This is a genomic window from Lacrimispora amygdalina (genome assembly GCF_900205965.1).
GTDB classification, from domain to species: domain Bacteria; phylum Bacillota; class Clostridia; order Lachnospirales; family Lachnospiraceae; genus Lacrimispora; species Lacrimispora amygdalina_A.
Window position 1 is genome coordinate 1 of record NZ_OAOF01000018.1, and the last position, 112,473, is coordinate 112,473.

95 protein-coding genes, 3 tRNA genes and 1 pseudogene are annotated in these 112,473 nt (G+C 41.5%); 51 read left to right on the top strand and 48 right to left on the bottom strand.

Features of this window, described 5'->3' with window-relative positions; genetic code table 11:
• Positions 1-302: 302 nt before the first annotated feature.
• The 12 genes from CRO04_RS19955 to dnaA all read right to left on the bottom strand — a co-directional run bounded on the left by CRO04_RS19955 (position 303) and on the right by dnaA (position 13,427).
• Positions 303-390 (bottom strand) — tRNA-Ser (locus CRO04_RS19955).
• A gap of 85 nt (positions 391-475) precedes the next feature.
• Positions 476-1,189: a lysophospholipid acyltransferase family protein gene (locus CRO04_RS19960; RefSeq protein WP_097006005.1), complete on the bottom strand. Its 714-nt coding sequence runs from the start codon at positions 1,187-1,189 to the stop codon at positions 476-478.
• Positions 1,190-1,197: 8 nt separating this feature from the next.
• On the bottom strand, positions 1,198-1,749 hold the full coding sequence (locus tag CRO04_RS19965; RefSeq protein ID WP_097006006.1) for a Fe-S-containing hydro-lyase: 552 nt from the start codon (positions 1,747-1,749) through the stop codon (positions 1,198-1,200).
• Between the two features lie 26 nt (positions 1,750-1,775).
• Positions 1,776-2,618 (bottom strand): fumarate hydratase, encoded by an 843-nt coding sequence (locus CRO04_RS19970; RefSeq protein WP_097006007.1) that lies wholly within the window; start codon positions 2,616-2,618, stop codon positions 1,776-1,778.
• Between the two features lie 112 nt (positions 2,619-2,730).
• Positions 2,731-3,159 (bottom strand): RrF2 family transcriptional regulator, encoded by a 429-nt coding sequence (locus CRO04_RS19975; protein ID WP_097006008.1) that lies wholly within the window; start codon positions 3,157-3,159, stop codon positions 2,731-2,733.
• Positions 3,160-3,272: 113 nt separating this feature from the next.
• Positions 3,273-4,598 (bottom strand): hemolysin family protein, encoded by a 1,326-nt coding sequence (locus CRO04_RS19980; RefSeq protein ID WP_097006009.1) that lies wholly within the window; start codon positions 4,596-4,598, stop codon positions 3,273-3,275.
• Positions 4,599-4,692: 94 nt separating this feature from the next.
• A complete protein-coding gene (gene gyrA, locus CRO04_RS19985; protein WP_097006010.1) occupies positions 4,693-7,248 on the bottom strand; it encodes a DNA gyrase subunit A in 2,556 nt (851 codons plus the stop codon).
• A 14-nt stretch (positions 7,249-7,262) separates the two neighbouring features.
• Complete coding sequence (gene gyrB, locus CRO04_RS19990) at positions 7,263-9,176, bottom strand: DNA topoisomerase (ATP-hydrolyzing) subunit B (protein ID WP_097006011.1); 1,914 nt, start codon at positions 9,174-9,176, stop codon at positions 7,263-7,265.
• Positions 9,177-9,198: 22 nt separating this feature from the next.
• Entirely contained in the window at positions 9,199-10,284 is a 1,086-nt protein-coding gene (gene recF / locus CRO04_RS19995; RefSeq protein WP_097006012.1) for a DNA replication/repair protein RecF, read from the bottom strand.
• Between the two features lie 114 nt (positions 10,285-10,398).
• Positions 10,399-10,605: an RNA-binding S4 domain-containing protein gene (locus CRO04_RS20000; RefSeq protein ID WP_097006013.1), complete on the bottom strand. Its 207-nt coding sequence runs from the start codon at positions 10,603-10,605 to the stop codon at positions 10,399-10,401.
• Between the two features lie 68 nt (positions 10,606-10,673).
• Positions 10,674-11,795 carry a DNA polymerase III subunit beta gene (gene dnaN / locus CRO04_RS20005; RefSeq protein ID WP_097006014.1) on the bottom strand — a complete coding sequence of 374 codons (1,122 nt, stop codon included), beginning with the start codon at positions 11,793-11,795 and terminating at the stop codon, positions 10,674-10,676.
• A 258-nt stretch (positions 11,796-12,053) separates the two neighbouring features.
• Positions 12,054-13,427 (bottom strand): chromosomal replication initiator protein DnaA, encoded by a 1,374-nt coding sequence (gene dnaA / locus CRO04_RS20010; protein ID WP_097006015.1) that lies wholly within the window; start codon positions 13,425-13,427, stop codon positions 12,054-12,056.
• Between the two features lie 457 nt (positions 13,428-13,884).
• On the opposite strand from dnaA, the gene CRO04_RS20015 reads away from it, so the two are divergent.
• On the top strand, positions 13,885-14,514 hold the full coding sequence (locus CRO04_RS20015; protein WP_097006016.1) for an ECF transporter S component: 630 nt from the start codon (positions 13,885-13,887) through the stop codon (positions 14,512-14,514).
• Positions 14,515-14,560: 46 nt separating this feature from the next.
• Here CRO04_RS20015 and CRO04_RS20020 read toward each other — a convergent pair whose 3' ends face one another.
• From CRO04_RS20020 to CRO04_RS27505, 3 genes are read right to left on the bottom strand one after another with little or no spacing between them, the layout of a single operon-like run.
• The gene (locus tag CRO04_RS20020) at positions 14,561-15,631 is read right to left on the bottom strand and encodes an MGH1-like glycoside hydrolase domain-containing protein (RefSeq protein ID WP_242974568.1); all 1,071 of its coding nucleotides are present in this window, start codon (positions 15,629-15,631) and stop codon (positions 14,561-14,563) included.
• Positions 15,607-16,158 carry a family 43 glycosylhydrolase gene (locus CRO04_RS20025; RefSeq protein WP_242974570.1) on the bottom strand — a complete coding sequence of 184 codons (552 nt, stop codon included), beginning with the start codon at positions 16,156-16,158 and terminating at the stop codon, positions 15,607-15,609. Before CRO04_RS20025 ends, CRO04_RS20020 begins: the two co-directional genes overlap by 25 nt.
• Positions 16,085-16,342: a family 43 glycosylhydrolase gene (locus tag CRO04_RS27505; RefSeq protein ID WP_242974572.1), complete on the bottom strand. Its 258-nt coding sequence runs from the start codon at positions 16,340-16,342 to the stop codon at positions 16,085-16,087. Before CRO04_RS27505 ends, CRO04_RS20025 begins: the two co-directional genes overlap by 74 nt.
• A gap of 226 nt (positions 16,343-16,568) precedes the next feature.
• Between CRO04_RS27505 and rpmH the strand changes: the two genes are divergently transcribed.
• The 8 genes from rpmH to rsmG all read left to right on the top strand — a co-directional run bounded on the left by rpmH (position 16,569) and on the right by rsmG (position 23,461).
• The gene (gene rpmH / locus CRO04_RS20030) at positions 16,569-16,703 is read left to right on the top strand and encodes a 50S ribosomal protein L34 (RefSeq protein WP_013274848.1); all 135 of its coding nucleotides are present in this window, start codon (positions 16,569-16,571) and stop codon (positions 16,701-16,703) included.
• Between the two features lie 72 nt (positions 16,704-16,775).
• Positions 16,776-17,123 carry a ribonuclease P protein component gene (gene rnpA / locus CRO04_RS20035; RefSeq protein WP_097006018.1) on the top strand — a complete coding sequence of 116 codons (348 nt, stop codon included), beginning with the start codon at positions 16,776-16,778 and terminating at the stop codon, positions 17,121-17,123.
• A 4-nt stretch (positions 17,124-17,127) separates the two neighbouring features.
• Positions 17,128-17,343, top strand: coding sequence for a membrane protein insertion efficiency factor YidD (gene yidD, locus CRO04_RS20040; protein ID WP_097006019.1), 216 nt, complete (start codon positions 17,128-17,130; stop codon positions 17,341-17,343).
• Positions 17,344-17,362: 19 nt separating this feature from the next.
• The gene (locus tag CRO04_RS20045) at positions 17,363-18,643 is read left to right on the top strand and encodes a YidC/Oxa1 family membrane protein insertase (protein WP_097006020.1); all 1,281 of its coding nucleotides are present in this window, start codon (positions 17,363-17,365) and stop codon (positions 18,641-18,643) included.
• A gap of 12 nt (positions 18,644-18,655) precedes the next feature.
• Positions 18,656-19,321: an RNA-binding cell elongation regulator Jag/EloR gene (gene jag / locus CRO04_RS20050; RefSeq protein WP_097006021.1), complete on the top strand. Its 666-nt coding sequence runs from the start codon at positions 18,656-18,658 to the stop codon at positions 19,319-19,321.
• A gap of 93 nt (positions 19,322-19,414) precedes the next feature.
• Positions 19,415-20,794, top strand: coding sequence for a tRNA uridine-5-carboxymethylaminomethyl(34) synthesis GTPase MnmE (gene mnmE, locus CRO04_RS20055; protein WP_097006022.1), 1,380 nt, complete (start codon positions 19,415-19,417; stop codon positions 20,792-20,794).
• 23 nt (positions 20,795-20,817) lie between these two features.
• Positions 20,818-22,719: a tRNA uridine-5-carboxymethylaminomethyl(34) synthesis enzyme MnmG gene (gene mnmG, locus CRO04_RS20060; RefSeq protein ID WP_097006023.1), complete on the top strand. Its 1,902-nt coding sequence runs from the start codon at positions 20,818-20,820 to the stop codon at positions 22,717-22,719.
• Between the two features lie 10 nt (positions 22,720-22,729).
• Complete coding sequence (gene rsmG, locus CRO04_RS20065) at positions 22,730-23,461, top strand: 16S rRNA (guanine(527)-N(7))-methyltransferase RsmG (protein ID WP_097006087.1); 732 nt, start codon at positions 22,730-22,732, stop codon at positions 23,459-23,461.
• A gap of 69 nt (positions 23,462-23,530) precedes the next feature.
• Here rsmG and CRO04_RS20070 read toward each other — a convergent pair whose 3' ends face one another.
• Entirely contained in the window at positions 23,531-24,481 is a 951-nt protein-coding gene (locus tag CRO04_RS20070; RefSeq protein ID WP_097006024.1) for an alpha/beta fold hydrolase, read from the bottom strand.
• Positions 24,482-24,710: 229 nt separating this feature from the next.
• Between CRO04_RS20070 and CRO04_RS20075 the strand changes: the two genes are divergently transcribed.
• Genes CRO04_RS20075 through CRO04_RS20085 form a run of 3 tightly spaced genes read left to right on the top strand, consistent with a single transcriptional unit; the run spans position 24,711 to position 26,959 of the window.
• On the top strand, positions 24,711-25,481 hold the full coding sequence (locus tag CRO04_RS20075) for a ParA family protein (protein WP_097006025.1): 771 nt from the start codon (positions 24,711-24,713) through the stop codon (positions 25,479-25,481).
• Positions 25,482-25,483: 2 nt separating this feature from the next.
• Positions 25,484-26,428, top strand: coding sequence for a ParB/RepB/Spo0J family partition protein (locus CRO04_RS20080; RefSeq protein ID WP_097006026.1), 945 nt, complete (start codon positions 25,484-25,486; stop codon positions 26,426-26,428).
• 24 nt (positions 26,429-26,452) lie between these two features.
• Positions 26,453-26,959 (top strand): DUF4446 family protein, encoded by a 507-nt coding sequence (locus CRO04_RS20085; protein ID WP_097006027.1) that lies wholly within the window; start codon positions 26,453-26,455, stop codon positions 26,957-26,959.
• A gap of 211 nt (positions 26,960-27,170) precedes the next feature.
• On the opposite strand, the gene coaW is transcribed toward CRO04_RS20085, so the two are convergent.
• The gene (gene coaW, locus CRO04_RS20090) at positions 27,171-28,013 is read right to left on the bottom strand and encodes a type II pantothenate kinase (RefSeq protein WP_097006028.1); all 843 of its coding nucleotides are present in this window, start codon (positions 28,011-28,013) and stop codon (positions 27,171-27,173) included.
• A 433-nt stretch (positions 28,014-28,446) separates the two neighbouring features.
• On the opposite strand from coaW, the gene adhE reads away from it, so the two are divergent.
• On the top strand, positions 28,447-31,077 hold the full coding sequence (adhE, locus tag CRO04_RS20095; RefSeq protein WP_330400897.1) for a bifunctional acetaldehyde-CoA/alcohol dehydrogenase: 2,631 nt from the start codon (positions 28,447-28,449) through the stop codon (positions 31,075-31,077).
• Positions 31,078-31,138: 61 nt separating this feature from the next.
• On the opposite strand, the gene CRO04_RS20100 is transcribed toward adhE, so the two are convergent.
• Positions 31,139-32,152 carry a LacI family DNA-binding transcriptional regulator gene (locus tag CRO04_RS20100; protein ID WP_097006030.1) on the bottom strand — a complete coding sequence of 338 codons (1,014 nt, stop codon included), beginning with the start codon at positions 32,150-32,152 and terminating at the stop codon, positions 31,139-31,141.
• 158 nt (positions 32,153-32,310) lie between these two features.
• On the opposite strand from CRO04_RS20100, the gene CRO04_RS20105 reads away from it, so the two are divergent.
• From CRO04_RS20105 to CRO04_RS20135, 7 genes are all read left to right on the top strand, one after another.
• Entirely contained in the window at positions 32,311-33,711 is a 1,401-nt protein-coding gene (locus tag CRO04_RS20105; RefSeq protein ID WP_097006031.1) for an L-fucose/L-arabinose isomerase family protein, read from the top strand.
• Positions 33,712-33,728: 17 nt separating this feature from the next.
• On the top strand, positions 33,729-34,547 hold the full coding sequence (locus CRO04_RS20110) for a transketolase (protein ID WP_097006088.1): 819 nt from the start codon (positions 33,729-33,731) through the stop codon (positions 34,545-34,547).
• A complete protein-coding gene (locus tag CRO04_RS20115; protein WP_097006032.1) occupies positions 34,544-35,488 on the top strand; it encodes a transketolase family protein in 945 nt (314 codons plus the stop codon). The genes CRO04_RS20110 and CRO04_RS20115 overlap by 4 nt, the downstream gene beginning before the upstream one ends.
• A complete protein-coding gene (locus CRO04_RS20120) occupies positions 35,485-36,957 on the top strand; it encodes an FGGY-family carbohydrate kinase (protein WP_097006033.1) in 1,473 nt (490 codons plus the stop codon). Before CRO04_RS20115 ends, CRO04_RS20120 begins: the two co-directional genes overlap by 4 nt.
• A 16-nt stretch (positions 36,958-36,973) precedes the next feature.
• Positions 36,974-38,020, top strand: coding sequence for a LacI family DNA-binding transcriptional regulator (locus CRO04_RS20125; protein ID WP_166432624.1), 1,047 nt, complete (start codon positions 36,974-36,976; stop codon positions 38,018-38,020).
• A 201-nt stretch (positions 38,021-38,221) separates the two neighbouring features.
• Complete coding sequence (locus CRO04_RS20130; RefSeq protein WP_097006035.1) at positions 38,222-40,072, top strand: beta-glucoside-specific PTS transporter subunit IIABC; 1,851 nt, start codon at positions 38,222-38,224, stop codon at positions 40,070-40,072.
• A 22-nt stretch (positions 40,073-40,094) separates the two neighbouring features.
• Positions 40,095-41,372 carry a DUF4038 domain-containing protein gene (locus tag CRO04_RS20135; protein WP_097006036.1) on the top strand — a complete coding sequence of 426 codons (1,278 nt, stop codon included), beginning with the start codon at positions 40,095-40,097 and terminating at the stop codon, positions 41,370-41,372.
• A gap of 51 nt (positions 41,373-41,423) precedes the next feature.
• On the opposite strand, the gene CRO04_RS20140 is transcribed toward CRO04_RS20135, so the two are convergent.
• From CRO04_RS20140 to CRO04_RS20160, 5 genes are all read right to left on the bottom strand, one after another.
• Positions 41,424-41,828, bottom strand: a complete 405-nt coding sequence (locus tag CRO04_RS20140; RefSeq protein WP_330400898.1) for an arsenate reductase ArsC — start codon at positions 41,826-41,828, stop codon at positions 41,424-41,426.
• A 19-nt stretch (positions 41,829-41,847) separates the two neighbouring features.
• Positions 41,848-42,894 carry an ACR3 family arsenite efflux transporter gene (arsB, locus tag CRO04_RS20145; RefSeq protein ID WP_097006038.1) on the bottom strand — a complete coding sequence of 349 codons (1,047 nt, stop codon included), beginning with the start codon at positions 42,892-42,894 and terminating at the stop codon, positions 41,848-41,850.
• A 4-nt stretch (positions 42,895-42,898) separates the two neighbouring features.
• Positions 42,899-43,189, bottom strand: a complete 291-nt coding sequence (locus CRO04_RS20150; RefSeq protein ID WP_097006039.1) for a thioredoxin family protein — start codon at positions 43,187-43,189, stop codon at positions 42,899-42,901.
• A 17-nt stretch (positions 43,190-43,206) separates the two neighbouring features.
• Positions 43,207-44,226: a permease gene (locus tag CRO04_RS20155; RefSeq protein ID WP_097006040.1), complete on the bottom strand. Its 1,020-nt coding sequence runs from the start codon at positions 44,224-44,226 to the stop codon at positions 43,207-43,209.
• Positions 44,227-44,308: 82 nt separating this feature from the next.
• A complete protein-coding gene (locus tag CRO04_RS20160) occupies positions 44,309-44,614 on the bottom strand; it encodes an ArsR/SmtB family transcription factor (RefSeq protein ID WP_097006041.1) in 306 nt (101 codons plus the stop codon).
• A 173-nt stretch (positions 44,615-44,787) separates the two neighbouring features.
• On the opposite strand from CRO04_RS20160, the gene CRO04_RS20165 reads away from it, so the two are divergent.
• Entirely contained in the window at positions 44,788-45,351 is a 564-nt protein-coding gene (locus CRO04_RS20165) for a PadR family transcriptional regulator (RefSeq protein ID WP_097006042.1), read from the top strand.
• Positions 45,348-45,821 (top strand): flavodoxin family protein, encoded by a 474-nt coding sequence (locus CRO04_RS20170; RefSeq protein ID WP_097006043.1) that lies wholly within the window; start codon positions 45,348-45,350, stop codon positions 45,819-45,821. The genes CRO04_RS20165 and CRO04_RS20170 overlap by 4 nt, the downstream gene beginning before the upstream one ends.
• 28 nt (positions 45,822-45,849) lie before the next feature.
• Here CRO04_RS20170 and CRO04_RS20175 read toward each other — a convergent pair.
• Positions 45,850-45,993, bottom strand: a pseudogene (locus CRO04_RS20175) (MBL fold metallo-hydrolase); the annotation flags it as partial.
• Positions 45,994-46,082: 89 nt separating this feature from the next.
• Here CRO04_RS20175 and CRO04_RS20180 point away from each other — a divergent pair.
• Complete coding sequence (locus CRO04_RS20180; RefSeq protein ID WP_097006044.1) at positions 46,083-46,718, top strand: DUF3267 domain-containing protein; 636 nt, start codon at positions 46,083-46,085, stop codon at positions 46,716-46,718.
• A gap of 22 nt (positions 46,719-46,740) precedes the next feature.
• Here the strand turns inward: CRO04_RS20180 and nudC are convergent, their stop codons facing one another.
• Positions 46,741-47,586 carry an NAD(+) diphosphatase gene (nudC, locus tag CRO04_RS20185; RefSeq protein WP_097006045.1) on the bottom strand — a complete coding sequence of 282 codons (846 nt, stop codon included), beginning with the start codon at positions 47,584-47,586 and terminating at the stop codon, positions 46,741-46,743.
• Positions 47,587-47,829: 243 nt separating this feature from the next.
• Positions 47,830-47,961, bottom strand: a complete 132-nt coding sequence (locus CRO04_RS27065) for a hypothetical protein (RefSeq protein WP_278321379.1) — start codon at positions 47,959-47,961, stop codon at positions 47,830-47,832.
• Positions 47,962-50,899: 2,938 nt separating this feature from the next.
• Here CRO04_RS27065 and CRO04_RS20195 point away from each other — a divergent pair.
• The 4 genes from CRO04_RS20195 (at position 50,900) to CRO04_RS20210 (ending at position 66,424) form a co-directional block, all read left to right on the top strand.
• Positions 50,900-63,736, top strand: a complete 12,837-nt coding sequence (locus tag CRO04_RS20195) for a doubled motif LPXTG anchor domain-containing protein (RefSeq protein ID WP_420323214.1) — start codon at positions 50,900-50,902, stop codon at positions 63,734-63,736.
• A 153-nt stretch (positions 63,737-63,889) separates the two neighbouring features.
• Positions 63,890-65,224 (top strand): NADP-specific glutamate dehydrogenase, encoded by a 1,335-nt coding sequence (gene gdhA, locus CRO04_RS20200; RefSeq protein ID WP_097006047.1) that lies wholly within the window; start codon positions 63,890-63,892, stop codon positions 65,222-65,224.
• 155 nt (positions 65,225-65,379) lie between these two features.
• Positions 65,380-66,267, top strand: a complete 888-nt coding sequence (locus tag CRO04_RS20205) for a DUF3881 family protein (RefSeq protein WP_097006048.1) — start codon at positions 65,380-65,382, stop codon at positions 66,265-66,267.
• A gap of 83 nt (positions 66,268-66,350) precedes the next feature.
• Positions 66,351-66,424: transfer RNA gene (locus CRO04_RS20210), tRNA-Arg, on the top strand.
• 49 nt (positions 66,425-66,473) lie between these two features.
• On the opposite strand, the gene CRO04_RS20215 is transcribed toward CRO04_RS20210, so the two are convergent.
• The 5 genes from CRO04_RS20215 to CRO04_RS20235 all read right to left on the bottom strand — a co-directional run bounded on the left by CRO04_RS20215 (position 66,474) and on the right by CRO04_RS20235 (position 71,247).
• Positions 66,474-67,175, bottom strand: coding sequence for a 4'-phosphopantetheinyl transferase family protein (locus CRO04_RS20215; RefSeq protein WP_097006049.1), 702 nt, complete (start codon positions 67,173-67,175; stop codon positions 66,474-66,476).
• A 149-nt stretch (positions 67,176-67,324) separates the two neighbouring features.
• Positions 67,325-68,617, bottom strand: a complete 1,293-nt coding sequence (locus CRO04_RS20220) for a TRAP transporter large permease (RefSeq protein WP_097006050.1) — start codon at positions 68,615-68,617, stop codon at positions 67,325-67,327.
• Positions 68,618-68,626: 9 nt separating this feature from the next.
• On the bottom strand, positions 68,627-69,145 hold the full coding sequence (locus tag CRO04_RS20225; protein WP_097006051.1) for a TRAP transporter small permease: 519 nt from the start codon (positions 69,143-69,145) through the stop codon (positions 68,627-68,629).
• Between the two features lie 27 nt (positions 69,146-69,172).
• Positions 69,173-70,189 carry a TRAP transporter substrate-binding protein gene (locus CRO04_RS20230; RefSeq protein ID WP_097006052.1) on the bottom strand — a complete coding sequence of 339 codons (1,017 nt, stop codon included), beginning with the start codon at positions 70,187-70,189 and terminating at the stop codon, positions 69,173-69,175.
• Positions 70,190-70,224: 35 nt separating this feature from the next.
• Positions 70,225-71,247, bottom strand: a complete 1,023-nt coding sequence (locus tag CRO04_RS20235) for an alcohol dehydrogenase catalytic domain-containing protein (RefSeq protein ID WP_207654490.1) — start codon at positions 71,245-71,247, stop codon at positions 70,225-70,227.
• Positions 71,248-71,512: 265 nt separating this feature from the next.
• Here CRO04_RS20235 and CRO04_RS20240 point away from each other — a divergent pair, with 265 nt between their 5' ends.
• The 9 genes from CRO04_RS20240 to CRO04_RS20280 all read left to right on the top strand — a co-directional run bounded on the left by CRO04_RS20240 (position 71,513) and on the right by CRO04_RS20280 (position 78,199).
• On the top strand, positions 71,513-72,262 hold the full coding sequence (locus CRO04_RS20240) for a GntR family transcriptional regulator (RefSeq protein ID WP_097006054.1): 750 nt from the start codon (positions 71,513-71,515) through the stop codon (positions 72,260-72,262).
• Positions 72,263-72,318: 56 nt separating this feature from the next.
• On the top strand, positions 72,319-72,798 hold the full coding sequence (locus tag CRO04_RS20245; RefSeq protein ID WP_097006055.1) for a permease: 480 nt from the start codon (positions 72,319-72,321) through the stop codon (positions 72,796-72,798).
• Position 72,799: 1 nt separating this feature from the next.
• Complete coding sequence (locus CRO04_RS20250) at positions 72,800-73,324, top strand: permease (protein ID WP_097006056.1); 525 nt, start codon at positions 72,800-72,802, stop codon at positions 73,322-73,324.
• A 59-nt stretch (positions 73,325-73,383) separates the two neighbouring features.
• A complete protein-coding gene (locus tag CRO04_RS20255) occupies positions 73,384-74,193 on the top strand; it encodes an alpha/beta fold hydrolase (protein ID WP_097006057.1) in 810 nt (269 codons plus the stop codon).
• A gap of 168 nt (positions 74,194-74,361) precedes the next feature.
• A complete protein-coding gene (locus CRO04_RS20260) occupies positions 74,362-74,721 on the top strand; it encodes a hypothetical protein (RefSeq protein ID WP_097006058.1) in 360 nt (119 codons plus the stop codon).
• Positions 74,722-74,778: 57 nt separating this feature from the next.
• Entirely contained in the window at positions 74,779-75,726 is a 948-nt protein-coding gene (locus CRO04_RS20265; protein WP_097006059.1) for a cell wall-binding protein, read from the top strand.
• A 120-nt stretch (positions 75,727-75,846) separates the two neighbouring features.
• Entirely contained in the window at positions 75,847-76,947 is a 1,101-nt protein-coding gene (locus CRO04_RS20270) for a ComEC/Rec2 family competence protein (RefSeq protein WP_097006089.1), read from the top strand.
• Between the two features lie 33 nt (positions 76,948-76,980).
• Positions 76,981-77,193, top strand: coding sequence for a DUF3006 domain-containing protein (locus CRO04_RS20275; protein WP_097006060.1), 213 nt, complete (start codon positions 76,981-76,983; stop codon positions 77,191-77,193).
• A gap of 13 nt (positions 77,194-77,206) precedes the next feature.
• The gene (locus CRO04_RS20280; protein WP_097006061.1) at positions 77,207-78,199 is read left to right on the top strand and encodes a 3'-5' exonuclease; all 993 of its coding nucleotides are present in this window, start codon (positions 77,207-77,209) and stop codon (positions 78,197-78,199) included.
• On the opposite strand, the gene CRO04_RS20285 is transcribed toward CRO04_RS20280, so the two are convergent.
• From CRO04_RS20285 to CRO04_RS20305, 5 genes are all read right to left on the bottom strand, one after another.
• Positions 78,196-78,906, bottom strand: a complete 711-nt coding sequence (locus tag CRO04_RS20285) for a response regulator (RefSeq protein ID WP_097006062.1) — start codon at positions 78,904-78,906, stop codon at positions 78,196-78,198. The two genes, CRO04_RS20280 and CRO04_RS20285, sit on opposite strands and share 4 nt — an antisense overlap.
• A complete protein-coding gene (locus CRO04_RS20290; protein ID WP_242974574.1) occupies positions 78,899-79,984 on the bottom strand; it encodes a sensor histidine kinase in 1,086 nt (361 codons plus the stop codon). Before CRO04_RS20290 ends, CRO04_RS20285 begins: the two co-directional genes overlap by 8 nt.
• Positions 79,985-79,996: 12 nt before the next feature.
• Positions 79,997-81,514: a serine hydrolase gene (locus CRO04_RS20295; RefSeq protein WP_097006063.1), complete on the bottom strand. Its 1,518-nt coding sequence runs from the start codon at positions 81,512-81,514 to the stop codon at positions 79,997-79,999.
• 85 nt (positions 81,515-81,599) lie between these two features.
• Positions 81,600-82,295, bottom strand: coding sequence for a TIGR01906 family membrane protein (locus tag CRO04_RS20300; RefSeq protein WP_330400901.1), 696 nt, complete (start codon positions 82,293-82,295; stop codon positions 81,600-81,602).
• A gap of 19 nt (positions 82,296-82,314) precedes the next feature.
• On the bottom strand, positions 82,315-82,965 hold the full coding sequence (locus CRO04_RS20305; protein ID WP_097006064.1) for a trimeric intracellular cation channel family protein: 651 nt from the start codon (positions 82,963-82,965) through the stop codon (positions 82,315-82,317).
• Positions 82,966-83,217: 252 nt separating this feature from the next.
• On the opposite strand from CRO04_RS20305, the gene CRO04_RS20310 reads away from it, so the two are divergent.
• From CRO04_RS20310 to CRO04_RS20320, 3 genes are all read left to right on the top strand, one after another.
• On the top strand, positions 83,218-84,576 hold the full coding sequence (locus CRO04_RS20310) for a citrate/2-methylcitrate synthase (protein WP_097006092.1): 1,359 nt from the start codon (positions 83,218-83,220) through the stop codon (positions 84,574-84,576).
• A 210-nt stretch (positions 84,577-84,786) separates the two neighbouring features.
• On the top strand, positions 84,787-86,295 hold the full coding sequence (locus CRO04_RS20315) for a metallophosphoesterase family protein (RefSeq protein ID WP_097006065.1): 1,509 nt from the start codon (positions 84,787-84,789) through the stop codon (positions 86,293-86,295).
• Between the two features lie 93 nt (positions 86,296-86,388).
• On the top strand, positions 86,389-87,549 hold the full coding sequence (locus CRO04_RS20320; RefSeq protein ID WP_097006066.1) for a YibE/F family protein: 1,161 nt from the start codon (positions 86,389-86,391) through the stop codon (positions 87,547-87,549).
• Between the two features lie 34 nt (positions 87,550-87,583).
• Here CRO04_RS20320 and CRO04_RS20325 read toward each other — a convergent pair whose 3' ends face one another.
• On the bottom strand, positions 87,584-88,561 hold the full coding sequence (locus tag CRO04_RS20325) for a phosphotransferase family protein (protein ID WP_097006067.1): 978 nt from the start codon (positions 88,559-88,561) through the stop codon (positions 87,584-87,586).
• Complete coding sequence (locus tag CRO04_RS20330; RefSeq protein WP_097006068.1) at positions 88,561-89,220, bottom strand: GntR family transcriptional regulator; 660 nt, start codon at positions 89,218-89,220, stop codon at positions 88,561-88,563. Before CRO04_RS20330 ends, CRO04_RS20325 begins: the two co-directional genes overlap by 1 nt.
• A gap of 297 nt (positions 89,221-89,517) precedes the next feature.
• On the opposite strand from CRO04_RS20330, the gene CRO04_RS20335 reads away from it, so the two are divergent.
• From CRO04_RS20335 to CRO04_RS20360, 6 genes are all read left to right on the top strand, one after another.
• Positions 89,518-90,819 carry a hypothetical protein gene (locus CRO04_RS20335; protein ID WP_242974576.1) on the top strand — a complete coding sequence of 434 codons (1,302 nt, stop codon included), beginning with the start codon at positions 89,518-89,520 and terminating at the stop codon, positions 90,817-90,819.
• Between the two features lie 24 nt (positions 90,820-90,843).
• Entirely contained in the window at positions 90,844-91,350 is a 507-nt protein-coding gene (locus CRO04_RS20340; RefSeq protein WP_097006069.1) for an L-2-amino-thiazoline-4-carboxylic acid hydrolase, read from the top strand.
• Positions 91,351-91,377: 27 nt separating this feature from the next.
• Positions 91,378-92,643 (top strand): serine dehydratase subunit alpha family protein, encoded by a 1,266-nt coding sequence (locus tag CRO04_RS20345; RefSeq protein WP_097006070.1) that lies wholly within the window; start codon positions 91,378-91,380, stop codon positions 92,641-92,643.
• A gap of 143 nt (positions 92,644-92,786) precedes the next feature.
• Positions 92,787-93,377 (top strand): TetR/AcrR family transcriptional regulator, encoded by a 591-nt coding sequence (locus tag CRO04_RS20350; protein ID WP_097006071.1) that lies wholly within the window; start codon positions 92,787-92,789, stop codon positions 93,375-93,377.
• Between the two features lie 215 nt (positions 93,378-93,592).
• Positions 93,593-95,131: a sodium/proline symporter gene (locus CRO04_RS20355; RefSeq protein ID WP_097006072.1), complete on the top strand. Its 1,539-nt coding sequence runs from the start codon at positions 93,593-93,595 to the stop codon at positions 95,129-95,131.
• A gap of 122 nt (positions 95,132-95,253) precedes the next feature.
• Positions 95,254-95,892 (top strand): lactate utilization protein, encoded by a 639-nt coding sequence (locus CRO04_RS20360; RefSeq protein WP_097006073.1) that lies wholly within the window; start codon positions 95,254-95,256, stop codon positions 95,890-95,892.
• A 63-nt stretch (positions 95,893-95,955) separates the two neighbouring features.
• Here the strand turns inward: CRO04_RS20360 and CRO04_RS20365 are convergent, their stop codons facing one another.
• From CRO04_RS20365 to CRO04_RS20410, 10 genes are all read right to left on the bottom strand, one after another.
• Entirely contained in the window at positions 95,956-96,576 is a 621-nt protein-coding gene (locus CRO04_RS20365) for a V-type ATP synthase subunit D (RefSeq protein WP_097006074.1), read from the bottom strand.
• Positions 96,577-96,587: 11 nt separating this feature from the next.
• On the bottom strand, positions 96,588-97,991 hold the full coding sequence (locus CRO04_RS20370; protein WP_097006075.1) for a V-type ATP synthase subunit B: 1,404 nt from the start codon (positions 97,989-97,991) through the stop codon (positions 96,588-96,590).
• A 14-nt stretch (positions 97,992-98,005) separates the two neighbouring features.
• Positions 98,006-99,772, bottom strand: coding sequence for a V-type ATP synthase subunit A (locus CRO04_RS20375; protein WP_097006076.1), 1,767 nt, complete (start codon positions 99,770-99,772; stop codon positions 98,006-98,008).
• A complete protein-coding gene (locus CRO04_RS20380; protein WP_097006077.1) occupies positions 99,765-100,367 on the bottom strand; it encodes a V-type ATP synthase subunit E in 603 nt (200 codons plus the stop codon). Before CRO04_RS20380 ends, CRO04_RS20375 begins: the two co-directional genes overlap by 8 nt.
• 16 nt (positions 100,368-100,383) lie before the next feature.
• Entirely contained in the window at positions 100,384-100,692 is a 309-nt protein-coding gene (locus CRO04_RS20385) for a V-type ATP synthase subunit F (protein ID WP_097006078.1), read from the bottom strand.
• A 3-nt stretch (positions 100,693-100,695) separates the two neighbouring features.
• Complete coding sequence (locus CRO04_RS20390) at positions 100,696-101,127, bottom strand: ATP synthase subunit C (protein WP_097006079.1); 432 nt, start codon at positions 101,125-101,127, stop codon at positions 100,696-100,698.
• 22 nt (positions 101,128-101,149) lie between these two features.
• Complete coding sequence (locus CRO04_RS20395) at positions 101,150-103,081, bottom strand: V-type ATP synthase subunit I (RefSeq protein ID WP_097006080.1); 1,932 nt, start codon at positions 103,079-103,081, stop codon at positions 101,150-101,152.
• Positions 103,082-103,098: 17 nt separating this feature from the next.
• Entirely contained in the window at positions 103,099-104,145 is a 1,047-nt protein-coding gene (locus CRO04_RS20400; RefSeq protein ID WP_097006081.1) for a V0D/AC39 family V-type ATPase subunit, read from the bottom strand.
• A gap of 4 nt (positions 104,146-104,149) precedes the next feature.
• Positions 104,150-104,461, bottom strand: a complete 312-nt coding sequence (locus CRO04_RS20405) for a DUF3970 family protein (protein WP_097006082.1) — start codon at positions 104,459-104,461, stop codon at positions 104,150-104,152.
• A gap of 220 nt (positions 104,462-104,681) precedes the next feature.
• Positions 104,682-105,737, bottom strand: a complete 1,056-nt coding sequence (locus tag CRO04_RS20410) for a DUF4145 domain-containing protein (RefSeq protein WP_097006083.1) — start codon at positions 105,735-105,737, stop codon at positions 104,682-104,684.
• 293 nt (positions 105,738-106,030) lie between these two features.
• On the opposite strand from CRO04_RS20410, the gene trmB reads away from it, so the two are divergent.
• From trmB to CRO04_RS20435, 6 genes are all read left to right on the top strand, one after another.
• Positions 106,031-106,666: a tRNA (guanosine(46)-N7)-methyltransferase TrmB gene (trmB, locus tag CRO04_RS20415; RefSeq protein WP_097006084.1), complete on the top strand. Its 636-nt coding sequence runs from the start codon at positions 106,031-106,033 to the stop codon at positions 106,664-106,666.
• 90 nt (positions 106,667-106,756) lie between these two features.
• The gene (locus CRO04_RS26385; RefSeq protein ID WP_166432623.1) at positions 106,757-106,909 is read left to right on the top strand and encodes a hypothetical protein; all 153 of its coding nucleotides are present in this window, start codon (positions 106,757-106,759) and stop codon (positions 106,907-106,909) included.
• Positions 106,910-107,020: 111 nt separating this feature from the next.
• A tRNA-Lys gene (locus tag CRO04_RS20420) sits at positions 107,021-107,093 on the top strand.
• A gap of 580 nt (positions 107,094-107,673) precedes the next feature.
• Positions 107,674-110,010 carry an EcoAI/FtnUII family type I restriction enzme subunit R gene (gene hsdR, locus CRO04_RS20425; protein ID WP_097006085.1) on the top strand — a complete coding sequence of 779 codons (2,337 nt, stop codon included), beginning with the start codon at positions 107,674-107,676 and terminating at the stop codon, positions 110,008-110,010.
• A 4-nt stretch (positions 110,011-110,014) separates the two neighbouring features.
• On the top strand, positions 110,015-111,508 hold the full coding sequence (locus CRO04_RS20430) for a type I restriction-modification system subunit M (protein ID WP_097006086.1): 1,494 nt from the start codon (positions 110,015-110,017) through the stop codon (positions 111,506-111,508).
• A partial coding sequence (locus CRO04_RS20435; RefSeq protein WP_242974578.1) for a restriction endonuclease subunit S occupies positions 111,508-112,473 on the top strand: 966 nt, incomplete at its 3' end. The genes CRO04_RS20430 and CRO04_RS20435, both read left to right, overlap by 1 nt.

Genomic DNA, 112,473 nt, shown 5'->3' on the forward strand with positions numbered 1-112,473 from the left:
GTATACAATTACTTGTATTCGTTCTGAATTTTCTCATTCAAAGCCACTCAAACATGGCTTATTTATTAGAATTTTCAGGGTTTTACATACTGTTCAATCTTCTGTTTTCAAAGTGCTTTGTGTTGTTATCTCTCTCAACAGCAACTCATTTAGTATATCATGTTGTTTCTGTCTTGTCAACACTTTTTTTATTTTCTTTTTTACTGTTTTTCGACAGCTGGTATATAGTATCATAGGTTTTCATCTATGTCAACTACTTTTTTCACTGTCTAAAAGAAAAAAAATAATCATTTGGAAATGAGCGGAGAAAGAGGGATTTGAACCCTCGCGCCGGTTGCCCGACCTACACCCTTAGCAGGGGCGCCTCTTCGGCCTCTTGAGTATTTCTCCGTAGTTCTTAATCTCCATATGATTCGTCTATCAAATATATCTTTTCCAGACGCATTGACAATTATACAAGATATAAATCGACTTGTCAACCCATTTTTTGATTTATTTCTTCCTGTATTCTGTCGTGTACCAATTCAGCAATCCGGGTTGTCTTCAAGTATTGATAATCCTCATAATACATGGGTTTTAAGAAGCTGACTACCACTTTCAGTTTTCTGGAAGAATTCTCATCAAAGGGCTTGAAACTATCAATCAATGCAACTGGTATAATTGGACAACTGGCATTAACCGCACTTTTAAACGTTCCTCCCTTAAATGGCAGTAATTGGTTTCCATTCCTGCTACGGGTTCCCTCTGGGAAGATTACAAAATTCTTCTTCTCTTTTACCCCTGCTGTCATCTTAGATATAATCTCTAAGGATGCTTTTATATCCTGCCGGTCTATATAGAAACCATCCAGAGCTTTTATAACCTGTTTTACTAAAATCAGATTGGCTGCCTCTTTTTTTACAACTACACTTAGAGGTTTGGGACAAGCTTCCATAATTGCCAGCATATCAAACAATCCCTGGTGGTTTGGAAAAAGTATAAAACCATTCTCAGAAGGCAGATTTTCAATTCCATGAACGATAACTTCCACACGACCTGACTTATTAACTTTCTTTACTACATTACGAATATATTCATAACGCTCCTTGTGTGTATAATTCTCTTCCTCAATGCCCATCTTACGGATTTTATAAAACCAAACGGGTACCCTGTAAAAATTTCTTACTACCATATAAAAAATTCGGTTCATGAAATGGTCTATTCCTCTCTAAATTGTGCTATCGCAGTTTCATATAGATTATTTCCTTTGCTGTCAATCACAACGATTACAGGAAAATCCTTAACTTCCAGACATCTGACCGCCTCTGTCCCCAGATCGTCATATGCAATCACCTTGGATGTGCTGATGCATTTGGAAAGTAGTGCACCTGCCCCGCCTACTGCTGCAAAGTAAACAGACTGATTTCTTATAATAGAATCTATTACTTCCTTACTTCTTTTTCCTTTCCCAATCATTGCTCCAAGTCCTAAATCCAGAAGCTGGGGCGTATACCGGTCCATACGGCTGGCTGTTGTCGGACCTGCAGATCCAATGGGTCGCCCCTCTCTTGCTGGTGATGGCCCCATATAATAAATAATATTACCTTTCATATCGAACGGCAGTGCTTCCTTATTGTCCAGTGCCTCTTTCATTCTTTTATGTGCAGCATCTCTGGCTGTATAGATAGTTCCTGTAAGATAAACATAATCTCCAGCATTTAATTTTTGAACATCTTCTCTGCTGACTGGAGCTTTCATATGATAATCCATGGTTTCCTCCCTTATCTGGTTTATTCCTATAAGATTCTGTGAACATGCCTGTTTACATGACAACAGATATTAACAGCCACAGGAAGGCCTGCTATGTGGGTCGCATAGGTCTCAATATTGACTGCGAGCGCAGTTACAGTTCCCCCTAATCCTCCAGGTCCAATTCCCAGTTTATTGATCTTAACTAGCATTTCTTCTTCCAGTTCTCTTACATATGGAACGGAGGGTTTTTCATTTAAATCTCTGGTCAGTGCATGCTTTGCCATCTGGGCGCACTTTTCAAATGTTCCTCCAATTCCCACACCTACTACCATTGGGGGACATGCATTGGGTCCTGCTTCCCTTACTGCTGTAAGTATGGATTGCTTTACTCCATCCAGTCCATCAGCGGGTTTTAACATAAAAACACGGCTCATATTTTCACTTCCAAACCCTTTTGGAGCTACAGTGATATCAATCTCATCTCCCTGCACAATCTCATAATGTATTACTGCTGGTGTATTATCCTTTGTATTAATCCGTTCTATTGGTTCAACTATGGATTTCCTTAAATAGCCTTCTGCATATCCTTCCCGAACTCCCTGATTAACGGCATCAGTCAGGTTGTTTCCTTCTATATGTACATCCTGCCCGATTTTTAAAAATATGACTGCCATACCGGTATCCTGGCATATGGGAATGTGATCTTCTCTTGCTATGTCTAAGTTTTCTTTCAGCTGTCCAAAAATCTGTTTTCCCAAAGTGGATTTTTCTTTTTTAGCTGACTGCATAAACAGTTCTTCCATATCCTTTGACAGAACATGATTTGCTTCTATGCACATTTCTTTAATATTCTTTGTGATTTCTTCTGCTTTTACGGTTCTGATCATGGTATCCTCCAGATAATTGTTACTCCTGTTCTTACTTAATCATATACGAATCATATAACGAAATCAAGATAAAAAAAGGGGAATGGCATTCACCACTCCCTCTTGCTTACTCTTACTCTATCTTAAGCCGGTTCCGGATTAATTTTTCATGAATATCACTGATCGTAATCTGCTCCATTCTGTTTCTGCATATATCATTCAGCTCTCCATAGATCTCATCCATCACTCCGGACATCCCGGAAGCTACCATGCAGGGTTTGTTTACGTCTCCTGATTTCCATGAAGACGATACAAAGGCTACATCAAGTGCATCGCATATCTGCTTCAGATTTATCGTATCCGGATCTCCAATCAGATGATATCCTCCTTCCAGACCTTCTTTTGTTGCAATGATACCTGCCTTTTTCAGCTTTGCCATAACTTTTCTGATGCGGGCAGGATTGGTGCAGACGTTGGAAGCCAGTTCTTCACTGGATGTGGTAATTTTCCTCTGATCCAGATATACCAGTCCGTGAACAGCTACTGCAAATTCACTTGTCATGCTAATCCCCCATTCTCATAAATCTTGCATCTTTATCTGTAATAATTGTAGTTTCAGTTCGTATCTTACCAATTTGTCATGTAATTGTCAAGGGCAGGATACGGAAAATAAAGTCACTGTTCCCTTTTATCTTTTATACGTATAATAACTTCTTTAATTACACGATCATCCAGTTCAAGGATTGTATAATGATTTTTATCATCCTCCAACTCCATGGGAATCTGGTTTTCCATTGGAATATAGCCCAACGATTCTATTAAATATCCTGAAAGTGTATCGCATGACGAATCAATTTTTCCGTGTAGAATCTCTTCAAGATCATAAAGTGAAATACTTCCTGATACGCGAAACACGAATGGCTCCAGTTCTGTGAGCTGTGGTTTGGCTTCTTCATATTCATCATAAATATCTCCCACAATCTCTTCAATTAAATCTTCCATTGTTACAAGACCTGTGACCCCTCCATATTCGTCGATTAATACAGCCATCTTCCGATTATTTTTCTGCATTTCAAGAAACAGGTCATCGGTTTTCTTATTTTCCGGTATAAAATATGGTCTTTGGAGTATTGTCCGGATATCAATGTCTTCCAGATCCGTCCTGCTCATTTCTATTGTAAAATCTTTCATTGATAATATTCCGATAATATTATCAGCCTCACCCTCATACACAGGAATTCTGGAATGCCTGGTATTTAATATCTTATGAAGTATTTTATTCATGGGTTGAGCAATATCAATGGTTACCATATCCTGTCTTGGAATCATAATTTCTCTGGCTTTTTTATCATCAAAGAGAAATATGGATTTTATCATTTGTTCTTCTATCTTGTTAAATACTCCGCTTTCCCTTCCGGTCTGAAGCATGGATCTGATCTCTTCTTCCGAAACCTCCTCCTCCAGATTTTCCGTTTTCATTCCAAATAATCTTAACACACCGTTGGTGGATAACGATAACAGTCTGATAAACGGTGACATAACTTTCGATATAACATAAATGGGCCTTACTGCGAAAAGACTGAATTGTTCAGCCTTCTGCAGGGCAATTCGTTTTGGTACCAGCTCTCCGAAAACCAGATTAAAGTAGGAAAGAAGAATTGTGACTACCACCATAGATAACCCTCTTGCATAAGGTACATTTAATAAATCCAGCTTATTTCCCAGAACCTGGGAAATACCGGTTGCTGCTGAAGCACTTGAGAAAAAACCTGCAAATGTAATTGCTACCTGGATGGTTGATAAGAATCCTGTGGAATCTTCTGAAAGCTTCTGAATGAGGGTTGCTTTTTTGTTTCCGCCGTCTGCTAACATGCGGATTCTGTTTTTATTGACCGATACCACGGCCATTTCTGCCCCTGCAAAAAATGCATTCATTATTGTAAGGGCAATGAGCAATAAAATCTGTGCGGTTATCTGAGACGCGCCAGGGTCCGTTCCCAAGTTTATATTCCTCCTTTATTTTGTATGAAAGAAAAAGTCTCAGGGTGCAGTAAAATATCTATTACTGCAGCCTGAGTCTTCGTTCGTGTTACTTTTATTCTTCTGTATCAGAGATTTCGTCTGTCTGCGGAATTTCCTCTGCATCTTCCAGATCCAGTTCATCTAAACCTTCTCCTTCGGATTTACTTCCGTCGTCCCTGACCTTTGCTATGCTTGCAACAAAGATATCGGAATCCTGATCAATGTTCATCAGTTTAACACCGGATGTATTTCTGCCAATAACAGAAATATCATTCACCGATATCCTGATTACTATACCTTCTGTTGTAATGAGAAGCAGGTCATGATCATCCTGAACCAGCTTAGCTCCTACTATATCTCCAGTTTTCTCTGTAATCTTATAGCACAGAACACCTTTTCCGCCTCTCCTCTGTGGAGTAAATTCATCAATAGGAGTTCTTTTGCCCATTCCATTTTCAGAGACAATTAATAGTTTTGGACCCTGAGAGTCCATCTGCATACCGACTACCTGATCATCATCATTCAGTTTCATACCGATTACACCTATGGAAACACGGCCTGTAATGCGCACATCTTTTTCGTGGAACCGGATACACTGACCTTTTTGGGTCACCAGGAATATATCTTTCGTATCATCAGTAGCTTTAACTTCAATCAACTCATCATTCTCACGGAGAACAATTGCCTGAAGTCCGTTCTTTCTGACATTAGCGTAATCCATCATCGGGGTTTTCTTAACCATACCGTTTTTGGTAGCCATGAATAAGAACTTGCCATCATCATATTCTTTCATTGGAATAATGGCTGTAATATTTTCTCCGGGAAGCATTTGAAGGAGATTTACTATGGCCGTTCCCCTGGAGGTCCGGCTTCCTTCCGGAATCATATATGTTTTTAACCGGTATACCCTTCCCGTGTTGGTAAAGAACATGAGATAGTGATGGGTTGTTGTCATTATCAGATCTTCGATGTAGTCCTGATCGATGGTCTGCATACCCTTAATACCTCTGCCTCCCCGGTTTTGATTCTTAAAATTATCTACGGACATTCTCTTGATGTAACCAAGTTTTGTCATTGCTACGATGGTATTCTCTTCAGGAATTAAATCTTCCATGGACATATCGAATTCATCAAAGCCAATGGAGGTTCTTCTGTCATCTCCATATTTTGCGGAAATGATGCTGATCTCCTCTTTGATTACTCCCAGAAGCTTTTTCTCATCTGCAAGGATGGCCTTTAATTCAGCAATTTTTATCTCAAGCTCTTTGTATTCGTTTTCCAGTTTCTCTCTTTCCAGACCGGTAAGAGCTCTTAATCTCATATCAACGATAGCCTGAGACTGAGGATCGCTTAAACCGAAACGGTTCATAAGTTCTGCTTTTGCTATCTGTACATTCTGGGATGCTCTGATGATGTGTATCACTTCATCAATATTATCCAGTGCAATCAGCAAACCTTCCAAGATATGGGCCCGTTCTTCTGCTTTGTTTAAATCGTATCTGGTTCTTCTGGTTACAACTTCTTTCTGGTGATCCAGATAGTATTTTAACATCTCGACCAGATTTAACACTTTTGGTTCCAGTACACCAGAGTTATTCTTTACAAGAGCCAGCATATTTACACCGAATGTATCCTGAAGCTGGGTATGCTTTAACAGCTGGTTTAAAATAACATTGGAATTTGCGTCACGGCGGAGTTCAATGCAGATTCTCATACCGGTACGGTCTGATTCGTCACGCAGATCCGTAATACCATCAATTCTTTTATCTTTTACCAGTTCAGCAATTTTTTCAATCAGACGTGCCTTATTTACCATGTAAGGAAGTTCTGTTACGATAATACGGCTCTTTCCGTTGGGCATTGCTTCGATATCACTGACAGCTCTTACACGAATCTTACCTCTTCCTGTACGGTATGCCTCTTCGATTCCTCTTTTTCCCAGGATGGTTGCACCTGTAGGAAAGTCGGGTCCTTTAATAATATCCAGAACCTCTTCCATAGTGGTCTCTCTGTTTTCTTCCACCTGGTTGTCTATAATTTTTACAACAGCTCCAATGACCTCTCTCAGATTATGGGGAGGAATATTGGTAGCCATACCTACTGCAATGCCTGATGTACCATTAACCAGAAGATTTGGATAACGGGAGGGAAGCACATCCGGCTCCCTCTCTGTCTCATCAAAGTTCGCACTGAAATCAACGGTATCTTTATTAATATCTGCAAGCATTTCCATGGAAATCTTACTTAAACGGGCTTCCGTATACCTCATGGCAGCTGCTCCGTCTCCATCCACAGAACCGAAGTTTCCATGCCCGTCTACCAGTGGATATCTGGTGGACCATTCCTGTGCTAAATTAACCAGGGCTCCGTAAATAGAGCTGTCACCATGAGGGTGATACTTACCCATGGTATCACCAACGATACGGGCACATTTACGATGTGGCTTATCCGGACCGTTGTTGAGCTCTATCATGGAATACAGGACTCTTCTCTGAACCGGTTTTAATCCGTCTCGGACATCCGGCAGCGCCCTGGAAACAATGACGCTCATGGCATAATCGATATACGATTTTTCCATGGTCTTTTTTAAGTCCACGTCATGAACTTTATCAAAGATATTTGGTTCCATTTTATTTCCTCCAATTAAATATCAAGATTCTGTACGTATTTGGCATTCGCATCGATAAATTCACGTCTTGGTTCTACCTGGTCACCCATCAGAGTTGAAAATGTTAAATCCATCTCGGACTGGGAATCTTCATCCATATTCACTCTTAAAAGAATTCTTCTTTCCGGATCCATGGTGGTTTCCCAAAGCTGTTCTGCATCCATCTCTCCCAGACCTTTGTAGCGCTGAATCTTATTGTTATTGTCTCTTCCCACCTCTTTTAAGATGGAATCCAGTTCTTCATCGCTGTAAGCATACCATACTCTTTTATTTTTCTCAATTTTATATAATGGCGGCTGTGCCATATATACATGACCTTTTTTGATCAGATCTGGCATAAACCTGTATAAGAAGGTCAATAGCAGGGTGCTGATATGAGCGCCGTCAACATCGGCATCCGTCATGATAATAATTTTATGGTATCTTAATTTATTTAAATCAAAATCATCATGAATACCAGTTCCGAAAGCCGTAATCATGGCTCTGATTTCCGCGTTGGCGTAGATCTTATCCAGTCTGGCTTTTTCCACGTTTAGAATCTTACCGCGCAAAGGAAGAATGGCCTGGGTATTTCTGGACCGGGCTGTTTTTGCAGATCCGCCGGCACTGTCTCCCTCGACGATATAAATCTCACACTTTTCCGGATTCTTATCAGAACAGTCCGCAAGCTTGCCTGGAAGTGCCATACCTTCAAGCGCTGTCTTTCTTCTGGTTAAATCTCTTGCCTTTCTGGCAGCTGCTCTGGCTCTCTGTGCCAGTATGGATTTATCACAGATCGTCTTTGAAATTCCTGGATTCTGCTCCAGATAATAAGTCAGCTGTTCTCTTAAAAGACCGTCTACCGCACCTCTTGCTTCACTGTTACCAAGCTTCTGTTTGGTCTGTCCTTCAAACTGGGGTTCTTCAATCTTTACACTGATAATAGCAGTCATACCTTCACGGATATCTTCTCCGGAGAGATTGGCTTCACTTTCTCTTAACAGCTTATTTTTTCTGGCGTAATCATTTAACGTAGTTGTCAGTGCATTCTTAAATCCAACCAGATGGGTTCCGCCTTCTGGCGTATTGATGTTATTTACAAAGCTGTAAATATTTTCTGTATAGGAATCATTATGCTGAAGGGCTACTTCCACGTATACACCATCTTTTGTTCCTTCACAGTAAAATACCTGATCATAAAGAGGTGTTTTACCTTTGTTTAAATAGGTGACAAATTCCTTAATTCCGCCTTCGTAATGAAATACATGCTCATGAGATTCTTCTCTTTCATCACGAAGAATTATTTTTAAGTTTTTCGTCAGAAAAGCAGTTTCTCTAAGACGTACTTTTAAAGTATCATAATCATAAACCGTTTCCTCAAAAATATCTTTATCAGGAAGGAATGTTACGGTAGTTCCATGCTCCTCAGGAGAACAATCTCCAATTACCTTCAGAGGATACATGGTTTTCCCCTTCTCATAACGCTGCTTATAGATCTTTCCTTCCGTACGGATCTCTACTTCCAGCCACTCAGAAAGGGCATTTACAACTGATGCACCTACTCCGTGAAGTCCACCGGATACCTTGTATCCTCCACCGCCGAATTTTCCGCCGGCATGAAGGATTGTGAATGCTACTTCAACAGCGGGGATTCCAGCTTTTTTCTGAATTCCTACAGGGATTCCACGTCCGTCATCCACAACTGTTATGGAGTTGTCATTGTGAATAACTACTTCTATGCTGTCGCAGTATCCTGCAAGAGCCTCATCCACCGCGTTATCTACGATTTCGTATACCAGATGATGAAGTCCTCTGATTGATGTACTGCCGATATACATACCGGGTCTCTTTCTTACTGCCTCAAGCCCCTCTAATATCTGGATTTGATCTGCACCATATTCTTGACTCATATTTGTACGCTTCCTCCTGAATCTAATTTTCATTGTCTACGGTACCGTTTATTACTTTAAATATCTTATCAATCTGAAATCTGTTATTTACAAAATCTTCCAGACCTGTACAGGTAATAACGGTCTGTATATGATTAATTCCTGCCAGTAACTGATTCTGCCTGCTGTTATCCAGTTCAGACAATACATCATCCAACAAAAGTATGGGATAATCATGTACAATGTTTTCTACCAGTTCTATTTCTGCTAGTTTTAATGATAAAGCTGCCGTCCGCTGCTGTCCCTGAGAACCAAACCTCCTGATATCGATGCCATTAACCAGGAAACTTAAATCGTCCCTATGGGGGCCTGTCAAAGTGGTTTTCTGCTTTAAATCCTGATTTCTGCTTCTTCTTAATGTTTCTTCAAAGGAATCTGCCTCTACATCCGGTTCGTAGAGAATTTGTAGAGATTCTTTATTACCGGAAAGCTTTTGATGGATGGGGTCTATAATCATTCCCAGCCTTTCAACAAATTCCTTTCGGTACAGAATGATCTCTTTCCCATACTGCACCAGCTGCATATCCCATATATCCAGTGTTTCTTCATAGTCCGGATGAAATGCCAGATCTTTTAACAGCTTATTTCGCTGCGTCACAATCCGGTTATACTGGACCAATGAATGTACATACAGCTTATTTAGTTGACATAATTCCATGTCAACGAACCGGCGTCTTTCTGCCGGTCCGTTTTTTATGAGATTTAAGTCTTCCGGAGAAAAAAATACAACGTTGACGATTCCAAATAATTCGCTGGCCTTACGGATGGGAACTCCATTTACCGCTACACCTTTAGCTTTATTTTTTTTCAAATGCATGTCAATCCGGTATGGGATGTCATTCTTTCTGATGTTTAGCTTGATATGCGACTCATCCCTGTCAAACTGAATGATTTCCTTATCCTTGCTGCCTCTGTGGGATTTTGTCGTAGCACAGACATAGATCGCTTCCAGGACATTGGTTTTCCCCTGGGCATTGTCCCCATAGAGTATATTAGTCCCCGGACTAAAATCCATATGTAATTCATCATAGTTGCGATAATTCTTAAGCTCTATCGATTCAATGATCATGGATGTTATACTTTCCTCTCTATTGTCCACGTATTTTGGACATAAAGGTATGCCCGTAGGGCGTTCCTTTCTATTGTCCACGTATTTTGGACATAAAGGTATGATCTTATAGTATTACTCAATTCTTATACTATTGCCGTCAAAGGTCACTATATCTCCGCTTCTTAATTTCTTTCCACGCTGATACTCAGTCTCTCCATTTACGGAAACAAGACCATCCTCAATGACAAACTTTGCATCAACACCGGATCCTACCAGACCCGCAGCTTTTAAAGCCTGTCCCAACTTAATATACTCATCTCTTAATTTAATAGTCTCCATGTTTCCTCTTTCTTGTCCACGTTTTTTTGGACATAAAGGTATGTCCGCAGGACGCTCCTGCAATAATTTTAAACCGCTGCTGCGTTAAAATTAACAGGAAGAATCAGATAAATGTATTTTCCCTCTTCATCCCGTATAAAACAGGGGGATTTGGGATTTAACATATATATTGTTACTTCTTCATCATCAATGATCCTTAATGCATCGATCAGGAACTTTGGATTAAATCCAATCATGATGTCACTTCCGGTTTTATGAGTTTCCACCTGGGCATTCATGGATCCGAAGCTGGAATTCATACGCAGTTCCATTTCCTGATCTTCGATATTAATAATAAGAGGTTTTTTATCGTTTTCTCTCACCAGGATGGTTGCCCGGTCAAGGCAGTCTAAAAGTTCTTTCTTGTTTACACTGACCTTAGTTTCATAATCACTGGACAACATCTGGTCAATTCGGAAGTAATCCCCTTCAATCAGTCGGGATACGACGATTGTATCATCGAATTCAAACAGGATATGGTTGGTGCTGAAGAAGATGAGAACTTCTTTTTCGTTATCTCCTCCGAGAATCTTGCTGATTTCATTTAGAGTCTTGCCAGGAACAATGACTTTTATATCACGATAGGTATCTTTTAATTCAATATTTCGGATGGAGATCCTGTGACCATCCAGAGAGACCACTTTCAGCTGGTTTCCGGTAACCTGAAACAGTTCTCCAGTCATCATCTTATTGCTGTCATTGGGTGCAATGGAAAAGATGGTCTGCCTGATCACCTCTTTTAAAGAAAACTGGGATAAACAGATATAATGATCCCGCTCAATATAAGGTAAATAAGCAAATTCCTCACCATCCCGACCCTGTATATGGAAAATTGAGTTGTCACAGGAGATGGTGGTCGTAAACTTCTCATCACTTTCAATGGTTACCATAGAATCACCAGAAGAGGAGAGCTTTCTGACAATCTCGGAAAGAAGCTTGGCTTCCAGAGCAATCTTACCTCTTTCCAGGATGGTTCCTTCCACCTTAGTTTCAATGCCAAGTTCCATATCATTGGCAGTGAGTTTAATCTCAGAACCACTGGCATCGATAAAGATGCATTCCAGGATGTTCATGGTTGTCTTGCTGGGAACTGCTTTTAATACAATATTAATACCATTTAAAATGGCATCCTGCTTAAATGTCAGTTTCATAATTGTTGATAACTCCTTTGCTCTTAAAATAACGATAGATAGATAAATAATATAGTTTAATTTCGTCGTATTAGTAGTAGGGGCTGTGGGTTTGTGTAAAAGCCCTGATAACCGTTATAAAGTCTTGAGTTGTCCTGTTTATAACCATGTGAATAACGTCCACAAAACAGGAGGAAAAATGAAAGGTTATCCACAGCCTGATCAGAACACTTGTGATACGCTTAATTATCCACATGATATTAACAGATGATTCACACCCTATTGTGGATTAATTTTCTTTTTTAATATCTCAATGGTGTTACTTAAGGTTTCATTCTTGCTTACATCGCCGGAAATCTTTTCAATCCCATGAATGATGGTGGTATGATCTCTTCCTCCCAGGAATTTTCCAATCATCTGCAGTGGAGTTCCAACCATATCACGGCAGAGATACATCACAATCTGGCGGGGATATACGATTTCCTTGTTTCGTTTTTGAGAACAGATATCTAGCGGAGTCAGTCCATAGTGGTCAGCAACTACTTGAATAACCAGTTCCGGTGTAACTTCCCGCTTATCATTGGGGGATATAATATCTTTTAGGGCTTCTTCAGCCAGCTCTACGGTGATTTCCTTATTGTCAAGGCGTGAGAGTGCAACGATTTTGGTCAGGGCGCCTTCCAGCTCCCGGATGTTGGATTTGATGTTTGTAGCTATGTATTTGATTACCTCGTTGTCGATGTTATAGCCTTCCATTTCCTCTTTTTTACGAAGAATGGCCATTCTGGTTTCGTAGTCAGGGGACTGTATGTCCACGGTTAAGCCCCATTCAAAACGGGAACGGAGACGTTCTTCCAGAGTCTCAATTTCCTTTGGCGGTTTATCAGATGATATAATAATCTGTTTCTTCGCTTCATATAATGCGTTAAATGTATGGAAGAATTCTTCCTGTGTACTTTCCTTACCTATAATAAACTGAATATCATCGATTAAAAGAACATCATTATTTCTGTACTTCTCCCTGAATTCGGTGGGAGAGAAGTTATTCTTGTTTCGGATCGCATCAATCAGCTCATTGGTGAATTTTTCACTGGTCACGTAGAGAACCTTTGCATTCGGATTGTTCTTTAATATGAAATGACCGATGGAATGCATTAAATGGGTTTTCCCCAGTCCAACACCTCCGTAAATGAAAAGAGGGTTATAAATTTCACCGGGAGATTCAGCAACTGCTAAGGAAGCTGCATGTGCCAGGTTATTATTAGCACCTACAACAAAGGTGTCGAAGATATATTTTGGATTTAAATTCGCGTTTATAATTGCGGACTGACTGACAGCATTCACTGTATTTGTAATCAGTGTATTGCCTGCAGGAGTGGGAGCTTCCTTTTGAATCTGATTTTCCACAACAAAATCAACGCTGCATTCAAAACCAGTTACTTCTTCTATGGTTATTTTTAGAAGAAACCCGTATTTTTTGCGGATGTATCCCAGGAATTCGACATCCGGCACCGTGACGATTACCTTTTCTCCGTCAACGGCATAAACTTTTAGCGGGAGAAGCCAGGTTTTGAAAGAAACATCTGTAATTTCGTGCTCTTCTTTTAAATTCAATAAGATTTCGTCCCATTTTTCCTTTAACTTTTCTAACATTGTATGTCTCCTACATCTATTAAAATGCAAATATGCGCATTAGCCCAATCTACAGTTCATTCTATACTATTTTGTAATAATTTTCAATGATAATAGTAAAAAATTGTGGATAAGTGTGTGAAAGAGGTGTGAATAGCCTGTGTATGGATTGTTGATAAACATCCAGAGAGAAAGTTGTCCACAAAAAACAGGATTTTAAAAGTTAAGTTATTCACATCCGGGAAATACTGAATTTATCAAAATGTTCAGGACAGGCTTGTGCACAAAAAAAGGTTATCAAGATACTATCCAGAGAGTTATCCACAAGTTATCCCCATTATGTTGATAACTTTATGTAAATTAACAAAGGGATGTCGATTATATAACAGCATTGACGGATAATGGTGTATTATGTATAATGCAGTTGTAACCAGATGCATTGTATCTTTTCAAAGAACAGTAGCACAGGAGGAAAACTATGAATTCACTAAACAAAACACGCAGCATGGTACTGGCAGCTATATTTGTTGCTCTTATCATCATCATGGCGTTTACGCCCTTTGGATATATTCCGCTGGGATTTATGAACGCCACCATCATTCACGTACCGGTCATTATTGGAGCCATTTTACTTGGACCAAAATATGGCGGTTTTCTGGGGATGATCTTTGGACTGACAAGTCTTTGGAAAAACACCAACATGCCAAATCCGACATCCTTTGTATTCTCACCATTTATAAAAGTGGGAGAGTATGGAGGCAATCTGGGAAGTCTGATTATCTGCATGGTGCCTAGAATTCTGATTGGAATTGTGGCATATTACGTATTTAAGGGAGTTTTAAAAGCCTTAAAGGGAAGTAAGATGAGAATGACCGCAGCGCTTGCGGCGGCGGGAGTTGCCGGATCATTAACCAACACATTGCTGGTAATGAATCTGATTTATTTTCTTTTTGGTAAAGAGTATGGTCAGGCAGCTAAGGGGCTGACGGAGGGAATTTATACAGTGATTATTGGCATCATCTGTATCAATGGAATTCCGGAGGCAATTGTGGCGGCAATTTTAACGGTTGCCATAACCCAGGCGCTTTTAAAGGTAATGAGAAATTAATAGATGAAAAAGTCTCCGGGATACAAACCGGAGGCTTTTTTTTTAATCAGTATACTTTTATGTTATTTACATCAGCGTTTACAGCTAGTTTCTTTATATAAAGAAGATTTCCCTCCAGATCTGTAATGATTTTTAAATTTTTTCCTGACTGAAATACTTCTTTATCATCAATATAGGCATGTGAATTTATTTTTGAATTTATGATTTTAAATGAGTGGTTTCCCCAGATCTGCTCATAGCTGCTTTCATATTCTCCATAAGTTCCCCAGAAGACAAGGTTTTGCTCCAGGTGTATGCCAAACATACGGGAAGTATATTCCATAACGGATAACATGGCAGGTCCGTATGAATCCTGAAGACCATCCAGCGATATTAAGGATGGAGCTCCTGTAAAAGGATCGTATTGCTGGACGAAAATACAGGAATCCCCAATAGCTTGAAATAGTTTTTCTCCCAGTTTTGGAATGAGAAAATCAAAATTGTAATTTTCTAATGCACGGATAGCTCTTTGATAGGTTAATGCCTCACATTGTCCGCTCCAGTTATTGGTTTTTATATTGCGGAAAAGAGGATCATTAACCGCGACGGAGGGGAGCGGCATATATGTCCAGAATTCGTCTGGATTTAATAAGTGTTTTGTTACGAAACGCTGGGCCATGGAGTCAGTAAAGCTGTTCCAGTACATGGCTCTTAAATTATTATGGATTAAAACATTCAGTGTCCGGTGATATTTATCACGATCAAAGCAGGCATCCTTTGATTCAATCCAGAGATAGTCTTTGATGGTTTTCTGGATGGATGCAGCCTTTTCCTTCCACTTGTTTTTACGGTTCTCGTTTCCTTGTATGGAACTGATTCTGGATAAGGTTTCTCTTGCAGAATAAGAAAAGCTCATAACATCCAAAGAAGCCATGGGTACTGCTTTGCAATGTGCTGGAGGTGTTTCTTCGCTCCAGGAATCGGGAGCATCATAATAGCGCATTGCATGATCTTCTCCTGTGTCGTATTTGCACCAGCTTTCCAGACAGCCATCACTGTCTGAATCCCTAGTTTTCCATAAATAGAAGTTGGTTATTAAGACCTGCCTCCATATTACGTTTGGCGTACATTTCGCCACCCATGGGCTGGGTTTCCAGCCAAATCGTTATCAGAACAGGCAATGGCCTGGGTATAGCCTTCTTTGCCAAAGCTCGACCACAGCAGAAGGAGCCGCCCGTTGCTTGTTCTGTAAAGGAAAGGACCATCTGTAACATAATGTTTTCCGGGTCTGTTTTTATTATCAATTGTGACTATCCAGCTGGCTGCTTCAGATGCATGAAAAAGAAGCTGGGGCTCTGATATGGAATGTTTTAAGTCATTGCTTAGTTTTACAGCGCAGATGGATCCGTCTGATATCTGAACCCACTCATGCACAAAAATCATGTAAGGAGTTCCGTCCGGGCTTACATAAAAGGTTCCGTCAATGCATTCCCAATCAGCCGGAGTTATCTGTTTATTGCTCTGCAGGGTAAATGGTCCCAGAGGATGGTCTGCTTTTAAAATGGCAGTTCCACCAGTTATTGTTGTATCTTTAAAGGTTGCAAACATATAATAGGAACCATTTATAATGGTGAACTTCAGGAGCCCAGCAGTTCTTGTCTGCATAAAAATTCTCCGGTTTATGAAATACTTCGTAGAGGCCCTCCCAGTTTATTAAGTCTGTGCTGGTATAGCAGTCGAAGCCGGAAGCGGCCATCCAGCAGGTTTTGGCTCTTGTTCCATAAAGGTAATAGATACCTTTTGAGAGCAGTACATAAGGATCTCTGATATTAATTTCTTCACTTTTCATTGCAGTACCCCATCCTTTTTTTGAAAGTTATATAGTTTTATTTATTATACTGTAAAAATCCGGAATGTGGAAAATAATAGAAGTCAAATGAAAACTTATATTTTTCCCTTGACGAACCATGCTTTGTTCTATATAATTGATATGATGTTTAATTAAAATAGTCTCAATATGTTTCATCATATTGCCTATGATAAGCTATTGTAACAAGAGGAGGTGTCCGTATATTATGAAAATGACGTTCCAGCCAAAAAAGAGACAGAGATCAAAAGTTCATGGTTTCAGAGCCAGAATGAGCACTCCAGGCGGAAGAAAAGTTTTAGCTGCCAGAAGAGCAAAAGGAAGAGCAAAATTATCAGCTTAATGGACCAGGCCGCAAGTAATTGTGGCCTTTTCTTTTCTCAAATTCCAGATAAACGGAAAAGGAAAGATTTGAATGAAACATTTTAATTCGATTAAAAAAAACAGGGATTTTAAAGAAGTATATCAGAGTGGAAAATCCCTTGCTAACAGACTTCTTGTCATGTATGTGTTAAAGACGGACAGGCCGGATACAAGAATCGGTATTTCGGTAAGCAAGAAGGTAGGAAACAGTGTTGTAAGGCATCATATAACCAGATTAATCAGAGAAAGCTTCAGGCTTCATGAAGATATGGTTGAGACAGGATTAGACATCGTGGTCGTTGTGAGAACATCGGCGAAAGAAGAAAAATACAAGACAATCGAAAGTGCATATCTGCACTTGTGCGGACTTCATAACATTTTAAAAAAAGAATCGAAGTGATCTTATGGTAAAAAAAATCATGATTTTAATGATCAGGGGTTATCAGAAATTTCTGTCTCCACTGAAAGTAAGAACTCACTGTATTTACACACCTACGTGTTCTCAATACGCCATTGAGGCACTCCAAAAGTATGGTGTGTTAAAAGGTACGTTTTTGGCTTGCAAAAGAATTATTCGGTGTAATCCTTTTGCAAAAGGCGGTTATGATCCAGTTCCGTAGTTGATGAGGAGGTAGTTCATTGGAATTCTTAGTACTCACTAAGGTAGGAGGCGTTCTGGGACCTTTTGCAACTGTTCTGGGTGTAATCATGGATTTGCTTTTCCAGATGACCTCTGCAGTTGGTATCCAGAATATTGGTTTATGTATTATTTTATTTACTCTCGTAACAAAGCTTTTAATGTTCCCGCTGACCTTAAAACAGCAGAAATCATCTAAGCTGATGAGCGTTATGCAGCCGGAACTTACAGCCGTTCAGGCAAAGTATAAAGGAAAAACTGACCAGGAATCCATGAGAAAACAGAATGTGGAGATGCAGGCAGTCTATGAAAAGTATGGGACATCCATGACCGGAGGCTGTGTTCAGCTGGTGATCCAGATGCCTATTCTGTTTGCTCTTTATCAGGTTATTTATCATATTCCTGCTTATGTACAGAGTGTGAAAGCTGTTTTCGTTAATGTAGTAACTGCAATTACTTCTCTTGGAGGAGATCATGTTGCACAGCTGACACAGTTTGCTTCAGATCACAAAGTTACGATGTCAAGAATCGGAGATTTGAATACCAGCAATGGTATGGTAGATTTTTTATATCAGCTGAATCCGGATCAATGGAATGCTTTAAAGGATCTCTATCCAACCATCCAGGATACTATTGCCACCAATGCTGCTCAGATTGAGCATATGAATTCATTTCTTGGAATTAATCTTGCTTCAACACCGGCAAGTGTTATTTTTCCAAGCGGAGGCGGATTCCATTTAAGTCTGGCTATTCTGATACCTGTTCTGGCAGGTGCAAGCCAGTGGTTCAGCACGAAACTTATGACTGTGAACCAGCCTTCGAAGGGTGCAGATGAGGGAAATGCAATGGCACAGTCCATGAAGAGTATGAATACGGTAATGCCTCTGATGTCTGTATTCTTCTGTTTCACATTTGCTTCTGGTATTGGTATTTACTGGATCGCTTCCAGCGTATTCCAGATCATTCAGCAGGTTTTGGTAAATCGTCACTTAAACAGCATCGATATGGATGAGATGATTAAGAAGAATCTGGATAAAGCGAATAAAAAACGTGCGAAGAAAGGTCTTCCGCCCCAGCGTGTTTCTCAGAATGCCACAGCCAGCCTTAAGAATCTTCAGGCTTCTAATGAGAAAGCAGAAGAAGAACTTAATGCTAAGATGGAAAAAGCAAAGGAGCAGGTGAAGGCATCCACAGATTATTATAAAGCTGGAAGCTCTGATCCTAACAGCATTTCTGCAAAGGCACGTATGGTTTCGAAGTACAACGAAAAGCACAGCAAATAGGAGGGGTGACCTATGGATATGATTACAGTTTCAGCAAAAACCGTTGATGAAGCAATTACAAAAGCATTAATCCAACTGGAGACAACCAGTGATAAACTGGAGTATGAGATTGTTGATAAAGGAAGTAATGGTATTCTGGGATTTATCGGTTCAAAGCCAGCTGTTATCCGTGCAAGGAAGAAAGAAACCTTGGAGGACATGGCAATGACTTTTCTTTCCGATGTATTTGGTGCAATGGATTTAACTGTTTCTCTGGAAACAGAATTTGATGAAGGGGAACGGGAACTCTCCATCAACATGTCTGGTGATGATATGGGAATCCTGATTGGAAAGCGTGGTCAGACTCTGGATTCCCTGCAGTATCTGGTTAGTCTTGTTGTTAATAAGGAAAGCGAAGATTATATCCGCGTGAAACTGGATACGGAGAATTACAGGGAGCGGAGAAAAGAGACGCTGGAAACTCTGGCTAAGAACATTGCTTATAAGGTAAAGCGTACCAGAAGACCGGTTTCTCTGGAACCTATGAATCCATATGAGAGAAGAATTATACACTCCGCACTTCAGAATGACAAGTTTGTTGTAACGAGAAGTGATGGGGAAGAACCATTCAGACATGTGGTGATATCCTTGAAAAAGGAACATATTAAAAAAGAACGGTATCAGGATCGAGATAAATAGTCAAACAACAATGAGGGGTTGGGGCTGTCGGAAGGCACCCTCACCCCTTTTCTCACGCCGGTATATTCGCTGGCGTACAATAGGTGGCAGAATATGAAGATGAATACGATAGCGGCGATCGCCACAGCGATGTCCAGTTCCGGAATCGGAATTGTGAGAATCAGCGGCGAGGAGTCATTTCAGATTATAGACAGGGTTTTTAAAGGAAAAGGGAAACGGGTTAAAAAGCTTTCGGATCAAAAATCTCATACGGTTCACTATGGATTTATTTATGATGGAGATGAACTGATTGATGAGGTTCTTGTATTAATTATGAAAGGACCTGGCAGTTATACCGGAGAGGATACGGTTGAGATTGACTGTCATGGTGGCATTCTGGTAACAAAAAAGATACTGGAGACCGTTTTGAAATATGGAGCAAGGCCGGCTGAGCCAGGAGAATTCACTAAACGGGCATTTTTAAGTGGCAGGATTGATTTAACGCAGGCAGAAGCAGTGATTGATGTAATAAATGCAAAAAACCAGTATGCATTAAAATCATCGGTCAGTCAGTTGGAGGGAGCTGTATCTAAGCGCGTCCGTGCATTGAGAGAAGTTATTATCTATCATATTGCATTTATTGAGTCGGCTCTGGATGACCCGGAGCATATCTCTCTGGATGGTTATCATGAGACTCTTCTTCAGGCGGTTATTCCTTTAAAGGAGGAGCTAAAGAGGCTGATCCGTTCCTCTGAGAATGGAAGAGTTCTTTCAGAAGGTATTGAGACGGTAATTCTGGGAAAACCCAATGCCGGGAAATCTTCACTGCTGAATGTTCTGGTGGGAGAGGATCGTGCAATCGTGACCGATATAGCAGGAACGACCAGGGATACATTAAAGGAACAGATCATGCTGGAAGATTTAAGCCTGAATGTGATTGATACGGCCGGAATCCGTGATACTGAGGATATAGTTGAAAAGATAGGGGTTGAAAAGGCCAGACATGCAGCAGAGGGGGCTGATTTAATCATCTATGTGGTGGATGGTTCCTGTTCGCTTGATGTAAATGATGAGGAAATTCTGGCTTTCATTGAAGACAGGAAAGCGGTCATTGTTTTAAATAAATCAGATCTCTCCATGGTTGTAACACCTGACATGTTAAATAAGAGAACCAGTCATAAGGTGATAACTGTTTCCGCCAGAAACCGCTCCGGTATCGAGGAGCTGGAACATGAAATTAAGACTATGTTCTATGAGGGTGAAATTGATTTTAATGACCAGGTTTATATCACAAATGTAAGACAGAAAAATGCACTTGAAGAAGCCTTAAGAAGTCTTGGTATGGTGGAACAAAGCATACATGACGGAATGTCTGAGGACTTCTATTCTATTGACTTGATGGATGCGTATGAACAGCTTGGAATCATTCTTGGAGAGTCCGTGGAGGATGATCTGGTCAATGAGATATTCAGCAAATTCTGTATGGGCAAGTAAGGATTAGAAAAGAGGAGATAAAGATGCAGTATTTAGAGGAGTCTTATGACGTTGTAGTGGTCGGCGCTGGTCATGCCGGCTGTGAGGCTGCCCTGGCATGTGCCAGGCTGGGCCTGGAGACAATTATGTTTACGGTCAGCGTGGACAGTATTGCCCTCATGCCCTGTAATCCCAATATCGGGGGAAGCTCAAAAGGCCATCTGGTAAGAGAACTGGATGCTTTAGGCGGTGAGATGGGAAAAAACATTGACAAGACGTTTATTCAGTCCAAAATGCTCAACCAGTCTAAAGGACCTGCCGTCCATTCTTTAAGGGCACAGGCGGATAAACAGGATTATACAAGATCAATGAGAAATGTTCTGGAAAATACGGACCATCTGACTATCAGACAGGCGGAGGTATCTGAGATACTGACTGATCAGGGTGTTCTGACAGGGGTTAAGACTTTTTCCGGAGCTGTTTATCATTGTAAAGCAGCTGTTCTTGCAACAGGGACCTATTTAAGAGCAAGATGTATTTACGGTGATGTAAGCAATTATACAGGTCCTAACGGACTGCAGGCAGCAAACCACTTGACAGACTCCTTAAAGGCCAATGGAATTGAAATGAGGCGCTTTAAAACAGGTACTCCTGCGAGAGTAGATAAGCGAAGTATCGATTTTACAAAGATGGAAGAGCAGCTTGGGGATGAGAGAGTAGTACCTTTCTCTTTTTCTACAGATCCTGCATCCATTCAGAAGGAGCAGATCTCCTGCTGGCTGACTTATACCAACAGCAGTACCCATGAAATAATAAGAGATAATCTGGGCCGCTCCCCTCTGTATTCTGGTGCAATTGAAGGAACAGGCCCCAGATATTGTCCCTCCATCGAGGACAAAGTGGTCAAATTTCCGGATAAAGAGCGCCACCAGGTATTTGTTGAGCCAGAGGGGCTTTATACCAATGAAATGTATTTAGGCGGAATGTCCAGCTCCCTGCCGGAGGATGTTCAGTATGCCATGTACAGGACTGTTCCGGGGCTGGAGAATGTAAAAATCGTGAGAAATGCCTATGCAATTGAGTATGACTGTATTAACTCCAGACAGCTGAATGCTTCTTTGGAATTTAAGGCTGTCAGCGGCTTATTCAGCGGTGGTCAGTTTAATGGAAGTTCTGGTTATGAAGAGGCGGCTGTTCAGGGATTTATGGCAGGGGTTAATGCTGCAAGGAAGATTATGGGGAGAGAACCGGTCATATTAGACCGTTCCCAGGCATATATCGGTGTCCTGATCGACGATCTGGTTACCAAGGAAAATCTTGAACCTTATCGTATGATGACATCCAGGGCAGAGTACAGGCTTTTATTGCGTCAGGACAATGCAGACCTTCGTCTGATGGGAATTGGACATGAAATTGGTCTGGTCAGTGATGAAAGGTATGAACAGCTGTTAAAGAAGGAACAGGCCATTGAATTGGAAATTAAGCGTCTGGAAGCAACAAATATCGGTGCATCTGAAAAGGTGCAGGAGTTTTTGGAGAACCATGGAAGCACGCCTCTGAAAACAGGTACAACCTTAGCGGAATTGGTTCGCAGACCGGAATTAAATTATATTATGTTAACTGATATTGATTTGAAACGAGTACCTCTTCCTGAGGATGTGGTGGAGCAGGTGGATATCAATATTAAGTATGAAGGATATATTCGCAGACAGAAACAGCAGGTGACACAATATAAGAAACTGGAGAATCGAAAGCTGCAGATGGATTTCGATTATGCGGAAGTGAAGGGGCTGAGGAGAGAAGCAATTCAAAAGCTGAATCTGTATAAACCAATGTCTATCGGACAGGCATCCAGAATATCAGGAGTATCTCCTGCAGATATCTCGGTCCTACTGGTTTACTTAGAACAGAAGAGATATCACAAGAATGTGGAACAGAAGGAATGAGGAGAAAAATATGGCGGAAGCTTTTTATAAGAAGTTTCAGGAAGAATTGAAGCTATTGTCTATAGATTTAGAAAAGAAACAATTAGATCAATTTTTTGAATATTATGAGTTATTGATTGAATGGAATAAAGTTATGAATCTTACTGCAATCACTGAGTTGGACGAAGTAATAACGAAGCATTTCGTAGACAGCTTATCATTGATTAAAGTAAGGAAAGATTTGAATTCTATTCCATATAGTATTATCGATGTTGGGACAGGGGCAGGGTTTCCAGGAATACCTTTAAAGATCGCTTTTCCTCAGCTGCGAATCACTTTAATGGATTCTCTGAATAAGAGAATTAATTTTCTTAATGAAGTAATAAAAAAACTGGAGTTAAATGATATCAAATCGATTCATGGAAGAGCGGAGGATTTAGGCAGAGATTTAATACATCGGGAACAATATGATATTTGTGTTTCCAGGGCTGTTGCTAATCTAAGTACATTATCAGAATACTGTATGCCTTTTGTAAAAGTGGGGGGATGTTTTATACCTTATAAATCTGGTAAGATAGATGAAGAGTTAACAGAAGCAAAGCACGCTGTATTTCTTCTTGGTGGTAAAATAGTGAGAACAGAACGATTTTTATTACCTGGGACAGAAGCAGAGAGATCATTTGTAGAAATTTCAAAAGTAAATATTATTTCTAAGAAGTATCCGAGGAAAGCCGGATTACCTTCAAAGGAGCCATTAAAGTAAAATGTTTCACGTGAAACATCCAAGAGGTCAATAAGGATCTCAATAGGAATGTTTCACGTGAAACATTTTTTATAAAAAGTACATTTGAATTAATTGATATAAGCTGGTTGGATTCTCCATTTGTGGGAGATATTTACTGTTAGGAATTAAAGAGCTTTCTATAGCAGGATTACACTTCTGATATTCAATAATCACATCATTGATATGATCCATCTCCTGTCCACCAGTAATGTATATGCTGTTATTGATTTTTCTTAAAGCATTTGACACATTACACTTAGTATAGTTGCACTTTACACTTGCATATAACGACTTTGGTGAGTCTCCTAAATGAGCCGCTTCATGATAGGCATCAATTATAGAGTTTTTCACAGAATAGGGGTTGTAAAAAAAGTTCTTTGTAAATTCTTCTCTTATCGATTGTTTGCTCACTGATATATGATATAGAAGAGTTCCTAATATAGGAAGATCCAAAATAAACTTATAAACTTTGGAATGGTTATTGGGGATCTGGCTGCAGGTCATGAGACTCTCCGGATTTATCAGCATAATCTGATCAAATAATTCAGGTGAATTGTTACATGTCATAAGTGCCAATGCTGTTGAGGCGCCTGTAGCAATTACATTGGTTCGATGTCCAATTTCTGATTTGATAAAATCAGTGATCATCTGTACATAGAGATAATTTGTATAGGTTAAATCAGGTTTTTCTGACCGGCCGCATCCAAGCAGATCAATGGTATAAACAGTATATTGTTCTTTTAATAAGGAAATTAAACTATTCCATTCGTAACCATTGGAACATGCGGTTAAATCATGAATTAAGAGAAGTGGTTTTCCTGAACCTGTTTTTGTATAATGAATGTTGCCAAAACGCCATTTGTAACATAAGGATTTTGCATCAGTCAGTATATTTTTAGATGAAGCAGAGAGTTTGACGAATTTATTAATAACTGCAGTGGTCGCAGCTGTACTTGCTGAAAGAATGAGCAGGGTTAGTAATTTACTCGTAGTTTTCATTATTTACCTCCTAATAACGGATAATCTCTTCTTATTATAATATAATCAATATAGACTTACAACGGAAAACATATTAATTTATTCTTAAACTTGGTAGAATGTTTCACGTGAAACATTTTTTGTAAATTCTGTATTTTTTTTACTTCAAACCATAGGAAAAAAAAATAAAGTATGATATACTCTAGTTTGAACTGCAATTTCCGGACGTTGTAACAGGAGAAAATTAAAAATGGGAAGAATCATTGCGATAGCAAACCAGAAAGGCGGAGTCGGTAAAACGACTACTGCAATTAACTTATCAGCTTGTCTTGCGGAGTCAGGACAACGGGTATTAGCTGTGGATTTTGATCCACAGGGAAACGAAACCAGCGGGCTTGGTATGGAAAAGTCAACAATTGAGCGTACCATCTATGATCTGTTGGTTGGAGAGTGTGAAATAGAAGAATGTTTGATTACTAACGTTCAGGATAATCTGGATCTATTGCCATCAAATGTGGATTTGGCTGGAGCTGAGATAGAGTTGTTAGAAATCGAAAATAAGGAGATGCTCCTTAAGTCATATCTTGAAAAAATCAAGAAAAACTATGATTTTATTATTATAGATTGTCCTCCGTCATTGAGTCTATTGACAATTAATGCCTTAACTGCAGCAAACACCGTATTAGTACCCATCCAGTGTGAATATTATGCATTGGAAGGACTTAGCCAGGTATTAAAAACAGTAAATTTGGTAAAAAAGAAATTGAATCCTTCTTTAGAAATGGAAGGAGTCGTATTTACTATGTATGATGCAAGAACCAATCTTTCCTTGGAAGTTGTAGAGAGTGTAAAGAACAATTTAAATCAGAACATCTATAAAACAATCATACCCAGAAATGTCAGACTGGCAGAGGCTCCAAGCCATGGAATGCCGATTAATTTATATGATTCCAGGTCAGCGGGAGCAGAAAGCTATCGGTTACTGGCGGCAGAAGTTATAAGCAGAGGAGAAGAGATCTAGATATGGCAAAGAGAACAGGTTTAGGAAAAGGGCTTGGTGCGATTTTTGGAGATGAAGTAATGGAATCTGCAGCAGAAGAACAGGAAATGAAAAATCATAAAGAAGCTGACCATACGGCAGCATTGCCGGAAAAAGAGAAAGCGGATTTGGATACAGGGAAAGAAATATTTATAAAAATTTCAATGGTAGAGCCCAATCATAATCAGCCGCGAAAGGAATTTCGTGAAGACGCATTACTGGAACTGGCTGAATCCATGAAGGAATATGGTGTCTTACAGCCTCTTCTGGTTCAAAAAAAAGGCGAATTCTATGAGATTATTGCTGGAGAACGGAGATGGCGTGCAGCAAAACTGGCTGGTTTAAAAGAAGTTCCCGTAGTGATCAGGGAATATACGAAGCAGCAGTCTATGGAAATTGCTTTAATAGAAAACGTACAACGAGAAGATTTGAATCCAATAGAAGAAGCAAGGGCATATTCGATCCTAATGCAGGAGTTTGGCTTAAAGCAGGAAGAAATTGCAGCACGTGTTGCTAAAAACCGGGTTACCATAACGAACAGTATGCGGTTATTAAAGCTGGATGATCGGATTCAGGAGATGCTGATTCAGAATCAGATTAGCAGCGGACATGCCAGGGCTTTGTTAACAGTAGATGATCGGGATTTACAATATCAGCTTGCTGGTAAAATTGTGGCTGAAAATCTCAGTGTCAGGGAAGTGGAAAAGCTTGTAAAATCATTGTCAAAAAAGAAAGAACCGAAGGAAGCCCGGGAAGAGGATGAAAGCATTTCATTGATTTTCCGGGAACTGGAAGATCGAATGAAAACTGCCATGGGCACAAAAGTCAGCATTAACCGCAAGGATAAAAATAAAGGAAGAGTCGAAATCGAGTACTATTCTGAGGCAGAATTGGAAAGAATAGTAGAGTTATTAGAATCCATAAGATAACATCATGGAAGTGAGGACGAAAGAATGGATAACAGTATATTAAATCAGCTGCCGGTTGATCCTGCCTTTTTGATCATTGGATTATCTGTGCTTACATTAATACTGCTGATCGTTGTGATTATATGTATTATTCAAATTAGAAAGTTGTACCGAAGATATGATTTTTTCATGAGAGGCAAAGATGCAGAAACGCTTGAAGGAATTATCATGGAACAAATGGAGGATATTACACAGTTAAAAGCGGAAGATCGGGCTAATAAAGATTCTTTGAGAAATACAAATAAAAATTACAGAAGCGCATTTCAAAAATTTGGTCTTGTAAAGTATAATGCTTTTAAAGGTATGGGAGGTAATTTAAGCTTTGCTATGGCATTACTGGATTATACAAACAGTGGATTTGTGCTGAATTCGGTTCACAGCAGAGAAGGTTGTTATGTCTACATTAAAGAAGTAGAAAGAGGAGAGACAGAAGTGCTGTTAGGCAGCGAAGAGAAAGATGCTCTGGAGCGGGCATTAGGATATCATTCTTAAAGACACGGTGTTTACCGTGTTTTTTATTATATAAATTAAGGGAAGTCCATAATATCAGAAGAGAAACAAGAGCTGCAATGATTGAAGAATATGGACCAGCTTTGAGCAGATTGCATTCGGTTGACGATAACTTGTTATAAATATTCTATTAACAAAATGTCAAAGCTGTAATCCAGTCACTTACCATGAAGAAAGAGAGATTACGTTTTAATTAACGGATCTCAGTCATCTCCATATGGTGTTCTTCGGTGAGAGCTGCACCGATAGCAGTTCCATACTCAGCCTGCTCCGGTATAATAAAGTGTACATCAAACATGGTCTCCAGGGATTGAAAAATCTCCCTGCATTGAGGAAATTTCGAAAGATTTCCCGTCATGACAAAATCATTGATGTTGCTGTTTAATGATGACAAGATGGCGGACTTACCTATTACCTGAAGTACCATATGAATAATTCCGATGGCGATATCTTCATCGGATACAAAACCTCTTACTTTTCCAAAGTTTGAGGCAGTAGCGTTTAAAGGAAGTCCCGGGAGAGGGGCTTTTGATATATCCTGAATCTGTAAATCAATATTACTTAGATTTCCTCTGCTGGCCAGATCCATAATATGAGAGATATCCTGTGTCTTTAAAAGAAGACTGGAAAGTCCGACAATGGTTCCTCCTCCGATTCCAAGGCCACCGGTATGGACGATAGATTCTCCATTCACCTGTACAAAGGAAGTACCTGTTCCCATACTAACTACGATTAAATCTTTCAATCCGGTAAAATACTGGCCTCCCAGACCATTGCAGGTAAATTCGTTTACTTTATAGGTTGGGATTCCGTAAAGAGGCTGCTCCACATAAGCGCTGCCTACGCCTGTAATCATGATTTTTTCTATTTCATCTAATTGAATGCTGTTATCATAAATAAACTTCCCCAGAGCACCAAATAAGGAAGCTATCGGGTTATCAGCTTTTACAAATGTCGGTATTTTTAATTTATGATCCTGAAATCCAACAATCTTTGTTGTACTTCCTCCAAGATCAATTCCAATGGTTATTTTCATAAATATCCCCTTAAAACGTGTTATCTGATTTAGCCTGCATAAACCTTTTTGATGCAGGTAGTAAGGCTAACTATACCATAATTACAGGTAGACCACAAGTTTTTAAATAGGTCCAAAGAATCGTGACTGAAACGAAGTGTTTCCTTATATATTCTGGGGTAAAACTGATTGTAATTTAATGTATAAGGGATTGTTGATTATTTTATAGTAATAACAACCCTTAAAACCCTTGATTTTAACGGATTTATTTGATTTTATCTAATTTTTAAATAAGTAAAAAAGTATTTATTAAAAATACATAAAAATTTTATCGAACGATGTATATTTTTGTGATTTATCACATTGACAAAAAAATAACGATGGAATATAATTAAAACATAAAGATCGTTAAAAAAATATCGATTAAGAAACCAATGGGATTGCTACTTAAAAAATGGAGGAAATTCAAATGGCAAAAAAAGAAGAACTGGTTAAGGTTCCCCAGATAATTGATAGTGTAGATACCTTGATTGCAAAAATGGAGGCAATGAGAGAAGCTCAGAGAGTCTTCGCAACATACACACAGGAGCAGGTTGATAAAATTTTCTATGAAGCAGCAAGTGCTGCCAATAAGTTAAGAATCCCTCTTGCTAAGATGGCTGTTGAGGAAACAGGCATGGGTGTTGCAGAGGATAAAGTAATTAAAAACAATTATGCCGCTGAATATATCTATAATTCTTATAAAGATACAAAGACCTGCGGCGTGATTGAAGAAGATAAGGCTTTTGGTATTAAGAAAATTGCGGAGCCAATCGGTCTGGTTGCAGCTGTTATTCCTACCACAAACCCTACATCAACTGCAATCTTCAAAACATTGATCAGCTTAAAAACAAGAAATGCAATTATCATTTCCCCACATCCAAGAGCTAAGAACTGTACGATTGCTGCTGCGAAGGTAGTTCTTGAAGCGGCTGTCAAGGCTGGTGCACCAGAAGGAATTATTGGCTGGATTGATGTACCTTCTCTGGAATTAACAAACGAGGTTATGAGAAGTGCAGATATTATTCTGGCAACAGGTGGACCTGGAATGGTAAAGGCAGCTTATTCTTCCGGAAAGCCGGCTCTGGGCGTAGGTGCAGGTAATACACCGGTTATCATTGATAATACGGCTGATATTAAGATGGCAGTTAACTCCATTATTCATTCCAAGACATTTGATAATGGTATGATCTGTGCTTCTGAACAGTCTGTTACAGTTCTTGAGAAAGTTTATGACGCAGTTAAGAAAGAGTTTGCAGCAAGAGGCTGCTACTTCTTAAAGGGCGATGAGATTGAAAAGGTACGTAAAACCATTATTATTAATGGCGCACTCAATGCCAAAATTGTTGGTCAGAAGGCTCATACCATTGCGAAGCTTGCAGGTGTTGAAGTTCCGGAATCAACCAAGATCTTAATTGGTGAGGTTGAAAACGTTCATATTGAGGAAGAATTTGCACATGAAAAGCTGTCTCCTGTACTGGCAATGTATAAAGCGAAAACCTTTGATGAGGCAATTGAAAAGGCAGAACAGCTGGTTGCAGACGGCGGCTATGGTCATACAGCTTCCCTCTATGTGAATGTAAATGAAACTGAAAAAATGGCAAAACATGCAGCTGCAATGAAAACCTGCCGTATTCTTGTTAATACTCCATCTTCTCATGGCGGTATCGGTGATATCTATAACTTTAAGTTACAGCCATCTCTGACTCTGGGCTGCGGTTCCTGGGGCGGAAACTCTGTTTCTGAAAATGTTGGCGTAAAACATCTGCTGAATATTAAAACCGTTGCTGAGAGGAGAGAGAACATGCTGTGGTTCAGAAATCCGGAAAAAGTTTATTTCAAAAAGGGATGTATGCCGGTTGCCCTTAGTGAGTTGAAGGATGTATATAACAAAAAGAGAGCTTTTGTGGTAACAGACTCTTTCCTTTACATGAATGGTTATACCAAGGCAATTACTGATAAACTGAATGAAATGGGAATTGTTTACACTGTATTCTCAGATGTTCAGCCTGATCCTACCCTTGCGAATGCTGAGGCCGGTGCAGCAGCTATGAAGGCATTTCAGCCTGATACAATCATCGCATTGGGCGGCGGTTCCGCAATGGACGCAGCAAAAATTATGTGGGTAATGTATGAGCATCCGGAAGTGGACTTCCAGGATATGGCAATGCGTTTCATGGATATCCGTAAGAGAGTATACACATTCCCGAAGATGGGTGAGAAAGCTTATTTTGTAGCAATTCCAACATCCTCTGGTACTGGATCTGAAGTGACTTCTTTCGCAGTTATTACAGATCAGAATACAGGAGTTAAATATCCTCTTGCAGATTATCAGTTAATGCCGAATATGTCCATTGTTGATGCGGACAATATGATGAGCCAGCCAAAGGGTCTGACCAGCGCTTCTGGTATCGATGTACTGACTCATGCTCTGGAAGCATATGCTTCTGTTATGGCTTCTGATTATACCGATGGTCTTGCACTGAAGGCAATGAAGAATGTATTTGAATACCTGCCAACTGCTTATAACGATGGAACCAATGTGGAAGCCAGATGTAAGATGGCAGATGCTTCCTGTATGGCTGGTATGGCATTTAACAACGCATTCTTAGGTGTATGCCACTCTATGGCACATAAATTAGGTGCTTACCATCACATTCCTCATGGTGTGGCAAATGCACTGTTAATTACCATGGTTATGGAATTCAACGCTTCAGAAGTACCTGCTAAGATGGGAACCTTCCCACAGTATCAGTATCCCCATACACTTGCCAGATATGCGGAGTGCGCACGATTCTGCGGAATTGACGGTAAAGATGATGCGGAAGTATTAAAGAAATTCATTGCTAAGATTGAAGAATTAAAGAAGGCCGTTGGAATTAAAGCAACAATTAAAGATTACGGTGTAGATGAGAAGTACTTCTTAGACACACTGGATGAGATGGTTGAGAATGCATTTGATGATCAGTGTACCGGTGCAAACCCAAGATATCCGCTGTTCAGTGAAATTAAGGAAATGTATTTAAAGGCTTACTACGGTAAATAAATATAAAAAAGAAAAAAGAACGGATTTGGATTAATTTTCAAATCCGTTCTTTTTTTGTGCCTTAAGTTGACTTTCGCAGTACCAGAGTGGTGCTGATTTCGAGCTTCACAGGGTAAGAGGTCTTGGTGGCAATCAGTTCTGCTAAACGCTTTGCAGCCATCATTCCCATATACTGCTTGGGCACATGAATGGTAGTGAGAGGTGGGTCCAGGAAGGTACATAAGGGCATATTATCAAAACCAATTATGGCAACATCCTGGGGAATCCGGTAGCCATGTTCCCTGAGTGCTTTTATGGCTCCGGCTGCAATGAGATCATTGTCTGCAAAGTAACAGTCAGCCGGGATTTCTCCCTGCTTTAAAATAGCCGCCATGTCTGCATAGGAACCATCCATGGACGGAGATAATTTATGAACTTTTGAATTGGAAACGGACATGCCGTTTTTTCTGACTGCCTGATAGAATCCGTCTGATCTTTGTTCAAAATTCTTGATTGGATAAGAGGATTTTAAATATCCCGGCTGTTTTTTCCTTTTTCTGATCAGATAATTTGTCGCAGAATAGGAACCCTGCACATTATCAATAATGACACAGTCCGTGCTCCGGTTTTCGAAGCAAGTATCAACCACTACCACCGGAACCGGGAGATTCAAAAATGGTTTGAAGTCCTCTTCTCCCATCTCTGTTCCAAGAAGCAGAATTCCCCTGCAGCCCAGACGTACCATTTCAGAGACTTTGGTTTGGACATCATCTTCTTCATAGAGATAGGTGATATTCAGATAATAACAGGCCTCTTTGCAGCCAGCATCAATTCCCTCTGATATCTGGGAAAAGAAGGGGGTATCGGAAACCACGGCACCGTTTTTTCTATATATGATAAATTGTATCATGCCCTGGGGACTGGCGCTTACTGTATTCTCTTTTATTCTTGAAAAGTCATAGTTATGCTCTTTGGCAGTCTCTATGACCTTCTTTCTTGTCTGAGTGCTGACTCCAGGTTTATGATGCAGAGCCATGGAAACTGCAGCCTCCGACAGATTCAGCAGCCTGGCAAGCTCTTTTGCTGTTATAGACATCAGGATGAACTCCTTTCTTACCGGTATACTTCTTTTAATCAACTTAACAGATTAAGTTAATTAAGTCAATAAAATACTATATTTAACTTAATTATTAATTGCAATTAAGTTTACTCCAGTAAATAATATGGTTAACCATTAAAAAAGGAGATATGTGTATGACAAATGTAGTATTGGGATTTGCACCGACGAGAAGGAGTATATTTTCTGCGCCGGATGCGGTAAAGTATGCGGATTTGACCAGAAAAAAATTGGAGGAAATGGGAGTTACCTTTGTAGATATCACGGATATCTCAGAGGATGGGCTGCTGCATAAGGAGGATGACAGAATTAAGATAGCAGAGAAATTTAAGTCCGAAAAGATTGATGGTCTGTTTATCCCTCACGGCAATTTTGGAACGGAATATGAAGCGGCCAGACTATGCAGGGAATGCAATGTACCGGTACTTTTGTGGGGACCCAGAGATGAAAGACCGGATGAAAATGGAATCCGGCTTCGGGATAGTCAGTGCGGATTGTTTGCTACGGGAAAAGTTCTTCGGAGATTTCAGATTCCTTTTACCTATTTATGCAACTGCCGCTTAGAGGATGAAGCTTTTTCAAGAGGAATTACGAATTTTCTTGCTGTATGCAATGTGGTAAAAGCATTTAGGAATACCCGGATTCTTCAGATCGGACCCAGGCCTTTTGATTTCTGGTCCACCATGTGCAATGAAGGGGAACTTCTTGAGAAATTCAATATACAGCTGGCACCAATTCCCATGCCGGAGCTGACCAGAGAGATAAAACGGATTAAAGAGAATGAGGAAACAATTCAGGAAATAGTAAACTACTGTAATGAAAAATTTGAAGTAAACATAAATGCTGAGGATCTTAAGACCGTGGCAGCGTTAAAGGCGGCAATGAGAACTCTGGCGGACCGTTATGGCTGCAATGCCATAGCATTACAGTGCTGGAATGAGCTACAGGACGAAATTGGGATTATGCCTTGTGCTGCAAATAGTCTCTTAAACGAGGAAGGACTTCCTGTTGTTTGTGAGACTGATATTCATGGTGCAGTTACAGCAATTATGTGTGAGGCGGCGGGACTTGGAACAACCAGGACATTTTTTGCGGACTGGACTGTCCGGCACCCTGATAATGAGAATGGAGAGCTGTTGCAGCACTGCGGTCCCTGGCCTCTTTCCTGCGCTGCCTGTAAGCCGTCCATCGGGTATCCGCTTGCGTTTGACCATCCAGGAGCCGTGGAAGCAAAAGCAAAGCTGGGTGAGATGACGCTCTGCCGCTTTGATGGAGACAACGGTAATTACAGCCTGCTTCTTGGAAATGCAAAGGGAATTGAGGGCCCTTATACAAAGGGGACTTATGTATGGGTGGAAGTTAAAAATTTAAAGAGGCTGGAAGCAAAAATCGTGGAAGGACCTTATATCCATCATTGTGTTGGTATTCATAAAGATGTGGTTCCGGTACTGTATGAAGCATGTAAGTATATTGGCATAACACCGGATCTGTATGATAACAATGAAGAAGAAGTTAAAGCATGGATACGGGGCGAATAGGAAAGGACGTGGTGAACATGGACAGACTCACTAGAAAGGCTTATGAACTTCGAAGAGATATTATTGAGGAAATATATCGGTCGAAAGCCGGTCATATTGGTGGTGATTTAAGTGTGATTGATATCTTAACTGTACTCTATTTTGAAGTAATGAATGTCAGTCCCCATAACTGGAAGTCTGATGACAGAGACCGTTTTCTGCTTAGTAAGGGACATTGCGCAGACGCACTTTATATGACTCTGGGAGATCTTGGATTTTTTGATAAGCAGAAAGCCATTGATACATTTAGCAGGTTTGGCTCTGAATTTATTGGTCATCCCACCATGGATGTCCCTGGAATTGAGATAAATTCCGGATCACTGGGGCATGGACTTTCCCTGGGAGTGGGAATGGCATTGGCGGCCAGAATGGATGGACGGTCATATAGAACCTATGTTGTTTTGGGAGACGGTGAAATGGCTGAGGGTTCAAATTATGAGGCAATGATGGCAGCCGGACATTATGGTTTGGACCAGCTGTGCGCTACAGTGGATTTAAATGGACTCCAGATCAGCGGGACGACCAGGGAGACTATGAAAAGTGATGATTTGGGAGCGAAGTTTAAGGCATTTGGCTGGAATGTGTTAGAAGTTAATAATGGAAATGACTGCCCGCAGCTTCTTACTGCCTATCAGGAAGCTGAAAAAACAAAGGGATGTCCTTCTGTGATACTTGCCCATACGACGAAAGGAAAAGGGGTGTCGTTTATGGAAAATGAGAAAAAATGGCATCATGGTGTCATGACAGAGGAGCAATACAGGAAAGCAGTGGAAGAACTGGAGGAGGTGCTGGCGTGAATCAGATAACAAACAGACAGGTGATTTGTGATACACTTATGGGTGCGGCTAAGGAAGACAGGGATATTGTGGTAATATGCTCGGATTCAAGAGGCTCGGCGTCCCTTACAGCATTTGCTAAGCAGTATCCCCAGCAGTTTGTTGAGGTGGGAATCGCGGAGCAGAATCTGGTATCTATATCTGCTGGTTTAGCAACCTGTAATAAAAAGGTTTTTGCAGCTTCTCCTGCCAGCTTTTTATCCACCAGAAGCTATGAGCAGGTAAAGGTTGATGTGGCTTACTCAAAGACGAATGTTACGTTAATAGGAATTAGCGGTGGTGTGAGTTATGGTGCACTGGGAATGACCCATCATTCCTGCCAGGATATCGCAGCCATGGCCAGTCTGCCGGACATGAGGGTTTATCTGCCCTGTGACCGTTTTCAGACCAGAAAGCTGATTGAATCACTTCTTGAAGATGAAAAACCTGCTTATGTAAGAGTCAGCCGTTCGGCAACAGAGGATGTCTATGATGAAAATATGGATTTTAAACTGGACCGGGCCAATGTGATCAGAGAAGGAACAGATGCTGTTATTATTTCCTGCGGGGAGCTGGTTCCTTACGCGGTGAAAGCGGTGAAAGAACTGGAAAATGAGGGTTACCGCGTTGGACTGATCGATATGTACTGTTTAAAGCCAATGGATGAGAAAGCCGTGATTGATGCAGCCGGAAAGGCTGATTTAATTGTTACGGCAGAGGAACATTCTCCTTATGGTGGACTTGGAAGCATGGTTTCACAGATTGTGACCGCCAGCTGTCCCAAAAAAGTGGTGAATCTTGCTCTTCCTGACGGACATATCATTGCTGGCACCAATCATGAGATATTTAGGCATTATGGTCTGGATGACCAGGGAATAAAAAAGGCGGTATTAGCCGGATTGAGACAGGGGCTGGATCAATGAGATATGTGATTGCAATAGACCAGAGTACACAGGGAACGAAGGCTGTTCTTTTTGATGAAGAGGGTAAATTAATCGGGAGAACAGACCGAAAGCATAAACAGATTGTTAATAAAAAAGGCTGGGTATCCCATGATCTGAAAGAAATTTATGAAAATACGATTTTAGCAGTAAGGGAAGTACTGGATCGATCCGACATTAAAAGAGAGAATGTGGCAGCGGCAGGAATCAGCAACCAGAGAGAATCAACTGCTGTGTGGAGCAGGAGCGGGGAGCCCCTTGCTCCTTCTGTTGTCTGGCAGTGCAGCCGGGCAGCCCGGATCTCTGACCGTTTTAAGGACAGCAGTCCGGTCATTTATGAGAAGACAGGCCTGCCCCTGTCCCCCTATTTTCCAGCGGCGAAAATGGCCTGGCTCCTGGAAAATCTCTCATTAAAGGAACCTTATTGCCTGGGTACAATGGATAGTTATCTGGTCTACAGGCTGACAAAAGGCAGCAGCTTTCTGACTGATTACTCCAATGCTTCAAGAACCCAGTTATTTAACCTCCACACCTTACAATGGGATGAGGAATTATGCCGGATGTTTGGAGTGCCCATCCAGGCACTACCTAAAGTCTGTGACAGTAATGCCTGTTTTGGATATACGGATTTTGAAGGATATTTTGATGTGCCAGTGCCTGTCTATGGGGTTATGGGAGATTCTCACGCGGCTTTGTTTGGGCAGGGCTGTCATATGCCGGGTCAGGCTAAGGCGACTTACGGAACAGGATCTTCCATCATGATGAACGCAGGGGGGACATTTATAAAAAGCAGCTCAGGTCTTGCAACATCTCTTGCGTGGGGAATGGAAGGCCGTGTAGAATATGTGTTAGAAGGGAATATTAATTATGCAGGAGCCGTAATATCCTGGCTGAAAAATGACATGGGTCTTATTGGTTCGGATGAAGAGGTGCAGGAACTGGTTCATAAAGCAAACCAGGCGGATACGGCAGTCCTCATTCCAGCGTTTACCGGACTATCTGCACCATACTGGAAGGAAAACGCCAGAGCTATGATATATGGCATGAGCCGGACTACTGGCAGAGCAGAGTTTGTGAAGGCAGCGGTTGAGAGCATAGCATTTCAGGTATCGGATGTACTGACTGCCATGGAAAAGGACAGCAAAAAAACATTAAAAGAGCTATGTGCAGACGGCGGACCGGCTAAGAACCGTTATTTAATGCAGTTTCAGTCTGACATTTCAGATATCCGTATGCGGGTATCCAGACAGGAGGAGCTATCTGCAATCGGAGCTGCTTATATGGCAGGAATAGCGGCTGGAATTTATGACAGGAATAAAATATTTACTAATATTGAGTATGATATTTATAACAGCCACATGGACAAGGACAGCAGATTCATGAGAAAAAACCAATGGAGGGAGGGGCTTAATCTGGTCTGCCAAAATACCGGTGGCCGTGGAATATCTTGAAAGAGAGGATACGGCTATGCGTCTGAAAGCAAAGGATATAGCGTCTGCACTGGGAATTTCTCCAGCGACCGTTTCCCTGGTTATAAATAATAAGCCGGGAGTCAAACCAGCGACAAGAAAAAGGGTGCAGAATTATATTCTTATGGAAGAAGAGAAGAATAACAGCAGGTTAAGGGCAGAGTATGACGAAAGTAAAGGCACTGTGCTGATGCTTAACTATATTAAGCATGGAATTATATTAAAGCAGAGGGAAAACAGGCGGGACCCTCTGCTTTTTGATGATTTTGAATACATTTGCAACAAAGCCGGATACCGGTTTGATTATCAGGAATTTTATGAGAAATCAGGAAATCTGGAAAAATTGCTGGATAAGTGCAGGAGAAGTGATATAAAAGGAATCTATATGATGGCTGCCGAGATGAACTACAGTGATATCTATCCTTTTGGTCAGCTGAAAATTCCTGTTGTGGTGGGGGATAATCTGTTCTATGAACAGGGGATGGACAGCTTTCTCATTGATAATAAAGAGGGAATCTGCAGAGCTGTTGATTATCTGGTTGATAAGGGGCACAGCTATATTTCCTATCTTGCAGAAAAGGTAGATATATTTAATTTTACAGAGCGGAGAGAGGCATTTATTGAAGAAATGGAAAAACGGCACTGCGGTGACGGAAGCAGCCGTATTATCCGGTTAGGCAATCAGATTGATGAGGTGTATGAGGCTATGAACCGGAATCTGGACGGAGGGATCAGGAAAACCTCAGCGTTTGTTCTTGAAAGCTCTGTCATATCCCTGGGTGTAAGTAAAGCACTTCTGGAGCGGAACATCCGGGTGCCGAAAGATATCTCTTTAATTGGGTTTGATGCATTGCCAAAACTCAGTATACCTGGTATTAATCTTACGTTAATTAAAGGAACCCATACCATGAGGCATAAAGCTGCCATAAGTCATTTAATCCGGCATATTGAGAACGAAGAGGGAGAGATGGTGCGGGTTTATTATAAGACCAGGCTGCTGGAAGGAGAAAGTGTATTTGACAAAAAAAAGTACATTTATAAATAATATTTTTAAATAAAATTTAAAAATATGTAACAATCATACAAAAAAACAGGGAATTAAAGGTGTAATACTATGGCAAATTGATTGATCCGGAGAAAAACCCGGAGGGGATTGATTGAGCTCCTCACGGGTGTTAGTATGAATTCACAAAACGATTTATAAAGAAGGTTTATAGGGTATGACTCAATCTCAGGAGGGATAATCATGGCTAAGAAAAATTACGATGAGCTGGCAAAACAGATTGTGGCCGGCGTAGGGGGAGCGGGTAATGTAAATTCGCTGATTCACTGTGCAACCAGATTGCGGTTCCAGATTAAGGATCCTGCTAAAGTTGATAAAAAAAGGCTGAATCAGACGGAAAAAGTCATAACTGTGGTGGAAGCAGGAGGCCAGCTTCAGGTAGTAATTGGAAATGCTGTAGGTGATGTATATGATTCCATATTGGCAAATACATCTATAAAAGCAGGGGACATGGATAAAAATGATAATATAAATAAGGATAAAAATATCATTAATCTATTTATGAGTACGATTTCCGGTATTTTTGCTCCGACTCTGGGAGCAATGACAGGCGCCGGTTTGTTAAAAGGTCTTTTGATTTTGTTTACAACAATGGGCTGGCTGTCAACTGATATGGGAACCTACCGGATCTTATATGCAGCGGCAGATGGTGTATTTACCTTTCTTCCTGTTTTCCTTGCTTATACATCCGCCAAGAAATTTAAAGCAGATCCTTTTATAGCAGTTGCAATTGCGTCAGCACTGGTATATCCGGACTTAACAGGGGCATTTGCAGCAAAAGAGGCACTGACATTTATAAAAATTCCGGTGGTTCTTGTAAGTTATACTTCATCGGTGATTCCAATCATTCTTTCCGTTTATGTACTTTCTAAACTGGAAAGAGGCCTGCGGGGAATTCTTCCGGATATTATTAAAAATATATTCACACCACTTTTATCTCTTGTAATTATGGTGCCGTCCACCTTCCTGGTAATCGGTCCAATCTCCGATATTGCAGGAAAATTGCTGGCAGGAGGTTATACTAGCCTGGTCGCTTTCAATCCGATCATTGCCGGATTTCTCCTGGGACTTATCTGGCCGGCAGCAGTTATGTTTGGATTGCACTGGGGATTCATTCCCATTGTTATTAATAACATTTCACAATACGGAAGAGATACACTGTTTACAATAACAGGACCTAATAATTTTGCTCAGGCGGGAGCTGCATTAGGAGTATTTTTAAAGACGAAAAACAAAAAAGTAAAAGATATTGCAGGACCTGCAGCGCTTTCTGCAGTGCTTGCTGGTATTACAGAACCAGCCATCTACGGAGTAACACTAAAATACAAAAAACCGTTCTTTATCGGAGCATTTTTCTCCGGTATTGCAGGGGCAATTACCGCAGCAGTGGGTGCAGGCGCGCCTGCAGTCTTAGGTACCAGCCTTCTTACATTGACCGGTTATATAGGAGTCGGATTTGCCGGATTCTGTGCAGCATGTGCTATCGCATACTTCGGTTCTGCAATCTGCACATATCTGTTTGGATATAATGATCAGATGGTACTTGAAGAAGTGGAGACAGAATCCATCAGTATTGATAAAAAGGAAGAGGTTTTATCTGCACCTGTAAATGGAACCATGATTCCATTATCAGAAGTAAAAGATGAGGTGTTTTCAGGCGGTGGATTAGGTAAGGGAAGCGCAGTTTTACCAGAAAACGGCACATTTTACTCACCTTGCGACGGAACGGTTGAAACATCATATCCCCACGCCGTAGGAATTAAGACAGATCAGGGAGCCGAGGTATTTATCCATGTAGGTTTAGATACGGTAAAGCTTGAGGGGAAATATTTTGACCTTAAGGTAAAAGCCGGAGACAGGGTAAAAAAAGGTGACCTTCTGTTAGTTGCAGACTTGGACAGCATGAAGCGGGAAGGCTACGATATCACTACTATGGTATTGGTAACAAACAGCAATGAATATGCAGATGTTTTAACTGCAGAAGCAAAATCAGTGATAGCAGGAGACACGATTATTCATTGTATTCCCCGGTAACATAAAGATTTGGAGGTTTTCCATGAGCAGACTTAAGATACATGAGAATAAGAGGAACTTTACACTGGATGGCCGGGATTTTTTTTATCTGGCAGATACGGTATGGAGTGCATTTACTTCAATCACACTGGAGGAATGGGAGAATTATCTGGAAAGACGCTGGATCCAGGGGTTTAATGTACTCCAGATTAATACTCTTCCTCAATGGGACAGATGTATGTCGGATGTAGGAGTTTATCCGTTTAAGACAGAGGATGGGCATAAATTCGATTTCACGGAGTGGGATGAAGCGTATTATACCAGAGCCAGGCAGATGTGCAGTATGGCAGTTGATAAGGGATTTCAGCTGGCACTGGTGGTATTGTGGCTTAATTATGTTCCTGGAACCTGGGGGAGCAGAATGTCAGACTTAAATGTGATGCCAGAGGATTTTATCAGCACCTATACAGAAAAAGTAGTGGAAGTATTTGATGAGTTTAAACCCATCTATGTGGTCAGCGGTGATACGGATTTTGATACGGATGAGGCGGTATCTTATTATGAAACAGCGCTGAAAACAGTATGTGAAAAATCACCGGAGTCTTTAAAAACCATGCATATTAAACGGGGATATGATTACATTCCCAAACAGTTTTTAGATCGTCTTGACTTTTATATGTATCAGTCGGGTCATTTTTCAGAGGGACAGGACATGGCATATCTGCTGGCGGAAAAGTTCTACAGGGATTACCCGAAAAAACCTGTTGTAAATGCAGAGCCATGCTATGAGCAGATGGGATACAGCCGTAAGATGTACGGACGTTTTCAGCCCTATGATATAAGAAAGGCTGCGTGGAGTGGGATTTTGTCGGGTGCCTGTGCTGGTGTTACGTATGGGGCTCACGGAGTCTGGAACTGGAAAAAATCAGGAAAGAAAGCCAATCCGGTATTGGGTGAAGGTTTTGATGAGGCGTTTCCTGTTTCAGAGGCAATTCATTTTCCAGGGGCCTGGGATTACGGTTTCATAGAGAACTTTATGAAATCCAATCATATTGGTGAACTGGTACCGGCTCAGGAGCTTTTGCTGGAAAATTCGGAGCAGATCCGGATGGCCGCGACAGGTGATGAAAGATATCTCATCTATGTTCCTTATACAACAAAGCTTGTGCTTGGAAAGGATTTTAAGGGATATTCCTGCAGAGCGGTTGATTTCAGTACAGGAAGGACTGCCAGAGTCCGGATGGTTTCAGAGCCCGGAAAAACATCTTTATCCATGCATGACTTTAAAGGTGACGGATTAATTGTACTTGAGAGGTATTAAGACATAAAAACAGAGGCCGGTTCAAACTGACCTCTGTTTTTATGTTAATGATTAGATTTCCTTCGCCTTAATACGCTCTTTTAAATCGGTTATTTTATCCCGGATCGTCCAGATTGTTTCTGAAAATACAGTATCATCCATACCGGTTGGATCATCAAGTCCCCAGTCCTCTCTGTGGGTGCATGGGAGAAATGGGCACTGTACGTTACAGCCCATTGTAACTACAATATCAACTGGTGGTATATCCTCAAGTACCTTACTGTACTGAGTTTTCTCCATATCAATTCCATAGAGCTGCTTCATTAACCGCACTGCGTCCTGATTAATTTGCGGCTTTGTTTCCGTACCGGCAGAATAGCTTTCAAAGACATCTCCGGCAAGGTGTTTGCCCAGTGCTTCTGCAATCTGGCTTCTGCAGGAATTATGAACGCATATAAATGCTACTTTTGGTAACATGGTCATTCCCTCCCTTTAATTATGACGTAAACCATCCTCGTGTTTTATTTGCAGCCTTCACCAGTATCAGCATCACAGGGACCTCAACCAGAACCCCGACAATGGTAGCCAGTGCTACAGGGCTGCCGGTGCCAAACAGCGCAATTGCAACAGCAACTGCAAGTTCAAAGAAGTTGGAAGCACCTATCATTCCAGCAGGTGCAGCAATGGAATGAGGCAGTTTCAGCAGTTTACAGGCTAAATAAGAAATTGTAAATATAAAAACAGTCTGCAGTATCAATGGAACTGCAATCAGTACAATATGAAGTGGATTTTCAAGAATGATCTTACCCTGAAAGGAGAATATAATCACCAGTGTCAGCAGAAGTCCTGCAATCGTAATGTGGTTGAATCTGGGTATAAAATTATTCTGAAAGTAATCCATTCCCTTCTTCTGGGTAATTAAATTACGGGTAACCACTCCACCCACAAGAGGGATGACAACAAACAGCACGACGGACAGCAGCAGGGTGTCCCAGGGTATTTTTACTCCGCTTACGCCCAGAAGAAAGGCTACGATGGGTGTAAATGCCACAAGAATAATCAGATCGTTGGTAGCGACCTGTACAACTGTGTATGCAGCATCCCCTTTTGTTAAATGACTCCAGACAAATACCATGGCAGTACAGGGGGCCGCACCAAGCAGTACAGCTCCGGCCAGATAATCGCGGGCAAGGTCTGTGGGAATAAATGCTTTAAATAGTACAAAGAAAAACAGCCATGCGATGCCAAACATAGTAAAAGGTTTAATCAGCCAGTTGGTTACCCATGTAACAAATAAGCCTTTTGGGTTATTTCCTACATTTTTAATACTCTGAAAATCAACCTTTAGCATCATAGGATAAATCATAAGCCATATTAAAATGGCGATTGGGATTGAAACATTAGCATACTCGAACTGGCCGAGAAACGCCGGTATGGAAGGTATAAATTTTCCAATCAGTATTCCTGCAGCCATGCATAGAGCTACCCACACAGTTAAATACCGTTCAAAAAAACTAATGCCGGAGTTTTTGATTTCTTTCATCAGGCTACCCCCTTATTTTTTTAATTAAATCAATTACTTCCTCTTTTTTTAGAACTTTACCATAGGAAGCGACCTTGCCATCAATAATAAGTGCAGGAGTTGACATAACACCATAGGCGGCAATTTCTGCAAAATCGGTAACATGATCAATGGAAGGGTCTAAGCCCATCTCTGACAAAGCTTCTTTTGCTGCATACTCCAGCTGATTGCATTTTGCACATCCAGAACCCAGTACCTTGATTGGGGAATCGTTTCTTTTTCCTGTTACTTCCTTTTTCTTCCCAAATAAACTCATAAATATACCTCCTGATATTAGATAAATAAGAATTGTAATAAGTTAAATAAATAGCCGACTATCGTGATACCTATAACACAGATTGCAATAAATACACCCAGCAGCTTTGGTTTAACTGCCTTACGCAGCATGATCATTGACGGAAAGCTGAGTGTGGTTACCGCCATCATAAAGCTTAAGATCGTACCAAGCTGTGCTCCTTTATACAGCAGTGCTTCAGCAATGGGAATCGTGCCGAATATATCCGCGTACATGGGGACACCAATTAGTGTTGCCAGAATTACACCAAACGGATTGTTTGTTCCAAGAACTGTATTAATCCAGGATTCCGGAATCCAGTTGTGTATGACGGCGCCGATACCAACTCCCACCAAAATGTAGGGAAATACTTTTTTAAAGGTGGATAAAGCCTGGTCTTTGGCATAAATGACTCTGTCTTTTTTGGTGAGTGTGGGAGATTCAATATCAACATTACTGGCATTACGGATAAATTCCTCCACGTAGTTCTCCATGTGAAGTGCTTCGATTAGTGTACCTCCCATAACAGCAATTACTAATCCAATCAGTACATATGCAGCAGCAACTTTTACGCCAAAGATACTCATAAGAAGAATTAAACTGCCAAGGTCCACCATTGGAGATGAAATGAGGAATGAGAATGTCACACCCAGGGGAAGACCTGCACTGGTAAAGCCGATAAAGAGCGGTATGGAAGAACAGGAACAAAAAGGGGTGACAGTTCCAAGGAGTGCCGCGATGACATTCGCCCAGATTCCATGAAAGCGGCTCATGATCTTTTTGCTGCGTTCAGGAGGAAAATAACTCTGGATATAGGAAATAAGGAAAATAAGGAAACAAAGAAGCACGGTTATTTTTATCACATCGTAAAGAAAAAATTGTATGCTTCCGCCAAAACGGCTGTTGATATCAGTACCAAGAGAAGACAGCAGATTTCCAATCAGTTGATTCAGCCACTTCATACCCAGTATCTGTTCCTGAAAAATATTCCAGGCTGCTTGTAAGGTGTTCAAAAACATCCCTCCATTCAATTATTCATATCAAAAAAACTTGATGTATTTAGTGAAAGAAAAACCATCCAATCGATGGCCTCTCTGACATTTAACATTCATCAGGTACCTGCCGGGTATTCGGTGTCGTCAGCTGTACCAGTAACTCTGCGGCATATTTACTGCCGGATTCGCTCAGACGGTAGTGAGTCCACTTGCCCTCCGGCCGGCTGTCCACCACGCCTGATTCACATAATATCTTCATGTGATAGGACAAAGAGGACTGACCGATCTCCATTTGGTCAATGAGTACGCAGGCACACTTTTCACCACTGCGAAGAAGTTCCAGAATTGCCAGACGCTTCTCATCACAGAACGCCTTGAAAATCCTGGCATTTTTTTCATGAGTATTCTCCAAGCATATCACCTCAAATCAAATTATTTTGATATGAAAAGTATATGCTCTATATTTAAAAAAGTCAATATAAAAATATTATTTTTATGGAACACTGATAAATATTATATTTTGACTTGTACAATATATCAATATGATATATTATAATATTATATTGATGAGAAGGAGAGGTACGAATGAAAGAAAACACGGGAAAGTCAAAATATGTAATGCTTGGGATGCTTGCCCGTATGCCGCTGACCGGTTACACTATAAAAAAGTGGCTGGAAAACGAATACAGCCATTTCTGGCAGGAAAGCTATGGGCAGATCTATCCCACATTAAAGGCACTGGTTGCACAGGGGCTGGCAGTCAGCTCTGACAATGTGGAACATGGAAACGGACGGGGGCAAATTGTATACAGCATTACGGAAGCGGGAAGAAAAGAACTTTCGGATTGGCTGCGTGAGAAGCCGGAGATAGAGAAGCTTCGTTATGAGATACTTCTTAAGATATCTTTTGGTGACAATACCCAACCGGACGTTTTAATCGGGCATCTGGATGATTTTATCAGGAGAAATGAAGATCTGATAAGAGATATGAGTGAGTGTATGGAACAGATGGACCAGTTTAAGGATCAGGGTATTAATTGTACTTATAGTCATCTGACGGCACTTTGCGGTGTTTATGTTTATTCCGCCATGAGGGATTGGGCTGAGGAAGCAAAAAAAATTATTTCTGAGAAAGGAGAACCATTATGAGTGCTTTAGTTGTATATTTTTCATTTGAGGGGAATACGAAGTTGGTTGCGGAGAAGATCGGGGAAACATTGCATGCGGACGTAGTTGAATTGAAGACAAGTAAGAATTATCCGACAGGGGGGATCGGTAAGTACTTCTGGGGTGGAAAGAGTGTTATTTTTGGAGATAAACCAACGTTGACAAATGATCGAATTGATTTAAGTCATTATGATACGATAATAATCGGAACTCCGGTATGGGCAGGATCGTTTGCACCACCAATAAGAAGTTTCGTTAATGATTATCAGATCAGGAATAAACAGATTGCAATTTTTGCAAGCCATGGAGGCGGCGGAGCAGTAAAATGTTTTGCTAAACTAAAGGAAGCTCTGCCTGGAAATAAATTTATTGGTGAAACGGCTTATGTTGAACCAAAGAAGAATCAGGAGAGTCTTGTGAGCGCTGCGAAGTGGGCGGAGGGGCTTATATAGGATTATTTTTATATCTTGATTGTGAGACTGCATTGCTGATAAACACATCAGAATATCCTGTATCGAACAATATTTTATCATCTTCATATTCAATATAATAACTGACAGCAGGCTCTCCTAAGAAGTATCTGTCAATGAATGTATTATTATCAACTAATACGGTTAACTTCATAATGTTCTCCTATGGGTTCATTTATGAATGTTATAATATCATAATGTACAATAAAATACCATTATCTAAAAAAGTAACGAGGTGACGGAATGAAATTAATAAAAAAAATACCGCCGGAAAACAAGCAAATGACAGTGATTATGAACGACCAGGGCTGGGTTCGTTTAAAGGAACCAAATTCTGTATCAGCGGCTATCTTATGGTCGATGCCCATCAGCATTCTTCTGATGCTGTGTAACGCTGCATGGTGTTACTATCTATACCCGCCGTTTCAGCAGTTGCTTTCCGGATCACAGGGATTCTCACTGGAATTCTCCATAGGTATAGAAAGTGTGTATTATCTGCTGGGTATGTTTTTGTGCCTTTTGATACATGAGCTGATACATGCGATATTTATACCAAAGGTATGGAAATCAGACAAGACTTATTGGGGATTTAATGGATTGTTTGGTTTTGTATTTACGGAAGAAATCCTTTCAAAGAAAAGAATGGTTGTTATATCATTAATGCCGCTGCTGATTCTTTCGTTTGCAGCACCGTTAATTCTGGCAGGAATGGGTCTTTTAAATGGCTATTTAGTTTTTTTGAGTATCTTAAATGCAGGAGGTGCGTGCGTTGATATCCTGAATGTGATTCTGATTCTTATACAGGTTCCAAAAGAAGGAATTCTCGTTGCAAATGGATATGCAACTTTTTACAAAATACAGGGAGGAAAGTCTGAATAGGCATTTCCTCCCTGTATTTCATTCATTCTATTTTCCCGTTTTTAAATAAAAGTATCATCTCATGGGTCAGGCTGATATTAGTAAAATCATCTGGGATATCCTCAGGAGCCATCCAGACTGCTGTGGATAACTCGGTTTCATCCAGCGTAACTTGTGGAGAACCATCCAGCTCCGCCCAATAGCCAACTAAAATGGAATCAGAAATACCCCAGGGCTGGTTTTTATAATACCGGATATTTTTTACACGCAGACCGACTTCCTCCATGACTTCCCGTTTTACAGTATCCTCTAAAGTTTCACCAAATTCTGTGTACCCCGCTATAAGTGCGTAACGGGTGTATTCTCTTCCGGCATATTTTGTCAGAAGCAGTTTGCCATCATGGATAATACCTACAATGACGGCAGGTGATATTTTAGGATAGACGGTATTACCACAGGAGGAACAGACCATGGACCGTTCTTTTTTACTTTTAATCATTTCTGCACCGCAGCATCCGCAGTAACGGCTGGTAGAGTAGAACCGGTGAAGCTGGGATGCACAGACGGCAGAAAAGGATAACCACATTGGGGTTAATTCCCGTAATATACTGACTTTATTCAGGCAGATACCCGGAGTATCTGTAAGCGTTACACAGGATTCATCTACTAGAAAAAAATCCATCTGATCGATGGAAAATAAAAAATCACAATGAGACTTAAACCGGCTGCAATCCTCTTCCCTTAAAGAAGAGAATCTGGGAATGGCTTTCGTATCACCTTCAGTCAAACAGATTGCTCCATCTGAAAAGTAGAAAAAAAAGCTTTCATCAGTGGGCGATTTTATTTCAAATTCATTGTGGAATACGTGGGGGAAAATATCCTGTATCATAAGTTTAAGACCTTCTTTTTCGTAATTATCATTTAGACAGTTCATTCTATTTTAGAATTAATCAGTCTTTCTGTCAAGATGGCGGAAGAATTAGCAATTTACAAAAGTCCACTAAAGGCCCTTCTTCTTTCATTTCAATATATTTCCTTAACAGATTTTTACCGTCTTCACGTAAAATGCCTCCGTAACAGTCCGGTAATGTGTAGGATTGTAATATATCATGATTTGATCTCCACCTGTTATTTAAAAGTGATATGGCACCATCAATGGGGGACTCCAGGGAATAGTAAATCTCGCGCCCACGGGCAATTCACCGTATTCTAAAGATTTTTCTCCTTCTTTCATAGCAATTTTCATTTTTTCTTCAATAGTCATGGTTTTCCTTTCCCCTTTAGGGTATGTTTTTTGTCTCTGCTTTTATTTTTGCATATTTAAAAACCATTGTAAATAACTAAATAATATGAGGTTAACAGTTAGTACCATAGTTGATATTTTGTTAAGAAGCAACAAAAAACATGGTTCATAACTCTTAAAAATGTAAAAAATAGTTATAAATATTATTAAAATAATTAGGGGTTAAAAATCAATATGTAAACAAAAATAACTGGTTTGTAACCAGCCTCAGGTATACTGACTAAGAGGGAAATATTGCCATTACGTGGCTTCCATATAGAGTAAGAAATTAGAAAGAAGAATTAGAGGAGGGTGTGAAATGAAGGGAGCAATGAAGAAAAGACATCAGATTAAAAGAATGATTGCCTGGTTGCTGACTATAGCCATTGTTGCAGGTAATGTATCTCAGCTTAATGCAACTACGGTTTATGCGGCAGATTACACAGCACAAAGAACGGCTACACCATCAAGCGCGTCAAAGGCCTCTCCGTCAGAAGCTACACCATCACAGGCAAAACAGGTGATAGATGTTAAGGTTACCCAGTCTGCCATAGAAAAAGTTCTTAAGAAGGATAGTGACAGAAGACCTGAATTAAAAGAAGATATGATTCCGTTTAAGGGAGAGCAAAAAGATCTGGTTATTGAAAAATTATATGAGGAATTGGATGGAAAAACGTTAATTCTTCAGAAAAAATCAGGTAAGGCCATGTACCTTGTGGTAGTCTCCGATGTGTTGGACGGTGAACCTTTTAGCTGGTCCGATGAATCAGACCGTATTAAACAGGAAGCCATCCTTCAGAGCGTTCAGATTATAGGTGTGAACGGATATAAGGACCGGCAATGCGAATTCCGACTCAGGATAGTAAGTGACAATTTTGTTGTTACAGATGCCCAGTTAGATGAATATGCGGTAGTTGGTGAAAACACAGAGGATATCATTACGAACAAATCTGGAAGCAGTGCATCGGGCAGTGCTTCTGCAGGGGGAACGGCAGCAGGGACACAAGCAGATTCGAAAGCAGAAATACAAACGGAAACTGCAGCAGTAACCCAAACAGCAGCAGAAACCCAAGCAGCAGCAGAAACCCAAACAGAAACAGCAGCAGAAACACAGGAAGTGGAGTCAGATTCTAATATTAAGGACGATCATAATACGGAAAGTCCAGGAACCGAACCTATTACATCAACAGAGAAAGAAACGGAAGCTGCTGAACCGAATGTAAATGAAAATAATGCTTCAGATACTGCATCAGATGAAGTGAAATCGGAAAGTAAAGAGGAGGTAAAAACAGAACAGACTGAACCAGAGAAAGCTGAAGTGCAGGAACAAGACAGTAATAATTCTGTTGATTCCGAATCTGGAAATGACAGTTCTGTCAGCGAAAACAAAACAGAAAATCTGCAGGTTTCCATCTCCAGGCATCAGGTTCCGGTACTTACAGAAGCGCAGGAAACTGCCACCCCTTCGGAGACAGTTTCAGAGCCAGAGAGCTTTGACAGTGCAGATATTGTCTCTGTCGGAAATGGCCGCGTTTTATCCGGAGAGGAAAAGTCTGCGTTAATGGGAATTGACGGGGAAGAGGATGAAAAGACCTTTAGTCTGACTTCGTTATTTACCCAGCCTTCTTTTTCCATGGTAGTTCCAAGTTTTGGTATCACATTATTAAATATGGAAGTAAGTGATGAGGCAAAGCTTTCTCCCTATGAAACTGCTTTAAGCTATTATGGTGAAGATGCATCTGATAGAAAAGATACGGTGGAAATTAATCTTAGCCAGAGCATGACCGGCGAGATAAAGGCAGGAAAGCTTTTTAACTATACCATTACTTATACAATGCAGGCGGCTCCGCTTTACGAATATGCGGCAGGCGGAAAATTGTCTTTGTTTGATACCTATGAAAATGCAGTCATTTATTTTACAGTTCCTGCAGGTATTAAATTGGAAGAGCAGAGCGGGAAAGTTGAGCTTTCTACATCAGACAGCGAAAAAAGTGTTTATGCAATCCAGGTTGGAGATGAAAACCACACCATACGGCCCGGAAAGTCTGATAATATTGTGATTAACGCTTATATAGACGGAAACGGTAAAAGGGCAGTAGGTGAGAAATTTGCACTGTCAGATAACAGCGTTGCATTTCATGCGGACGTAAAGGTTGCAGATAAGACAGATAAAGAAAATGTTACATATCCCGGAAATATTCCGACAGTCACATATGCCGACCAGCCGTCACAGACCCAGCTCCAGCTGATCTCCGATGATGAGTGGCACATTAAAAAGAGCGTTTATCCCACAGATCATTCTTACACAGTTGTGAAGGACGATGCGGAGAATCCTAAGTACGTTGATATCACTTATATGATAGAGGTGGGGATGTATGGGAATCCGGGTGTGATTTCAACACAGCCGAGTGGCACCATTTATCAGACTTATGGACGTACCGGATTCGAAAACAACTCCTTCCATATCACAGATAATCTTTCCATAACAACACCCAATGCTCCGGATGGGATGAAGCCTATATCTGTCAGTGCGACATGGGGAGATAAAAAAAGTTTATCATTCAGACAAGATGGCGATGGATCCATTGTAATAGATGATTTTAAAACACAGGGTCAAAATGAAGCTGATGATATTTATGTTTCAGACGCGGCCCCAACTTACAGTTCGTATCTGGTGACTGCCCGATATCCTTATGAACCTTTTGTTTTAAAATACAACGACCCTCGTGTAAATGATTCTTCGGTATTTACTATTTTAAACCAGGCTCATTTAGAATATATCAAACTGGGAACCAGTCAGGTTATGAAAGAGGATTCTGAAGCAGCTGTAGCAGTACATGAGGTGAATAATCCAGCAGTCATCCAGATAGTTAAATTGCTGGACGAGGGAATCGGAGTTTTAAAGCCATATGATCTGACCATGGAAAAGGAATATCCAGGTTCTGCTGAATTTGAAATTTATTCTGTTGATTCGCAGGGTAATGAGACGCCTTATGACAATTATACTGTTCTGGAACCAAACGGTAATTTACTGGTAAAAGGAATAATAGCTGTTAATCCATCCAATGAAACTGATGAAGAACTTCCTTATACAACTGGCAGCAGGGGTTATATTCAGATTCAGGCTGATCCGGGAACTTATGTGATCAAGGAAGGAAGGAAACCTGCAGGTACAGAATACGGCTATGCAGTAGTGGATTCTAACACCTTTAGAGACAGTCAAGAGATTAAATTCAGTATTAAGGCTGGAGAGAATAAAGAAGTTAAGGTGATTAATAACGTCGTTGGCAAGGGTGCAATTGAATTCTATAAAAAGGCGCGTACCTGGAACAGTGTGGATACTAATGAAACAGATTTAGGTCCCCTGATCGGTGCAGAGTTTACACTTTATCAAAAGATAGACGGTACATTAAGTGAAGTGACAACGGTTAAATCAGACGAGAAAGGTTTTGTAAGGTTTAAACCGGTTACCCCTGGTGAATATATTGTAAGAGAGAAGAGTGCGGGCGGATATATTCTTGACACACATGATTATCCTGTAACGGTAAGGAAAGGGGAAACCTCTGCCTTAAAGGAAGACAGGAATTACCTTGTAAATACTTTAAATAAAGCAAAAGTGCAGGTAACAAAACTGCTTCAGAGAGATGATGGCACCTACGGAGGCGTACCCTGGCAGTACAGAAGGGATTTTAATAACCATTTCTGGTTTGAGTCATCCGTTGGGGGAAGCAGCTGGTCCAGAGTTTCTGTGAATTCAAAAAAGACTTATTCTCTGGATGGAAACAGTAAATTTACAGCTGAGCTTCCTATTTATGACAGTGGGAATCATTTAATTCGGTACAGAGTAGTAGAACAGCTTCCGGATAGATATTATGATGGAAACTCTGAGGGAGATGGGGTTACTACAGAAACCAAAGATAAAAAGACATATCTTTATAAAGAATTTACTCTTGTACCATTAACAACAACATCAGTTCAGCTTAAAAACAACAGACAGGGAGTCTTAAAGCTTCAGAAAGAAACCTGGACATTTGGCAGCGGTGATTCCTCTGGTAAACTCATTACGAATAATTCCAATGCCGGATTTAAGTTTAAACTATACGTGGCTGATAAAAATCAAAATAATTACAGTGAAGTAACTCCTGCTAAAAGCTATGTAACGGATCAGAAAGGTATTGTTATTGCTGATAATCTTGATATCAGCAAGGATTATTACTGGAGTGAAGAAAACAGTTCCGACCGTTTAGAGGCAGAGGAAGATGGGAAAACCATTGATAACGTATTGATTAATGGGGAGAAGATATCTCTTATCGGACCTTTTACAGTCAGCAGGCAGTCAGATACCAGTGTCAAGGCGTATAACATACCACAGAAAGTACCTTACTGGCTTCATAAGTACGATATAACGGATGAAGCTAAAACAATTACGGCAACGTTTATCATTACAAGGAAAGAAGATGAAGTGTTTAAAGGAACTGTCTCTGCAAACGGAACATTTGTTTCTTTGGATCCTGGAACTACGTATGTGGCAAAAGAAATACAGGCACCGGAAAATTATGTTGGAGAAGAGATCAGGGAGTTTACGACACCAAGCGGTCCGATTAACAGAAAACAACTTAAGGATTGGTTTTCAAATGAGTCCACAACCACCCATTTGAAATTTTATAATAAGCCATATCAAACAGTAAATTTAAAGAAAATAAAATATAGTTCTGATGGTAAAGAGGATAGTAAAGCTAAACTATCTTTTGAAGTATATCAGAAAGATGGGGATACTTTTCAACCAGTAACTCTTCCAAATAAAAATAATATAATTGTATCAAATACAGATACGGTTATGGCACCGGGAAAATATTATTTTAAGGAAGTTCTGGACTCAGATGTTATTAATCCTTTATTTCTGATGAATAACAAAACAGATGGATCGTATAAGGGTTATATTATTCAAAATAGAATGGTCTATTACGGACCGGCAGAGGTAAATGCAGTAGATATAAACGGTAAAAAAAATATTGATCTCATGTTAAATGATAATAAGGCTCTGGTTAATTTTCAAAATGAGGGCAGAGTGAAGGTTACGAAATTGGATGCGTTAAGAAATACACCAGTAAGCGGCGCTGAGTTTGGAATTTATTTAAAATCCAAGTTTCGCCAGGATGACTGGGTTAACAGTATTAAAAATCCCATTCAGACAGTAACCTCCGGCACTAACGGTCAGGCTGTCTTTGATAGTAATGAGCTGCGCATTTTCGATGACAGCGGAAACCGGATCCCTTATGTGATTGCGGAGATCACAGCACCATCGGGATATCTTCCCTCCTATAAAGTGCTGACAACCACACTGACAGAAGGAAAAACCATTTCCACAGTGAATGGAGAGTCATCAGGAGCGCCGCTGATAATCAAAGATGAGCCGAAGCTGACAATACGGACCCAGAAGTACTGGCGTGATAGCTGGAATGACCAGTTCCATGAGGTGAACCAGGCATTAGGGAATGTAAGCCTGGCTCTTTATAAGGTAAACCGTGATCAGCCGGAAACCGCTGATTTAGTAACGGTACAGGTGACAAACGAATTTGACGGAATTGCAACGTTCAATGATATTGACCGGAATGATACGTATTATGTAGCAGAAGTCCGGGTGCCCACCAGAAGCGAATCAAGACTGCCTTTTGAATTAAACATGGGAAATAAAGAACCGCTTCCTCTTGAGAACGGGCAGCCGGCAAGGAGTCTTTCTGTGGCGGATTTAAAGGAGCGGTATAATGCAGTTTCATTCAGCGGAAAGGATCTTCCAGGTAATGTAGAATCACTGGTCAGATATACGGATCCGATTTTTAACTATAAATCATGGGTTCAATTTAATATATGGAAGACCTGCGATGGGATAACCTTTGGCGGAGGCACTCATGATATCCATATGGTAAACGGTGCAGGATTTACTCTTTATAAAATGCTTTCTGATACGAAGAATTTATCTTCAGTTAAATTAGAAGATTTTACTGATGAGGAAAAATTCGAGTCAGAAGGGCAGTATGAAAGCGGCACTCGTATCGATCCGGAGACAGGTAAGCGGCTGGATGGCCAGTTTGACACCACAATTTTGGATGATGGTTACGTATACTGGCTGATTGAGGATAAAGCTGCACCTGGTTATACTCTGGATGAAGGTGGGAAGATTGCTGCCGTATTTGTTCCGGATCATTCCGGATACAGCGGATATAAAGAGATCCGGCATCCTTATCAAAGTGGAAGAAACGAAAAAATAGCGGTCATAGTCAATCAGCATTCCAACGGTGGAACAGGACTTGAAAATTATCATTTTCAGGTTGCTTTAAATAAATGGCTGGAGATCACAAAAAACAATTATACACTTCTTGGTGGTGTAAAATTCAGGTTATGGCTGTTAGATCCGGCAAATAGTGAAAAACTACTGCCAATTGATGTGGTGGAAACCGGACTGGAATCTGACAGCATTCATAAAACCGGTTATGCGCTTTCAAAAATAATCAGGTTGGATGAATTAAGCAATCAAATCACAGCAATGGGAAAGAATCCCAGGGATTTCCTTACATATAACACTGAGGGTGAACCGGTAAAGCTTTCTGTGGGACTGGAAGAGATTTATGCGCCATCTAAGGTGACTTTAGATTCAACCCTTCATATTTTAGAAGTAACAGTTCCGATTAACAACGACCATATTGATGATCAGTATTTCTGGGATGACAGCAAAACGGATCCGAAGTACAGGCTGATTAATCAGGTATCCGAAGAATATCCGGTAACCATCAAGAAATACGGATATATTCCGGATTCCAGTACATTCTATAAAACCGACGATGAACTGGACGGAATGAATATTCAAAAGACACCTCTCGCCGGAGTGAAATTCGAAGTCTGGCGGTATCAGTGGAATAATAACGAATATAAATATGAGAAATACGGAACGTATACCACAAAAGATTCTGGTCAGATTGAAATACCAGGTGGACTTCCTTCCGGTCTTTACCGAATGAAGGAAACCTTAACTTCACAGCAGCAGGAACAATATATTACCATGTATACCGGCGGAAATCTATGGAGGTACTTTACCGTAGCCAGCTCGTCTCTGACAGTTCCGGTTTATAATGCGCAAAAGCCCATGCTTGAGATAGAAAAAACTTCATGGAACGGAGAAAAACCTGAGGGACTGTCCGGTATTAGATTTTCACTAAAAACTCCGTCAGGAGGTACGGCCTCTGCTATAACCCAAAAGCAGGCGGATGGAAGGTATCTTGCTGTTTTGGACGGACTTGAGAGTGGGATATATACGATTACCAATGAAACACTGGGAAGCAGTGCTGAGAAGATAACAGCAGATAATTATTTTGAACCGACTTCCATTTCTGTTGGCTACAAACCGGTGGCAGACGGGAATAAGGTGACTCTGGTTCCTGTTGCAGATGGAATAAACGGCCAGCTTGCTGCCCTGACCATCAGAAATCCAAGACTGGCACAGCTTACCTTATATAAAACAGACGGTGAAAGTAAGAAAAGTGACGCGTCCATGAAAGGGGCTGAGTTCCGTCTGGAGTACATGAAGTTCCGTACAGATACAGATTTAGACGGAGGCATACTAAGAAATGTGGAAGATCCGGCTTATGAAAAACCGTCAGAGGGCTTTTCGTCTATAAGCAGAACACTGGAGGATCGAAAGGATGGATCTTATGTCCTTAAGAATTGTCAGCCAGGCTGGTACCGTATTACGGAAGTAAAAGCACCTGAGGGATATACGGTTGATACCGCGCCTCTGGTAGTTGCCGTGACCGGTGACATGACCGGAACTTATAAGAATGCAGAAGTAACCTTTGAAAACCGGGAGAAGGTAGCCCTGACAATTACAAAGAATCTATATTTTGGCGATGGGTTTATAAATGACCAGAATATCAAAGAGAGGCTTCCGGCTCAGGTGATATTTGATGTATTCACCTATTCGGATGCGGAAAAAGCCTATAAGCCGGTATATGATGAAAATCATCAGCCCGTGGCAGTTACAATACATAACTTTGAGGCAGCAGCCGGCTATTATACAGCAGAGGGAAAAGTACTGCTGGCACAGTATCCGGAAGGCGGGGCCTACTATGTTAAAGAACGGGAAAATCCTGACTGGATGCTGACTGGAGAAACAGGAGTGACCAACGCAAAGCTGTGGTCTGACGGTTATATCCAGGTCGGAACGAACAATGATTTTACAACCAAGACTCCGGTAGCCATAGGAATTGATAATCAATATGCGAAAGCAAGAATACGCATTACAAAAGTGGATGCAGCGGATTATTCAAAGAAGCTGACAGGTGCAGGCTTTCGTTTATATTCCGACCAGGCACTGACTTCCTATGTGGGAGATTTTAAGGAAATCGGAACCAGCGGTGTCTATGAGTATGAACTGTCAACTAAGAAATACAGTCTGGGAACCTATTATGTAAAAGAGACCAATGCTCCGGTGGGATATCTCACCATTGGAACAGCGATTCCGGAGCAGGGGCTTACAGCGGAAACCGGAAAAACGACTGAAATTACTGTAGAAAATCAGGGCGGTATTGATTTCCAGATTACAAAATACAGCGGAGATGGTAAAACAGAAGCGGCAAAAGCCGGAATGACATTCGAACTTTATAAAAGAGCAGAGGGAAATATCTGGAATTATGTAACAGAGGGAACAACGGACTCCCAGGGAAAACTTTCGTTCCGGGGACTGAAACAGGAGCCGGGATATTCTTACGGTTTGTATGAGGTGCCTGATAAGGATCATGGGTTTGATACCTACCGTGTGGAAGCCTTTGAAGGAGAACATGGAATGATACTCCCGGTAACCGCAGATTTAGTTAAGAATGGAGATACCAGAACAGGACTCGATTTATACGTGCTCTCAGGTGATGACACCAAAGCGCCTGGAGTATACCAGTTTACGGTACATAATCAGGAAGCACTGCCATTAAAACTGTTTAAAAATGATGTTAATAAACAGGATAATCCCTCCGGTTCCATTCATGCATTTATAAAGGTAACAAATAAAGAGACAGGAAAACAGGTTGGGGATATTATTACAGTGCCTTATGGTGAGACTGGAACTACAGTCATGCTGCTTCCGGGAGTTTATGAATTGGAAGAAACAGCCATTACCCCTAATACAGATGGTTATGTGATTAATCCGGATGACAGCAGAACGATTTATAAGAAAGAAGTGACCATTGAAAAAGGAACGGTCCCTCCGCCCTGCGAGTTTACCAACGTAAAACAGAAGACTGGTGTATCTCTTGAGAAAACCACGCAGACTGCTTCATTAAAAGATTTGTGGTGGAATGACGGTCAGATGGTTACTTATACCCTGACTCCAGGAGCGATTAATACAATTCCTCTTGACCAGTATGAAGTTACCGATCAGGGACTGACCATGCTTGATTCAGGAAAGAATACTCTTGATGAAACCCAATACAGTGATGAAAAATATACCATAGTCTCTGTTAAACCAGGAAAAGCCGCTCAGCTAAACCGGTTGAAAGAAGGGAATACAGGAACCATTGTAGCAGATGTGACCTTCTATGGTTTTGATGGAAGTCAGGCAGGAGAGGTACAGACAGTAAGCGTTTCCGGAGATGGCGAAATCGGAGAGATAAAGCCTGTTAGCGGAAGAATGGTAAAATCATTTAAGATCAGTTACCGGGACGATACATTAAAGGAATCTACAGAACATGCCTATACACTGGGGCAGGATTTTGTTCCGGGAACAATTACAGTTACGGCAAAGTTAAACCGTCAGGATGCCACTTTGAAAGACGGAAGCTATAAAAAGGATATTAAGTACATCCGTAACAAAGCAGATGTAACAATGAAATACCGTAAGTGGGATGTAAACGGCAATTTAAATTCAAGCCAGGAGTCCAGCCAGACAGAAGCGTTATGTGATATATCTGTTATTCAGAGCCAGGCTCCTACAATGGCAGTTAGCAAAAATGTAAATCCCGTTAAGGGAGTACAGCCGGGTGATACGCTTACCTACACGCTTACGGTAAACAATACAACTACAAGCAGCGATTCACAGATTGCACCGATTCAGAAGCCGGTTCTCATTGATCTGGTTCCTTTGGGAGTTACTGTATCCGGTGAAACCTCCGGAGAGGATCGTTTGCTGACAGCAGTTGCAGTGGAGAGTGGCCCGGCTGGGGTGTCTATTGATAAGACAGTAAGAAAAGTAGATCCTCTGACTGGACGGGAGACGCTATTTATCAGGCTGAATGGAAATCTGGAGAAAGGCGAGTCCGTTACAGTATCGGTTAAGGCAAAGATTGCAGGAAATATTATTAATTATGGTAAAAACATATTGAATACTCTGTTCGTTACCAGTGATGTGTTACAGCCTGCATTTTCCTTAAACCAAACCGGGGCCTCCTTTATGATTCAAACCAGCTCAGGAATTAAGTGGCCCAGCAATGACTTACCGGCTGCAGCGTTACTGCCGGATGAGAATTACCGAAGCTATGGATATGTCTCTGATTCAGCAGAAAATACCATGAGTACAGGAACTGGTATTCAGCTTTATAAAGAAGTAAAAGGAAACTTAGATACCAGATTCGTATCAGGGTCCACGGCTGGAAAAGTGGCAAAATCGGCAGATGATACGGACCTTACTAAGTACGATGGATCTGTATTATACCGGCTTATGGTAAACAACGCTTCGGCACAGGATTACGTCAGCCAGCTGCAGCTCATGGATATTATGCCGGTTAAAGGAGATTTCAGTACCAGTAAGTTTGAAAGACTCAGTGACTTCCGGTTGAAATATGACAGCATTCAGTCAATAGAAATAGAAAACAGAAAGGATAATGGAGATTCAGGAAGAAAAGTTCGGGACTTTGAATATCAAATTACGTATTCTGACCAGACATTTGACAGCAAGGAAACGGCCATTGCAGCAAAGAATGCAATGCTGGATGACAATACATCTAATTTCTGGTCCGATCGTTCCAGTGATCCCACGGCGATCCGCATTAAGATCACAGATCCTAAATTTTATCTGGCGCCGGGTGAAAATCTGGTAGTCACCTATAAAACAGTGGTACCTTATAATAAGGCAGAAGAACTGGAGGATGCTGCTTACGGCTATGCCGTTAATGATTTTGCTACCGCTTTCAGCTATAAAGAATCAGGTCTTGAAAGCGAAGAAAAGAAGTTTTCCCAGGCACAGACCAGTAATTCCGTCCAGGTACTTCTCGTTCCTGGTAATGTAAAAGTTTCCGGAAGAGTCTGGATCGATGATGACAACAATGGAATTCAGAATGAAAGTGTAGAAAACGACCATCTTCTTACGGATTTGTTCCCTCTGCTTCAGAGCGGATACTTTAAGGTCAGCCTGCAAAAGTACAGCAAAAACGGGGATGATCAGACCTCCACGGAACCTGGAACCGCAGATGCCAGATTCCTATTTGACGATCTGACGCCAGCAAAACCATATGGACTGACTGGATCCGAATTTACGGAGAGCGATGAAGATGGGTGGTACAGCGGCAGTTCTTTACGGGTAACCAGCTTAAAGGGAGATGACCCGGCTCATTATCAGATCGAGGTGAGCAGGGGGACGATGCCAAAAGGTTTTGAGGATCTGGTATTAAAGCTTGCAAAACCAAATATGCTGCCTGATGGAGAAAACAAAAAAGCAGGACGTTCCAGATTACCAAAGACATTATTGGAAGGCGGAGCAAACTACGATGAAAGCCGAGACAGCAACTTTAATGAAACGAAAAACGGATATTCCTCCGAAGACTTCTTCTTATGGTCCACTGCAGGGGAATACGATACAACCAAAGACATCGGCTTTGTGCCTTATCGAAAGGTAACAGTTAAGAAAATAAACAAAGCCCAGAATCCGGTTGAGGGAGCTCACTTTACGGTATACGGACCTTTTACCAATGAGGAAATGGAATACTTCAATCGTACACCAATTACCGATTCATCCGTTCTTGGAAGCCCGTTATCAGAAGGTGTGACAACGCTTACCGACGGTGAAGCAGTCTGGAATGCAGGAGAGCTTCTTTATTACAGAAATTATATTATCACAGAAGACGGTGCTCCCGCAGGCTACCAGCTTGACCATGCCGTATCAGGCGATATGGTAACCATGGATTCTTATAAAGTCCAGGGGCAAAAGGCATGGATTCTTAAGAGTAAGGAATTTAAGACAGAGGCGGACCCAATACCCAGCACGGTTACAGTAGAAGATTCTTATATAACCGGATCACTGGAATTTACAAAGCTTGACGGACTGACCAGAGATAAGCTTGCCGGTGCCACATTTGAGATTAAAAAGCAGGGGACTGTAGTCAAAGATGCATGGAATGCACTGATCGCATCAATGAAAAAAGATGCCGCCTCCATGGGAATAACCGATGTGAAGGAAACGGAGAAGGGTGTCCGCTTTAAAATTACGGACGGACTGGTAAAAATTACAGGAATACCACTTGGCAGTTATACTCTCTCTGAAATTCAGGTTCCGGATGGTTATGATATCTCTGGAAGACCGGAAGAATCCGGGTTTGAAATCAGTTCACAGGGGCAGCAGGCACAGTTAAGCAAGATAGAAGGAAATGTAATTGAGAATACCAGAACAGAATACAGTTTAAGCATCAGAAAGGCGGATAATGCCGGAAATGCTGCGGTAAAGGGAATTTCATTTTCTATCTCAGGACCAGGAACATATGAAAGCAGTACCTGGAATCCGTTTAGCAGAAACAAGTTTAAAATAAACGACCCGGATCACTCTGGTTATGAAGTGAAGCAGACCGGCAATGATGGTGTTGTTACCTGGAATCTTCCCTATGGGGATTATGAAATTACAGAGCTTTCTGCTCCTGGTTATCAGACCATAGAACCGTTTTATGTCAGAATTGGTCAGGATGGTACGGTCTCACTGCTGAACGGAAAAGACAGACCGGAACTGGCTCTGGAAAGTCAGGCACAAAAGGAAATCAATGTGGTAGTGACAAACCAGATACAGACGGCACCGATTACCATTGAAAAAATGGATGAGGAAAGTAAGAATCTGATTACGGGAGCATGGTTTGAACTCAGCGGAACATCTCTGGTTAAAGGAGCATTTGAAACGTATTTAGAGAATGTGACCGGCATTGGTGTATCTTCTGTAACAACAAAGTATGACGGAGGCGTTCTGTCTGTAAGCTTTCGAATGGAGGGTCTGGGAGATTCCAGGCAGGCAGTCTTAACCAGGGTGCCATACGGAACGTACACATTGAAGGAGACTCAGGCTCCGGCAGGGTATCTCTTTGGCGGCATTTATGGATTTACAAAAGATTTTAAGCTGGATAAACCGGAAGGCATCAGTCTGACAGGAGATAAAGCTGTTATCAATAAACCTCATGAGCTTACGATTGAAAAACGGGATAAATCAACAAATGCCCTGCTCTCCAATGCTGTATTCGTCTTAATGACAGCAGATGGGAAGTATGTCAGTCTTGATGACAACGACTCTTATACCGGTTTGACTGATAAAAATGAGGAGGCATCTTCATTTACAACCGGCAGTGATGGAACTGTCACAGTGAAACGCCTGCCAGCAGGAAATTATGTTTTAAAAGAAATCAAAGCACCGGAAAACTACAGTGTATCTGCTGATACGGAAGTTTCGGTGCTGGAGACCGGTAATACAGACAGAATTAAAGTATATGATGTGAGAGACCGGGCTAAAATCCGTATCAACAAGGCTGCAGCACACAACCATGAGCTGCACCTGTCAGGAGCGGTATTTGAGATTTATTCCGACAAAGATTTAACAGCTCTGGCCGGTACCGTAATAACGGGATATGAAGGTACGGGTGAGTCTCAGATGCTTCCGCTTGGAACCTATTATGTAAAAGAGAAAACGGCTCCGGACGGATATGAAGCCAGCAGCAGAGTCTACGAAGTTACCTTAAAGGAAGACAGTGAATCCGGCACTGTAACATCAGATGGAAGCCAATTAGTATTCAATGATTATGGAACCGGTAATCTGACATTTGATAAGGTAGACGGGGTGACGGAAAAACTTCTTCCGGCAGCAGAGTTCTCCTTAACAGAGAAAACGGTCCAGGTAGAAGGATCATTTGAGGATTTTGCCAAAAAGCTTCTTGCCATGAACGTGGAAGAACTTGATGCCATGGGAATCAGAGATGTGAAGAAATCTGATAACAGCATACGGTTTACGGCATTTAACGGTCACGTGGATATGGGGAAAATACCTTATGGTACCTATACACTGAAAGAGGAGAAAGCTCCGGAAGGCTATTTAAGCTTAAGCGGTAATGCAGAATTTGATTTTACGATTTCTGCAGATCACAAGAGTGCTGTACTCTCCACGGATAACAAGGTGGTTAATGACCGCGCTCAATTTATAATTAAGTTAAAGAAAACTGATAATCTGAAAAGAAGCATAAGCGGAATTAAATTCCATATCCTTGGGCCAGGCAGTTATGAAGAAACCGGAATTTTAACCGTATTTGGGTCCAGCCGGTTCCATACTAAGCCGGAAGCCGGAAGCGGAACCTTTGTTACCGGAGACGACGGCAGTTTAAGTCTGGGCTTAAAACATGGAGATTATCAGATCAGAGAGGATGCATCAGACCGTTATGATTCCATTGAACCGTTCTACATCAGAGTGGATGAAAAAGGGGTGGTCAGCATCTTAAAAGACAACAGCAAGGCAGTTTCTGTAGAAAATGAATCTGAGAAGACTATAACAGTAACAAATCAGATCAGCACAGGAAGCATGAGTCTGGAAAAAGTAGACAGTGAGAATACAAATAAAAGACTGGACGGTGCAGAATTTACGCTGACCAATATATCTACCATGGTTCCGGGAGCATGGGACAGCTACCGCAGCCTTGCAGCTTCTAACGGAGCTGCCTGGACGCAGGAGAATGTGAAGGGAAATACCATCACCTTTACCCTGGCGGGAAAGGCAGAGATTACGAATCTGCCTTACGGCACATACCGGATTACCGAGACTAAAGCTCCTGAAGGATACTTGTTAGGCACTCAGCCATGGAGCAGGGAATTTACCTTAAGCCGGTCTCAAACCAGTGAGCTTTTTGTGAAACCTGCTCTCTTTGGGAAGGCCAGAGGTGCGGTAGAAAATCAGCCATCTAAGGTGACTGTGGTTAAGACCAATGCGGTCTATGCGGATATCCGGCTGGAAGGTGCGGAGTTTACCATGAAAAACTCAGGAGGCAGCTATGTCAAGCTGAATGGCGGTTCCTTTGCTGGCTATACAGCAGAAGAAAAAGAGGCTTCCAGATTTAAGACAGACAGCAGCGGTCAATATATCATAAAGCGCCTGCCTGCAGATACGTACACAATTAAAGAAACCAGAGCACCGTATGGATACCGGATTAACAACAGTATTCCGCCTCTGACCCTTGATGGAATCAATAGCTTTACCATCACCATACAGGATAAGAGAATACGGGGCGGTGGCGGAAATGACGATGGACCAACACCTCGTCCAACTCAAAGTACAGTAACCATAATACCGGATCCTGTGCCTCTGGCAAACATGCCAGGTGATAACCAGATTGATTTTGTAACGATTGATGACGGAAATGTCCCTCTGGCAAAATTGCCAAAAACAGGTGAGCGCAAATCCAATGCCGGAAAAGTTATGGTGGCACTGTCAGGCTTCATGCTGGCACTGTATGCGGCACTTAATAAAAAGAAGAAGTTAGAGAAATAAATAAATCAAAATGCTTGGTTGACTTTATTAAATTAACTTGCTATAATTTTAAAAAGTTATGGTGAGGATATAAGGCCGGAACTTTTAAGAGTTCCGGTCTTATTTTAACATTTGAAATAACTTTCATTTATTAACTTAGGGGGAAAGAATATTATGTCCTACGTGGATGAAGTTTATGACAGAGTCGTAAAACAGAACCCAGGTGAAGGGGAGTTTCACCAGGCAGTGAAGGAAGTTCTTGATTCACTGCGCATAGTTATTGATGCCAATGAAGCAAAATACAGAAAAGCGGCACTTTTGGAGCGCCTGGTAGAGCCTGAACGTATTATTTCTTTTCGTGTACCGTGGGTAGATGACAGCGGTCAGGTAAGAGTAAATAAGGGATTTCGAGTACAGTTTAACAGCGCAATCGGGCCTTACAAGGGAGGATTAAGACTTCATCCTTCTGTAAACCAGGGGATTTTAAAATTTTTGGGTTTTGAACAGACGTTTAAAAATTCTTTAACCGGACTTCCCATTGGCGGAGGAAAAGGAGGATCTGATTTTGATCCGAAGGGTAAATCAGACAGAGAAGTTATGTCATTTTGCCAGAGTTTTATGACCGAATTATCCAAATACATTGGTGCAGATCAGGATGTACCGGCAGGAGATATCGGCGTAGGAGCAAGAGAGATCGGCTATCTATACGGTCAATATAAGCGCATGACCGGGCTTTATGAGGGGGTTCTTACCGGAAAGGGGCTTACCTACGGAGGATCCCTGGTACGTACCCAGGCGACCGGTTATGGGTTGATCTACATTCTTGATGAGATGCTCAAACATAACGGCAGAGACTTAGAAGGAAAGAATCTGGTAATATCAGGATCAGGGAATGTGGCGATCTATGCATCAGAAAAGGCAATTCAGCTGGGAGCTAAGGTAGTAGCTTTAAGCGATTCCAATGGATATATTTATGATAAGAATGGCATACGCCTTGATGTAGTAAAACAAATCAAGGAAGTTCGAAGAGGACGGATTAAAGAATATGCAAATGAAGTGGCTTCTTCAGTCTACACAGAAGGAAGGGGGATCTGGAACGTTCCATGTGATATTGCTCTTCCCTGTGCCACTCAGAATGAATTGAATTTAGAGGATGCCAAAAAGTTGAAAGCAAACGGCTGTTTTGCAGTTGCAGAAGGTGCAAACATGCCGTCTACCAGAGAGGCAACCGATTTCTTCCTGGAGAATGCAGTAATGTTTATGCCTGGCAAGGCAGCTAATGCAGGCGGAGTGGCAACTTCCGCACTGGAGATGAGCCAGAACAGTTTAAGGCTTTCCTGGAGTTTTGATGAAGTGGATAAGAAGCTTCATGATATCATGGTAGGAATCTACGAAAAGACTGCGAAAGCTGCGAAACGTTACGGCGTAAAGGGAAATTATGTGGCAGGGGCCAATATTGCGGGATTTGAGAAAGTGGTAGAGGCCATGATGGCGCAGGGCGTCGTATAAGACCGGTGGACTTAAATTTGTTATCATCAAAAATTTTACTGGAATTATCAAATGTTTTAGTATATAATAAACGGTAAGGCTTGAGGCGGAGTGTTCTTCGCCTTATTGTTTTCCTGAAAATTATCTTAGAAAAACAGAAAGCAGGTGATGATTCTATGCACAAATTCTTAAGAACCATTGGTTTCAGTCTTTATGAAAAAGACAGGGATATTGATAAGCTGCTGGATAGGCTCTGTGAAGATCTGTCCGACATGAGAAGGATTCAGATTGACGAAGAGTCCAATCTGTGTGAAATCCGCAGAGAAGCGGCTCCTGGTATGGGGATTGCCATCTATGGAGAGATGGACCGGGATGGAAAGTTTCAAAGAATGTACTATTACCCCTATTTAAAAAGCAGCGATATAACTTCGGAGGTGTCATGCTCCATACAGCGTCATACGGAACGGGAAACCTATGCCGGACTTTTAGACGAATATAAAGTTGGAATTTCTCTAATCTTTTATATAGACAATTCCTTTGAATGCAGAGAACGGCTCATAGACCATCATTCCATGGATACCAGCTATTCATGCCTTACCGGTCTTGCAGTCAGCGGAAAGGTACTTCTCCCGATTCAGAAGTCAGATAAGCAGAGGGAAAAAGCGAAAGTCGCTGCAAAGGACCGCAACAATCTGCTGGAAGCCGCAAAGAACGGGGATGAAGATGCCATGGAGACACTTACCATTGAAGATATTGATCTTTACTCCCAGGCATCCAGGCGTGTGATGAAGGAAGACTTATATTCGATTATTGATTCCTGTTTTATGCCCTGCGGCGTAGAATGCGACCAGTATTCTGTGATTGGTGAAATCATTAAAATCGATGAGAAAAAGAACCAGATTACGGAAGAAGAAGTTTATGATTTCACTCTTGAGTGCAGTGATTTAATATTCCATGTCTGTATAGCAAAAAAAGATTTAACAGGTACGCCTGAAATAGGGCGCAGATTTAAAGGACAGATCTGGATGCAGGGAACAGTAAAATTCAAGGAAAACGTAGAATAAATCCAAGATAGACTTGACGAAATCTATAATTTTGAATATAATAAGTTTTGGACTGTGCTGCAGGTTTCCTGCGGCACAGAGATGTTTCCGTAGCTCAGCTGGATAGAGCGACCGCCTCCTAAGCGGTAGGCCGGGTGTTCAAATCACCTCGGGAACAGGATAGGGTACCGAAGCCGTCTGGTTTTCGGTACCTTTTTTTAGGTGTGCTATGGAAAGTAAATCCTACCAACGATAAGATCTTCTATAGATACGTAAACAGGTAATGCAGGCGCTGTATAAGAAGAGGGGCTGCAAACCGAGAGTGCATAATCATCTGATATTTTATAGTAATTTATGAGGTAGGGAGTGGGGTGATTTTCTAAAGTAATAGTCTTTTCTGATACATAGAAATTATTCAGAGGTTCTCCCAGCCCTTTCCCAATACATTTTAAGTAGCTTTCTTTTGCTGTCCAAAACCGGAAAAAGTAATGATACGATTCAGGTGCTGTAACTGAGTTTATTAATTGTATTTCTTTTTCATGAAAATAGTGGTTTGCAATGTCTAAATCCATATCTAAGCTTATCTGCTCAATATCAATTCCGATATCAGAATCTGAAACAGCGCATGCAACCAAGTCTCCGGAATGTGAAATATTAAAGGAAACATCAGGATAGTCCGGCAGAATTGGTTTGCCATATGGATTATAGGTAAATTGAAGTGGAGTTTCCGGTATGGCAGATCCCGATCTTTTAGAAAGACCGTAACGCAGCAGCATTTCCCCACAGACAGTTCGGGCTATATCAATTTCATGCCGGTATTTTATGGCCTTTTTTTGGCGCTCCTGGCTTAGAAGCTGTATAAATGTTTTTAAAATGCTGCTATTAATATTATTGCAGGAAAGTATATATAATTCATATGCCTGTTTCATCAAAGGTACTCAATTCTATGGATATTTATGGTAGTTACATATGTATTATACCATATCTTTTAGATTAAATGGTTACCTGAACTTTATATTTCATTAAACTTACTGAAAAAAGCATGCCTGGAATACTCCAGGCATTTATAAGTTTCCCATTAACCACCAAGCCATTTTAATGGTACTGTAACTAAAGGCGGAAAGAGAATAAGTGCAAACACCAGGATCACCTGGAGTACATAGTAAGGCATAACAGGTTTAATGATTTTTTCCATACTTACCTTTCCTGTAGCACAGGCAACATTCAGTACAGGACCTACGGGTGGAGATGTGAGTCCAAGTACATTGGCAAGGGTAAATACCACACCGAAATAAATGGGATCTATTCCGGCAGCGTGGATCAGTGGAAGCATAATAGGTGTCATGATTAAGATGGTTGGAACAACATCAATGCAGGTTCCCATAATAATAATGATAATCTGAAGTACCAGGTTTAACAGTGCAGGATTTGCAGTAAGACCATGTAATGATTCTGTCAGCATCTGGGGAATCCGGGATATAGTCATCATATAGGCAGCAACCTGTGCAGTGGCAGCCAGAAACATGACAACACTGGACATTTTAGCAGCAGCTACGAAAGCCTTAATTAAATCCTTAAATTTCAGTTCTCTGTAAACAAAAACACCTACAGCAATAGCGTAAACAACTGCAATTACACCTGCCTCTGTAGCAGTGAAAACACCTCCTCTAAGACCAAACAAGATAATAAGCGGCAGTAACAATGCCCATAATCCGTTAATAAAAATCTTCATGACTTCCCGAAATGAGTATTTTGTTGTATCCGCTTCTAAGTTGTCCTTTCTGGTGACGAAAAACCAGACACCACACATAATAATTGTTAAGTAAGCTGCAGGAGCAATTCCGCCTAAAAAGAGGGATTTGATTGAGCAGCCGGCTGCGACACCATATACAATCATTGGAATAGACGGCGGCATAATAGGAGCTACAAGATTAGAACTGGCTACAAGACCGGAGGCTTTTGCACGGTCATATCCGGAATCTACCATCATGGGAATCAAAATTGCCCCAAGTGCGGCAGTGCTTGCAACCGCAGACCCTACCAGGCTTGCAAACATCAGACAAGCCAATATGGTTACATAACCAAGGCCGCCGCGAAACCGTCCTACGAAAATGTTGCAGAATTTAATAATCCGGTTCGTAAGGCCGCCACGGTTCATTAACTCACCGGCAAGGACAAAAAAGGGGAGTGCCATCATGGTAACGCTGTCGGTTCCCCGCATAAGCTGCGCCGCGATGATCTGCGGGTTAACGTTGTTGCCTCCAAGTACCATAGCAGTGGCAGCACCGCAAAGAATAAGTGCGTAAGCAATAGGCAGACCAATTGCGATTCCGCCGATCAAAAATAGTAAAAAATAAATTAAGATTGACATGGTTCCTCCTTATTCAATTGTTGACGCACCTTCATCCTGTGGGGTTATCAGGTCTTTTACCGTACATTTCATTACCCATAGTTTAAAAATATTGCCTGCAGCCAGAAGTAAGATGGATATGCCCATGATAAACCCGGCAAGATATACAAGCCATACAGGAAGGCCGGTCGCAACCCATTTGTTATGGTAATTTTGCAGCATAAGACCGTAACTGCCTGCAGTAAGAGAGGTCATAAGCCATATAATAAGTCCCTGTATCAGTGTATACAGCAGTTTCTGGGATGTGGCCGGTAATCGGATAAGTACCGAATCAATCAGAAGATGTCGGTTGTCACGCATGGCTTCAATTGATCCAAAGTAGACCAGATAGATGAAACTGATTCGAGCCACCTCTTCCGACCAGGCAAATCCGGTATCAAAAATAAAACGCAGTATTACGTTTGTAAAAACAAGTAGAATCATTACCGCAAGGGCAATGGATATCAGAACTTCAATTCCTTTAAAAAGGGCATTTAACAGCCGGCTCATAGGCACCTCCTGTGAATGGATAGATCATTATTGGACTGCTTTAATTTTCTCTGTCAGTTCTTTTGCCCATGGATTTTCCTGGTAAAGCTTATCGGTAAGGGGTTTGATCTGCCCCACGATTTTTTCTTTATCCTGCGCCGTACATTCTGTTACTGTTACACCGTGATCCTTTAGGAACTGACGGTCTGTGTCAACACTTTTTATGTACTCATCCCACGCATTCTCACAGGAAGCTTTTGCAGCCTCACGGATAATCTGCTGCTGGTTTTCACTTAAAGCATCTAAAAAGCTGGCAGAGGCAACAATTTCCAGGGTTGAAATAATATGATTTGTTTCGTAAATATATTTCTGTACTTCATAAAAGGCTTCGCTGATTACCGTTACCATACCATTATCCTGACCGTCAACCACTCCGGTTTCCAGTGCGGAGAACAGCTCGCCAAGCGGGATTACCTGGGCAGAAGCGCCAAGATTTTCAGCTATGCCTACGTGAATGGGATTGCTTGGCATACGGAACTTCTGACCGTTAAAATCATCAACACTGGTAAGCGGTTTATTGCTGGTAAAGGTTCTTGCGCTGTTTGGCCCCCAGCCAAGCATATAGGCGGTGGGAAATTTTTCATGAAACTCATTGCTGATCTCTTCCGCAATGCTGCCTGTCCATACTTTTTTTGCATGATTTAGATCACGGTATAAAAAAGGCCAGTCGGAGATTAACATGGTGGGATATTCCTGATTCATGGGCGTTCCAACAATTGCAATCTCAATTGTGCCGTTGCGGACTCCATCCCATAAATCCCCTTCATTGCCCAGTGTACCGGAATGATAAAGTTCCACTTTGATAGTACCGTTGCTTTTTTCTTCAATCATGGGTTTGAATATATTATCCAGAGCAGCGGCCATGGGATGAGAAGCACTCCAGTTGTCGCCCACCTTGATTGTGACTATCTTTTCAGCAGCTTCAGTACCCCCCTGAGTCTGACAGGCTGCGAGAGAAAAAACTGTAATAACGGATAAAACAATAGCAGTAAATCTTTTTTTCATAGTAACTCCTCCTAAACGTTCTTTGAATGTTTTGATTATTCAAATAAAATGACCATTTTTGCCATTCCCTCTGGTGGGTTCTGCATATTTTTAAACACCTGGTCGATTTCTGAAAATAAAATAGTATCACTGACAATACCATCCAGCCGGTAGGCTTTCTGCCGGAACTTTTCTATTGCAGGCTCAAATTGTCCGGATGACATGCGTGTTCCAATGATAGAAAGCTCTCTGCCGTTTATCATGCTTTGGGTTATACGCTCAGCAGATGTACAGAAACCCAGTGGTACGATACGGGCGCCATTGGCAGGAATGCCATTTTCCAGAAGCATAGTCAGTGACCCTGGATAACCGGCTGCATCAAAAATTACATCTGCACCCTCCCCATTGGTATATTCCTGTATCCGGGAATTTAAATTTTCTGTTCTGGTATTAACGGTTAAGTCAGCACCAAAATTCGCTGCCCGATTCAGAAAGTTTTCTTTGATATCCGCACAGATTACTTTACACCCTTTTTCCTTGCAGACCTGCAAAATAATAGAACCGATCGTCCCCATACCCAGAATAAGTACAACATCACTTTCCTGCACACCAGCCCTTTTGGTACAGTGGCCGCCAATAGCAAAGGGCTCAATTAAGGCAGCTTCCTCAAAGGGCAGATCTTCCGGCAGCAGATAAACTTCATGCTCGGCAGCAGTGAAATATTCCCTCCAGCCGCCATCCACTGCAGCACCCCGTGCCTTTACTGTTCTGCAGATGTTTCGCCTTCCGTTTTTACACTGCTTACAGCTGCCGCAGGCAACTACCAGATCGACAACAACATGGTCCCCTTTCTTAAATTTTGTGACTCCCTCCCCGATTTCTTCAATGATTCCTGCATTTTCATGTCCTGGAATGCGGGGAAACTCCGCCATCGGGTTCTCTCCCAAAAATAAATGAAAATCTGAACCGCATACCCCGGCTGCCTTCATCTTGATAAGAACTTCACCTCTCGACGGTTTTGGACGTTCCGTTTCCTCAACGCAGTACTGGAACGGAGCCTTTACTGAAATTTGCTTCATATAACCCTCCTTTATGTTTTTGTTGTATCATATCTGATATATTTATATAATATATAAGTGATATATATCAGATTATAATAACTTTATAACATTATTAACTGGGGGTGTCAATTTATCAAATATACTAAATATTTTATGTGAAATTTGTATATAATATCCAAAAACGGATATTAAACAGAAAGCGAAATAGAATTTGAATTTGATAATGAGCTGTTATATAATTAACATGTATTTTTATTAGTATATATGACGAAGGGGAATTAAAATGGGAAAACAGGAGAGTCAGACAAATTTATCCACGGATGAAACGGTGTATGATTTTATAGGCAGAAAAATCCTTTATCTGCATATTAAACCAGGAGAAACAATTAATATTAATGAGCTTGAGAAGTTTTTGAATGTAAGCCGTTCTCCAATCCGTGATGCGTTGATACAGCTTGAAAAGGAAGGACTGGTTGTTACAATTCCTAAAAAAGGTACCATCGTTTCCAAGATTAATGCTGCCCGTGTAAAAGATGAGAGATTTCTGCGTTCCTGCATTGAAGAACGTGTCATGGAAGAATTTCTTGAGATTTACCAAAAGTCCGATATTGATGAAATGAGAGCTGCCATTGAAGCTCAGGAGAGTGCCGTAAAAAGCTTAGATGCCAGAAAATTTTTGGTGTATGACGATACGATGCACAGCGTTCCCTTTCGGGTTACTGGGCATGAGTTCTGCCTGAATACTGTATTGAATATGTCCGGGCATTATTTAAGAATCAGGCTGTTATCTTTATCTGATATGTCCACACTGCAACAGACATTGAATCAGCATAAGACTATGGTAGATTTGATATTGAAAAAAGACGCTGCCGGTCTGAAACTTCTGATTCATGAACATATTACAGATAAAGTAACGGAATTTCAGTCTCTGTTTAACCGGTATCCTGACTTATTTGAAACAGATATTCCGGCAGCAGCCAATGCAGTTAATATGTGGGAGTCAGACTTTTTAAAACAAAAGGATTTGCAATAATTGAGGTTGATAAAGAAGCCGGATTCATTTATCAGAAGAATAACAGGAGGAACAGGATGGAGACTTATATTTTTTACGGACTTGCTTTAATTGGTTTAATTGTCTCTTTTCAAAAGGATAAAGATAAAACAAGATTAGCATTGAAGAAATCATGGAAATCACTGGAAAACATACTGCCTCAGCTGCTGACCATGATACTTTTCATCAGTGTGCTGCTTACTTATTTAAATACCGGCCTGATATCCAGGCTGATCGGAGGGGAGTCCGGGTGGGGCGGAGTTATGCTTGCTGCTGTAGTGGGATCTATCACCATGATTCCCCCGTTTGTGGCATTTCCTACAGCCTCTATGCTTCTTAAATCGGGAGCAGGCTATATGCAGATAGGAGCATTTGTGTCCACACTGACCATGGTGGGAATCGTTACCATGCCGGTTGAAATGAAATATTTCAGCAAAAAAATGACATTGTACCGGAATATACTGGCGTTTCTTTTCTCATTAGGTGTGGCATTCTTAATAAAGGAGGTGACCGGGTAATATGAGACGATATCGTTATCCATTAATCATCATACTTGTGATAGGGCTGATAGCAGTTTTTGACCGGAGATCTGCAGCTCTGGCAGTGAACAATGCGGGAATGCAGTTAAGACAGATGTTTTTTGTTCTTCCGCCTATCTTTTTACTATTGGGCCTTCTTGATGTATGGGTGCCAAGAACCACCATGGTTAAATACATGGGGGAGGGATCGGGGCTAAAAGGGATATTCCTTGCGTTTGTCATTGGCTCGGCAGCGGCAGGTCCTCTGTACGGAGCTTTTCCGGTGGCAGCAGTATTCATGAAAAAAGGGGTGAAGTTTTTAAATCTCATGATTTTTATAGGTGCATGGTCCACAACAAAAATCCCCATGCTGATGTTTGAAATTGAGTCCCTGGGATTAAAATTCGCTCTTACAAGACTGGTTATTGATATTCCCGGGATTATTCTCATTGCATTTTTACTGACAAAACTGATATCCAAAAGGGAGATTGAAGAGATTTACGAAAATTCTGAAAATATGGCATAATCGCGTACCACACTGAAGTTATATGAATAGTATAAACCAAAAAGGTTAGAAATGAGATTATGGGTTATTATATCACGGTTGACGGAAATGTCAATATCTACGTGGAAGATTTAAATCCGGAATGTGAAAAAACAATTTTGTTCCTTCATGGATGGCCGGGAAGCCGCAAGCTGTTTGAATATCAGTTTGATGTTCTCCCGAATATGGGATTTCGGTGCATTGGAATTGATACAAGGGGATTCGGGGACTCAGATAAGCCTTATTGCGGATACGACTATGACAGACTTGCAGATGATGTGAGAGAAGTTATTGATGTACTGGGGCTGAAAAATATTACGCTGGCTGGTCATTCTACCGGAGGTGCCATTGCCATACGGTACATGGCACGGCATAAATGTCATGGAGTATCAAAGCTTGCCTTATTTGCGGCGGCAGCTCCAAGTCTGATCAAGCGGCAGAATTTCCCCTATGGTCTTGATCTGCAGACAGTAACGGATATTATAAACGGGACATATGAAGACCGGCCTGCTATGCTCAGGAACTTTGGAGACATTTTCTTTTTTCAGCATATAACCGAACCTTTTTCTCAATGGTTTCTGCAGGTGGGGTTGCAGGCGGCAGGCTGGGCTACGGCTAAGGTAGCAAATACCTGGATTCAGGAAGTGCTGTTTCAGGATCTGACGGAAATCTGCGTTCCCACTCTGATTATTCATGGAATTCATGACAAGGTAGTTCCGTTTTCATTAGGTGAGATACAGCATCAGTACATTAAAAATTCCATTCTTCTGCCATTTGAATTCAGCGGACATGGTGCATTTTATGATCAAAAAGATGAATTTAATCAGGCGCTGGCGGATTTTGCAGAGTAAGAATTAAAGTGTATGAAACAGGGCGGTAAGAAGCAGCCAGATTGGTACTTTCTGCTGTCCTGTTTTTGATTGTTTTTTATGCAGCGCCTTCAGGACTTATGCTTATATTTAATAAATATAAGCCGATATTATAGACAGATATGATTTTACACTAGGGGGCAGATTGTTATGGAAATAGCAGGTTTAAGCAGACATATACAAACTGATGCATCATACAAAAAGACCGGCAGAGATGCATTTAGAGATGAGGTATTGAATTGGAAATTTAAAATAATACAAAAGATTAATGATGATTCAGAAAATGATAATACGATAAATATGTCCGATAAAAAGTGGGATTCCATAATGAAAAAGGTAGACCGTGCCTTAACGAATCAGGCCGTGGAATTAAGCAGAAAAAATGAATCCAAGTCCCAGCATGATACAGTAAATTCCTATCAGGAAGATTATTGGAAAGTTCGGCAATCAGCCATACACCGGAATTGGTGTGATCTTAACCATTCACAAATCGATCCATCTGAGTTATAATGGAAAATAATACAATTTTTAATTGTATGAATCATATGGAAAGGTGAGGAATGCTGCATGAATATGAGAAAGATTTTGGCACTGGTGCTGACGGCAGCACTGGCAGCAGGGATGAACTGCACCACTGCATCGGCTGCTTCCAGAAAGAAGATTACAACTGTAAATCTGACGGTATCGGCCGATATTGCTCCTGGAGGAACGATCTCTGAACAGCAGGCAGAAGTAACGGCTAAAAGCAATAAAATCGAGGTTGATAAGTGTGAATTTATCAATGATGGTTTTACATGGACGGATAATGATATTCCCAGATTAGAAGTAACATTGCATTGTGACGATGATTATTATTTCAGCACAATTGAAAACAGCTTTACGATTAATGGGGGAACTTATGTAAAGCAAAAAAAGGAAGATTTTAGCCAGACGTTGATTCTGACTATGGATCTGCCACCAGTGAATGAATTTACACAGGCAATCAGCTCTGCAGCATGGAATGGGACTCATATTGCAAACTGGACTGCGTCAGTGGGGGCAGGATACTATGAAGTTAAGCTTTACCGTGACGGAAAAGCAACAGGAACTGTTAAGACAACGGATAAGACAAGTATGGAGCTTGGCAGTTTCATAACGAGAGAAGGGAACTATAAGTTTCAGGTTCGTCCGGTGAATGCAAAGAAACCGGAAAACAAAGGAGAATGGGTAGAATCTCCATCTCAGTACGTTAATAAGGATGATGCAGAATCCAATTACATGAATTATGCAGGCAGCTGGAAACAGGATCAGACAGGCTGGTGGTATCTGTATGGGGATGGAAGCTATCCGAAAAACAGCTGGCAGAACATTAACGGTGAATGGTATTTTTTTAATGAAGAGGGATATATGGCAACGGGCTGGATCGACTGGAATGGGAAGCAGTATTACTGTGATACGGAGACCGGACATATGCTTACGGGTGGCAGCACACCTGACGGAGCAAGAGTCGGATCAGACGGGGCAAGACTTCCCTAATGATGATCTTATATGGACGGGCTGCTTTTAGCAGTCCGTTTTTGATGTAAGGAAACGCTTGTAGAATAAGGAATTCTATCATATAATAACACGAAGGAGCAGATGGATATGACAACTAATATGGCTGGAAACACGATAAAGCGGATTCTGGCACTGGCAGCTGTTCTGTGTATGATTTGCCTGACAGGCTGTGCAGGCAGTGTAACGGGATCTGACTCTTCCAGTGCAGCCGCACAGGGAGAGTCTGAAAAACAAAGGGAAGACTCCATGGCAGCGCTTCATTTTATCGACGTAGGTCAGGGAGACAGCACCCTTATTGAAGCAAATGGTCATTATATGCTCATTGATGCAGGAGAAAGAGATCAAACGGAAACGGTTATCAGTTATTTGAAGGCACAGGGAGTCAGAAACCTGGATTATGTAATCGGAACCCATCCTCATTCAGACCACATTGGAGGACTGGAAGGTGTGATACGGGAATTTAAGGTCGCTGATGTTCTGCTTCCGGAAAAGGAGCATACTACCAGGACTTACGAACGGCTGCTTGATGCCATTGCAGACAGGAACTGTAAAATCACCATACCAAAGGCAGGAGAAAGCTATTCTCTGGGAGCTGCATCTTTTCAGATTATCTCGCCTAACCGGGATTACGACGATAATTTAAATAACTGGTCCATTGGCATACGGCTGGTATTCGGAGAAACCAGCTTTGTTTTATGCGGAGATGCGGAAAAGGAAGCAGAGGAGGATATGCTGTCAGGCGGGCTTGCGTTAAAAGCGGATGTTTTAAAAGTATCCCACCATGGAAGCAGCACCTCATCATCCCCGGAATTTATCCAGGCTGTGAGCCCCCGGTATGCGGTGATCTCATGCGGGAAGAATAATGATTACGGTCATCCTCACAAAGAGACACTGGATTTATTAGAAAAGCAGGGAATCAGGGTCTTGAGGACGGACCAGCTTGGTACCATAGTTATTGAAAGTGACGGAACTGACCTTCGGGTTATGGGACAGAACGATACCGGTCAGGGAACATCAAAGCAAACAGAAGAGACGGAATCTGGCAGTGAGTATATCATTAATACAAATACAGGAAAATTCCACCTGCCGGACTGCAGACTGGCTGAATCCATTAAAGCGGAAAATCGCAGGCAATTTAATGGTAACAGACAAGAGCTGATTGATCAGGGATTAAAACCCTGCAAAAGCTGTAATCCATAGATAACAACTGGTATGAAGGGGGGGAAGAAGGTCATGCAATATATCATAGACCGGATCGAACAGGAGATGGTGATCTGTGAGAATGAAAGCGGAAGTATGGAGAAATTTTCTTTAAAAGAGATTCCCGGTGAAGCCAAAGAAGGGGATGTTCTTTTAAAAACAAACGGAGCTTTCCAGGTTGACAGGGAAGCAACAGACCGCCGCAGACAGAAGATGCGTGAGAAACTGAACAGACTCATAAAATAAAGGATCTGAATATATGAAAAATTACATTGTACTGGATCTGGAATGGAACCAGAATGCCGGAGGGAAGGAGGAAGCAGTCGATCATTTTCCCTTTGAAATCATTGAAATCGGAGCAGTAAGGCTGAATGAAGCCATGGAAGAAATTGGAGAATACAGGAGGCTCATTAAGCCTAAGGTTTACACAGAGCTCCATGAAAAGATACTGGAAGTGACCCATATGGATCAACAGACTCTGATGGAAGAGGGAATCTGCTTTGAGGAGGCTGTGAAAGAGTTTTTTCTCTGGTGCGGGAATGATCCGGTATTTTGTACCTGGGGGTCCATGGATTTAACAGAGCTTCAGCGGAATATTACTTATTTTAAGCTGCCAAACCCTTTTAAAAAGCCGCTTCTTTACTATGATATTCAAAAGCTTTACAGCCTTTTAGAAGGGGACGGGAAAGACCGGGTCTCTTTGGATGTGGCTGTTATAGAATCAGAAGTCATGGAGGACCGGCCATTTCACAGAGCACTTGATGACGCCCATTATACAGGGCGGATCATGAGTAAAATGGATTTTAAGAAGGTTGAGGCATACTGGTCAACGGATTATTACTGCCTTCCTGCAAATAAAGAGGAAGAGGTCTATCTGGTTTTTCCCGGATATTCCAAATATATTTCAAGGTCCTTTGAATCAAAACAGGCGGCTATTGAGGACAAGACAGTAACTGACTTAATCTGCTGTAAGTGTAATCGAATGCTGAGGAAAAAAATCAGGTGGTTTTCAGTGAACCAAAAGTTTTATACGGCACTGGGCTGCTGTCCGGTTCACGGAAATGTAAAGGGAAAGATCCGGCTAAGACGCAATGATGAGGGAATGGTCTATGTGGTAAAGACCATGAAGCTGATTGGCGAGGACGAGATTGACGAGATCTATGAGAAAAAAGAAGAGGCGAAAAAGAAACGGGTTGAAAAAACCAAAACACGTAAACAGAACAAGAAGAAGGGGAAATTCCCTCCTCCTTAATATTCGCTTTCCTGCATTCGGTAGCCAACACCGATTTCTGTAAAAATATAATTTGGTTCCCCGGGATTTAGTTCAATTTTTCTCCGGATATGTGCCATATTGACTCTTAGAATCTGGTTGTTATTGTCTGCATAAGGCCCCCAGATATGGTTGATCATGAAATCATAGGTAAGAACTCTGCCTGAGTTTTCTGCAAGAAGGGATACCAGCTTATATTCAATCTGAGTTAAATGGACCACATGTCCGTTCAATGTAACAAGACGTTTTACAAAGTCTATCACCAGACCTTTGTATTGATAGGGAGCCTGAACTACTGAGCCGTCAATGGTACTGATGGTGGATTTTCCGTGACGCAGTGTAGTACGGATTCTGGCCAGAAGCTCACTGGTTCCAAAAGGTTTGGTGATATAATCGTCAGCACCATAATCAAGGGCTGCTACTTTTTCCTGTTCCTGGGTTCTGGCAGAAATAACAATGATGGGAATTGCAGACCAGCTTCTTACATTACGGATTATATCCATTCCGTCGATATCGGGCAGTCCTAAATCCAACAGAATTACGTCTGGACAATTGGAACTGATGATAGCCAGACCGTCTTTTCCATTCAATGCATGGATCACCTTATAATCATGTCTTTGCAAAGTACTCTCAATAAAACTTAAGATGTTCTTTTCGTCTTCAATAATTGCTATTGTAAATTTATTCACAAATATTCTCTCCCAACGGTAATGTAAATGTAAAAACTGCACCTGATGATTCATTGCCTGCTGTTATGGTGCCATTATGTGCAGTGATTATTGTTTTGCAGATGGAAAGACCGATTCCCATACCCTTGTGAGAATCAACGCTGCGGTTAGGGAAAGAGGTATATCCGTCAAAAATATTAGACAGTCTGTCTGGTTCAATCCCGATCCCACGGTCCCGAATGTCAAACCTTGCATAACCCTCTTCCCTGGAAAGGGTTATACTGACCGGGTCTTTGGAATTAGAGTGATAAACCGCATTTTCCAATAAATTTATAATGACCTGTTCGATTAGTGTGGCATCCATGGGAACCATAACCAGCTCATCTGGCACAGTGACCCGTACCATAGTATCAGGAAAACGCTTATGAAACCGCAGGACTGCTTCCGATACCACTTCCTCTACGGATTCCAGTGACTTTGTTACCTGCGCTTTCGAACCTCTGATTCTGGTAACGCTCAATAAATTTTCCACCATAGTAAGAAGCCAGTTGGCATCTTCCCGGATATCGCCGACCAGACCCGCTTTTTCTTCTTCCGTCATTGTATGGTGGTTTTCTAAGTAGGAACTGCTTGCTCCGATGATTCCGGTCAGTGGAGTTCTCAGATCATGAGAGATAGCCCGCAGAAGATTTGCCCGCATTGCTTCTTTTTCGGCATCCATCAGAAGTTTTTCTCGTTCGTGTATGATTTTATTCTGATGCTTTAAATGCGTTGTGGTGGCGCTTGTAATACTGGATATCACCATAAGAGCAATAAAGGTGATGGGATACCCATCCATTGCAAAATTCAGGTGCATATATGGATAGGTAAAAACCAGATTAACGCAGACAACACTGATAAAGGACGCCACAACACCGGGCACATATCCGTTTGAATACCGCGAGATCAATACAACTGCCATCATATAGACGATACTGACGTTGGTGGGGTGTCCCCCAACAAAGACCAGCAGATAGGATACAATGGTTGCTAAGGTCAGCGCAAACAGGGTAACCAGAATATTCCATACCAGTTCTTTTTTTGTCATGGTATTTTTCATGACTCCTCCCATTTAGCGAAATTTAAATTTATTTTTTTTCCAGCCTTTTTTTCTTGAGGTATAGATTCCTCGCCGCTGCTGCAAAAGGGAGTCGAATTCGTCTGCGGAGACACCGGATTCCTTCAGTCGTTTCAGCCGTTGTTCCCTCCGGATCAGAGACTCCTGTTCATCCCTGTGTTTTTTATAGATGAAAAATGAGGCAAGTCCACCGGCCACAAAGACAAATCCCACACTGCCAAGAATGAGCCAGACAGTCAGCGGAATTTCAAAAGGTCTTAAGGCTTTTTCTCTGTAAGCCTGGGCTGCCCGGTCTGCAGAAGCGTCCACTGCCTCCGGGGATGCTTCCTCTCCATTACCGGGTGCATCGGCCAGCTTTGATTTAACAGCAGACTCAACCAGAGAATGATTAATTTCCAGAAATGTAGAACCCACAACCCGGTCCTTATAACGATAGTTAATTCTGGCAATTGCATTCTCCGGATCACCTTTTGATATGTCATAGCTCAGTTCCGGTTTTGCATCATAAAAGTCAGCCGTTTTCGGTAATACGATCCGGCTGTCAGGATCAAGCACCAGAGCTTCCGGTCTGGTAATGGAAAGTCCGCTGAAATTTAAATCATTGGTTATGGAGCTATAGGTTTTTTCGTATTCAGCTGCCTTTAATGAGGTAAAATTATTAAATCCAAACTCCATAAGATTCCTGGTGTCAGCCCAGTACTGGGGAGTGGATCCCTTCAGAATAACTGTGATAAGCTTCAATCCGTTTCTTTCCGCACACGTAACCAGTGTATTGCCGGCAAGGGTGGTATATCCTGTTTTTCCCCCGACAATATCAGGATAATAAAAAGGAGTGCTTTTCTTCATCATCTTATGTCCCGGAGAGATGGCGAGCCCCTCTTTGTTAATGGAATTAGGGGGAAGTTTGTAATAGGTGGTGGAATCGATCTCTTCAAAGACGGGATTTTGAAAGGCGGCTTTGGCAATAAGTGCCATATCATAGGGGGAGGTATAATGATCCGGATTATTTAAACCGCTTGGATTGGCAAAATGGGTATTTGTGCACCCAAGCTCCTTTGCTTTTGCGTTCATCATGTCTGCAAATGCTTCCCTGCTTCCTGCAACATGCTCGGCCAGAGCATTGGCCGACTCATTGGCAGATCGAAGCAAAAGTGCATAAAGACAGTCTTTCACAGAGAGCTGGTCCCCCTCGTTGATTCCGGCATTGCTGCTCCCGGATTCTACGTTAAAGACTGCGTCATGGGAAAACGTAACAGTATCATCTAACTGGCAGTTTTCTATCACCAGCAGTGCAGTCATTACTTTGGTAATGCTTGCGGGAAAATACTGGTTGTGTATATTCTTCCCCCAGAGAATTGTACCGGTGTCTGCATCGATTAAGATCGCACCATCTGCCTCTACGGATACATTGTCCGGCCAGTCAGCAGCTGCCATTGCGGTTCCAGGAAAGGATGAGACACATAAAAACAGGCAAAGGAAGAAGTTAAAAATTTTTTTCGTAAATTGGGTCATATTCAATAGTCTCTCCATTGTTATGTTTCGGTTTTATAGAATACTTCAATTTACAGTATATGTGATTTGGGATAACAAGTAAAGATTATTTGTGATTTTTCCTCCATTTGCGCATAAGAATGACGCATAAAATCAGGAGTATCGCGACGGAAGAAAAGTAGAGAAAGCCTATATAAAATACGGTGTCCCGAAAAAATCCTTCCGGTACAATATTGATCAGCATGTCCGCTGCCGGATCCAGCATCCAGAAATCATTAGTAAAAAACAGATGATGGAACAGTATGAAATACCTGGTAAAATCAGTAGATATAATTCCTGCTATAACAGCAGAACCCACAAAGAATAAACCGCTTCCCGTTAACACAGATTTAGGAAAGGTGCTGCCCCAGCTTGTTTTTAAGAGCATAAGAATGATCAGACACAGAGCCATTACCATGAGACATCCTCTGCGAATGGACATGGCACCTAAAAACAGTCCCTGAACGTCTTTCATGTGTGCAATTTCCCTGGCACTGAAAAATTCCCGGTGAACTCCTCCCATCGTAGTTTCCACGTGAAGATCCGCACGGTTTCCTTTTAAATAGGCCATCATCTGGTCTGTAACATCCAGCAGATCGTCCATAGTCATGGAGACTGCCTCTGTAACATTGTATTTGGCATATTCCTTTTCAAAGTATCCTGGTGTCCAGTATACGGCTGCCTCCACAGATGTAAATAATAGTACGATCATAAGGCAGAAAGAAAAAACAATACCAATAGTATATTGCATGATACGATTCATGAGTAACCTCCTGATTCTGTTATTTATTAACGGCAGTAGGCAGATTCCAGCAAAACCGGGTAGCCAGCAGACGGATTATGATTACGGCTGCAGCACCTGCCAGCATGGCAATATTGCCGTTGATATGGGGCATCAGACTGGCGTACAGCATGGCACCTGCAATAGAAGCACATGCATAGATGTGTTTTTTTAAAACATTAGGGGTCTGGCCAGCCATAATATCGCGCAGAATTCCACCGCCCACACCGGTTATGACACCAAGAAATATAATGAGAAAATGATAATCACCGTAGCCGGCTAAAACTGCGGTATCAATTCCCACCACTGTAAAAGCACCGAGTCCTATGGCATCAAAGATATTCATAATCTTTTCGAAGGATGCCATGTGGCATTCTAAGAGAAAGTTCTGGTTCCGTCTTACTGTGATAAATAGAAGCATAACCGTTATAAAGGCAAGTAATACGTATACCGGGTCTGTAAACAGCGAGGGAGGAATATTGCCAATAATAATATCCCGCAGCATACCTCCCCCTACCGCTGTGGTGACGCCGAGAACAATGATTCCAAGTAAATCCATCTGCTTTTTTACAGCGACCATGGCTCCTGAGGATGCAAAGGCAATTGTACCGATTGCTTCTACAAAGAAAAGCAGAGACAACTCTATTTTCATGGATAACCTCCGATGAGTTCTTATAGGAAATTAAGGCAAGTATAAGAGTTGTGAGAGCGTTTGTCAATATGCAAAAGAAGTGATAAATCAGTCAGTAAAAAAAATATCTTGATTTTTTCTTTGAAATTATATATTATATGAAAAAGTTCAAAAGTGAACAGTTGGAAAATGGTTACAGCAGGGAAAGGAGAGGGTACTGCATTCGGTAAAACGGCGGAACATGATGACCTGTTTTCAGAAAGAGGTGTTTGCATGATTGATCAGAAAAACTTTGAAAAAAATGTAAAGGAGTGGTCTGACATCTGTTTAAATGATGAGCGGATAGACTTAGAATCCTACGACAAATACGATGTAAAGAGGGGGCTTAGAGATAAGAAGGGCAACGGAGTGGTTGCCGGGCTGACCAAAGTGTCAAAGATCTTGTCCAGTAAAATAATAGACGGTGAGAAAGTGCCTTGCGAGGGAGAGCTTTACTACAGAGGATATAATATTAATGATCTTGTAAACGGGGTAGTGAAAGACGAAAGGTATGGGTTTGAAGAGATCGCCTATCTTCTGCTGTTTGGGGAATTACCGGATAAAAAGAAGCTGGAGCGTTTCACCCAGACATTAGGCTACAGCAGAACACTTCCTACCAATTTTGTCAGGGATGTGGTGATGAAGGCGCCCAGCCATGACATGATGTCAACTCTTGCCAGAAGCATACTGACTCTGTCTGCCTATGATGAAAAAGCTGGGGACATATCAGTACCAAATGTGCTTCGCCAGAGTCTGATGTTAATCAGCGTCATGCCAATGCTGGCTGTCTATGGTTATCACGCATATAATCATTATGAGAGGGACGGAAGCATGTATATCCACAGACCGGATGAAAAGCTGTCCACTGCAGAGAATATATTAAGACTCTTAAGACCGGACATGAAGTATTCCAAAGTGGAAGCCCATGTACTTGATCTGGCACTCATTCTCCATATGGAACACGGGGGCGGCAATAACTCCACGTTTACAACCCATGTGGTAACCTCCTCAGGAACCGATACGTACAGCGTAGTGGCTGCGGCGCTGGCTTCATTAAAAGGGCCAAAGCACGGCGGTGCCAATATTAAAGTAGTGGAAATGATGGCAGATCTAAGGAAAGAGGTCCACGACTGGAAGAATGAGGAAGAAGTGGAGGGGTACTTAAGGAAACTGCTTCATAAGGAAGCATTTGACCGGAAAGGACTGATTTACGGCATGGGACATGCTGTCTACTCCAAATCCGATCCCCGTGCAGAGATATTTAAAAGATTTGTAAAGCAGTTATCAGAAGAAAAGGGACGTCTGGAAGATTTTAACCTGTACTCAGCCATTGAACGGCTGGCCCCCAAGGTAATCGGCGAAGAGCGCCGCATTTATAAAGGAGTCAGTGCAAATGTTGACTTTTACAGCGGGTTTGTTTACAGTATGCTTGACATACCGAAGGAATTATTCACCCCTATTTTTGCTATAGCAAGGATTGTCGGCTGGAGTGCCCACCGGATTGAGGAACTGATTAATATGGATAAGATTATACGTCCGGCTTATGTCAGTGTCATGCAGGAGGAATCCTATAATCCTTTGGAATCCAGATAATAACAGAACATTAAAAACAGGCTGAGGAGCCTGTTTTTTTATGTAAATCCGCTGGTCCATCATGTAAAGATCAGATATAGTTTGTAAAGCTTTTGCAAAGTATCTTGAATATTGGAACCGGGAGTTTTATTCTTTAGAAAATGAGAGGCGCTTCCATTGTTAAAATTTGAGTAGGAATATGAAACCGTGGAGTATAAGGAGGATTTAAGTATGAAGAGCAGGAAGAATTATGCAGCTGCTTTTATTTTGGCTGCCATAACGGCAGTATTGGCGGGAGGATATGTATATGCGGCAACGGAGCATTTTTCTGATTCCACGATGGATCAGGCCTGGGATGCATGGACGCAGAAATGGGAGACACAGGTAAGCCGGGATTATGAAAAAATAGCCCTTACTCCTGGTGAAGATGAGACAAAATTAAACTTTGCATGGTACTCCAAAACCGATGGAACAGCAACTCCAAAGATAGAAATCTCCAAACGCAGCGATATGGGACAGTCTGTTACCTTTGAAGGAAGTACGGTCCCTGCAATTGACGGATATTTAAGCAACCGGGTAACGGCAGATTCCCTGACCGAAAATACCACATACTATTATCGTTATTATAGAAATGGTGCACCTTCCGATACGGCGTCTTTTAAGACTCATAATTTTAACAGCTATTCCATGCTCTATGTGGGCGATCCCCAGATCGGGGCATCCAAGGGTCAGAGTACATCCAGAGGAGATAAGCTGGAAAATAAATCAAAATTGAATACGGCAGCCCGCAATGATGCGTTCAGCTGGAACAAGACGCTTAACACAGCAATGAACGAAAATCCGGATATCAGTTTTATACTTTCCGCAGGAGATCAGATTAACAAGAATGTGAACGGAAAAGATCCTGGAAATGAGATCGAGTATGCAGGTTTTTTAAATGCGGACTGGATAAAATCCCTTCCTGTTTCAACCACCATTGGAAACCATGATTCCACCAATGAAAGCTACAGTTACCATTTTAATAATCCCAATGATACACAGCTGGGGAAAACCACTGCAGGGGGCGACTATTTCTACAAATACGGTCCTGCGTTATATGTCGTACTCAATACAAACAACTATAATTGCGCAGAACATGAACAGGCCATGCGCCAGGCAGTTGAGACTTATCCATATACAAACTGGAGAATTGTTATGATCCATCAGGATATTTACGGAAGCGGTCTTGACCACTCTGACTCTGATGGTATCGTGCTCCGTACCCAGCTGACTCCTCTGATGGATAAATATGATGTAGATGTGGTACTGCAGGGGCATGACCATACATATTCCAGAAGCTATTTATTGAAATCCGATTCTAAAACCCATTCCAATTATAATTTCCATGACTGGGATAATGTATCGGATGAGGCAGGGAATGTATTTCCTTATTCAGATGCATCCTATCAGGCTCAGAATAACTGTTACACCATTGCAAATACCATGTCCGGCGGTGTGACGAATGGGGATGGGACTCTTTATATGGAAGCCAATTCTGCCACAGGAAGTAAATACTATGAGCTGATCCCGGGGAAACAGGATTATATTGCAGTAAGAAACCAGAACTGGAATCCCACCTATTCCGTCATTCGTATTAACAGTAATACCTTTGCAATTGATACCTATGAGATTGCGGACGGGAAGACCCGGAAAATTGATGATACATACGAACTGAAAAAGACGAGCGCATCCAGAAGGTAATTTTATGCGGAGATAACCGGGGCATATGACGGAGTCAGAATGTCCCGGTTTTATGAAAAGAATACGGAACTGTTGAGAAAGGAGCCGCCATAAATGGAGAGTGAGCAGAATATACCTGTGTGGAAAATTCAGAAAAAGAGGTGGATTCGGTGGATCGTATCTGCGGCAGCAGCTGCGGGATTTGTACTATTTTTAATGCATTTTAACCACTTTAACAGAATCAGTCTGATATCCACAGAAGGCAGAACCTTTGAACGAGGGCGGGTCGTAGAGATAAGTTCTGATAACTTACAGGAAGATGGGACCAGGACCGGACAGCAGAAGGTTCTGGTAGAAATCCGTTCCGGATCCATGAAGGGAAAACTGGTAGAAGCAACCAGCAACAATGGTTATCTGTTTGGAGCTGCCTGTGAACCTGGGATGAATGTAATTGTAATCCAGAGTATATCTGGAGATATATCCATTCATACGGTCTACAGTGTGGACCGGGAGTGGGCTGTTCTTGGATTTGCAGTACTGTTTCTGGCCGTTGTCTGCATAATTGGAGGACGGAAAGGCTTTTATGCCTGCGTAAGTCTTATCTTTACTTTTATCTGCATCATCTGGCTTTACATACCAATGATTTATAAAGGTTATTCTCCGTTTTTTGCAGCAGTTCTGGTTGCATCAATTACTACTTTTCTTACAATGTATTTACTGGGGGGCTGGTCTGGAAAAACTTTGTGTGCGGTAACAGGAACAGTCAGCGGAGTTATTATTGCCGGAGTATCGGCTTATTTGTTCGGAGCAGCTGCCCATATCTCAGGATATAATGTATCAGATATTGAATCTCTGACTGTACTGGAGAATATTCGTGGAATCCGTGTAGGCGAACTGTTATTTTCCGGATTACTGATCTCTGCTCTTGGTGCAGTAATGGATGTGGGAATGTCCATATCCTCAACTGTATTTGAGATACATGCCAATAATCCTGAGCTGGGAGCAAAAGAGCTGTTCCGGTCAGGTATGAATGTGGGACGGGATGCGATGGGAACCATGGTGAATACTTTAATCCTTGCTTTTGTAGGAAGCGGGGTCAGCACGCTGCTATTAAACTATGCATACGAATTACCTTATCTTCAGATTATTAATTCAAATAATATGGTAATAGAGATCATGCAGGGAATATCCGGAAGCCTGGGAGTTGTGCTTACAATTCCGATTGTATCACTATTGGCATCTTTAACAGCAGCAAAATGGGGGATAAACCGCTGATGCATACTGGTCTGTCTGGGCGAAGCCGGCAGAATCACGGGGTTATGGAATGTATGGTACGGTGAAGTTCGTTGAATTTATCAACCAGATGGCCGGAAGCCCAGTCATACATATCCCTTGTTTCATACTGCCGGTAATCGCACTCCTGGGATACCAGGAGCATGGTGTAAACATCATACCAGAGAGCACGTAAATATTCTTTTTCCGAAAGGCGTTCAATACCGTAACCATTGTAAAAATCCCTGTCTGGAACATAGGTACGGAATCCCACTTCCATAAGCGGATCTGCCCATAGACTTCTCTCCCAGTCTATGATACCGGTAATCCGATTGTCTTTTACAAAGATGTTCCCATCCCATAAATCCCAGTGCACAAGTACCGGGATTTTCACCTCATCAAAGATTTCTCTGCTTCTATCTAAATCCCTAAAAAGCTGTTCTCTGGATACCTTTAAATCTATAGATAAGCGTTCTGCATCTGAAAAAGCCAGTTTAATCATAAGGCTAAAGACCTGATGCCAGTCACTTCCCTGCAAAGCAGGCTGTCCGGGATAGCCGAATCTGCTGCCCTTTATTCCGTTGATTTTACGGTTCCATCTGCCGGTTTCTGTCCGAATCTCAGATTGTACTGCCTCAGAAAGACTAGGAAGTATGGAATGCAGGCTGGCTCCCTCAAGTATCTCCATGAAAAAGTATGGAGAATTGAGCTGGGTAAGGCTGTCGTCATAATACAGAACCTCTGCAACTGGTATACCGGTCTGTTCCTTCACTGTACGCATGGCAAGAACTTCACTCATCATAATATTCTTCTCATATGACATAACAGGGGCGTCTTTTGGAGGCGCTATTTTTAATATACAGGAGGGAGCGTGATCCAGAGAGATTTTGTAGGCTACATTAAAATATCCTTCTGTCAGTTCCTCTATGCCGTTGCAGACTGCATGGGGGAATGCGTGGTGAATAAGATGTAGAATCGTTTCTTCTGATTGAATATTTTTAGTGAGACTTTTCATCAGTCACCCTCCTTTCGGTAATTGTTATTATCAATTGGTGCCGCAGCAGGTATTAAAAGATTCTCAATATCTGCTTTTAAAATTGTTTCAGCAATAGAAAGTTCATTCTTTTCAATATAATCAATAAGAGCCATATGTAAGTCCATGCTGGCATACTGCTTTTTCTGAATAAAGTAAATGGTTTGAATATTTAACGCATCCTGAAGCTGTTTATAGGCATAACGGTTACCATAAACAGAGAAAAGCTTTAAATGAAAATCGCAGTTTAAATGCCACTTACCTATAAAATCACCAGGTTCGCAATTGGTATATTTCATACAGTTAGTTCTTAGTTCCTGAATCCATTCACGATCAATGCCTGCTGAAAGGTTACGTAAGAATGAACACTCTAGGGATGAACGAAATTTGACTATCTCATATATTTCCTCAGCGGTTGGCTGACAAATCTTATAACCCTGTCTTGGAATGCTTGTAAGAATAAGTGTTGCTGTTAATTGTGTAAGCGCTTCTCTGATTGGCGCACGGCTAACGTTATACTTTTCCATTAAAAATTTTTCTGTAAGAATTGTACTACCAGAATATACTCCATTGATAATATCAGCAATCAATGCATCGTGAACCTGCTGTTTTAGTGATGTATCGGTGTTTTTTTCACACATAAGATTCCCCTTTTTCGTTACGACATAAGCCATTTTATTATACATTTCCTGGAAAATTAAGTCAATAATATCTATACATAATAATATTAACAGTGTATTGCTTGTGATCCTGATCATATCACAATGTGATAAAAATGGGAATTTGCAAAGAACAATTGTAATAAATACACAAATTTAATGATAAATAATAGTTAATAATGTAGAAAATGATAATTATGGTTGAACAAGCCATATGTTTGTGATATGATCAGGGCAAGTACACAGTGTATTAAAACAAAAACAAGAAAGGAATAAGGTATGGATAAGCAGACGAATTTAAAAAAACATTTAATTGGGTACCTGCTCTTAGCTGTCATGATTGTCTCGTTCCTCTATTTTGGCGTTTACCAGGTGGCCACTGGTCAGGTCAAAATGGATACACAGACAGCGTTTCTTACCATGTTATTTCTATTGATCGTCGGTGAATTCTTCTCACTGGCTACCAAAGCTTTTGTCCCGTCCATGTTTATTACAGCGATTCTGTTTGTCGTTGGATTTTGGACATACTTCCCGCAGGATATCCTGCAATTAGGCGGAATAGCTTCCAATCTCCCTACGTTTCTCGTTATGATTATGGTGGTCCATCTGGGTACCATGCTTAATATCAGGGAATTGATTGATCAGTGGAAAACGGTTGTTGTAACTTTAGCAGGTATGCTGGGAGTTCTCGTGGTCATATTAACAGCTGGCAGTTTTTTGATTGGCAGCGAGATCGCTGCAATTGCTGCACCACCGCTTACAGGAGGCTTTGTAGCTGCCATGATGATGCAGAGCGTTGCACCAACGGAAGAATTAGCAATTCTGGCTATGGCAGTATATGTTTTGCAGGGGTTTGCGGGATACCCACTGACCAGCCTGTGCCTTAAAAAAGAAGGTAAAACTGTTTTAAAGGCGTATCGTGATGGAAAGATGAATTTCGACAAGTCTGCTTCTTTCATTGGGGGAAAAGCAGTAGAAACAAAGAAATCTTATATATTTCCCCAAATGCCTGAAAGTTTTAAAAGTGATTTTACCCATTTATTCTTTATTGTGACTCTGACAGTTATGGCGGGGTATCTTGATAAACTTACAATGGGATATGTTTCAAAGTTTGTATGGGCATTGCTTCTGGGGGTATTTGGAACTGCGCTGGGCTTTATTGATAAAAATGTTTTGGTGCGTTCCCGGAGTATGGGATTTGTTTACACAGTAATTATGATGTTTGTATTTGCACAGTTAAAGTCTGTAACTCCGGAAACCCTGGTGCAGTTATTAAAAAGCTTTGCAGTACTGATTGTATTGGCGGTAATGGGTGTGGCAGCATTCTCGATCCCGGTGGGTAAAAAGCTGGGACTCAGTGCAGCCATGTCATTTGCAATCGGGCTGGGTACTCTGGCAGGAGGGTTTCCGGCCAGCTATACCTTAAGCGTGGAGGCAGCTAAGGTGCTTTCTGATAATGATGAGGAGTACAAAATATTGGAAGAACATATGCTCCCCAAAACGCTGGTATCTGGTTTTGTGAGTGCAACTTCGGGATCGGTTTTAATTGCAGGCCTTGTAATGGCAATATTTTTTAAATAAATAAAAAATATGGAGGATAAAAATATGATTGAAAACAAAATTACGATCAAAGGGGATAAGGTAGTAGACATTCAGAGAGGTGCCATCGGCCATCGGGCCACATGGACAGGACTTACTTATACAAAGGGCTGTGAAGCCGGTGCGGCTGAAGTAATGGAAAAAGTCATTCGCCAGGCAATCTCAGAAACAGGAACAACCCAGGGAAATGAGATCAGAGAAAAATGTCCGGATCCGGAGGATGTATCTGTCTTTGCGGACACATTTCTTTCTCCGACTCTTCAGAAAACATTTGAATTAACTTTTAAGACAAAAGACAAAGACAGAGTGGAACTGGAATTTCACCATTGTCCGCTTTTAAAAGCCTGGCAGGATCTGGGATTTGACGATGCAACCTGCGAGAAATTATGTGATATGGCTATGGATGGCGACCGGGGTATTGCAAAAGCAATGGGATATGAATTTCATTTGGGTGATACCATTGCAAAGGGCTGTAAAACCTGCGAAGTTTCTTTCTATAAAAAAGAGAAATAAGCACCACGTAGTAAGGAGAACACTTCTATGAAAAAAACTCAGTATGATAATTATTTGAAGATTTTAAAGGGCGAACTGATTCCTGCCATGGGGTGTACCGAACCAATTGCCATAGCGCTTGCTGCTGCTAAAGCAAGGGAAGTGCTTGGCCAGATGCCTGACCACATTCTTCTTCGCTGCAGCGGAAATATTATTAAAAATGTAAAGGGTGTTGTTGTTCCTAATTCAGGTGGACAAAAAGGCGTAGAAGTGGCAGCTATTTTAGGTGTAGTGGCAGGCGATCCGGATTCTGAGCTTGAAGTAATAAGCAGGGCAGGTGAAAAAGAGATTGAACTGACCAGGAAGTTAAATCAGCAGGGACTTTGCACCTGTGAATTAGAAGAAGGAGAGGAAACCCTTTTTATACGTGCCTGTCTGACGGCGGGGTCTGAGTCTGCAGCAGTGGAGATTCAGACAAAACATAACCATATCTCTAAGATTGAGAAAAACAATCAGATTATATTTCAGCAGCAGGATATACAAATTGAGGATTCGGGCGACAAAACACAGCTTAATATCAGGGAGATCCTTGAGTTTGCCAATGAAGCAGAGCTTAAAGATGTTGAGGATATTATAAACAGGCAGATTGAGTATAATTCTGCCATATCAGAGGCTGGATTGAATCAGGACTGGAGCTCACAGGTTGGCCGGACACTTATGCTTCTATCTGATAAGGATATCAGGATCAGAGCCAGAGCGGCAGCAGCAGCCGGTTCTGATGCCAGGATGGATGGCTGCGCCCTGCCGGTTATTATCAATTCTGGCAGTGGTAACCAGGGGATCACCTGCACAATGCCGGTTGTAGTTTATGCAAAGGAATTAAAAGTAGAAAAAGAGGTCCTTATCAGGGCGCTTGTACTTACCAATCTTTTATCTCTGCACCAAAAACAATATATCGGGAATTTATCTGCATATTGCGGAGCTGTTTCTGCCGGAGCTGCGGCAGCCTGCGGAATTGCTTATCTCCAGGGTGCTGATTATGACATTATCGGTAAAACACTGATCAATTCCCTGGGAAATGTTGGCGGTATTGTATGTGATGGAGCGAAAGATTCTTGCGCAGCAAAAATTTCCAGCGCAGTTGATGCTGGTATTATCGGATATGAAATGGCAATCCGAAATCATTCTTTCCCGTTTGGGGAGGGACTGGTTGAGGGGGACTATGAACAGACTCTAAAAAATATCGGGCGGATGGGGCGCCTGGGTATGAAGTCTACTGATGTAGAGATACTTAATATTATGATAGGAAGATAAAATAAAAGAGAACCTGTGTAAAATGTTATCGTGACGGTTTTAAGGTCACGATAACATTTTATATCATAGACGGTTTTTCCTCTCCTGTGATATACTAAATCGTGTGATTTCATCTCAGGATGGAAATAAGGAGGAATTATTTCGTGGCAAAGAAACGCGTGCGCAATACCAGGGGCAAAATCGTAAGTGCTGCCTGGAAGCTGTTCTATGAACAAGGATATGAAGATACGACGGTGGAGGAGATCATAGAGCTTTCCAAGACATCAAAAGGATCGTTCTATCACTATTTTGATGGAAAAGATGCACTGCTTAGCACCCTTAGTGTTTTGTTTGATGATAAATATGAAGAATTGAAAACACAGCTGGACCCACAGCTGCCGGCTATGGAGAAGCTGCTGCAGTTAAACAGTGAACTGTTTACAATGATAGAGAACAGCATATCCATGGACCTTCTGGCAAGGCTTTTGTCCACGCAGCTGGTTACCAATGGTGAAAAGCATTTACTGGATCATAACCGGACCTATTACAGATTGCTGAGAAAGATCATAGCTCAGGGGCAGGAAGATGGGGAGATGGGAACAAAAATGAGCGTGAGCGAAATGGTAAAACTATATGCTCTTTGTGAACGGGCCCTTCTGTATGACTGGTGTTTATGCGGAGGAGAATACTCATTGCGTCAATATAGTGCATCTGTGCTTCCTTCGTTTTTAAGTGGTTTTCTGCCTGAAAAATAAAACATAAATACTTGTACGATATTTATTTTTAATTAACGTCTAGTACAATATCTATATAAAATAAGGATATCTCATTAATAATTATAAAATAGTACGGTATTTGGTCTATACTGCGTTCTGTGTTGCGTTCTATTTTTGATGATGCTATAATACACCCATTGTCTAGGGCTTTATAAGTAAAATAACAGAAATAGTCTGCATTGAGGAGGAACGTTATGAGTATAGGACAAGTGGGAATATTGTCTGCCATTCTGGTTTATCTGATGGCCATGGTCTATATTGGATTTTACTACAGTAAAAAGGGCGGCGGGGATACAGCCGATGACTTTTATCTGGGAGGAAGAAAGCTGGGGCCATTGGTGACTGCCATGAGTGCGGAGGCGTCGGATATGAGCAGCTGGCTGCTGATGGGACTTCCTGGTGTTGCTTATATGACCGGTATTGCTGATGCGGGCTGGACCGCAATCGGACTGGCAGCAGGTACGTATTTAAACTGGCTTTTGGTCGCAAAACGTCTTCGCCGCTATTCGGTTGTGTGTGATACCATTACACTTCCTGCCTTTTTCTCCCGCCGATACCGGGATGAGAAAAATGTATTAATGTGTATCTCTGCCGTAATCATTCTGGTTTTTTTCATTCCATATACTGCTTCTGGTTTTAAAGCTATTGGAACACTGTTTAACAGTCTGTTTCATGCAGACTATCATACAGTTATGATTCTTGGAGCAATTATAGTGGTTGGATATACCGTAATGGGTGGGTTTATGGCGGTTTCCACTACGGATCTAATTCAGAGTATTGTTATGAGTATTTCTCTAATCATTATTGTATTTTATGGGATCTCCATCTCTGGTGGCTGGGAGAGAGTCATGGAGAACGCAGGGGCTCTGGAAGGTTATCTGAGTATGAGCAGAACACATAATATGGCGGAACAGACGTCTTCTGCCTATGGCATAATAAATATAGTGTCAACTATGGCATGGGGGCTTGGTTATTTTGGTATGCCCCACATTCTCCTTCGTTTTATGGCAATCAGCGATGAAAAGAAGCTTGCAACGTCCCGCCGTATTGCATCAACCTGGGTTGTTATTTCCATGCTTGTGGCTATCCTTATTGGTATTATCGGTTACAGCGTTTCAGCAGCAGGCCATATTCCGTATTTTGCATCAGGTTCGGAAGCGGAGACTGTTATTATCAGGCTTGCCGGTCTGTTGGGAAGACATGGTTTGATTTTTTCATTATTGGCAGGTGTAGTGCTGGCAGGTATTCTTGCATGTACCATGTCAACCGCTGACTCCCAGCTTTTAACAGCCGCATCAGGAGTCTCTCAGAATCTGATGCAGGACTTTTTAAAGCTTAAAGTAAGTCATAAAACTTCCATGCTGGCAGCCCGTCTGACTGTGATCGGTGTGGCACTTATAGCGGTATATCTGGCCTGGGATCCAGATAGTTCGGTATTTGCCATTGTTTCCTTTGCCTGGGCTGGCTTTGGAGCTTCCTTTGGACCTGTCATGCTGTTTGCCCTGTTCTGGAAAAGAAGTAACTTATATGGGGCAGTTGCAGGAATGATATCTGGCGGTGCGATGGTATTTATATGGAAGTATCTGGTCCGTCCCATGGGAGGCATCTTTAATATTTATGAACTTCTTCCTGCATTTACAGCAGCCTGTGCGGCGATAGTGATTGTATCACTGCTGACACCTGAACCTGAACGGGAAATCTATAAGGAGTTTGACCTGGTTAGTAAAAAATAAGACTGAAAAATGATGACTGCCGGAAAAGAAATGCTCCGGCAGTTTTTTTGTGAACACGAAATGAGAGGAATCTGATTGACAGAGTGAGATGACAGACATACAATCATACCGGAGGTGTTACGATGAATTCTGAGAAAGAACATGTTCCTGAATACTTAAGGAACGTCATGAAGCAGCTTAATAAAAACCGGATGGCAGGATATTATGTTAAAGACCAGAATTGCCTGATCTCTCTTTTGGATCAATTGATCAAAGAAGGAGAAACCGTAGGAAGCGGAGATTCGGTAACTCTGGAGCAGCTGGGGGTTTTTGATTATTTACGAACCCGCAAGCTTCATTTTCTGGATAAATTCCAGCCATCTCTGACAGGTAAGGATAAAAGGGAATTATATTTACAGAATTTCCGGGCAGATACATTTGTGACGGGAGTAAATGCAATTACAAAAAATGGGGAACTGTTCAATATTGATGGGAATGGGAGCAGAGTGGCACCTATGTTATATGGACCTGAACAGGTCATTGTCATAGCAGGAGTCAATAAAATCACCGATAATCTGGATGAAGCCATAAAAAGAACACGGCAGATTGCAGCACCTCTTGATGCGAAACGCCTGGGGAAGGCAACTCCGTGCACCCGGTTAAACAAGTGCATTGATTGCAGCCATAAAGAACGAATCTGCAATGATTTTGTACTAATTACCGGTCAGTTTATTGCGGATCGTATAAAGGTAATCATTGTAGACCAGAATCTGGGGTATTAATAATGTTTCATTAAAAAGCAGAGCTGCAGGGCCATTAACTCAGGCCATGCAGCTCTGTTGTCTTTATATACTTTTCTTGGTACGTTTAATTACTTTAAGCCTGGTAAATTCCTCCCGGTCCTTTTCTTCCAGAGAATTGGTAATGTTTCTGGTAAGAGTCTCGTAGCGGGGAATTGTAATATTCTTTAATGCATTGGCCCGTTTCTGGGTCCTTTTAATACTGTTAGCCAGACGATAAGCGGAGTTTTCTACCATGGAGAGCCTGACGGTCAGTTTTTTAACCTGCTCAAAATGGTATCGGGCTTCATCAAGGGATTCCCTGGTGCTATAGTAAGCGTAGGTTAAATTCAGAGGCATTTCCTCGTGTTCCACCAGAGGGATTTCTGTTCCCATAATGCTTCGGGTTTTAATCTTCACCCGGTCGTCTATGGGGACCGCCAGGGCAATATCCTGCACATAATTGATACCCAGTTCAATGTTTGCCTTCTGCAGTGCTCGGTAAGCGGCGGTAAATGTTACGTCAATCTCTGACTGGATCCCTTTTGCCTCGTCGATCAAGCTCATCAGTTCCTTGATCAGTATGATCCGCTTTTTATCCATCAGCTCGTAACCCTGCCGGGCTAATGCCAGGGAGTTTTTAGCGAGGATTAAATTCCCCTTTGTTGGAAATGTATTCGGATTCATTCTGATACCCCCTATTCGCCTGTAGCTTCAACGGTGGTTTCCTTGTAATACTGGTCTAATACTTTGGTATCGATACGGTCCAGTTCTGCTCTCGGCAAAAGACCCAGCAGTTCCCATCCGATGGTTAAGGTCTCAAGGATATTTCTGTTGGAATGGTTTCCCTGACCTACAAAACGGTTCTCAAATTCTTTGCCGAACACCAGATATTTTTTATCAATGGGGGAAAGCTCATCTTCGCCGATTACGGAAGCCAGGGCTCTTGCATCACCCACCTTTGCATAACAGGAAAACAGCTGGTTTGCCACACCCTGATGGTCCGCACGGGTAAAGCCTTCTCCGATTCCGTCTTTCATCAGACGGCTCAGGGACGGGAGCACGTTGATGGGCGGATAAACGGACTGTCCGTATAAGTTTCGGTCTAATACGATCTGCCCTTCTGTGATATAACCGGTAAGGTCTGGGATCGGGTGGGTAATGTCATCGTTTGGCATGGTTAAAATAGGGATCTGTGTGACAGATCCATGCCGTCCTTTTACGATACCGGCCCGTTCGTAGATGGAAGCCAGCTCGCTGTACAGATAGCCGGGATACCCCTTTCTGGAGGGGATTTCTCCCTTGGAAGAGGAAACTTCACGAAGCGCCTCCGCATAGGCTGTCATATCTGTTAAAATAACCAGGATATGCATTCCTTTTTCAAATGCCAGGTACTCTGCAAGAGTCAGCGCGACTTTTGGTGTGATCAGACGCTCCACCACAGGATCGTTGGCCAGGTTGATAAACATAGCCACATGGTCGGATACGCCGCTTTCCTCAAAGGTACGGCGGAAAAAATCCGCCACATCATATTTTACACCCATGGCTGCAAATACCACAGCAAATTTTTCTCCTGATTCGGAATTGTCTCCTAATGAGGCCTGCTGTACGATCTGGGCAGCCAGTTCGTCATGGGGAAGACCATTTCCGGAAAAAATGGGAAGCTTCTGTCCTCTGATTAACGTCATAAGTCCGTCAATAGCTGAAATTCCGGTACGGATATAATCTCTGGGATATTCTCTTGTCACGGGATTTAACGGTTTGCCATTGATATCCAGATAAATTTCTGAGTTGATATCTCCCAGTCCGTCAACGGGCTCCCCAATACCGTTAAAGGTACGTCCCAGCATGTCTTCTGAAACGGCAAGTTCCATGGGATGTCCGGTCAGCCGGGTATGGACATTCCTGAGAGCCAGTCCTTCGGTTCCACCGAACACCTGAATAATTGCCTTATCCTCATAAACCTCGATAATACGCCCCAGCTTCTGTGTTTTACCAGCGACTGTCATTTCAACGATTTCGTCAAAGGCAGCATTCTGGACGCCTTCTAAAACGACCAGTGGTCCGTTAATTGCACTTAAGCCTAAATATTCGATTGCCATCGTCTGCCTCCTTCCTATGCGTTTCGTTCTATGACGGAATCATAAAATTCATCAATCTGCTTTTTATAGTCATCAATCATATCAAGCCTGTCGTTGGGAACATCATATTTAATAGAAATGATCTTATCAAAGACAGGATCCTCCTTTAATACGGACATAGGCATGCCCATGGAAACCAGAGAACGGGATTTTTTATACAGATAGAGAATTAAGTCCATCATCTTAAACTGCTTTTCCATAGGAACACAGGTATCTTCCTTGTGAAAAGCATTCTGCTGTAAGAATCCGATACGGATAACCTTAGCAATCTCCAAAATCAGCTTCTGGTCATCGGGCAGCATATCTCCGCCGATCAGCTTAACAATTTCCATCAGGCTGCTTTCCTGGGTCAGAATGAATACCAGGCGGTTTCTGTAATCCACAAATTTTTTGTCTACCTTCTCCAGATACCAGGGTGCCAGATCAGTCAGATATTCGGAATAACTGCTGAGCCAGTGAATTGCAGGGAAATGCCGCTCATTGGCCAGATTCCGGTCAAGCCCCCAGAAGCAGCGGACAAACCGCTTGGTGTTCTGTGTTACCGGTTCGGAGAAATCGCCTCCCTGGGGAGAAACTGCGCCGATAATGGTGACAGACCCCTCGGTACCGTTGATATTCTGCATCATGCCTGCGCGCTCATAGAATGCAGACAAGCGGGAGGCTAAATAAGCTGGGAATCCTTCTTCTGCAGGCATCTCTTCCAGACGTCCGGATAATTCTCTCAGGGCTTCTGCCCAGCGGGATGTGGAATCCGCCATGATTGCAACGTGATACCCCATATCCCGGTAGTATTCTGCCAGGGTCAGACCGGAATAAAGACTGGCCTCGCGGGCAGCAACCGGCATATTGGAGGTGTTGGCAATCAGGGTGGTCCGGTCCATTAACGGGTTGCCGGAACGGGGATCAATTAACTGGGAAAATTCCTCCAGTACCTGAGTCATCTCATTGCCCCGCTCGCCGCAGCCGATATAGATAATGATATCCGCATCGGACCATTTGGCAATCTGGTGCTGGGTCATGGTTTTACCTGTTCCAAAGCCGCCCGGTATGCAGGCGGTTCCTCCCTTTGCAAGGGGGAAAAGTGTATCAATGATTCGCTGTCCGGTAATAAGCGGTTTGGTAGCCGGATACCGTTTTAACGTAGGCCTGGGAACACGGATGGGCCACTTCTGTGTCATAGTCAGCTGTTTTTGGGTACCATCGGTCAGCTGCAGCGTGATAAGAGGGTGGGAGATAGTATAAGAACCGTCCTCCACCACATCAAGCACAGTACCTTCCAGATCAGGAGGAACCATAACCTTATGAACGATGGCAGGTGTTTCAGGCACCTCCGCGATGATTGCTCCGGGAAGCAGATGTTCCCCTTTTTTCACGGTTATATGTGTTTTCCAGAGTTTCCTGGTATCAAGGGAATCTACGTGAATACCACGGTCAATATAAGCACCGCCTGTCTTTGCAATCTCGCTTAAGGGGCGCTCAATACCGTCGAAGATATTGTTAAGGATTCCGGGAGCCAGGGTGACGGAAACTGGAAAGCCTGTGGAGGAAACGGTTTCTCCAGGTTTGATTCCGCTGGTTTCTTCATATACCTGAACGATGGTTCGCCGGTCTGTCAGTCCGATGACCTCGCCGACTAAGTTGTCTTTTCCTACATGAACCATTTCGTTCATGGTAAATCCGGGATCGCCCTTTAAGTAGATGACCGGGCCGTTGATGCCGGAAATCGTGCCTGTATTAGTCATTTGCCGTACCTCCCATCAAGTCTTTGATATTGAACCGGAAATCCCGTTTTGCTTCTGCCAGCTTGGTCTGGAAGGAGTTGTCGACTAAAATGTGTCTGGAAGGGATGACTGCTCTGGTGCCTCCCATAAATGAATACTCACTGACCCGGATATCAGCGCTTTCCGGTAAAGATAAGCTGCGGATTTTTTCCTCGTCGTCCGGGTCGATATAGATGGTAATAAATTCTTTGCCGGCCAGTTCTTTTGCGGCTTTGATCTCTTTTTGAAGAAGCTCTGTATACTGCGGGGTATTCCTGTATTCGATCACCATTTCATTTAACTCCTGAAACAGTTTTTCCTTTAGTTCATCCTGCATTTTTCCAAATTCCCGCTTGGTGCTGATCTGTTCCAATGAGAGCCGTTTGTTGATCTCCCGTTCGATCTGTTCGCTTTCTGATTTCACCTGATGTTCTGCTCTGCGTCTGGCATCCTCCTGATGTTCCGAAAAGGTCTGCTCTAAGGCCTGGGTATATTCGTCAAGCATCTTTGCACTGCGGGATCTGGCATCTTCCATACAAAACTCAAGGAAGTGCTGCAATTTTTCCTCAGTTGTCAAGATGACCACCTCTTTCTTATAGTTTTAATCCGATTGCTTCGTTGACATAGTCCGTGATAAAGTTGGGCTTGCGGCCGGTACCGTGGCGGTCAGGGATTTCAATAATTAACGGCAGTTTGCGGTTTAATTTTACATCATTGATGATGTCCGGAAATTCTTTGCCGAATTTTTCCGTTAATAAAATGATCCCGATTTCTTTGTCGGCCAGAACTTTATCAAGCTGGCTCTTCAATTCTGCTTTTTCATGAACGACAGCGCCTTCCACTCCTGCCAGTCTCATTCCTGTCCAGGTATCCACGTTGTCACTGATTAAATACATTTTCATAAATTATAATTTACCTAAGATCATGAAGGATATGATCAGACCATAGAGACAAACGCCTTCGGCAAGACCTACGAAGATCAATGATTTACCAAGTATGGAGCCATCCTCGCTGATAGCGCCTAAAGCTGCGCTTGCTGCTGCAGAAACGGCGATTCCGCCGCCGATACATGCAAGGCCGGTAGAAAGAGCAGCAGCTAAATATCCCATTCCGGCAACCCCGCTGGCAGTACTTGCGGCAGTTTCTGCAGCTTGCGCCTGTCCCTGAAAGAGGAAAATACCGGAAACGGCAATGGTGCCAAGGAAAAGGAGTAAGTTTATTCCAAGTGCTTTTTTGTAGCGTCCTTTTGATTTCTCGCCCATGGCAAAAGCTCCGAATGGAATAGCGATGCTTAAAAGTAATGCAGCTGCTAAAGTAATATTTACTAATGTTGACATATTGGTTTCCTCCTGAAAATAATTAATTTTTCTTTCCGTAAGGTTTAAAAGCACGGCCGGTTCCACGGTAGAAACGGCTGAATAATTCGTAATATTCCAGACGAAGGACCTGAATTCCTACGATCAGTCCTTCCATTGCGCAGACAAATAAGTTTCCGAATATAACGCCGGCCCAGTTGGGATTACCGGCTTCTGCGCCGGAAAGCATTAATACGACTTCCATCATGGCTGCGTGGCTGATTGCAAAAGCTCCGACTCTGACAAAGGACAAAGTATTGGAAAAATAGCTTAAAAGAACTTCGAAAAGTTCAAATAGCCCTTGTATCACAAACATGCCTTTTCCTTCCGTTATTGTCTCCGCTTTCTTCTCCAGCAGTGCCGTAAGCGGTTCTTTGAAGAATATAACAAGAAGCGGAAGACCGAACATCAGGAATAAAAGTGCTGTTGCCGGAATGGGGTTGCCTGTCATATAAAGAACGATGGTAACCACCAGGCTTGCATAGAATACCAGTCCGGCTGCGCCATTGGTATCAAAAAAAGTCCGTTCCGGGTCATGTGACCGGACACTGTTGATGATATTTAATATCATGGTAAGAAGTATAATCCCCATACCAATGGTAATGGAGGCTACAAATACGGTATTCAAATTTCCGATAAACGGCAGGTTCGTCATATGTTCCATGGGGCGGAGCCATACGGCATGTATGATGTCCTCAAATCCAAAGATGCTGCCAAACAGAAAACCGAATATAGTGGAAAAGAAACCGCAGCAGGAGATGATGGCCGCCAGACTGGCTTTTTTCAGACGGAAAAGAAGAAATCCGCCAAAGAGCAGGCACAGTCCCTGCCCCACATCCCCAAACATAAATCCAAAAAGGAAGGAATAAGTAATTCCGATGAGAATGGTAGGGTCGATTTCGTTATATGCCGGAAGGCCATACATCTTTATAAACAGTTCAAACGGCTGAAACAGCCGTGGATTTAACAGCTTGGTAGGCGGAGCACTCATGATGTTGTTGTGATCATCTTCCACAATACAGAAGGTCTTTTCGTCATTGGATATCTCTTTTTGAAAGGCACTGGCGTCCCGGCAGCTCATCCAGCCGCAGATAATGTAGAAGGTATTAATATTCTGCTTGGTACAAGCTGCAAGCTTTCTTACATTAAAGTTGGTGGAGAAGGTTTCCAGGCGGTTTAAGGCGGACAATAGTTCTTCCCGTCTTGTTTCCAGTATCATGGATAATTTACTTTTAATCGCATTCTGTTGTGTTTCCAATACGCTTATCTTATCCCTGAGGGAGTGTATGGCATCGGAAGGCGTCCCTTTATATTCGTCAGGAACAAAAAAGCGCTCAAAATGCATAGATGAATAAATGGCATCAATCTGGTTTGATACGGTTTCCGGAACAAAGTAAACCAGCCACACGTATTCTTCATCTTCTCTGCATTTATAAAGAACAGTGTCTATGGTGTCATATACGTAGCTTTCGAATTTGTTATAATATTCATGTAAAATGCGACCGAACCTGAATTTGATGTACTTAAAATGCAAAATGGAGCTTAAGTCGTAATTCAGTCCCGTAAATGGGATGATTTTCCCCAAAGACTGATTTAAAGCATCAATTTTATCCTGTAGATCGGTCTGGGCAGCAGTAAGTTCTTCTACCTGGGATCCGATATCTTCAATGGATTTGGCTGCTGATTCAATCGAAACCTCCGATCTGTTTATCGCTTCCGAATTATCTTCTGGAAGAAGTTTTGCCAGATCCTGGGCACGCTGATACGTGTCCTTATAAGGATTGGTCTCAACATAAGGTCTTAAATCCTTTACTGTCTTTAATTCAGACAACGCATTTTCCAAATGAATTTCATATTTGGATAGATAGGTATCAATGACACGGTCGATATCCTCTTTCGGTCCGGTGATACTTAAAAATTTCATTTTTTCAATCACAGGAAAAGCAACCCCCTTTACTGTTTTACTACATAGGAGATAATTTCTTCCGGTTTCAGCTGATACCGGATACTCTCTATGAGTGTAATTATTTTTTGAATTTCCTCCTCCTTAAAATAAAGATAGGAATTTAATGTTGCAATGGAATAAGGATTCTGACGGCTTGTGGAACGGTAAATCTTATCAAGAACTTCACTGGTAAGCTGCTCTAAATCAGGCTTCTCCCTGATGTCCATATCTGCCTTCTGTCCATAAAAGGTGGATTTTAAAACGGAGAAAAATTCATCCATGGTTCCTGCCTCAACCAGCTTCGTCGTCTGGTCTTTCTTTAAATGAAAATGAAAGGGAATAAGAAGCGCATAAATATCGGCGGATTTTAAATGATAATATTTAAGAGAGCGGTAAATCCACTGGATATTAAGTAAATCCAGCTTACTGCCGAAGCATTTAATTAAAAGTTCCTGTGACTTCCTGCTTAAGTATTTACTCATTACTTTCCAGATTGATTTAAAATAGAGAAGATCTAAATGCATTTCATAATCAAATAAAGTAGTTTCCTCCCCTTCTTCCAGATGCGCCAGCAAATCATAATAGATAGAGCCTTCCAGATTTGCTATAAATTCATGCACATTTGAGGATGAGGAAAGCTTCATAAGATCCAGTGTGGAGTGCTTGAAAAAAAAGTCCTTAAATACAGAAAGATCGATATCCAGCCGGTTTCTTCCCATTGAGTTACGGAAACATTTTTTCAGGATATCGATTTCAAAGTGCATAAAATACAAGTCAAGGAATTTTCGCTGTGTTAAGTTGGAAAAACGGTAAAGCTTCGCAAAATCCTGATACAGGGACAGGATAAGCCGCTGTTCAATAGCACCCCGGTGCAGTGTTTCGTCGTCCAGATCAGAAAACAGGCCCTCATAAGCTTTTAAATGTCTTAAATACTCCACTGCTTCGGAAACTGTTTCAAGAGCTGCCATATCCCGGAACTGGCTGTCTGTGATCAGATGGCTTTCCATCGCCCGTACCTTGGTTGTTAAACCGCTGTAGGATAACAGATTTCCCATTGAATCACTCCTTTATCATATTGTTAAATAGTTCCTTGGCATATTGGGTATGATGGACTTCAAAGTTTTTCTCCATTGCCTCCAGTATTTTCTGCAATTCATCCTGCTGCTTTTTTAAACGCTGGTTCATTTTGATTTCCATTTCTGCTTTCAGTTTTTCTATTTCTTTTTCAGTTTCATTTTCCAGCTGGGCATCAAATGCAGCAGTACGCTCTTCCATTTCTTTCGCTAACGCCTTTTTCTGTTCATTGGCATGTTCCATGATGGAAGTGGCAGCTGATTCGATCTCAGATATTTTTTCAATCACAGCATCCATTTTTTGCCCTCCTTTTGTGAATAGTGAACGAAATAAAACGGTTCTAATTAATAATCATACTACAAATTAAAAAAATTTCCATAGGAATTTCGAAATAATCGGTTTAATGGCTTAAATTCAACATAAATATAAGGTATACCAATGAGACTTTGCTTATGCATTTTAAACATAAAAAGCGAAGATCAAAAGTTACATTCTTCTGATTCTTCGCTTTATAATATTATTGATTGGAAGCTGTTGTGCTATCTGTTCCGGCTTCAGATTCACTTAAACCCTCGGTTACAGTTAAGAATTCAGTTGCTACATAGGCCTGCTTGCCTTCAAACATAATAACTGTCCATTTGTCATCATAGGTATCCACATAATCCACAACGGTTCCTGACGCAAGGCTTCCGAGTTTCGTGCTGTCTGTGGCGGGTTTGGAGCGTACATTTAACTTGCTCTTGGTTGTATATACTTTTGGAGGCTCGGTTGCTGTCTCAGGAGGATCTGTTTCTGCTTCGGTTGTGGTAGTGGCAGCTTCTGTTGTGATCTCAGTTGAAATCTCTGTAGGAACTGTTTCATTCTTTTTATCTTTCCCAGGTATCAGCTTTACAATAATCAGTACGATTACAAAAAGAACCAGAAATATAAGAAACGGTTTTAGTAATCCAGGTAACCCGATATTATTCTTCTTGCTGCGCCGCCTGCTTCTGCTGTGGGATGCTTGCCGTCTGTCGCTGCCTGGTCCTGAGTTCTGGGGAACTCTGTGAGCGGATCTTGAACCGGATCCCTGAGCGGGTCTGTGAGCAGGCCTTTGCGGTGTTCCTGTCCTTCTTGAATCATTCGCTGTTGCAGCAGCTCTTTGCGCAGAGGACCTTGAAGAAATAGGTGCGGCCTGCACGGAATGAGGTTTTTGAGACGCTCCCTGATGGCGGCTTCTGTGAAATGCGTTTGTAAAGGCAGTGACTTCAGCTGAAAGCAGTTTACAGGCTTCAGAAGCGTCATAGGGGCTGTCGCTGCCTTCATGTACTGCTTTGTTTCCGAGGACCCGGATCCGGTGATAGTGGTCTTTGACTGCCTGGGAAATAAATCGTCCTTCATATAACTGATCGATGCTGTCAGCCAGATCGGTTTCTACAATCAATGCTTTCTCGGCAAGAAAATGAATCATATATTCCAGAGTCTGACGGGCTTTGATCATGACCATATTGTACTGCATCTGGTTCATAAGCGTCTCGGTTTCCCTCAAACCCTGCTGGATTTTAGTCCAGAGACTGTTATCTGTAGTTCCCATGTATTTCCTCCTTTGCAAAACGGATATATCCCAATATACAGACATTATACTAGATTATAATAAGTTGCGCACCTGTTATTTTAATGATTTTGAATTTGTAAGAGAAAATTAAAGAATATGCAGATGAATATATAGTGATCATTAGAGAGTTAAGGAATTATGACAGCATAGAGAGGTTTTTGCTTATTATTCGCAGTGCTTGCACATTTTACGTACTATATGATACAATCTATCTGCCATACGCCCATAAGGCTATGAATAAGAAAGATGAAATTAATTGGAGGAATAAAGATATGAGGCTACGTCACATCCCCGGCTCGGAAGAGGAAATCGCCAGGAGTCCTTATGTTATTCAGAATCCTTCCGGGGAAAAAGGATGCTGGAAGGAAGTTTTTGGAAATGATAATCCAATCGAAATAGAAATAGGTATGGGAAAAGGTCGTTTTATTATGGAACTGGCGGCACTTCATCCGGATATTAATTATGTTGGAATAGAGCGGTATCCCAGCGTTTTGCTTCGGGGATTACAAAAACGGGCTGATCTGGAACTTAATAATATTTATTTCATGTGTGTAGATGCCAAAAACCTGGCTGAAATTTATGCCCCGGGAGAAGTAGAAAAAATTTATCTTAATTTTTCCGATCCCTGGCCTAAGGACAGGCATGAAAAACGCAGGCTTACATCTGAAGACTTTCTTGCAGTATATAATCAGATATTAAAACCTGACGGAGTATTAGAATTTAAGACAGACAACAAAGGGCTGTTTGATTATTCATTGGAAGCTATTCCAAGAGCGGGCTGGAAGATCGTGAATTTCACTTATGATTTACATCACTGCGAAATGGGAGATGGAAATGTAATGACGGAATATGAAGAGAAATTCTCGTCTAAAGGAAATCCAATCTATAAATTGATTGCCTGCCGCTGATCTATAAAAGCAATAACCGGTCACCTTTTTATAACCAGGCGGCCGGTTTTGCATATAATAAAACAAAAGGTTTGGCAGGTGAGTATTACCATGGGTATGAAAGAAAAGGTAACTAACAAGCTTTTACAGGCCACAAGCGATAAAACGGAGCTAAATAAAAAAATGCTGACGTGGAATAAATCTTTTGTAGAAGTGAACAAAACACTGGGCGGAAATGTGAAGAAAAATACAAATAATAAATAAATTCGAAAAAGTTGTAAATATTTTGTAAAAAAGGTGTTGACTTTTGTTGTATACGGTTATATAATTACACACGTGCTTGAGACAAGAGCATACCGAAAAAACGAAAGACAAGCGCCTTTAGCTCAGTTGGTAGAGCAGTAGACTCTTAATCTATTTGTCCGGGGTTCGAGCCCCCGAAGGCGCAGTAAAAAAGTACTGATTTTGTAGACGGAGAGCTATGGGGTCGGTGCTTTTATTTTGCTTGGATTTATGCGGGTTTGCTGGTGTTTGATACGTTAAGATTAAATTGATGGGAAAGCGGATGTCGACTGGATGTCCGCTTTTTTTATTTTTAGAAAAAAGGTGTCTTTGCAAATTCTTTGCAAATTTTTTTCTTTAGTATTGTGGAAGGCTTGAGAAGTTGTTTTTTTACTTCAATATAAATTTTATTTTATTTACATAATAAGATCTTCAACGGAAAACGCTTTGACTTCAGATTGGAGTTTCCATATTACGAGATGGAATGTGGCAACAATTTTTTATCTGATAAATATGGAATTTAAGATGATGATGTAGATGTTCTAAAATCCCATTATTATAGAAAGAATAGTCAAAAAAACGAGAATGACAGGGCGGGATTTGTATGATAAAATAAATATTATAAATCTATCAGGTTTAATTTAAGAGTGCCGGGGTTAAAATTATGTATTGACTGAACTAAGAAATTTTTTGATATTAACTTCTGATAACTTTTTTTATCGGAAGCAAAAGAGGAGGTTTTGTTGATGAGTACTGTTATTCCGAAGAGAGATATGAGTGAAGAAGACATTAAGCTCCAGTACATAACTCCTGCGGTAACATCGAAATGGGGCCGGGAAAAGATCACGATGGAAACACAGATAACTGATGGAAAAATCAATCTTAAAGGTAATTTTGTGTTTCGCGAAAAACCAAAACGTGCAGATTATGTGTTGTATCTGAATGAAAATAATCCTATCGCCATCATTGAAGCTAAAGACAATACGCATAGTATTTCTTATGGCTTACAGCAGGCAATGACGTATGCGAAAATGCTTGATTTGCCGTTTGCATACAGTTCAAATGGTGATGGTTTTGCAGAGCATGATTTTCTTACAGGGCAGGAACGGCAGATTGCTCTTAATGAATTTCCTACGTCCGATGAATTGATTGCACGTTTTAAAAAGTATGCTAATCATGGTAAGGGGTTAAACACAGCGGAAGAGACCTTGATCCATCAACCATATTACACAAGTCAAAACACTTATCCGCCTCGTTATTATCAGCGCATTGCCGTTAATAGGACATTGGACGCAATTGCACGGGGGCAGGATAGAATATTGCTTGTTATGGCGACCGGAACAGGCAAAACCTATACTGCATTTCAAATCGTATATCGATTGCTGAAAAGCAATATGAAGCGGAAAGTCTTGTATCTGGCAGACAGGAATATTCTTGTAGACCAGTCTATTCAACAAGATTTTGCACCATTGAAAAAAACGATTCATAAAATCAATGTTGCCAAAGATGAGCGTAGTATAATTACTTCTCATGAGGTGTATTTCTCCTTGTATCAGCAGCTTGTGGGAGATGATAATACAGAACATTTCAGTGAACTTTTTACGTCTGATTTCTTTGATCTTATAATTGTGGATGAATGTCACCGAGGATCGGCAAAAGAGGAAAGTCGTTGGAGGCGAATCCTTACATACTTTTCATCGGCAACGCAGATTGGTATGACTGCTACTCCGAGGGAAACAAGGTATGTTTCCAATATCAATTATTTCCAAGATCCAATTTACACATATAGCCTGAAAGAAGGAATTGAAGACGGTTTTCTGGCACCCTTTAGGGTAATTAATATTACTACGGATATTGGTGATGGTTGGCGTCCATATGATGGACAGCGAGATATTAATGGGAATTTGATTGAAGACCGGATTTACACTAACAATGATTATGATTACAACATCATCATAGAAGACCGTACTCAGCAGGTTGCGCAGGAGATCACCAACTATTTAAAAAGTACAGACCGTATGTCAAAAACAATAGTATTCTGTGCTACGGAAGAGCATGCAGAACGGATGCGGATTGCTCTTACTAATCTTAACAGTGATATGTGTCAGAAAAATGCAGACTATGTTGTACGGATTACCGGAAGTGATATTTATGGAAAGAGTAAACTGGATTATTTTATTTCTGTTTCGTCCCAATATCCAGTGATTGCTACAACATCAAAGCTGCTATCTACTGGTGCGGATTGTAAGATGACAAAGCTGATTGTTTTGGATGAAATGATTAGTTCAATGACAGAGTTTAAGCAAATTATCGGTAGAGGTACACGAATTCGCGAAAAAGAAGGAAAGACACATTTTGCGGTAATGGATTTCCGTGGTGTAACAAGATTGTTTGCGGATCCTGATTGGGATGGTCCGATTGAAATAGATAATAATTATGGTATAACAAAGGAAATACCGCCATCACACCCAGATCAACCAGATATTCCTGATGAACCATTGCCATATCGTATTGTACCTATTGTTAATGTAGATGGTTGTACAGTTAGAATTATTAATAAAACTGTTTCCGTTTATGATGTGAATGGTAAACTTCTTCGGCAGGAAAGCATTATTGATTATACTAAAACCAGTATACTTGGCACATATGCATCACTGGATAACTTTATTCGCCAGTGGACAGCAGAAGAAAAAAAGGAAACGATTGCAAATATGTTAAAAGAACGTGGGATTGACCTTGCCAATTTGAAAGAAGAGCAAGGGATGACAGAAGTGGATGATTTTGATTTTATCTGCCACGTGGCATTTGACCGGAAAGCATTGACCCGAAAGGAGAGGGCGAACAATGTGAAAAAACGTGATTTTCTAAGCAAATATACTGGAGTAGCAAGAGAAGTGCTTGAAGCATTGTTGGATAAATATATGAATACTGGTGTTTATGAGATTGAGAAGACAGCTGTTCTCAAGCTTGATCCATTTGTTAAAATGGGTAAGCCATCTCGCATTGTCAGTCAGTTTGGCGGCGTGGAAGGATATATGAAAGCATTAAAAAAACTGGAAGAGGAACTTTATGAGGTAGGTTAGAATAATGAGCAGTTTATCAAATTTTATAAAACGATTACGTGATATTATGCGGAATGATGCTGGTATTAACGGTGATGCACAACGTATTGAGCAGATTGCATGGATGCTGTTTTTGAAGGTATATGATGCAAAGGAAGAAGATTGGAATATTGATGAAGATGGAAAGTATATCTCCATCATACCGGAAAATTGCCGCTGGCAGAATTGGGCAAAGGATGATCACTCTGGCAAAGCAATGACAGGGGATAGTTTGTTGGATTTTGTTGACAATACACTATTCCCTACATTAAAAAAGTTGGAAATAACGCCAGCTACTCCAATCAAAAAAATGATTGTTAAGACCACATTTGAGGATGCTAATAACTATATGAAAGACGGCGTTCTTCTCCGTCAGGTTATTAATATTATTGATGAGATTGACCTGGGCGATTATGAAGAAAGTCATGCATTTGGAGAAATTTATGAATCCATTCTCCGTGAATTACAAAGTGCCGGTTCCTCTGGTGAGTTTTATACTCCACGTGCTGTTACTGATTTCATGGCTAAAATGATAAAACCGCAGATTGGTGAGACAATTGCAGACTTTGCCTGTGGGACGGGCGGTTTTCTTATCAGCTGGTTAAGAGAATTAGAGAAACAGATTGAGACTACAGGAGACCAGGAGGCTTATGATAAATCTATCTATGGCATTGAGAAAAAACAGTTTCCGTATATGCTTTGTATTACCAATATGCTTTTACATGGTATTGATGTTCCCCGTATTTATCATGATAATTCTTTATTAAAGGACATTCTGGATTATACAGAAACAGATAGATTTGACGTGGTGCTGATGAATCCTCCTTATGGAGGAAGTGAAAAATCAGAAGTAAAAAATCACTTTCCTTCAGATTTGGCAAGCAGTGAAACAGCTGATTTATTTATGTCAGTTATTATATATCGTTTGAGGAAAAATGGCAGAGCTGCGGTAATTCTTCCGGATGGGTTTCTGTTTGGTACAGATAACGCCAAAATTGCAATAAAAAAGAAACTGTTTTCAGAATTTAACTTACATACTGTTATCCGCATGCCTCACAGTGTATTTGCTCCATATACATCCATCACAACCAATATTTTATTTTTTGATAATACGCACCCAACAGAAGAAACGTGGTACTATCGGTTAGATATGCCGGATGGATATAAGAATTTCTCAAAAACCAAACCTATGAAGCTGGAACATTTTACTCCGGTAATAGAGTGGTGGGATAATCGCCAGGAATTATATGTTGATGGTTTTGATAAGGCAAAGAAATATACGGTAAAGGAGATTGTGGACAGAACTTATAATATTGATCTGTGTGGTTTTCCTCATGAGGAGGAGGAAATTTTACCACCCAAGGAACTAATTCAGCAGTATCAGGAGAAACGTGCAAGTCTAAATGCAGATATTGACCGTATTCTGGCACAGATTACAGATATACTGGGGATTGATCTTACTGAGGAGGATGATAAATAATGACAGCGCAACAACTGAAAAATTCTATCCTCCAGATGGCAGTCCAGGGGAAACTGGTTCCTCAAGACCCCAATGATGAGCCGGCAAGTGTATTGTTGGAACGAATTCGTACAGAGAAAGAACGGCTGATTAAAGAGAAAAAAATAAAAAAGGAAAAGAATTCATCTGTCATTTTTAGAGGTTCCGATAATTTGCCTTATGCCGACTTGCCGTTTGACGTGCCGGAGGGATGGGTTTGGGTGCGGCTTAATGACGTTGCCGCTAACATTCATTATGGATATACTGCGTCTGCGCAACCAACTGGCAATGCAAAGTTGCTCAGAATAACCGACATCCAAAACAACGTGGTGTGTTGGCGCGATGTTCCGTTTTGTGAACCAATGGAAAGCGAATATGCGACTTATGGATTGAGCAATCGTGACATTATGATAGCCCGGACTGGGGGAACAATAGGCAAGTCGTATATTGTACGAAATCTTGAAGGGCGTGCGGTATTTGCTTCGTATCTCATTCGAGTTATACCACTTGAATCCATCTACGAAGAATACTTAAAAGTCTTTTTGGAAACACCGTTCTATTGGGAGCAACTTAAGAGTTATTCGATGGGAACAGGACAACCGAATGTAAATGGACAGTCATTAAAGAAGCTGGTTCTCCCCCTTCCGCCACTCGCCGAGCAGCGCCGCATAGTCGCCCGCATAGAGGAACTGCTCCCGCACGTCGCGGACTATGCCGCCGCAGAGCAAAAGCTGACCGTGCTAAACGCGGCGTTCCCTGGCGACTTGAAGAAGTCCATTCTTCAAGCAGCGGTTATGGGCAAGCTCGTACCCCAAGACCCCGACGACGAACCTGCGTCGGCTCTTTTGGAGCGTATACGGGCGGAAAAGGAAGCCCTCATTAAAGCGGGCAAAATCAAGCGGGATAAGCGCGAGAGCGTCATATTCAGACGGGATAATTCTCATTAT

What these genes read in the sequence shown, in the direction of transcription:
- CRO04_RS20270 (WP_097006089.1), top strand. Translation starts at nt 75,847, where the DNA reads ATGGCTGGAAACACGATAAAGCGGATTCTGGCACTGGCAGCTGTTCTG.
- yidD (WP_097006019.1), top strand. Translation starts at nt 17,128, where the DNA reads ATGGTAAAAAAAATCATGATTTTAATGATCAGGGGTTATCAGAAATTT.
- CRO04_RS20110 (WP_097006088.1), top strand. Translation starts at nt 33,729, where the DNA reads ATGGACAGACTCACTAGAAAGGCTTATGAACTTCGAAGAGATATTATT.
- CRO04_RS19970 (WP_097006007.1), bottom strand. Translation starts at nt 2,618, where the DNA reads ATGATCAGAACCGTAAAAGCAGAAGAAATCACAAAGAATATTAAAGAA.
- CRO04_RS20245 (WP_097006055.1), top strand. Translation starts at nt 72,319, where the DNA reads ATGGAGACTTATATTTTTTACGGACTTGCTTTAATTGGTTTAATTGTC.
- CRO04_RS20320 (WP_097006066.1), top strand. Translation starts at nt 86,389, where the DNA reads ATGGAGAGTGAGCAGAATATACCTGTGTGGAAAATTCAGAAAAAGAGG.
- CRO04_RS20280 (WP_097006061.1), top strand. Translation starts at nt 77,207, where the DNA reads ATGAAAAATTACATTGTACTGGATCTGGAATGGAACCAGAATGCCGGA.
- arsB (WP_097006038.1), bottom strand. Translation starts at nt 42,894, where the DNA reads ATGAAAGAAATCAAAAACTCCGGCATTAGTTTTTTTGAACGGTATTTA.
- CRO04_RS19975 (WP_097006008.1), bottom strand. Translation starts at nt 3,159, where the DNA reads ATGACAAGTGAATTTGCAGTAGCTGTTCACGGACTGGTATATCTGGAT.
- dnaA (WP_097006015.1), bottom strand. Translation starts at nt 13,427, where the DNA reads ATGTTAGAAAAGTTAAAGGAAAAATGGGACGAAATCTTATTGAATTTA.
- CRO04_RS20155 (WP_097006040.1), bottom strand. Translation starts at nt 44,226, where the DNA reads ATGTTTTTGAACACCTTACAAGCAGCCTGGAATATTTTTCAGGAACAG.
- adhE (WP_330400897.1), top strand. Translation starts at nt 28,447, where the DNA reads ATGGAGGAAATTCAAATGGCAAAAAAAGAAGAACTGGTTAAGGTTCCC.
- CRO04_RS20375 (WP_097006076.1), bottom strand. Translation starts at nt 99,772, where the DNA reads ATGACTAATACAGGCACGATTTCCGGCATCAACGGCCCGGTCATCTAC.
- gyrA (WP_097006010.1), bottom strand. Translation starts at nt 7,248, where the DNA reads ATGGAACCAAATATCTTTGATAAAGTTCATGACGTGGACTTAAAAAAG.
- CRO04_RS20220 (WP_097006050.1), bottom strand. Translation starts at nt 68,617, where the DNA reads ATGTCAATCTTAATTTATTTTTTACTATTTTTGATCGGCGGAATCGCA.
- CRO04_RS20405 (WP_097006082.1), bottom strand. Translation starts at nt 104,461, where the DNA reads ATGGATGCTGTGATTGAAAAAATATCTGAGATCGAATCAGCTGCCACT.
- CRO04_RS20360 (WP_097006073.1), top strand. Translation starts at nt 95,254, where the DNA reads ATGAATTCTGAGAAAGAACATGTTCCTGAATACTTAAGGAACGTCATG.
- CRO04_RS20025 (WP_242974570.1), bottom strand. Translation starts at nt 16,158, where the DNA reads ATGCAGACAAGAACTGCTGGGCTCCTGAAGTTCACCATTATAAATGGT.
- CRO04_RS20330 (WP_097006068.1), bottom strand. Translation starts at nt 89,220, where the DNA reads ATGTGTGAAAAAAACACCGATACATCACTAAAACAGCAGGTTCACGAT.
- CRO04_RS20430 (WP_097006086.1), top strand. Translation starts at nt 110,015, where the DNA reads ATGAGCAGTTTATCAAATTTTATAAAACGATTACGTGATATTATGCGG.
- CRO04_RS20290 (WP_242974574.1), bottom strand. Translation starts at nt 79,984, where the DNA reads ATGAAAAATACCATGACAAAAAAAGAACTGGTATGGAATATTCTGGTT.
- CRO04_RS26385 (WP_166432623.1), top strand. Translation starts at nt 106,757, where the DNA reads ATGGGTATGAAAGAAAAGGTAACTAACAAGCTTTTACAGGCCACAAGC.
- CRO04_RS20225 (WP_097006051.1), bottom strand. Translation starts at nt 69,145, where the DNA reads ATGAGCCGGCTGTTAAATGCCCTTTTTAAAGGAATTGAAGTTCTGATA.
- CRO04_RS20275 (WP_097006060.1), top strand. Translation starts at nt 76,981, where the DNA reads ATGCAATATATCATAGACCGGATCGAACAGGAGATGGTGATCTGTGAG.
- gyrB (WP_097006011.1), bottom strand. Translation starts at nt 9,176, where the DNA reads ATGAGTCAAGAATATGGTGCAGATCAAATCCAGATATTAGAGGGGCTT.
- CRO04_RS20150 (WP_097006039.1), bottom strand. Translation starts at nt 43,189, where the DNA reads ATGAGTTTATTTGGGAAGAAAAAGGAAGTAACAGGAAAAAGAAACGAT.
- jag (WP_097006021.1), top strand. Translation starts at nt 18,656, where the DNA reads ATGGATATGATTACAGTTTCAGCAAAAACCGTTGATGAAGCAATTACA.
- nudC (WP_097006045.1), bottom strand. Translation starts at nt 47,586, where the DNA reads ATGATACAGGATATTTTCCCCCACGTATTCCACAATGAATTTGAAATA.
- CRO04_RS20130 (WP_097006035.1), top strand. Translation starts at nt 38,222, where the DNA reads ATGGCTAAGAAAAATTACGATGAGCTGGCAAAACAGATTGTGGCCGGC.
- rsmG (WP_097006087.1), top strand. Translation starts at nt 22,730, where the DNA reads ATGGCGGAAGCTTTTTATAAGAAGTTTCAGGAAGAATTGAAGCTATTG.
- coaW (WP_097006028.1), bottom strand. Translation starts at nt 28,013, where the DNA reads ATGAAAATAACCATTGGAATTGATCTTGGAGGAAGTACAACAAAGATT.
- rnpA (WP_097006018.1), top strand. Translation starts at nt 16,776, where the DNA reads ATGAAACATTTTAATTCGATTAAAAAAAACAGGGATTTTAAAGAAGTA.
- CRO04_RS20355 (WP_097006072.1), top strand. Translation starts at nt 93,593, where the DNA reads ATGAGTATAGGACAAGTGGGAATATTGTCTGCCATTCTGGTTTATCTG.
- mnmG (WP_097006023.1), top strand. Translation starts at nt 20,818, where the DNA reads ATGCAGTATTTAGAGGAGTCTTATGACGTTGTAGTGGTCGGCGCTGGT.
- CRO04_RS20295 (WP_097006063.1), bottom strand. Translation starts at nt 81,514, where the DNA reads ATGACCCAATTTACGAAAAAAATTTTTAACTTCTTCCTTTGCCTGTTT.
- CRO04_RS20400 (WP_097006081.1), bottom strand. Translation starts at nt 104,145, where the DNA reads ATGGGAAATCTGTTATCCTACAGCGGTTTAACAACCAAGGTACGGGCG.
- CRO04_RS20340 (WP_097006069.1), top strand. Translation starts at nt 90,844, where the DNA reads ATGATTGAAAACAAAATTACGATCAAAGGGGATAAGGTAGTAGACATT.
- CRO04_RS20235 (WP_207654490.1), bottom strand. Translation starts at nt 71,247, where the DNA reads ATGAAGCAAATTTCAGTAAAGGCTCCGTTCCAGTACTGCGTTGAGGAA.
- CRO04_RS20205 (WP_097006048.1), top strand. Translation starts at nt 65,380, where the DNA reads ATGCACAAATTCTTAAGAACCATTGGTTTCAGTCTTTATGAAAAAGAC.
- CRO04_RS19965 (WP_097006006.1), bottom strand. Translation starts at nt 1,749, where the DNA reads ATGGATTATCATATGAAAGCTCCAGTCAGCAGAGAAGATGTTCAAAAA.
- CRO04_RS20195 (WP_420323214.1), top strand. Translation starts at nt 50,900, where the DNA reads ATGGAAAAGGAATATCCAGGTTCTGCTGAATTTGAAATTTATTCTGTT.
- CRO04_RS20250 (WP_097006056.1), top strand. Translation starts at nt 72,800, where the DNA reads ATGAGACGATATCGTTATCCATTAATCATCATACTTGTGATAGGGCTG.
- CRO04_RS20125 (WP_166432624.1), top strand. Translation starts at nt 36,974, where the DNA reads ATGCGTCTGAAAGCAAAGGATATAGCGTCTGCACTGGGAATTTCTCCA.
- CRO04_RS20260 (WP_097006058.1), top strand. Translation starts at nt 74,362, where the DNA reads ATGGAAATAGCAGGTTTAAGCAGACATATACAAACTGATGCATCATAC.
- CRO04_RS20080 (WP_097006026.1), top strand. Translation starts at nt 25,484, where the DNA reads ATGGCAAAGAGAACAGGTTTAGGAAAAGGGCTTGGTGCGATTTTTGGA.
- CRO04_RS20410 (WP_097006083.1), bottom strand. Translation starts at nt 105,737, where the DNA reads ATGGGAACTACAGATAACAGTCTCTGGACTAAAATCCAGCAGGGTTTG.
- mnmE (WP_097006022.1), top strand. Translation starts at nt 19,415, where the DNA reads ATGAAGATGAATACGATAGCGGCGATCGCCACAGCGATGTCCAGTTCC.
- CRO04_RS20265 (WP_097006059.1), top strand. Translation starts at nt 74,779, where the DNA reads ATGAATATGAGAAAGATTTTGGCACTGGTGCTGACGGCAGCACTGGCA.
- hsdR (WP_097006085.1), top strand. Translation starts at nt 107,674, where the DNA reads ATGAGTACTGTTATTCCGAAGAGAGATATGAGTGAAGAAGACATTAAG.
- CRO04_RS20070 (WP_097006024.1), bottom strand. Translation starts at nt 24,481, where the DNA reads ATGAAAACTACGAGTAAATTACTAACCCTGCTCATTCTTTCAGCAAGT.
- CRO04_RS20105 (WP_097006031.1), top strand. Translation starts at nt 32,311, where the DNA reads ATGACAAATGTAGTATTGGGATTTGCACCGACGAGAAGGAGTATATTT.
- CRO04_RS20370 (WP_097006075.1), bottom strand. Translation starts at nt 97,991, where the DNA reads ATGGCAATCGAATATTTAGGCTTAAGTGCAATTAACGGACCACTGGTC.
- CRO04_RS20325 (WP_097006067.1), bottom strand. Translation starts at nt 88,561, where the DNA reads ATGAAAAGTCTCACTAAAAATATTCAATCAGAAGAAACGATTCTACAT.
- CRO04_RS27505 (WP_242974572.1), bottom strand. Translation starts at nt 16,342, where the DNA reads ATGAAAAGTGAAGAAATTAATATCAGAGATCCTTATGTACTGCTCTCA.
- CRO04_RS20135 (WP_097006036.1), top strand. Translation starts at nt 40,095, where the DNA reads ATGAGCAGACTTAAGATACATGAGAATAAGAGGAACTTTACACTGGAT.
- CRO04_RS20085 (WP_097006027.1), top strand. Translation starts at nt 26,453, where the DNA reads ATGGATAACAGTATATTAAATCAGCTGCCGGTTGATCCTGCCTTTTTG.
- CRO04_RS20180 (WP_097006044.1), top strand. Translation starts at nt 46,083, where the DNA reads ATGAAATTAATAAAAAAAATACCGCCGGAAAACAAGCAAATGACAGTG.
- trmB (WP_097006084.1), top strand. Translation starts at nt 106,031, where the DNA reads ATGAGGCTACGTCACATCCCCGGCTCGGAAGAGGAAATCGCCAGGAGT.
- CRO04_RS20385 (WP_097006078.1), bottom strand. Translation starts at nt 100,692, where the DNA reads ATGAAAATGTATTTAATCAGTGACAACGTGGATACCTGGACAGGAATG.
- CRO04_RS20390 (WP_097006079.1), bottom strand. Translation starts at nt 101,127, where the DNA reads ATGTCAACATTAGTAAATATTACTTTAGCAGCTGCATTACTTTTAAGC.
- CRO04_RS20140 (WP_330400898.1), bottom strand. Translation starts at nt 41,828, where the DNA reads ATGTTACCAAAAGTAGCATTTATATGCGTTCATAATTCCTGCAGAAGC.
- CRO04_RS27065 (WP_278321379.1), bottom strand. Translation starts at nt 47,961, where the DNA reads ATGACTATTGAAGAAAAAATGAAAATTGCTATGAAAGAAGGAGAAAAA.
- CRO04_RS20255 (WP_097006057.1), top strand. Translation starts at nt 73,384, where the DNA reads ATGGGTTATTATATCACGGTTGACGGAAATGTCAATATCTACGTGGAA.
- CRO04_RS20120 (WP_097006033.1), top strand. Translation starts at nt 35,485, where the DNA reads ATGAGATATGTGATTGCAATAGACCAGAGTACACAGGGAACGAAGGCT.
- CRO04_RS20365 (WP_097006074.1), bottom strand. Translation starts at nt 96,576, where the DNA reads ATGAATCCGAATACATTTCCAACAAAGGGGAATTTAATCCTCGCTAAA.
- rpmH (WP_013274848.1), top strand. Translation starts at nt 16,569, where the DNA reads ATGAAAATGACGTTCCAGCCAAAAAAGAGACAGAGATCAAAAGTTCAT.
- CRO04_RS20170 (WP_097006043.1), top strand. Translation starts at nt 45,348, where the DNA reads ATGAGTGCTTTAGTTGTATATTTTTCATTTGAGGGGAATACGAAGTTG.
- CRO04_RS20165 (WP_097006042.1), top strand. Translation starts at nt 44,788, where the DNA reads ATGAAAGAAAACACGGGAAAGTCAAAATATGTAATGCTTGGGATGCTT.
- CRO04_RS20315 (WP_097006065.1), top strand. Translation starts at nt 84,787, where the DNA reads ATGAAGAGCAGGAAGAATTATGCAGCTGCTTTTATTTTGGCTGCCATA.
- dnaN (WP_097006014.1), bottom strand. Translation starts at nt 11,795, where the DNA reads ATGAAACTGACATTTAAGCAGGATGCCATTTTAAATGGTATTAATATT.
- CRO04_RS20100 (WP_097006030.1), bottom strand. Translation starts at nt 32,152, where the DNA reads ATGTCTATAACAGCAAAAGAGCTTGCCAGGCTGCTGAATCTGTCGGAG.
- CRO04_RS20230 (WP_097006052.1), bottom strand. Translation starts at nt 70,189, where the DNA reads ATGAAAAAAAGATTTACTGCTATTGTTTTATCCGTTATTACAGTTTTT.
- CRO04_RS20000 (WP_097006013.1), bottom strand. Translation starts at nt 10,605, where the DNA reads ATGGAGACTATTAAATTAAGAGATGAGTATATTAAGTTGGGACAGGCT.
- CRO04_RS20015 (WP_097006016.1), top strand. Translation starts at nt 13,885, where the DNA reads ATGAATTCACTAAACAAAACACGCAGCATGGTACTGGCAGCTATATTT.
- CRO04_RS20075 (WP_097006025.1), top strand. Translation starts at nt 24,711, where the DNA reads ATGGGAAGAATCATTGCGATAGCAAACCAGAAAGGCGGAGTCGGTAAA.
- CRO04_RS20310 (WP_097006092.1), top strand. Translation starts at nt 83,218, where the DNA reads ATGATTGATCAGAAAAACTTTGAAAAAAATGTAAAGGAGTGGTCTGAC.
- CRO04_RS20305 (WP_097006064.1), bottom strand. Translation starts at nt 82,965, where the DNA reads ATGAAAATAGAGTTGTCTCTGCTTTTCTTTGTAGAAGCAATCGGTACA.
- recF (WP_097006012.1), bottom strand. Translation starts at nt 10,284, where the DNA reads ATGATCATTGAATCGATAGAGCTTAAGAATTATCGCAACTATGATGAA.
- CRO04_RS20215 (WP_097006049.1), bottom strand. Translation starts at nt 67,175, where the DNA reads ATGAAACAGGCATATGAATTATATATACTTTCCTGCAATAATATTAAT.
- CRO04_RS20335 (WP_242974576.1), top strand. Translation starts at nt 89,518, where the DNA reads ATGGATAAGCAGACGAATTTAAAAAAACATTTAATTGGGTACCTGCTC.
- CRO04_RS20345 (WP_097006070.1), top strand. Translation starts at nt 91,378, where the DNA reads ATGAAAAAAACTCAGTATGATAATTATTTGAAGATTTTAAAGGGCGAA.
- CRO04_RS19960 (WP_097006005.1), bottom strand. Translation starts at nt 1,189, where the DNA reads ATGAACCGAATTTTTTATATGGTAGTAAGAAATTTTTACAGGGTACCC.
- gdhA (WP_097006047.1), top strand. Translation starts at nt 63,890, where the DNA reads ATGTCCTACGTGGATGAAGTTTATGACAGAGTCGTAAAACAGAACCCA.
- CRO04_RS20240 (WP_097006054.1), top strand. Translation starts at nt 71,513, where the DNA reads ATGGGAAAACAGGAGAGTCAGACAAATTTATCCACGGATGAAACGGTG.
- CRO04_RS20300 (WP_330400901.1), bottom strand. Translation starts at nt 82,295, where the DNA reads ATGAATCGTATCATGCAATATACTATTGGTATTGTTTTTTCTTTCTGC.